The following is a 115,343-nucleotide window of genomic DNA, read 5'->3' on the forward strand; positions in this document are numbered from 1 at the left end:
AGCTGTAGCGACAACTTCGAATACGCCATCACCAAGTTCAAGGATTGAAACGTCGAACGTACCACCACCGAGGTCATAGATCAAAATCGTGTGGTCTTCACCTTTATCTAATCCGTAAGCGAGTGCCGCAGCAGTTGGCTCGTTGATGATTCGCTTGACATCAAGACCAGCGATTTTACCAGCATCTTTTGTCGCTTGACGCTCAGCGTCATTGAAATATGCAGGAACTGTGATGACTGCTTCCGTGACTGTTTCACCGAGGTAGTCTTCAGCATCCTTCTTCAACTTCTGCAAAATGATTGCCGAGATTTCTTGTGGTGTGAATTTCTTGCCGTCTACGTCAACTGTATGTGACGTTCCCATGTGACGTTTGATTGATTGGATCGTGTTCGGGTTCGTGATGGCCTGACGTTTTGCGACCTCACCTACTTGACGCTCTTCTCCTTTGAATGCAACAACCGAAGGAGTCGTACGGTTACCTTCTGCGTTTGAGATGACGACTGCTTCGCCACCTTCCATTACTGCCACACATGAGTTTGTAGTCCCTAAGTCAATACCGATAATTTTACCCATCGTTTATTCCTCCGTCTCGTTAAGTAGTATTATTCTGCAACTTTTACCATGCTTGGACGAATGACTCGACCATGCATCGTATATCCTTTTTGAAGCTCCATCGTCACGATGCCCGACTCGAACTCGTCGCTCGGCTCTTGCATGACTGCTTGATGGAAATTCGGGTCGAACGGTTGTCCGACTGCTTCAATCACTTCGACTTGCTCAGCATTCAATACGTCAAGCAGTTGACGATGAATCATATCAACGCCTGATTGAATTTGCTTTGCATCCTCTGAAGTTGCTTGTACTTGAAGTGCACGCTCAAAGTTATCAATGAGCGGAATCAATTTTTCAATGACAGACTGTGAAGCAAACTTGACGCGTTTTGCGTTCTCTTCATTCGTCCGACGACGGAAGTTGTCAAAGTCGGCACGAATACGGAGTTCGCTCGCTTTCAACGCTTCGATTTCTTTTTGTAAGTCCGTCCCCTCAGAACTTTCTTCCACAATCTCAGCATTTAAAACCTCATCTTCATTTGATTCAGTTGACTCGTTCTCTTCTGTCTGTGCCGAGTCTACAGATTTTTCTTCAAGCACGTCTTCTTGTTCATGCCCGTTTTGATGATCTGCTGTCATAGTAAAACTCCTTTCCGTCACTCATCTAGTTTCGTTCGTCGCAACGCTTCGATAATTTGTCCCATCATTTGGACACCGTGACGGTAATTCATTCGAGTCGGACCAATCATGGCAATCGTTCCGAACGTTTTTCCATCTAGTGTATAATCCGAAGTGATGACACTACAATTTTGAAGGGCGACAATTCCGTTCTCGCTCCCAATGCTCACATAAATCTCGCGATTTGGCAACGATTCGAGCCAGTGCGTCAATCGTTCTTGCTCATCAATCCATTCTAAGAACGGTCTGAGCGTGTCTAACGTCTGAAACTCAGGTTGGTTGAAGATATTCTTCTTTCCTCCGAGATAAAGCGAAGACGGCGTTTGAATCCCAACCGTCGATTGAATCAGTTGCATCATATTTTCATATTGCTGTCGCTGCGCGAGTTGCAATTTTGCAACCTCTTCTCCGATTCGGACTTTAAGTTGTCCGATCGCTGTCCCGATGAGACGATCGTTTAACAGTCGAATCGTCTCCTCAATGACTTCAGGAGCTACACGTGATTCGAACATGACAGTACGATGCTCGACATGACCTTGATCCGTGACGATGAGAACGACACCTCGTCGCTCATCTAATGGCATAAAGTCCACACGTGCCAATCTTTCAGATTGGCTATTGGGACCGAGGGCGACCGTCGTATAATTGGTCAAATCAGAAAGGAGATCTGCAGCTTGGCGAATCAGGATCTCAGACTCTTTTGAAGATTGTTTTAAACGCTCTTCTAAGCGACCTGTTTCCCGCTCGTCGATGATCTGCATCTCGACGAGGTGGTCCACATAATATCGGTATCCGACCTCTGACGGGATTCGACCCGCGGAAGTATGTGGTTTTTCAATCAACCCCATGTCTTCCAAATCGGCCATATCGTTCCGAATCGTTGCCGAACTAAACGTCAAATCGTCTCGTTTCGATAACGTACGTGAACCGACCGGTTGAGCCGTCTGAATATAATCGTCAATGATGGCTCGAAGAATGAGCAATTGTCGATCTGTCAGCACAACATCACTCCTCTCTGAAAAAATTACCTCGCTTTATTAGCACTCATATTTAACGAGTGCTAATCACACTTCAAATATTATCACGTTCTCACTATTTGTCAATTCATACACTCGGATTTTTTCACCTTTTTTACAGACGGCAAACCTGAAAAAGAAACAGTGTTTCGTTATGATAGAACTTGAGGTGATAATATGTTTACAACTAAACAATTTAACGTATTCAAACAGGACGGACTCGACGAACGCATGTCTGGCATCCGTTCGGATATTCAACCGCTCTTCCATCGGATTTATGACGAGGTCGGACCACAACTCGAGGCAGATGTCGGAATCCCCCTCTACCTGCATGTCGCAAAACATGCACGTCGTACGGTAAACCCTCCGAAAGACACATGGATGGCCATCTGTCACGATAAGCGCGGGTATAAAAAACATCCCCATTTACAAGTCGGACTTTTCGACGACCGCGTTTTCATCTGGCTCGCATTCATCTATGAGATGCCGAACAAAGACGCAATCGCGAAACATTTGCAACAAATCGATTTCAAATCAACGTTTACTGATTTCCATATTGCAGGCGACCATATGAAAAAAGATGCGTTCCTGATTGAAGAGATATCAAACGAAGACATCCAAGCGTTGCTCGAGCGATTCGGCACTGTCAAAAAGGCTGATTTCTTAATCGGACGACAACTTCCTGCCGATGCATCGATTCTTCAAAACGAAGACGCTTTTCTCGCTTTGGTCGAAGACACGTTCGCTCGGCTCACGCCTCTCTATCGTGATCTCGTCTTATAATGCTAAAAAATGGACAAATCCCAAATAAGGGACTTGTCCATTTTTTATGACTCGGTATGCTCCAGTTTTGCCTCTCCGATAAATGCCGCGAACGCTTCGTTCGCGAGTGGTAGACCGGACGCAGTCAATCGGATATGGGAGTCTGTCCGTTCAATCAATGACTTCTTCACCAAATCGTCGATGACGTGACCAAACACATGATCGAGTGCCACGCCATATTTCTGTTCAAATGTCTGAAGGGAGACCCCTGAACGCATGCGTAGCCCGAGGAACAGCTCTTCTTCCATTTTTTCTACTTCTTCCAGCTCAGTCACCCGTTTCACCGGGATGCCTTCCGCTTTAATATAGTGAGGAATCGGTGCGATATTGGCACGACGTGTCCCATTTAAATAACTGTGCGCACCTGCCCCGAATCCATAATACTCTTCGTTCCGCCAGTACACTTGGTTGTGACGACTTTCTCGACCCGGCAACCCATAGTTCGAGATTTCGTATTGCTTCAGTCCATACCGTTCAAGTGTCTCCATCACTTTCAGGTACATCTCGACCTCAACATCCTCTCCCGGTAGACGGAGCTTACCTTTTCGGTCCTGAATCGCAAACACGGTATGCGGCTCAAGAATTAAGGAATAGGATGAGACGTGTTGAATCGGAAGCTCGAGCGCAAGCTTCAAGTCTCGGTCAATCTGCTCGAGCGTCTGTTCTGGTAACCCGAACATGAGGTCAATCGAAATATTATCAAAGCGCTTCGCCGCTTCATTCACCGTTTCAAATACGTCGTCGGCGCGATGGGTTCTTCCGATTCGTTCGAGTCCACCATCGTCGAACGTCTGGACACCGAAGCTGAGTCGATTGACACCACCAGCTTTCATCGTGTCGAGTTTTTCCGTACTTACAAAGTTCGGGTTCGCTTCGACAGAATACTCTAGGTCGTCTGAAGCGAACGGGAGGAGGTGTCGACGGACCATGTCCATCAGGCGACCCATCTGCGCTTCATTGAGCGCCGTCGGTGTGCCCCCTCCAATAAAGATGGTCTCAATCCGTTCTGTCGGAAACGCTTCGAGCGTCAATACCATCTCTCGTTCTAATGCATCTAAATATTCATCAACAGGTTGGTTTTTTAAAAACACCTTGTTGAAATCACAGTAATAACAAATATGTTCACAAAATGGAATGTGAAGATATACGGCTTTAGCCAATTTCGGCCACCCCTTTCTTCTCATTCCATTTATAACGCTTTTCGTCCGTTCTTTCCAGCCTGCGCCATCAATCGAAACGATGAATAAACAGACCGCTCTTTAATTTTGGTTCGAACCACGTCGATTTAGGCGGCATCTGCCCACCCCCATCGGCCACTCGCATCAACTGTGACATCGTCGTTTCATGGCACGTAAACAGTAATTGGTCAGGTACTTGCGCGAGTTGTTGCAATTCTTCGATTGACCTGTTCCCTCCCACAAAATCGACTCTGGCATCCGTACGAATATCTTCAACGTTGAAGTAAGGAGCAAGGATATCACGCTGTAACACGGCGACATCGAGATCGGTTTCATCTTTTCGTTTCGATAACCTGTAATAATTCCCTCGATACGCAGCGCCGAACACGCCATGACTTTCAGGCAAGACGAGTTCATCTACTTCTGTCACTTCATACGAGAACGAAAGTCCTTCCAACATATGTTCTACTTCTTCAGGTGCGATGGTTGTCAACAGGCGATGATATGGCAAAATCGTCAACTCGTCGCTCGGGAAGAGGACACCTAAAAAGTGTGTTCGTTCATTCTTTTGAGAATGTTCCCCACCCATTTCAGAAACAACCGCTGCCGCTTTTGCACGATGATGACCATCTGCGATATAGATAGACGGGATCGTTGCACCAATCATCATGACGCGCGCAAGTTCTCGGCTCGGAATCATAAATCCTTCGTGCAACACGCCACGATTATCCGTAAACGAGAACAGCGGTTCTTCTTCCGTCGCACTCGTTAAAATCTGTTTGAGACTCGCATGTGGCGGGTGGCTGAGCAAGATCGGACCGGTATGCGCCCCTGTCGCTTGGACATGTTCAACCCGTTCCCGTTCCTTCGTTTCACGGGTATGTTCGTGAATCTTGATTCGCCCGGATTCATAGTCTGCAACAGAGAATGTGGCGACTAAGCCCGTTTGCTGACGTTCGTTCCGGGTCAATCGATATACGTAAAATCCACTCGGACGAACCGTCAGCTCTTCTTCGTATAGACGTTCAAGTTCCTGACGAGCACGCTTTCCCCAGTCTTCGAGTGAGAGGTTTGCTTGAAGTGCTTCTGGCTTATCTACTTTCAAAAATGAGTTCGGTTGCTCAGCGATGATCGCCTTCGCCTCTTCTACAGAAACGACGTCATACGGATCTGCGGCAACATTTTTAGCAAGTATTGGCATATATGGACTAAACGGTTTAAATACGACCATAGGATCCTCCTTAAAATTCCCGGACGCGAATGACGCCCTTGATATCATACAGTGCATGAATCGATAACGGTTCATGTTCGTTGTTGTCTAAATCAATCAACGTATACGCCATATCACCTCGGCTACGGTTGATCATGTTATCGATGTTCAATCCATGTGAGGCGAGCTCTCCCGTAATTTGTCCGACCATGTTCGGTACATTTTGATGCAAAATCGCAAGGCGACGTTTGCCGGTATACGGAAGTTCGGCATTTGGGAAGTTTGCAGATGAACGGATGTTACCGGTCTCAAGATATAATTTGAGCGTCTCGACGGCTTGAATGGCACAGTTGACTTCTGATTCCTTTGTCGAAGCACCGAGATGAGGCAATGCCATCACTTGAGGATGCCCGATGAGCGAATGTCGAGGGAAATCAGTGATATATAGCCCAACATGATGATGGAATGCTTCAACTAAATCAGCATCTTTCACGAGCTCCCCGCGTGCGAAATTCAAAACGGTCATACCAGGCTTCATCCGTTCGAACCAACTCCGGTCGATACTGAAGCGCGTCTCTTTCGTCAGCGGCATATGAATCGACAAGAGGTCAACGGACCCTAGAACCTCACTCAAATGCTTGGCTCGTGTGACATGTTTTGAAATGTTCCAAGCGGCATCGACCGAGAGATGAGGATCATATCCGATGACATCGACCCCGAGTTGGAGAAGGTCGTTAGCAAGTGAAGCCCCGATGGCCCCAAGGCCGATAATCCCTACTTTTTTCCCACGTAACTCCGCTCCGAGGAACTGCCGTTTCTGTTGCTCCATCGCTTCTTCCAACTGAGATTGTGACTCGGTCGCCTGTTCATTTACCCAGTTAAAACCTTTGACAATCGGTCTGACCGAGAGGATCATGCTGGCCAAGACGAGTTCTTTCACCGCATTCGCATTCGCACCCGGAGTATGAAACGCCACGACTCCTTGTTTCGCAAGTTGATCAAGCGGGAGATTGTTGACACCGGCACCTGCCCTTGCAATGGCGAGCAGATGGGGCGGAATTGCTTCATCGTGCACGTTATGACTTCTGAGTACCCAAGCATCAGCTTGATCTGAAGCATTGATGATATATTCATTCGGCTCAAAACGCTTCAGACCCGCTGCAGCGATTTGGTTAAATGTTTTGATGTGATACATTGTTTTCCTCCTCAAATGCTCTCATGACGTCGACAAGGCGCACAGCACCTTCTTTTGGCATCGCGTTATAAAGACTCGCCCTCAGACCACCGACGGAACGATGACCGCCGAGTTCGAGTAATCCGCGTTCAAGGGCAAATTGTTGAAAGCCCATGTCTCGATTAGGGTCACCCGTCGTGAACGGGATGTTCGTCAAGGAGCGGCGTTCTCCCGACACGAGAGAAGAAAATACATTCGATTGTTCAAGGAACGAATAGACCGTATCGCTTTTTTCACGATTCAGTCGCTCCATCGCCTCGACACCTCCTTGATCTTCGACCCACTTGAGGACACGTTCTGCAGCATACATACTGAACGTCGACGGCGTATTGAATAACGTATCGACATGAGACGCGTAACGAAGATAACTTGGTAGCTCGATCGATTGAATCAAGTCGCGGCGTATGATGACGACCGTCAGTCCTGCTGGACCAATATTTTTCTGGGCACCAGCATAGATCATCCCGAAGCGCTCAACGTCAATCTGCTCGGCAAGAATGTTCGAAGAGGCATCCGCAATGAGCGGGACATCCGTTTCGGGTATAGTCGTAAATCGGGTTCCTTCAATCGTATTGTTCAACGTCACGTGAAGATAGTCGACATCTTGAGCGAGTCTCGGTTCAAATGACATCCCACCCGTCTCATCTATGAGCGGATGGATGACGTCGACCTGCCCGAAGTGCCTGGCATCTTCCATCGCTTTTTTAGACCAAATCCCTGTATCAACATAGGCGAATCGATTTCGATTCTGCAAATTCATCGGAATCATGGAAAATTGCAGTGTTGCCCCACCTTGTAGCCAAAGAACCGCATAGTTCTCGGGAATGTGCATGAGTCTTCTCAGTCTCGCCTCGAGCGAGTCGACTACATGCTGGAATGCCTCTGAGCGATGACTCGTTTCGATAATCGAGACCCCTTCATATTCGAACGTCAGCAGATGTTGTTGAATCTCTTGCATCACTTCTTTTGGTAGCATGCCGGGACCCGCAGAGTATGTATACGTCGACACGGTGTTTCCTCCTCTTTTGTCTGTCTAAGGGTGTACTCTTCCTTAAGCGAAGTGCCATTTCCTGCCTAAACAAAAAAATCACCCCGATTCGAACATCAGGGTGATTCAATCCAATTATTCTTCGTCCATTGATAGAACAGACATGAACGCTTCTTGCGGGACTTCGACAGACCCGACCATCTTCATGCGCTTCTTACCTTCTTTTTGTTTCTCAAGGAGTTTCCGCTTACGCGAGATGTCTCCCCCATAACATTTAGCCAAAACGTTTTTACGAAGTGCTTTGATTGTCGAACGTGCGACAATTTTTGTTCCGACGGCAGCTTGTACCGGGACTTCGAACTGCATCCGTGGGATGAGTGCTTTCAACTTCTCGACGATCACTTTTCCGCGCTCATACGCAAAGTCGCGGTGAACGATGAAGCTGAGGGCATCGACCACTTCGTTGTTGAGCAAGATGTCCATCTTCACGAGACGTGATTGACGATAGCCGATCAACTCATAATCGAGAGACGCATACCCTTTCGTGCTCGACTTCAATTGATCGAAGAAGTCATAGACGATTTCACTCAGTGGGATCTCATACGTGATTTTGACGCGTGTCGTGTCGATATACTGCATATCGATGAACGTCCCACGTTTCTTCTGGCAAAGTTCCATGATGGCCCCGACATAATCGTTCGGTGTCATGACGGCCGCTTTGACGTAAGGTTCTTCAATCGATTCCACTTTTTGTTGTTCCGGCATCTTCGATGGGTTATCAACGTGGACGACTTCTCCTGAAGTTGTCGTCACGTGATAGATAACCGATGGTGCCGTCGTGATCAAGTCGATCCCGAACTCACGCTCAATCCGTTCTTGGATGATTTCCATGTGAAGCATCCCTAGGAATCCACAACGGAAACCGAATCCGAGTGCCTGTGACGTCTCAGGTTCAAACTCGAGCGCGGCATCAGAAAGTTGAAGCTTTTCGAGTGCCTCACGAAGGTCGTTGTAGTTGGCTGCATCGATTGGATACAATCCACAGTACACCATCGGGTTCATTTTACGGTAACCCGGAAGCTGACTCGTGGCAGGATTTTTCGCAAGTGTGATCGTATCCCCGACACGAACATCTCCGACTGTTTTGATTGATGCAGAAAGTGTTCCTACATCACCGACGTTCAATTCTTTGACCGAGACAGGCTTCGGTGTCGATACACCGAGGTCCGTTACTTCGAACGTCTTCCCTGTCGCCATCATTTGAACTTTATCTCCTACTTTGACCGAACCGTTGACGATTCGAATCGATGCGACGACACCACGGTAGGCATCATAGTACGAGTCGAAGATCAAGGCTTGTAACGGTTCTGACGGATCACCTGTCGGAGGTGGAACAAGTTCGACGATTTGCTCGAGAATCTCTTCGATTCCAATCCCTGCCTTGGCAGAAGTCGGGACCGCATCGCTCGCGTCGAGACCGATGACGTCTTCAATCTCTTGACGCACGCGATCGACATCCGCTGACGGCAAGTCGATTTTATTGATGACCGGAATGATTTCCAGGTCGTTATCGAGCGCTAAGTAAACGTTCGCAAGAGTCTGCGCTTCAATTCCTTGTGCCGCGTCGACGACGAGAATTGCACCTTCACATGCCGCAAGCGAACGCGACACTTCATACGTGAAGTCGACGTGTCCTGGCGTGTCAATCAAGTGAAGAATATACTCTTCTCCGTCTTTTGCCGTATAGTTCAATTTAACAGCGTTCAATTTAATTGTAATCCCACGCTCACGCTCTAAATCCATCGCGTCAAGCGTCTGCTCTTTCATCTCACGAGCCGTGAGTGCACCAGTTTTCTCAAGAATCCGGTCAGCGAGTGTCGACTTTCCATGATCGATGTGAGCGATAATCGAAAAGTTACGAATCTTCTTCTGACGATTCTCTAATTCTTGTTTATTCATATATGGGTTCACCTATCCTTCTCATGCATACCGTGTCATTATATCAAAATCCTAAAGTAATGTGTACGACCTACTACAACAATACCACATATAGTTTTCAGAATAATCATCAAGTGGTTGCTTTTCATATAACCGTTTGCTACAATTGTGCTTGTTCTGTTGAATGATTACTTGAAGTAATAAGAACATACACTTTCTTGTTTCAGGAGGTGACAAACAATGGCAAACATCAAATCAGCAATCAAACGTGCAAAAACTTCTGAAAAACGTCGTGTTGCGAACTCTCAAGAGAAAGCGGCAATGCGTACAGCAGTAAAACGTGTTGATGCTCTCGTACTCGAAGGAAACAAAGAAGCTGCTCAAGAAGCTTTCGTCCTCGCTACGAAGAAGCTCGACAAGGCTGCATCAAAAGGCCTTATCCACAAAAACAAAGCAGGTCGTGATAAATCACGCCTCGCAGCTCGTATCGCTGCTCTCTAATTAGAGACCAAACGAAACAGCCGCCTCCTACTCGGAGCCGGCTGTTTTTTTGTATACCATGACGTAGTGAGGACCAATCCCAGGAATATCGAACGGTTCACCAATTCGCTCGAGACCGTTTCGTTCGTAGAAGCGAACAGCCACTTCTCGGGCGTTACACCACCACGACCCATCCAACTCTTCATGTAATGCCTGTAGGAAACGCGACCCGATTCCTTGTCCGGCTAGATCCGGATCCGTCGCCATTCCCCGAAGTTGATACGGCACAGACATGCCTTCGATTTCTCTTGATGACAACATGACAGTCGCGACCGATTGCACGTGGTCTCTTTCGACCCAAGCAAAATGACGTGTCGTCGACGTCTCATCCCCTTCAAAATAACAAGTCTCAATCCCTTTTCCCGGTCTGAGTACAATGTGCCGAAGCGGAATCACATCTTGCAGAGATACTTGTTTCAATCCCATCTTCTCACCTCACAGTAAGGCCAATTGGCAAACGAGTGTATCGAATACGATTTGTTTATCGCCACGACCAGTTTTCATCGCTTCATCCGCATCTGCAATCAACGTCAACGCTTGCGCGAGCTGCGCTTCTGAAAAATTACGACTCGCTTGTGTTGCTAGTTTGACGGTATATGGATGAGCACCAATTTTTGAAGCGATTTGTTTTTCTCCGTACCCCGCTTCTGTCAACTGCTTTGATAGATACATGTTTCGGTATTGCCTTGCTAACAACCCGAGAAGTCCAATCAGTTCTTGTCCTTGCTTCTCTAAGTCACGTACTAACCGAAGCGCCGTATCTGCGCGTCGTTTGACGAGGAGCTCGGACAGCTGAAACACATTATCTTCTAGCGTACGTGGTACCAAATCATTCACGATGTCAATCGGAATCATCGCTCCTGTTCCAGCATATAACTGTAGCTTTTCTAATTCTCGGACTAATTTTCCCCAGTCATCCTGACATAAGAACAACAGTCGCTCCATGGTCGCACGTTCCATTTTTTGTTGTTCCTGACTAAGCTTATCATTCACATAACGCATCAATTCTGCTTGGCTCGGCTTTTTCGCTTCGAGTACGATAGCCCGTTCTTTCAATCGTTTTACGATTTTTTTACGTTCATCGAGTTTTTCTGACTCGACAATGAGGACGAGGATCGAGTAAGTCGCAGGCTGAACGACATATTCGGCGAGACGGTCGACGTTATGCTTTTGCTTTTCTTTCGCTCCCGTCAAAAATTGGGCATTCTTGACGATGACCGTCCGAAATTCACTGAAAAAAGGGACCGTTTCCGCTTCGTCGAGCGCAGTATCTAATGACGTCTCTTGGAGATCGAGTTGCATGACATCAAATTGATCACCGGATGGGTTGGCCGCCTTCACGATTCCACGTTCCCAATTCTCTAATAAATACTTTTCAGTTCCATGGAGAACATAGACGCTCGCTAGTTTACCATTATGTAACCACGGTTCATTCAAAACACACACCACTTTCACAATTTATTCTCATCTAAACATAGATTATCTTCGCATGATTCGCTATACTTATAAAGGAAGTATGATAAGGAGGGACCTAATATGCAAATCAACTCTGTACGCCCACCGAGTGAAAACCCGTTTGAAAATGATGTTCAATGCAAACGTAATGACGCGATCGACTCTGCGATCGGCTTCATCGTCCCATTTGGCTTTTTCTTCACGATTTTCTTCATCGGTGTCATCATCAAGTTCTTAAGCCTATAAGTTTTCAAACGATTGCCCCGGGGGAGCAATCGTTTTTTAGTGTATCATATTTATTCACGTGCTAGTCGATGATCCCCCGACACATTCTTTTTTCACAGATGATCATCCCATCGAGATCCGTTCGCAACAAGCGACGTCCGACAATCCGGTCTAACGTCTCCTGATGTGGGTGGCCATAACGATTGTTCGCTCCGACGCTCGCAATCACCCATTCCGGATCGATTCGCTCGAGCAACTCTTCCCCTGACGACGTATTCGATCCATGATGCCCTAACTTAAACACGTCGACATCAACCGTCGGTAAGTTAGTCTCTTCTTCTATAGGCAAATCCCCTGTCAATAAATACCGCATGCCACCTACGTTCATATAGAGGCAGATCGAATGATCATTTTCATCTTCATGCACTTTAGTCGGTGCGACAATCCACATCCAAGACATCGGTCGATCTCCTGCCTCGAGATAGCGAACGGATGCCCCGTATTTTACCGCCAACCGAAGAATCTCCTCACGCTTCTCTGCATTCGCCACTTCTTTCGATAACCAAATCTCCTTTACATGCACGAGCTTCAACAATCCTTCTAAGCCACCGATGTGGTCATGGTCTGCATGCGTCAAGAGGACAAAATCAAGTGCACGCTCCCCACGCTTCCATATATATGGAGCCACAACGTCCGCTCCCGGGTCATATATTGTCCGTTTTTGCTCGTTGGGATCCTGAAAGACGCCGCCGACATCAATCACACCAATTGTTTCTCCTGACTCTACAACAATCGCATCGCCTTGACCGACATCTAAAAATGTCACCCGTGGAGCCTCTGCCCATTCGGCCCAACCGGCAACGAGAATACACGTCAATATGGCCATACACCATCCGAACCATCGCTTCCGTTGGACAAGAAGTAAACTTCCCCAAATCCCAATCCATAAAGCGACTTGCTGCGGAAATGTCAGTTCATGCAACGGTAGCCATGGTCGATTCATATCGTGCATGGAGAATATTCCGTTAATGGCGTCTAGGATCACCATGAATAATTGTGCGGCTTCTGGAACGACCCAAACAATCAGTGCGAGCGGCATCATCACCCATGATATGCAAAACGCCATGATGATATTGAAAAGGGGTGCAGCGACGGATAGAATCGGTTGAACTTGCCAAAGGACAAATAATCCAAATAGTTGGGCAAACACGGACAACTCCAACAACCCGGTCCACAGTTGTCTCGTGACCAACAAGAAGAACGTCATCCCGACCGTTAACTGAAACCCTAAGTTTGAGAGAAGGTGTGGTTGAAAGGCAAGCATGGCAGCTGCGCACCAACTTAAGAGACGAATCGGGTCCCTTACCGATACACCAAATAAAGAAAGGATGAGCAACACATCTGCCACGAGGACAGCTCGTGCGACCGGTGGTGAAAAACCAGTCAGCCATCCGAACGCCGTAATCGTCAATAGAATCAATACCGTCTTCGTCTCTCGTCGAATCGGGATTGGCCGAAACATTGCTCGAAGCGCGACAATCAGCATGGCGATATGCGAACCTGAGATGACGAGAAGATGCAGGAGACCCGTCACTCGATATGAGAAAGAAGTCTGTTCGTCGAGCATCCGGCTCTCACCGAACAGTAAGGCCTCTATGTATAGCGCGACATCGGCGCGATATTGTTGTTCAATCTGTTGGAGACGTCTCTCTTTCCACCTCAACATCCAACCGTCCATCCCTGCTGTCGGACGGCACTCGTCGATTCGCTTGATCTTTCCTTTTAAGGACAAGTCCGCGCTAGCCGCCCATTTCTGTTCGTCAAATCCCCCGATGTTCCGTAACGGCTGAAACAGTTCTTGTTCCATTTCTACGAGACACGTCTCACCAGGTCTACCAATCGAGAGCTCCCTCCCCCGCAACACACCTTGATGAGTCCCCACGTTTCCATATAATCGGGTCGTCTTCCCGTTCTCTTTACGACTCTCAATCGAGAACACGACTGTGTCTGTCGGTGTCCATTCTGCCGGATTGGCATGTAGCCATGCAATCAGGATGAGGAGAATGACACCGAGTTTCGCATATAGATGTTGTCCGCCTCGAGACGCGAAGTATAACACACCGGAAACGATTGTGAAGAGGTAGATTCCTTCAGTCAATCCGGTCACCATCACGATCGCAAATAGTGGAAATAACGGCATCTCATGGTACCAATAAGTAAGGTTTCATACTTTCTAATGTTTTCTCTCCAAATCCTTTCACATCACCTAAGTCCTCGTATGTTTTAAAGGGACCATTCTCTTTCAGGTGGTTCAAAATCGCGTCTGCTTTTGCAGGACCAATACCAGGAACCGACATCAACTCGTCTTTCGTGGCACTATTCACGTGTACCCCATTTGCTTCTAACTCTGTGCTAGGTACCTCTTGTGCAATCGGCGCTTCTCCTTTTTTCGGTACGATGATTTTTACACCGTCCACGAGTAGTTGTGCCAAGTTCAATTGTTCCGGGTCGGCTTCATCTGTTAATACTGCCAACGAGAGAACATCCCCGACTCTAGCACCTTCTGGCACGGTATAGACGTTCGGAGATTCGACCGCGCCTGTGACATAGACGACGATTTCTAATCGCTCTACTGTCTCATCCGGAACTACTTCTTCTGATTCTACGACGAACTCATCGACGACACGTTCTTCTGGTTCTTTACTATAAAATAAATAACCAACACCTAAAAACAGGACGACGACAACACCGATGATGACCTGCTTCCACTTTTCCAAGACGATTCTCCCCCTGTTTCGACTATTGTATCTAGTATGCCGAATCCAGCGTGACTACACTTGTCCCGTTCCAGGTCTTAATTCATTCTCAACGGAGTCGTTTGCTTGCCTGCAACGTACCCGACCCTCATACAATATGAAAGATAATCGCTCATTTCCTTGCGACAACAGAAGAAGGAGCCCAAACATTCGAAACAGCAAAAAAACCGAAAACCAACGATGGTCTTCGGTCCTTCTGCATAAGGATCATTACTCTTCCTCGAAATGCTGGACTTGGTCAGCGAGTGCCGCAGCCTGTCCTTCTAGTTCTTGCATCAACGTAAAGATTTGATCAAAGCTTGCTTGTTGTTCTTTCATCGAAGCAGCCACTTCTTCATTTCCAGCTGCCAATTCTTCTGTCACGCCCGATACTTCCTCGACACGACGCAACACGTTGTTCACTTCACTACTAGATGTGCGCATCTCTTGCTCAATTGTACGGACAAATGAGGCGACATGGTCTGTACGTTCATGGATTCGGTTGAACGCTTCCTTCGTCAAACCGAATGCTTCAAGCTGTGCTTCTTGTTCGCGTTTTGATTCGTTCACCGTTTCTGTCAATCGCACGACTTCTTGTTGAATCGTCTCCACGACATGGAAAATCGAGCGGGTTGCCTTATTGCTCTCTTCGGCCAACTTTTTCACTTCGCTCGCCACGACCGCGAATCCACGTCCTGCTTCACCGGCACGAGCCGCTTCAATCGCTGCGTTCAAGGCGAGTAAATTTGTCTGGGCTGCCACGTCTTCCACGAGCTTCGCCATCGATTCGATTTCTGTCGTCTGTCTAGCAAAGTGATCCATTCTCGTGACAAGCACTTCATTCCGTTCGCTAGAGCGATCAAGGATGTGTTCCTGATCCGTCAACGTCTCAATCCCGGCTGCCACTTCTCGTGTCATCTCAGTCGTTTCTTCTGTCGTCTGTTTCGTTTGATTCAAGCTCGTCTCGAACGAAGTCGCCATCGTATGGACCGAGCTGAGTGTTTCTTGCAATTCATTGGCGATGGACTGCGCGCCATGTGCCATTTCATCCACTGCGTTCGTGATGTTTGACGTCGTGCTGACAACCGCTTCATTTTCAGCCGCTGCCGTTTCCGTCATCCCATTCACTTTCATCGATGTCACACGAATCGAACCGATGACCGTTTGAAGAGATGTCGTCATCTCGCGCATTGCGCGTTCTAGTCGCCCGATTTCATCATTGCGAGTTGATTCTGGCAATGTGATGAGGCGTCCTGAAGCGATGGCTTCTGCGACTTTCACGTTGCGCTCGAGCGGGCGTGTGATGGAACGCGCGAAGAAGAAGTTGTAAATGCCGAGCGCTAAGACAACGAGAATCGTCAACAAGATTGAGATGAATAATAGACGCTCTGTCTCATTTGCCGCCTCTACTTGAAGCGCCTCGTAGAACGAACCGTTCTTTGCAATCAGCGTGTTGATATCATTTAACAACCCTTCGAGCTTAGCAGCTTGAATCCGAGCTCCAATCCCACCTTCTAATGCAGACTCGACATCCTCGTTCACTTGCTCATACTTCATCGTGGCACGGTCTAGATGATTCGAAAACTCTGGAATCAAGTAAGACTGTTTTAATTCATCAAACGTTTCCGCGTTCAATACACGGATGCGTTCAAGTTGAACGAGTGTAGACTGATTCGACTGTTCGCCAAGCGACGTCCAGAGCGATTGTTCTTGTAAGAGTGACGTCTCGAGCTGAGACAATTCAATCATTTGACTCCCGTACTGTTCATTGTATGTCTGCAGACGGTTCAAGGTCGACAAGACATAACTCATCATGAGAACGATCAAGACGACGGTGAACACCGTTGAGAAGATAAACCGTTTACGTAGACTCATTATAGCGTCCCCTCTTTCAGTTGACGTTCGACCGATTCATACTGAGTTGTCTCATTCTTATCCCACTGAATACGACGAAGTGGCGCTAAGCCGACGCCTCCTTCTTCAATACCTAGGATGACATGATCATTGAACGGCTGTTTTGTCACACGACCTGCGATTTCAACGATCGCCAAATCGACTTGTTTCAACATCGAAGTCACGACCGCATCAGGTGCAATCATCGATTGATCGCTATCGACTCCGATTGCCTTAATTCCATACTTTTCAGCAGTCTCCAATACCCCGACTCCTGTCAGTCCAGCCGCTGCGTAGAGGACATCTGCACCCTCTTTGATTTGTTTCTCCGCTAGTTCGCGTCCAAGCTCTGGTGAGGCGAAGTCGTTCGAGAAATCAACGAGCATTTCGACATCCTCGTTTACGGATTTCGCTCCACGCACAAATCCTGCCTCAAATTTCTGAATGAGTTCAATATCCATCCCGCCAATGAAACCGATTTTATCCGTCTCTGTCTCAAGACCGGCTACCGCACCCGCGAGCGCACTGCCTTCTCCTTCTTCAAACGTGACATTTAAAACGTTCGGTAAGGCTGACACGCCATCGATGAGGGCAAATTGTTGATTCGGATGTTTTGCCGCTACCGTCTCAAGATCTTCCTGACAGGCAAAACCGAGACCGACAATCACATCATGTCCCTCTTTGACCAACTCTTCAAACCCTGCCTGATATGTTTCTGTCTCGGATAACTCACGATAGTCGACGAACCATTCGCCCGTCTCACGTAACTCCCCCATGCCACGCATCGCCGCATCACTGAACGATTGGTCCCCGAGACCAACATCCGATAGGACGACGCCCATCGTCTGACGTTCTTCAACAGCGGCAGTCGGGTCATCGATGACCGACTGACAACCGGACAACCACAGTGTACAAGCTGTGATCGTGCTGATGATTATGCTTTTCTTCATGTATTCCATACTCCCTCTCTCTATTGGTCTGACAACTATTTTATCGACAGAGAAGGCATGGTTATCCATCATTATTTTTAAAAGTTGTGGTAATAAAATGTGGGAACATCTGAGAATGTTAGATGGTTCAAAAGGGAATTTTTTCTAATTGTTGAATACTCATATGAACGACTATGATGTCTAGTCCGAAGGGAAGGTTAAGGAAATGATTGAAAAGATGATTCGACATAGTTGGAACGTCATATCAGGATTATTTGTTCTCTTATTGTCACTTTGGTTGAGCGGTCCTGGTATAGCAGAGACAGATACCCCACAATATCGTTGGTATTTCATGCTTTGGTTTGTACTATGGACGGTTGGTTTTATTTTACAGTTCAGAACGCGAACAAAATGGTTGGGTCTGTTCATCACGCTCGTGCCGACATTGTATTATTTTATTTCTGTTCTAAAAGCTGCAGAAGTGATTTCATACTAGTCAATCATGAGCAAAAATCAGAGCCATAGACGATGTCTATGGCTCGTGTAATTTATTCTTTTGATGCAGCGACCGTCGTATCCGCTAACTCTCGCTCCGGTGCAGGTGCCTTCGCGACATTCCCTTTTCCGGCAAAGTTCTCGAGCAAGTCTTTCATATCGATACCCGAAGATGCTTTCAACGTTTGTTGCAATGAAGCCATAAGGTCCGTTGCATATCCCGTCACTTTCCCTGCTCCACCGTTTTGACCACCGCCTGTGTCGACGACAGTGATTTGATCGATGTTGCCAAGTGGTGCCGCAATTTCCTTCGCATAATCCGGAAGCATTTTGACGACCATATCAAGAATCGCAGCCTGCCCATATTGAGCGAACGCCTCGGCGATTTTCTCTTTCGCTTCCGCTTCCGCGAGACCCGTCAAGCGGATGATTTCAGCTTCCGCTTCACCTTTCGCACGTTCAGAATCGGCTTCAGCAAGACCAGCCAAACGAACTCGTTCCGCATCCGCTTTCGCTTGTGCTTCGATGCGATATTTCTCGGCATCTGCGCTTGCGATTTGACGTGCTTTATCCGCAGCGGCCGATTGTTCGATCGAGTAACGGTCCGCATCGGCTTTTTTCTTCACTTCTGAATCATACTGTTTCTCACGACGCATGATTTCTTTCTCTTCGAGCTCGATTTGCTTTTGACGCTCGATGATTTGAACTTGCATCTGTTGTTCTGTAACTTCTTGTTTCGCACGTGCTTCCTCGAGCTCGTACGCTTGGTCGGCCCGGGCTTTGGCAACGTCTTGCTCGCGACGGTATGCCGCAATCCGGAGCTGATTCTCTTTCTCTGCTTCTGCGATTTCTGATGCTCGTTCTAACTCTGCTTTTTTCGCATCTTTCATCGCTTCCGCCTGTTTGATGCGCGTTTCTTTATCCGCTTCCGCTGTTGCGATATCGGCATCACGCTTCACTTGCGCGATACGAGGTTTACCGAGTGATTCTAAATAACCATTTTTATCTCGAACATCTTTGATTGTGAAGGAGACGATGACAAGTCCCATCTTCGCTAAGTCTTGAGAGGCGACGCGTTGGACTTCTTGAGAAAACTTGTCCCGGTTTTTGTAAATTTCTTCAACCGTCATCGAACCAAGAATAGATCGCAAATGACCCTCTAATACTTCTTTCGCCTCGTTTTCTCGTTCAACTTTCGGTTTTCCGAGGAATTGTTCTGCGGCTGTCGCAATTTCACTGATTGACCCGCCGATTTTAATGATGGCCGTTCCGTCCGCCATGACCGGTACACCTTGTTCGGTATACACTTCAGGCGTTGTGACCTCTAGCTTGCTAGAGAGTAAACTGAGTGGTTCTGCTTGTTGGAACACTGGGAGGACGAACGTTCCTCCACCACGAATGATTTTGACACGATTACCCGAGGTGTCGCTATGTACATTTTTCTTGCCTAAATAACTACCTGTTACAATCAGCGCTTCGTCAGGTCCGACCGTGCGGTATTTCAAAACGAATACAAACACGAGTGCGAGGATGATGACCCCGACGATGATGCTGACTAAAATAGCCGTATTCATAAGTTATTTCTCCTCTCGAATCGTAGGTTCGTCATATGTCATGACGATGGCGATATTACTTTTCACTTCAATAATAATGACGCGATGGTCCGTGGAAATCGATGTCCCATCTAAACTTTGAGCTGTCTTCAAAAGGGACCCGGTCACTGTCTCAATCATGACCTCACCGTATCCGCCTTCTGGGATCGGTACTGTTAACCGTCCGACTTGTCCTACTAACGCTTCATCTGTCAATCCGATTGACTCTTCAGCATTGGATAATGGTAACAACACGAACAAATAGAGAAGTGTTGTCAGAGCGAGCGACCCGACCAATGCGACAGCAAGTCCAATCACCGGTGACACGTGCGCCAATGCGTTTAAAATGAGTCCGATTCCAGCACCGAGTGCTAAAAACGATAAAATAACTGCAGGGTTAAACCAGCCTTCAAACATGTCAAATGCATCAGAGAACATCATATAGATGAAGGTTCCAAAACCAGCGATGATCAACACCCACCAGTACAGTTGATCGATTGCCTCCATTACCACCCCTCCTCCTGTCGACGTTGCTGTTCCATTAATAACATACGTCGAAGTTGTTCGACTTCAAGGGCGAGCTGATCCTCAATCTTATCCCATTCGGATAGGGACGACGTGGATAGATCGTTCGCTTCTCGAACTCGACCAATCGATTGTTCAATGCGCCGTCGATTATATACATCGACGAGTTCTTGACGTTCGAGTCGCATCCTGTTTAAAAAATATTCAACTTCTTTTTGAACCTGAACTACTTGATCCGTCACGTCCTCCGAAGAATCTTGCATCAGCAGCCGACGCACTCTCACTTGATGAGCCACTAACTTGGCAATTCTCGCTTCGAGTTCGAGAATGTGCTTGTACAATTCCTCTACCTCATCTTGATGCGTGTCATCGCGCCACCACACGTCCATCTCACCTCACTTTACTCTAATCACTTTCATATACGATAAAACCTCATCATCGGTTTCAAAAAATCATAAAAAAATGTAAAATGAATTTGCCAGACAGAAAGGAAGTGCTCATTTTGGGCAACCAAGTCATCAAGCTATCAACTGCTGATCAAGAAAAACTAAAAAACATGTATCACACGTATGCAGTCACCCCCCCTCCTTACGCGACTTTCAGTGCAAAAACCCCTGGATTTGTCGTCACGATTTATCAATCGGGTAAAGTGATGTTTCAAGGTAAAGATGCAGATTCCGAGGCAGTGAAATGGGGAACCCCTGCCAAGAAAAAACAAGAATCTCCACCGAAGACGACACTACCTGAAGGCTTTTCAAATTGGTCTGTTGTCGGGAGCGATGAAGTCGGAAAAGGTGATTATTTCGGACCACTCGTCGTCGTGTCCGCTTTTGTATCACGCGATCAGATCGCACTCGTCAAAGAACTCGGCGTCAAAGACTCAAAACAGCTGTCTGATCCCGAAATCATCCGAATCGCTAGGGATTTACATGCGACAATCCCATATCAAAAAGCGACACTGCACAACCCGACGTATAATAAGATGCAACGCACGATGACACAAGGCAAAATGACCGCCATCGCACATAACGCTGCACTTCATGCATTGCTTGAAAAACTTGAACAGAAACCAGACGCCATCCTGATCGATCAGTTTGCGGAAAAGTCGGTCTACTATCAACATCTACGGACAGAGCGCGATGTCGTCCGTGATGACGTCTACTTTTCAACAAAAGCGGAAGGACTACACGTCGCAGTCGCAGCCGCGTCCATCTTAGCCCGCGCCTTTTTCTTAAAAGAAATGGACAAACTAAGTAAACAAGCCGGATTGACCCTTCCGAAAGGGGCAGGGGCAAAAGTCGACCAAGTGGCCGCTCAGATCATCCGACGTCATGGACAGGATTATTTACAAAAGATTGCTAAAGTCCATTTTGCCAACACAAAAAAAGCAATAAACTTAAACGAACGTCGTCTGTAGAGGTTCGATTTCAAATATGATATACTCATTTTATGGTTAAATGAACTTAAAATTTTTGGAGGATAGCGTTCATGTTGCATTATAAAACCTACACGATCAGCGATGACCATCCTTGGGTCGTCTTCATTCACGGAGCCGGTGGAAGTTTGTCACATTGGTATCGTCAACTTCGCCCATTCCGTAAGAAATATAATGTGTTGCTCGTCGATTTACGTGGACATGGTGGTTCATACGATGCTGAACAATCGCTTAAACAACCATTGAACGCCTATACGTTCGATGTCGTCGCGAAAGATGTCATCGAGGTCATGGACCACTTAGGCATCGAAAAAGGTCATATGGTCGGACTCTCTTTAGGTACGATTGTGATTCAGGCGATGTTTGAACATTATCCGGACCGGATCGCATCGGTCGTCCTTGGAGGCGCCATCGTCAAGTTCAACGTTCGTTCGACGCTTCTCATTCGACTCGGTAGCCTTGTTCAAAATTTCGTTCCATATATGTGGTTATACAAATTGTTCGCATGGATTTTACTGCCGAAAAAACGGCATAAAAAATCACGGATGATGTTTGTACGAGACGCTGCGAACTTGTGTCAACGCGAATTTATACGCTGGTTTAAGATGACCGAGAACATCAATCCATTACTAAATCAAATCACTTCGATTCAAACGAACGTCCCGATTTTATATATCATGGGCGATGAAGATTATATGTTCCTTGAAGCTGTGGAACGGACCGCAAAACACCAACCGACTGCCAATGTTGAAATCGTTGCAGACTCAGGTCACGTCGTGAATGTGGACCAACCCGAGAAATTCAATTCATTGTCGATGAAATTTATCGACGATCAAATTCAAGCACGCTCTCTACAAATGAGCTGATTCAGGATGCCACCATACATCCTGAATTTTTTTCAGTTTATTTTCAGAAAATATTGATTATTACAAAAATAGATGGTATTCTTTAGCAAATCCAACAAAGAGGAGATGCTTGAGATGTTCAAACCCGTACATATGAACAGCCTGCTGATTATTATTCGACTGAGGGACTGAAATCGTTTTGTTTTTGAAAAACGACTTTTCAGGCCCTTGTTCCCGTGGTAATCGGACAGGCGCCTGCACATGTAACCCGCGCCTATCCTAGTTGGATAGGTTTTTTTATTGGCACATAGACAAAGAGGAGATGATGGAAGTGAAGCAGTATATGATGGATCGAATGGTAAAAATTTCAGCAGGGATGGCAAACGCCGTACTCGTCACGCTCGGTGTTGGTCTATTGATTGAGACGATTGGTAATTTGACCGGGATCGCGATGCTTGTTCAAATTGGACAAGTTGCGAAATCTTTGTTGGCACCAGCACTAGGAGCCGGTGTTGCCTTTCAACTCGGAGGGAATACGCTCATCTTGTTTAGCGCCATGATTGCCGCAACGATTGGCGGTGCTGCTTTAAAAGCGACCGAAAGTGGGCTCGTCCTCGTCCCAGGTCAACCGATTAGTGCATTGATTGCAGCCGCAGCAGCCGTATGGCTCGGTAAACGTGTTCTCGGAAAAACAAAGTTCGACATGATGGTCGTACCCGTAACAGCCGTTCTCGGAGGTGGAATCGTCGGTGTAGCCGCAGCGGCTGTAACGACCCCTGTCATCAACTCCATCAGCCAAGGAATCACAGCATCCGTTGAAACGTCACCAATCGCGACATCTCTCGTCATCGCCCTTGTCTTCAGTGTCATGCTCATGTCACCTGCTTCATCGGCCGCACTCGCCATCGCTCTTCAATTAGACCCTGTCGCCAGTGCTGCCGCATTGATTGGTTGTTCTGCTCAGTTTGTCGGATTTACATTGATGGCGTATCGTCAAACCGATCCAGGTGGTTTGGTCGCTTCCTTCTTTGTCACGCCGAAAGTTCAGTTCCCGAACATCATCAAAAATCCGCGAATCGTCGTTCCACCATTCATTGCCGCGATGATCTCAGCACCGATTGCCACGTTAATGTTCTCACTACAAGTGCCGTATGAAATCGCCGGTCTCGGACTCAACTCTCTCATTGCCCCGCTTCAAATTTTAGCGGTACAAGGAATGGACGCGTTTCTCATCTTCACGATGACGGGTGTCGTTCTTCCTGCACTCATTACCTGGGCACTTTATCGTGTCACGAGCCTCGTCGGTTGGACGAAGTTCGGTGACCTTGCCCTTGAAATTCAATGAAATAAGGAGCGCTGTCCAAATCGGACAACGCTCCTTATTTTTACGCTCGTACTTCAGCGCCGTGTGCTGCACGGACCGCTTCGACGATTGTTTCATATGCTGCTGTTACTTCTTCATCTTGTAACGTTCGTGACGGGTCTTGGAACTTGAGTGAGAAGGCAATCGACTTCTCCTCCGGTCCAACATTTTCCCCTGTATATACGTCAAACAAGACGAGGTCGATCAAGAGTGGACCTGCCGCTTCACGGATTGTTTGCTCCACTGTGCCAGCCGGAATCGAACGTGGCAAGACGAGTGCCAAATCTCGTGAAATCGATGGATAACGCGGCACGTCTTGATAAAGAAGCGTCTCTTCCCCATTAAGTGCCAATAGGTCGAGTTCAAACACATACACTTCTTTCATCCCGTAGACTTCTTTTGACGTTCCTGGATGCACTTGTCCAACATAACCGATGACGTCACCGTTCATCAAAATGTTCGCCGTGCGACCTGGATGCATATCCGGCATCGATACCGCTTCATACGTGACATCAAGACGAAGTGTTTGAAGCAACGTGTCGACAATCCCTTTCGCGACAAAGTAGTCGACCGGAATCCGAGTGCCTTGTGAACGATGATCCATCCAAAGACCTGTGACAACTCCCGCCACTCGTTCTTTTTCACGTGGTAACGTATCACCTTGCTCTGTATAGACACGCCCTGTTTCGTAGAGTGCGACGTTTGATTGTTGACGCGCCGTGTTGTAACGTGCCGCCTCTAGCAACCCAGGGATGAGTGATGTGCGAAGTACAGAACGCTCTTCACTCATCGGCATCGCTAGACGGACGAGTTGATCGGCTTGACCACCAAAACGTGTCGCATGTGCCTCACTCGTTAATGAATAGGTGATCGCTTGTGATAATCCGACCCCTTGTAACATGCGGCGTGTCTTTCTGCGCAACACGTTGATTGCTGGTAAATAGCCTTTCGACTGAGATGCAGGTAACGTCGATGGGAGACTGTCATATCCGTATAGACGCGCAACTTCTTCCGTGATGTCAGCCGGCAGCTCTAAGTCCGGACGACGAGAAGGGATATGGACACTCAATACATCATCGCCTTCTGTAGCTAGACCGAGACGTTCTAAAATACGTTCAATCGTTTGACGATCGAGTGTCATCCCTAAACGTTTATTAATGTAATCGACCGAGACTTCAATTTGACGAGCGCGTGACTCTTTTTCACCAGAGACAGTCGCTTCCCGAATCTCGCCTCCACCGAGCTCCACAATCAATTGAGCGGCACGGTCGAGCGCAAGCATGACACGTTCCGGATCCACACCTTTTTCAAAACGAGCGCTTGAGTCTGAGCGAAGACCGAGCGTACGGCTCGTCTTACGAACTGAAGCCGGATCAAAGTATGCTGATTCTAAGACGATATCTGTCGTAGAGGCGTCCACTTCAGTGTTCGCACCACCCATGACACCTGCGATTGCGACCGGTGTCTGACCATCTGTGATGACCATCATCGAAGCGTCGAGCGTACGTGTCACATCATCCAGTGTAACCATCTCTTCTCCGTTCTCAGCCTGGCGGACCACAATCGATTGACCGAGTTTTTTCGCATCGAATGCGTGGAGCGGTTGACCGATCTCAAGCATCACGTAGTTCGTCACATCAACAATATTATTGATTGGGCGAACGCCCTCTGCAATCAAGATGTTTTTAAGCCATTGAGGAGATTCTGCGATTGTGACTCCTCGTACTTCACGCGCCGCATAGTACGGGCAGCTCGGTGTAGCGAGTTCAATCGACACTTCAGACGCAGAAGAGGACGCGACATCTGCTTCTGGTAACGTGTACGGACGTTCTAGAATTGCCGCCACTTCATGAATGATTCCATAAAGGCTCAAACAATCCGAACGGTTCGGCGTCAGGCCAAGCTCGATGACCTCATCGTTCAAGTCGAGTAAATCGAGTACGTCCGCTCCAACTTGGACATCTTCACGGAACGTGTGAATTCCGTCTTGCTCATCTTCTCGAATTTGCTTCTTCTCGAATCCGAGTTCCTCGAGCGAACAGATCATTCCTTGAGATTCGACACCGCGAAGTTTTGCTTTTTTAATCTTTAGTCCTGGTAAACGTGCGCCAACTTTCGCCACGATGACGTGTTGACCTTCGCGTACGTTCGGTGCGCCACAAACGATTTGAACGGGATCACATTCTCCGATGTCTACTTTTGTCACGTTCAATTTATCCGCTTCTGGATGCTTCTCACATGAAAGGACGCGACCGACGACAATCCCAGAAAGTCCTTCTGCACGGTTTGTGACACTTTCCACTTCAATCCCGTTTTTTGTGATCAAGTCGCCAAGTGCTTCTCCGCTCAAATCTGACACATCAATATATTGATTCAACCATTTTTTTGATAGTAACATCTGTCTTCCTCCTTAGAATTGCTCGATGAAGCGTAAGTCGTTTGTGTAGAAGTGGCGGATGTCATCGACACCGTGTTTGAGCATCGCCATACGCTCAACACCGATTCCGAATGCGAATCCTGACACTTTTGACGAGTCATAGCCTGCCATCTCTAACACATGTGGATGTACCATCCCGCCTCCGAGAATTTCAATCCAGCCGGTTCCCTTACAGACGTTACAACCTTTTCCTCCACACTTGAAGCATGAAATATCAACTTCAACGGATGGCTCCGTGAATGGGAAGAAGCTTGGGCGAAGACGAATTTCACGTGCCTCACCGAACAATTGCTTCACGAACACTTCAAGCGTCCCTTTTAAGTCTGCCATCGAAATCGACTCATCGACGACTAACCCTTCGATTTGCATGAATTGATGCGAGTGCGTCGCGTCATCTTCATCACGACGATATACTTTTCCTGGGCAAATGATGCGAATCGGTTTCCCGTTCGCCTCTAGCATCGTCCGTGCTTGTACCGGTGACGTATGTGTACGGAGCAACGTCTCCTCTGTAATATAGAACGAGTCTTGCATATCACGTGCTGGATGGTCTTTTGGCAAGTTGAGCATCTCAAAGTTGTACAAGTCCGTTTCGACTTCAGGACCTTCTGCGATCGTGTATCCAAGTCCGACGAATAAATCTTCCATCTCGTCGATGATCTGTTGCAAGAGATGACTGTGCCCTGGAGCCGATGTACGTCCCGGGAGCGTCACGTCAAGCGTTTCCGCTTTTAACTTCTCTTCCAGCTCGATTGCCTTCACTTCTTCGATTCGAGCGTCGAGCGTCGTTTGAATCGACGTTCGGACCGTGTTCGCCAATTCACCAATGACCGGACGTTCCTCTGCGGATAGCTTACCCATCCCACGAAGTACCTCGGTCATCGGGCCTTTTTTCCCTAAATATTTGATGCGGACGTCATTTAATGATTTTTGTGTGGATGCTTCTTTGATTTCTTCAAGTGCTTCCATTTGTAACTGTTCTAATTGCTCTTTCATGTGTTCACTTCCTCCTCTACATAAAAAAGTCCCTTCAGTCGTTGACTGAAGGGACGAATCATCGCGGTACCACCCTACTTGGCCAATAGTTGGCCCACTTGAGAGCATCGTTATCGAGATGCCAAACCGGTGTTGTCTCCAACACGACTCCAGAGTGAATTCAGCGACGATTCCGGCTTAGGCTTTCAGTCACGGCCTATGCTCCCTGAACGGAATCGATCATTCGCTTACTATGTTCTTTCAACGTCATATCTTATTCATCGATGTGTTTAACCTATCACGTTTTTCACGCGCTGACAAGATTATTGTAAAGCAATCCGATACATTAAAATACCGGCAGCGACCGCCGCATTGAGCGATTCTGCCTCACCGAGTACTGGAATATGGACACGTGTGTCACACAGTGCCAACACATCGGCATGTACACCTTGTGCTTCATTTCCGATGACCAAGGCTACTTTGTCTTCAAATGCTACCTGCTCATACGATGTCGCTTTCGAAAGGGCTGTTCCATACACATGGAAACCACCTTCTTTCAGTTCAGGTAGTTTTTCAAGCAAGTCAACCGAAGTCACGTTCACGTGAAAAAGGGAACCTTGAGTCGCACGAACGACTTTAGCATTGAACGGATCGACCGTCCCTTTCCCGAGGAGCACCGTATCAAATCCGGCTGCATCTGCCGTCCGGATCATCGTACCTAGGTTACCTGGGTCCTGTACCCGGTCTAACACGAGGACTTTCTTCATCTTACGCTCTACCGGTGTCATCTTCACGACAGCAAACACACCTTGTGTCTTTTCTGTCTCAGATAACAGGTCAGCGACATGATCAGATAACTCGAGCACCGGCATGTCCTCGATGCGCCACGTCTTTTTCGGCACGTACGACTCTGCCATGATGAGTTGTACGAGACGACCTGCTCGGATTGCCTCATCCACCAAATGCTCTCCCTCTACAAGGAATTGCCCGGTTTCTTGGCGTCCTTTTTTCGTCATCAATCGTTTTAATCGTTTAATCGTCTCGCTCTTCGTAGACGTAATCTTCGTCATATTATCCCTCTTTCAACCATTGGACCGTCTCGTGGTCTAAGCGTTTCGTTAATGCGACAACGAGTTCAATTGCTGCTTCGTAGTCGTCTTTATGGATGATTGACACGTTCGTGTGTAAATAACGAACAGGTACTGTTAACGCAATCGCCGGCATTCCAATCCCAGACAAATGGAATCGTCCTGCGTCTGTTCCGCCACCTGGTGTCAAATCAAGCTGATATTTGATGTCGTTTTCTTTTGCTACCTCAACAATGAGGTCGACGAGACGTGGATTTGTCACGGTCGTTGCATCAAAGAAGATGACTTGAACGCCATCGCCGAGTTTTGACAATCCTTCTGCCGGTGTCATTCCTGGCGTATCACTTGGAATTCCTGTATCGACAGCAATCGCCACATCCGGTTGAACCAAGTTAGCCGCTGTAACCGCTCCACGCAATCCAACTTCTTCTTGTACCGTCGCACCTGTATAGATGACACCTGGGAATGCTTCTTCTTTCAGGCGTTTTGCAGCTTCAATGGCAATGGCACAACCGATTCGGTTGTCCCAAGCTTTCGCCATCAAGAAGTTCTCATTTTTCATGACCGTGAATTCACAATGCGGGACGACCGTATCACCCGGACGAATTCCCCATTCGGCGACTTCGTCTTTTGATGTCGCTCCGATATCTAAAAACATGTCTTTGATTTCAACTGGTTTTTTACGTGCTTCAAGGGGAAGGACATGTGGTGGTTTCGCACCAATCACTCCCGGGATTTTTTCACCTGAACGCGTCACTACATCCATCCGTTGTGCCAATAAGACTTGGTTCCACCATCCACCAAGCGCTTGGAAACGTAGGAAACCACCTTCTTCCACACGCGTGACCATAAAGCCGACTTCATCCATGTGACCTGCAATCATGACACGAGGACCTTCTGATTTTCCAGTCACTCGACCAAATAAACTTCCGAGACCGTCTTGTTCAAATGATTCGACATGTGGTTCAAGGTATTCACGCATTAATTGACGGACTTCCCCTTCATTTCCTGGGACGCCAGTTGCGTCTGTCAGACGTTTTAACATATGTAACGATTCATTCATACCAATCCGCTCCTTTTCCTTAATAGCCTAATTGTTGTCGCTCATGATTCACTTCATTTTTGTTCATATACGCCATGAAAATGAGTTGTTCATTGAACCCAAGCGTATAGCCAAGTTCAAGATACGCTGCCATCAGCGTCTCGTACATCGCTTCTGTTTTCGAAAGACCAAAGTTCGTCACTTTTCGATAAATATCTAAAAAAGCATCAGTCGCATCAAGATATGAGCTCCCCGCCGGAAACGCGTCTCGTTCATACCCAAGTGCAAGGCCGAGTGACAGTAAGAAGTGAATGCCGTCTACATATTCTTCTAAGATCACATCTTGAGGCGACGGTCCTTTCTTCGACCAAAACTTAAAGCTACGTGTTTCGTTAGCCAGTTCACCGAGTTCGACAAGCAGCGCCAGTAACCGTTCATCGAATTGATTGCCGGATAATCCATGTTGTTCTTTGATCCGCTCGTCTAATTCGCGCTGCCGATCAAACAATGTTGTCCAGTTCACCGGATGTTCCTCCTCTATCTCCACTTATAGCAGTACTAAAATCATTAAAGACCAGCCTACCGCTAAAATCAATACTTGTAATTGGAGCAGTTTTGGGGCATGAACGGTCTTTTTTCGTGTCAAATGGAGACCGAACAAGGCACCGATGGCTCCTCCCGCATAGGCGTATAGTACGTTGAAATCACCTTGGCCATGCGTATAACGTTTTGCCTGGATATAGGTATATACGTTCAAGACGATCAGCGCAAGGGCAACGATGGCGACAACTGATTGATTCATACGCTTTCCTCCTTCTTTTAATTCTAAGAAATTCTGAAGAAAAAAGAAAGCGCCGAGAGAGTGTCTCGGCGCTGTCGATTGAACGATTACGCGTTCAATTTTGATTTAGCTGTTTCAGCGAGTGACGCGAATGCCTGTGCATCTGTCACAGCAAGCTCAGCAAGCATCTTACGGTTGATGTCGATTCCTGCAAGCTTGAGGCCGTGCATCATACGGCTGTATGAGAGACCGTTTGTACGTGCTGCCGCATTGATACGTGTGATCCAAAGACGACGGAAATCACGTTTCTTCTGACGACGGTCACGGTAAGCGTACATGAGTGACTTCATGACCTGTTGTTTTGCTACTTTAAATAGAATGTGTTTCGAACCAAAGTATCCTTTGGCAAGTTTAATTTGCTTTTTACGACGTTGACGAGTCGTATAACCGCCTTTTACGCGTGGCATATGGATTCCCTCCTAATTGTTTCTGTATTACTTCGCGATCATGTTGCGAATGCGTTTGAAGTCTCCAGCTGATACGATAGCGCCTTTACGGAGCTTACGTTTCGCTTTAGTCGATTTGTTTGCGAACAAGTGACTTGTGTAAGCGTGTGAACGCTTGAGTTTACCTGATGCTGTACGTTTGAAACGTTTTGAAGCACCGCGGTGCGATTTCATTTTCGGCATGAGTATTTCCTCCCCACTGAGAATCGATGATTAATCTTCTTTGTTCGGAGCCAGCACTAAGAACATGCTGCGTCCTTCCATCTTCGGCTTTTGTTCAACTGTTGCCAAATCGGCACATTCCGCTGCCATTTTGTCCAAAACACGTTTCCCGATTTCCGAGTGTGTGATGGCACGTCCGCGGAAACGAATCGAAGCCTTCACTTTGTTTCCTTTTTCAAGGAACTTGCGTGCGTTACGCAATTTTGTTTGGAAATCGTTGTCCTCGATTGTTGGACTGAGACGTACTTCTTTCATTTGGATGACTTTTTGGTTCTTACGCGCTTCTTTCTCCTTTTTCTGGAGTTCGAAACGGTACTTCCCATAATCCATAATTTTAGCGACCGGTGGATTCGCTTTGTCTGCGACCAAGACTAAGTCTAGTTCCGCTTCTTCAGCTAAACGTAACGCATCGTTACGCGATTTCACACCGAGTTGTGCGCCGTCTGCGCCAATGAGACGTACTTCACGGGCACGAATGTTTTCGTTGATAAAGAGCTCTTTGCTAATGGTTAGCACCTCCATCGTGCGATTGCACGAGATTTAGATTGACAAGACAACATGGCAATAAAAAAAGCGTCGGCAGTTTCCCACCCACACATCAGTTGAGGTCATAAAACGGCAGACGTTGCCGATTGAACCAAGAACTTGATGGACCTGCCTGATGACTCTCAGACGAGGTGAAAAGCGGGTGCTTCTGCTTTGTTGTTTTTAATCACTATGTCATCTTAGCACTAGCAGGAAAAGATGTCAAGATATCGCGCATGAATAATTGGTAGCTCACACTTTTATGATGATACCAGTCATTCTCTCGTTTCGCAATACCTTTTCAAAGGGAATAATGAATTATCAAAGGAGGGATTTACATGAACTGGCGAAAAGACGTCTCGCGCGAACATGACTATCACGACCAGGTTCAGCAGATCGTCAGTAAAACGATGCAGGCGCATGGCTTAGAAGATGAGAAGTTGCAGGCAGTATTAACGGACTTATTAGAAGAAATGAATCGTATCACATTAAAGATTGTCGATGATCACGAGTCGGCTCAAAACTATATTCATAAACGATGGTACTAAAGAGTGAGGAACTCTGTCTCTCTTATGTACTATGTAAAAACGTCCAGTTCCAAATCAATGGAATTGGACGTTTATTCATGTTTACTGTGCGTAAACCATCTGTCCCCCGAGGTGCCCGGCGTATGCAAGAAGTCCCGCTCCCACGAGCGCAATCACAAAACTAAGTGTGATCCATAGCTTCCCTTTCGCACGATATCCTACGGCAAGCAAGACAACAGTGATGCCAAACGCGATCAAGCTGTACAAGGCAAAATGTTCATGGTTTTCAATCATCGCCTCTGTGACCGAAGGAAGGTTTGCTTCCGCATACTCCTCGGCACTGTCACCCGATAGAAATGCCACTCCGCCCGATATCAATCCAGCGACGAGCGTGACGAGTGCAAACAGTCGAAAACTTGTCCATTTGAAGCTAATCAAAATCAAAAGCGTCCCAAACAGTAGAAGACCAATCGGAGCGTGCACGAGCAATGGATGTAGCGGAACACCACCGAGCATAACGATTCCTCCTTAAGATTAAGATAATGGATGAAAGTTATTTACCCCGTTTGATGATTTCCTTATCCAGTTTTCCTTCTTTTCAAAATGATACACAATTAATTCGTGAGCGACTTGAAGAAGTTACTGATTGCTTCAAACAATCTTGCGAAAAATCCTTGGACTTCCTCTTGTTCAAGAAAAGCCTGTACGTCCTGCCCTGCATCTTTTAATCCGTTACTGATCGCAGACCAATCCAGATTCGCTTGTTGCATGTTTTCAAATAGTGTCGTCAATTGGTCGAGTTGTCCTTCAGACAATTGAACGTTATTTTGATTTAACACTTGAATGACGATATCGCGAATCTCAATATTCGTCTCCGGCATTTGGTTCGCGATTTCCGCTTTGATTTCGTTCATGAGACCGGCTACATCTTCTTGACCGACCGTCTTTCCGATTTCAGACGTCACTGCTAACTCTTCCTGTGCAAGTTCTTTTCGCTCATCAGACAGTTCAATTCCGGTTTCGGCCGCCGTTTGATCATACGCCTTCATGATCCCTGTCAAAGCAGACGTACCCGTCACGTTGATTGGTGACGTGATATAGATGTCCGCATCCGTCACACCTGCCGTGACCAATGCGTTCGCATACATATCTTTCGTCACCCACGTCACATTTTCAGTTTGAATATCAAGACCTGTTCCGTCCGTTAATTTAATTCGTGCGGACGAATACATGCCACCCCCACGTTGCGCTTGTGGGACAGAATCTCCTAAATATTTTTCTTCATCCGCTGCCGTCGTAATAATCGGTTCGATTCCCTCTGGCGCGTCCATACGTTCAAGTACCCATTTTTGTTGTTCTGAAGAGAGCGACTCCCCGAGCGTCACAATCGTGTCATTGACGATTGCCTCTGCCCCGACTTTCGGAAGTGCTCCTGTAAATGCGACTGCTCCAATAGTAAGTGCCAATACTGGCTTCAAATAATTCATGAATTATCACTCCTTAATGTTTACGATACGTGGAGACGACAAAATACACATCCGTCTTTAGACCGAAAAAAGCCACCTTTCTAGATGGAAAGGTGGCTCCTTGCTTAGCGTGAACGGTTCGCGATCTCTTCTGTGAGGGATGCGATGAATTCGTCAAGTGATGCTGATACTTGTTCTTGTTGACCGTAACGGCGAATGTTGACCGCACGCTCATCACGTTCTTTATCCCCAAGTACGAGCGTCATTGGAATCTTCTTCATTTGCGCTTCACGAATCTTATAGCCGAGTTTCTCGTCACGAAGGTCCGTTTCGACGCGAACCCCACGCTTGACGAGTTCCGCTTTGACTTCAGCGACATACTCATCATGGACATGTGATACCGGAATCAATTTCACTTGTACCGGTGCGAGCCATGTTGGGAATGCGCCTTTGTATTCTTCGATCAAATACGCAACAAATCGTTCCATCGTCGAAACGACACCACGGTGCAAGACGATTGGACGATGGTCTTTCCCGTCTGGTCCTGTGTACGTCAAATCGAAACGTTCTGGGAGTAAGAAGTCAAGTTGAACAGTCGAGAGCGTCTCTTCTTTCCCGAGCGCCGTGCGTACTTGCACGTCGAGTTTCGGTCCGTAGAATGCCGCTTCCCCTTCCGCTTCGAAGTATGGAAGTTCGAGCTCGTCCATTGTTTCTTTCAACTGGCTCTGTGCCATCTCCCAAATCGCATCGTTATCGAAGTACTTCTCTTTATCGGCAGGATCGCGATACGAGAGACGGAAACGATAATCTTTAATGCCGAAGTCAGCATACACCTCTTGAATCAAGTGAACGATGTCTTTGAACTCTTGTTTCATCTGTTCAGGTGTCACGAACGTATGCCCGTCGTTCAAGACCATGTAGCGGACACGTTGAAGTCCTGTGAGCGCGCCTGACATCTCGTAGCGGTGCATCCCACCAAGCTCAGCGATTCGGAGTGGAAGCTCACGGTATGAGCGTGGCTCATGTTTGTAGATTGTCATGTGGTGCGGACAGTTCATCGGACGAAGGACGAGTTCCTCATTGTCCATCTCCATTTTCGGGAACATGTCATCTTGATAGTGGTCCCAGTGTCCCGATGTCTTGTACAAGTCGACAGACCCAAGCACCGGTGTATATACGTGTTGGTATCCGAGTTCGAGCTCTTTATCGACGATGTAACGTTCGACCGTACGACGAATCGATGCACCTTTTGGCAACCACATCGGAAGTCCCTGACCGACTTCTTGCGAGACGAAGAAGAGGTCGAGTTCTTTTCCGAGTTTACGATGATCGCGCTCTTTCGCTTCTTCAAGAAGTCGCAAGTGCTCGGCGAGTTGTTCTTTCGTTGCCCACGCCGTCCCGTAAATACGCTGTAACATCTTGTTGTCTGAGTCGCCACGCCAGTATGCTCCAGCCACGCTCATCAATTTAAAGATTTTTAACTTCGAAGTCGATGGGACGTGCGGTCCGCGGCATAGGTCGAAGAATTCACCTTGATGATAGATTGTAAGTGTCTGATCGGCAGGAATGTCTTCGATCAACTCGATTTTGAGCGGGTCTCCCAGCTCTTTATAACGAGCAAGTGCTTCGTCACGTGAAACAACTTCACGAGTGATTTCTAAGTTTTCATCGACGATACGTTTCATCATTTTCTCAATCTCAGGAAGGTCTTCCTCGTTGATTCGGCGGTCCATTTCGATGTCGTAATAGAATCCGTTCTCGATCGTCGGCCCAATCCCGAGATAGATGTTGTTCTCTTCTCCATACAGACGCTTGATCGCTTGTGCCATCAAGTGCGCTGACGAGTGACGCATCAAGTCGAGACCGTCCTCTGAATCTGGCATGACGAGCTCGATTTTGCCGTCCTGTTCAATCGGACGACGGTAGTCGATGAGTTCTCCGTCTAGTTTTGCTGCGATTGCTTTTTTGCGAAGTCCCGGGCTGATTGAGCCTGCGACGTCTTCTGCTGTGACGCCGGCATCAAATTCTTTTACCGCGCCATCTGGAAATGTCAATTGAATCATGTACATCTGTCCCCTCTCAAAAAATGAATATAAAAAAAGCCCATCCCTCAAAAAGGGACGAGCTTTGATTCTCGTGGTACCACCCTCGTTCCCAAGCATCATGCTTGGCTCGAACACACGATAACGAGTGTGAATCGCCGCACGATTGACCCGTACGGTGCTCTGAGGGAGTAAATGCATCGTCGTCGTTAGGAAGCTTCCACCGCCCTTCCCTCGCTAAAACTCGTCTCGATGATTCATATCCTCTTCTATGCATCACTTATATGGTTATTAGTATAGTCAACTCATCCGAGAAAAACAATCCTTTACCGACGTCGATTTTCACCCTTCAGTTCGATTTGTGTCGTCGTCGTTGAAATTCGTTGCATGAGACGCTGCGCTTTCATTTTATTTTGCGCGGACCCATCGATTGAAAAGTGAGTCTCGAGCTCCTCTCCGCTAAAGTTTGAACTATATAGCGTCGGCAATCGATGCATCATCCGATATTGGAGAATGATGCCGAACAGTTCGTCGCGCACCCACGGGCTGATCGCCTCAGCACCAATGTCATCAATTAACAAGACAGGCACGTGTTGAAACGATGTCAAAAATGAATCAAACGATTCCGTACGGATTTTGCGCTTTGCCTCTGATACGAATCCAGGGGCATGAACCAAAATCGTCTCGATATCCGCCACTTTTAATTCATTGGCAATGGCGGCGAGTAGATACGTTTTCCCGACACCGAAACTTCCGTGTAAATAGAGTCCGTTCACTTTTTGTTTGGACTTCATCCCCGTCACGAAACGCATCGCTTCTCGAAGTGCGATCTTGCGCGCATCATCCGCCCAATCAAATGACTCAAAGCTCGCCTCACGGACTTCTTCCGGTAAAAACAGGCTCTTAAACTTTCGGTCCATCTCTTTTTGGCGTCTAGCTTGTCGATGAGCGACCGTCTCTTCATAGCGAATGGCAATCTGCCCGAGATCGACATAGAGCACCGGTTGATGACCAGGGATGACGGCCTGTTCTTCGATGAACGTCTTTCCATCCATTTGCTCGGCATACTCACTCAGCTTCGTGAATCCAATTTCAATCGCTTTCTCTTCTAACTCAGGATGAGCGTTCAAAAAGGCGATCACTCCCGGATGATTGAGCGTTCGTCTGCGAATCGACTCATACGCTTCGCGGACTTCTTTTCGATTCATCAACTGCGATAACGACTGGTTGATTCGTTCCATCCCCTCACCCCTTCTCTTTCAATTCATTTAATAGTTTTACAAGTTCCGCATCATCTGGAACGGAAGATTCCAATTCTTTCTTCCTCGCTTGATCATACGATCGCTGTTGTTTCGCTTCATCTTCGAGCCATTTCGGCATCTCGCCTTGTTGGGGTTTCCGACGTGAACCGACAGTCGTCCGCTGTACATTTTCACGTTTTTGTTGCTTCTTCTCAATGAGCGCATCTTGTGACGCTTCTTGCTCTAACGCCTCTTTCGCGTTCGTATAACCAGCCGTCTTCCAACTCGTCGCGATGCGAAGGACATAGTTCTCGTTCAGACGAGTCTGTTTCTTCACTTCAATACAATAATAGAAGAGTGCGTTGATCACGCCCGGTGCGAGTCCGAGCGTATCAACGAGTTCGATGACCAACTGTTCGTCACTTTTCGACAGCTGAGGCGTCTTCCGAAGTGTCGATACGTACTGATGGGGGTGGGCCGCTTCCATTACCGCTGGATCATGTAAATCTCCCAATTTGGTCTCTTCGTGCTCCACCGTCTTCTCTTTTCGATGCCGCGTTTGTTTTTTCTTCAACTGGAGTACCATCTGACGACATCCGTCTCGCTTCTCCTGCTCACTGAGCGGAAGATAGGCTTCGTGAACAAAATATTCTTTCAACATTTCGGCCATCGTCTCTTCGTCGAGTTGAGACACATAGGCCAATTTTGTGATGGTTTCGTCTAATTTCTTTGTGAAAAACCCGACTGGGAAATTCGTCAGTTTCTTCACAATGTCCATATCGAACGAATAGTTGATTTCAATCTTCGCACGGTCTGGTTTTTCGTAGTTCTTTTGTGTGAACGCTCGATGGTTGACGCCTTTCACATCAAATACTTCATTAAAGTCTTTCGTCACCTCGACGATTCCCGCAGGCAAAGGGTCGATCGTGAAACGCCCTTGAAGTTGTTTAAATCGCACTTCCCCTACTTTATAGAAGAGAAAGCTCGATAACAGCCCATCGTTTAAAAACGTATGCGGTGCGAGCGGAACACGCAACTGATAGACGTATTGCGTCAATCGGGCATCTTTCGTTTTATACGTCCGTACCAATCCGATGGCTTCGAGGCGAAATAGATTATCCGTCAATTCATTGATGGAGTACTCCAACATTTCACACAAGGCACTATGTGACATATAGTTCGATTTCATCTTGCCTGGTTTCAATTCACTCCAAAGCGTCTGGTACAGTGCGAGTGCTTTGACGCCGATGACAGGTTGATACAAATGATAGAGGGACTGATATGATTCGCGGTCAACAAGACCTGTACTCATAATGAGCAGTTCATCCGTCCCAAAGATTGTACGTTCTTTCTCCATAGCTCTCTCCCCTGAAAAAGGGCGACCAGCAGGCCGCCCTTTAGTTGGTCGAATTTTCTTGCTTCATTAAATCTTCAAGTTCTTTAAAGAACACAGTGATATCTTTGAATTGGCGATAAACAGATGCGAAACGAACGTATGCGACTTCATCGACACGTGCGAGTTCATTCATCACCAACTCACCAACCTGCTCACTCGGAATTTCCGACTGTGCGAGGGCGCGAAGTTGTTGTTCGACTTTTGTCACGACTCCTTCAAGCTGTTCAAGCGTGACCGGTCGCTTTTCACACGCACGAATGATTCCACGAAGTACTTTTTCGCGACTGAATTCTTCACGGTTTCCATCTTTCTTCACAATGATGAGGGGTGTCTGTTCCACCGTCTCAAACGTTGTGAACCGATACCCACATTTTTCACATTCACGACGACGTCGAATCGAATAATGGTCTTGCACCGGTCGGGAATCGAGCACTCTCGTTCCATTGTGATCACATTTCGGACAACGCATGCTCAAGCCTCCTTATCGTTCGACAGATTTATTTCCGATAGCACGAAGCGGGAATTGTTGTGTGAGCGCCTCGTAATAGTGAGTGATGATTTGTCCAAGGTCTGCCCCGAGTCGTTGTTCGCGGTTCAATGTAAAATCGACCGCTGTACGACCACCATCCACTTGCACGACCGTAATGAGTCCGTCCCATCCTTCACCAATGAATGAGAGTTCGCCACGGTTCGAGTCGATTCGACGCACCGTCTGACCATTCGACTGAATCTGACTTTCTAACCATTGTAAGATTGCGTTCGGAGATGCCGCATAGTAACGTGTCCGAAGCGATTCATTTTTATGTGTATCTTTCGTTTCAATATGTGTTTGTAACTTATCTAACAGTCCCATAATCCACCTCAACGCCTGAGTTATATACGTTAAGCATATCAAAATTAAGGCAACAACAAAACAATTAAAAGGGCTGACCGTTAAACGGCCAGCCTCAAAAGGTTCTTCAGAATTATTTAGTTAGTGCAACTTGTGCTTCTGGAACACGAATCGGTCCCATTCCACGCTCAAGTTTCACATCTTCACGTACTTTTGCATCCAAGCCTTCGGCGATGTATTGCGATGCCGTAGCTGGATCGATTCGATCTCCACATGTGAACACGTCAACCGACGCGTAGCCATGCTCTGGGAAACTGTGAATCGTTAAGTGTGATTCTGAAATGATGACGACTCCACTCACACCGTGTGGCGCGAATTTGTGGAAAGCGACTTCGCGGACTTCAGCGCCCGAACGAAGAGCAGCATCGACGAACAAACGCTCGATGTAGTCGATATCATTCAATTTGTCGGGATTGCACTCCCAAAGTTCTGTAATAATGTGACGTCCCATAGTATCCATATTAGTGGATCCCCCTTTACATCAATGGTCTCAAAGTAGTTGATGATCACTCACTTTGTGCCTGAATCGCCCACAACCACGGGGGCAAGTTAGTCCTAAGAGGTCCTAACCCTTTAAGTTGCGTTTGTCAGACCAATTGAAGTTCACGAAACTGAGTGTAACGTGTTTGGGACGTCGTTACAAGACATTTGTTTAAAAAAAACAAAAATATTTTTTAGAGCGTAATATTTTTTAGGCGTGTGTTTCTTGTTGCCCAATTTGAAGGTAACTCGCCACCATATCTAACAAGTCGACGACACGGCACGAATAGCCCCATTCATTGTCATACCATGCGAGAACTTTTACATGATTTCCGCCGAGTACCATCGTCGAATCCATATCGATAATTGACGAGCGATCGTCTCCGTTAAAATCAATCGATACGAGCGGTTCATGAGAAACACCTAACACGCCCGTCATCTCTCCAAACGCTGCCCGCTCAAACGCTTCATTCACTTCATCAACGGTGACGTCACGATGAAGTTCAACAACTAAATCGACGAGTGATACGTTCGGTGTCGGAACGCGGAGTGCCATTCCGTTTAATTTCCCTTGTAGCTCTGGCATGACAAGTCCAATCGCTTTAGCCGCTCCTGTCGAAGTCGGGATGATCGAACTGCCACAAGCACGCGCCCGGCGTAAGTCCTTATGCGGGTTATCAATATTATTTTGGTCATTCGTGTACGCGTGAACAGTTGTCACTAAACCTGTCTCGATTCCGAATGTCGAATGCAATACCTTTACGACAGGTCCTAGACAGTTTGTCGTACACGATGCATTTGAAATGATGTGGTCTTCTTCCGGGCGATAGTCTCGATCGTTGACCCCCATCACAATCGTACGTAATTCCCCTTTACCTGGCGCTGTTAAAATTACTTTTTTTGCACCTGCATCTAAATGAAGTTTTGCTCCAATATCCGAGTTGAACTTCCCTGTCGCCTCGACCACGATGTCGATGCCAAGGTCTGCCCATGGTAAACGTGATGGATCACGTTCTGAAATAAGTTCGATTCGCTTTCCATCGACTTCAAGCGCATCCCCTTGCGCTCGAACTGTCAATCCGAATGGACCGTGAATGGAATCATGTTTGATGAGATGAGCGAGCGTTTCCGCTGGATAACTCGCATTGATTGCCACAACTTCATGACGCCCCTCAAGCATCAATTTCCGGAATACCATTCTCCCGATTCGACCGAATCCGTTAATCGCAACTTTTGTCCCCATGCTAAATCCCCCTTTTTCTACATTACGGTTTCATTATAACGGATAGCTGTAAGCGTTTTCACTATGATTCGTCACATTTTTTTCGTTTTTCTCTGTTTATTTTTTGAAAATGAGGGAAATTTCTTGGCGTAAAGCACATCAGAAAGGAGGCGTCACCATGTTTGATTGGGGAGATATCGATAAGTTCTTCATTTCATTTTTCATCATCTTACCGATTGTGACGTTGATTCACGAGTTCGGACATTTCTTTTTCGCAAAATTGTTTGGGGGCTCGCTCGACATGCAAATCGGCACAGGAAAAAAACTATTTAAAGTTGGACGTCTTCAAGTAAACCGCGTCTATTTTTACGATGCGTGGTGTCAATTCACAGATTTAAAATGGAGCAATAAGGTTACCCGCACGCTTGTATATGGCGGTGGGGCCATTTTTAATCTGGCGAGCATCTTGATTCTCAATTCATTTATTTTAAGTCGAGAGATTGAACCAACGTTGTATACGTATCAGTTCGCTTATTTCTCGTTTTACTATATTTTCTTTTCACTGTACCCGATCAATTATTCGAACGGTCATCCAAGCGATGGACGTGCCATTTATGATACGTGGAAGAAGGGTTCACCTGACTCCGATCCATTAAACTGACTAAACGAAAAGAAGGCGAATCATCATTCGCCTTCTTTTTCAATCATCTTAAATTGTTCGACCAAACGGTCAATTTGCGGTGGTAAGTCACCGAGTGAACCGTTGTTATTGACGAGAAAATCGGCCTGATGTTTTTTCTCCTCGATTGGGATTTGAGAATGAATGCGAGCGAGCGCCTCTTCTTTCGTCAATCCATTCCGCTCCATGAGACGCATCAGTTGAATCTCTTCGCGACAATAGACGACGACAGAATAATCGACGAGGTCGAGCATTGTCCCCTCAAATAAGAGAGGAATATCAAAGATGACGACAGACTCGCCGGCTGCTTCATAAGCACGCATCTGTTCCTTCATCTCTTCACGAATCGCTGGATGCATCAGCTGATTGAGATGTTGACGCTTCGTCTCATCATGAAAGATTTCACGCCCTAGCGCTGGACGGTTCAGGACATCACCGTCAAAACATTTTGGAAATGCCGCTTTTACGCCCTCGATTGCCTTTCCTCCAGGTTCGACGACCGTCCTCGCAATCAAATCGGCATCGATGATCGGAATCCCCTTTTTCCGAAAAAGTCGAGACACCGTGGACTTCCCGGTTGCAATCCCACCCGTCAATCCAATTTTCAACATAACGCCCACTCCCTAACGTTGTTGACAGTGTGGACAATAATGCGTGCCACGACCGCCTAGTTTCATCTTTTCAATTTCTTGTCCGCAACGGCGACATGGTTCACCGGCTTGTCCGTATACATATAGCGTCTCTTGAAACGTTCCCGTGGCCCCGTCTGGATTCGTATAACTACGAATGGTACTTCCCCCACGTTCAATCGCCTCATTTAGCACGGCTACCGCTTCAATGCGTACACGCTCCACTTCTTCGTGCGTCAAACTAGCAGCTGGTCGTGTCGGATGCACACCGGCACGAAACAATGTTTCATCTACATAGATATTCCCTAATCCGACGAAGATGGACTGATCAAGAAGCGCAGTCTTGATAGCGCGCGTCTTCATCCGTTCTAGACGCTTAAGCAACGCATCAGTTGTCACACGCTCGTCAAACGGTTCGTATGCAAGTAGTGACAGTGGTGGTGTCGTATGGACCGCCTCATTCGTCCGCAACTCCATCGTACCAAACTTCCGCACATCGTTATAATGTAGGGTCGATTGGTCCGTGAAGTTAATGACGATATGCGTATGTTTAGCCGGTTCTGTGATTGTCTCATGTGGGAAGAACTTCCCTTCCATCCGGAGATGAGAGACGAGATATCCGTTCGTTAATTTGAATAAAATAAACTTCCCTCGACGTTCTACATCAGTAATGGTCTCTCCAATCAAATGGTGTACCCATTCTTCTGGCTCGAGTCCCCGAATGATTTTAGGGTCGAGCACATCGACAGACTGAATCGTCTTTCCGGAAACGGCAGGTCGTAATCTGCGACAAACCGTTTCGACTTCTGGTAATTCTGGCATACTGATTTCCTTTCTATCTTCTTATTTCGTATCGAACCACGTCGTTCCAACGGCTCCATCCGCACGTAACGGTACATCGAGTGTCACTGTATGTTCCATCGCTTCCGTCACCAATTTTTCTAGCGCTTCCATTTCTTCAGCCGGACCTTCAAAAATCAATTCATCGTGTACTTGTAACAACAACTTAGATTGAAGTTGCGATGATTGAAGAGCGTGATCGACGTCAATCATCGCTTTTTTGATGATGTCTGCTGCCGTTCCTTGAATCGGCGTATTGATTGCCGTACGTTCAGCGAATCCACGCAAATTAAAATTACGAGAATGAATGTCTGGGATATTACGACGTCGTTTTAACATCGTCTCGACGAACCCATGCTCACGAGCCCGTTCAATCGCAGCATCCATGAACGTCTTCACTCCCGGGAATTGTTCAAAGTACGTATCGATAAACGTTTGTGCTTCTTTTCGTGTGATACCTAGGTTTTGCGAGAGCCCATAATCACTGATTCCATATATGATTCCGAAGTTGACGGCTTTCGCCTGACGACGCATGAGTGAAGTGACTTCCTCATTTGCGACTTTGAACACGTTCGCCGCCGTCGACGTGTGGATATCCTCATCATGCAAAAAGGCCGCCATCATTTTCTCATCTTGTGACATATGCGCCATGATTCGAAGTTCGATCTGTGAGTAATCGACCGCATAGAGTACCCAGCCCGGCTCACTTGCGGTGAACGCCTTACGAATTCGACGTCCTTCCTCTAATCGGATCGGAATGTTTTGTAAGTTCGGGTTGACTGACGAGAGTCGTCCCGTTTGCGTTAACGTCTGCGTGTAACGGGTGTGAATCTTGCCATCTTCCTTCACAACTTTCTGCAATCCTTCTACATAGGTCGACTGTAGTTTCCCGAGTTCACGATAATGCATGATTTTCTCGATGATCGGATGAAGCGGCGCCAACTTCTCAAGGACATCCGCCGCAGTCGAGTAACCCGTCTTTGTCTTTTTCACAGGGGGAAGCGCTAGTTTCTCAAATAGGACGACCCCTAGCTGTTTCGGCGAGTTGATGTTGAACGGTTCGCCGGCCAATTCATGAATCGTTACTTCAAGCGCAGACAGGCGCTCACGAAGATCTGTCTCCATGTGTTGAAGTGTTTCCACGTTTACATGAATGCCTGCCCATTCCATCTCGGCTAACACCGAGACGAGCGGTTTTTCAAGCGCCTCATATAATTCCGTCTGTTCGTTGTCTTTCAACTCTGAAGCGACACGTTCGAACAACGTCAAAATCGCATGTGCTTTCTCCGCAAGATGGGAATGAAATACTTCCTCATCAGGGACTTTTATTTTTGCGCCTTTCCCATAAACTGCTTCATCTTCTTCAAGAGGGTATGTGAAATGAGAAGCAATCGAGCTGAGTGACGTTCCACCAGATAAATTCAACAAATATCCGGAAACGAGTAAGTCTTCGTAACCACGAAGGAATAACTGATGACGTTTCAACTGAATGATTGTTTGTTTAGCATCGAGACAAATCGTCGTCTTCGATTCGTCTTCAATCCATTCCTTGACTCGTGCATCTTGTAACAGTGTCACGTCACCGACGGTCACGCCACGGTCTGATGCGATTGCAACCCCAACGATGTCTTCTTCGAAATAGTCATCGTGTAGTTGCTCAAGGAATAGGACAGCTCGAGACAAATCTTGTTCAGAAAGGTCGATTGTTGGCCGTACTTCTTTTTCGACCGTTTCTTCTGTAGAGCTGTCCGCTAATTTACCGATCAACGACTTGAATTGAAGTTCCATGAACAAAGGTTTTACGACAGAAGCGTCATAAGGTTTAAAAACGAGATCATCAACGGTCACATCAAGTGGCACGTCCGTATAAATCGTCGCCAACTGTTTTGACATCTTCGCCTCTCGCTCGTTCGCTTCCACTTTTTCTTTCTGTTTCCCCTTTAGTTCATCCGTATGTTCATAAAGGGACTCGACGGTTCCGTATGTTGAAATCAACTTGAGCGCCGTCTTTTCCCCGACACCCGGAATACCTGGAATGTTATCCGATTTATCCCCCATCAACCCTTTTAAGTCAATCATCTGAATCGGTTGTAGTCCCTCATAACGTTCCTGGAACGCCGTTTGGTTCATTGTCTCGACATCTGTGATGCCTCGTTTCGTCAAGTAGACGGTCACGCGATCATCGATCAGTTGCAGTAAATCTTTATCTCCCGTCACAATCGTCACTTGATCGTATGATGTATCCTTTGAGAGCGTGCCGATGATATCATCCGCCTCATATTGATCAAGTTCTAAGACAGCAATACCAAACGCACGACAGACGTCTCGTACGAGCGGGAACTGTTCGCGTAATTCCCCAGGAGTCTTCTGACGCCCCCCTTTATAGTCAGCAAACGTATCGTGACGGAACGTCTTCTTCGACGCATCGAACGCAACGGCAAAGTGCGTCGGTTGCTCATCTTCCATCAATTTCAACAACATCATCGTAAAGCCGTACACCGCGTTCGTATTTCGACCTGACGCGTCCGACATCGGAGGCAGTGCGAAAAACGCACGATATGTTAAGGAGTTCCCATCTAGGACTAGTAGTTTATTCATTCAATCGACCTCCATTCTTCTCTTCATTCATCATACCATACGGGTACAAGCGTTCGAAAAAAAAGACCCTTTTCTACGAATAGAAAAGGGCCAAATTCTCGACCGTGTGGAGATGAGCACCGATCGAGTCACGAGATGATGAAGAGGTCTCATTCATAAGAATAGCAAGGTTTTGTAAAGCAAATATGAATGGAATGGCAAGGTTTTGTAAAATGATTAATCACACGTGAGGTAAAGGATTTCAAACTGTTGGGAACGTGATGGTGAACGTAGTCCCTTTACCTTCGACGCTATCGACATCGATTGTCGCATGATGGAGATCGATGATGTGTTTCACGATAGCAAGACCTAGACCCGTGCCACCTGAATTTCGGCTTCTTGCTTTGTCGACACGATAGAAGCGCTCAAAGATTCGACTGACTTCTTTTTCAGCAATCCCGATTCCATTGTCCTTGACGCGTAACTTGTAGGCATCCTCATTCGCCTCGACAGAAATTTCGACACGACTTCCTTCCGGAGAATAGTTGATGGCGTTTGCGACGAGGTTCATGATGACTTGCTTCATCCGATTCAAATCGGCCTGTAAGACGGCCGTCCCATGATGCTTCGCCTCTAGATGAATCGACTTTTTGTCCGCTTTCTGACTGAGCAAGAGACATACCTCATCGACGAGCTGGTTCAAGTCGACGGATACCAGTTCCATCTGGAAATCATCACGTTCTAATCTCGACAGCTCAAGCAAATCTTCAACAAGCATCTGCATCCGCGTCGCCTCTTTTTGAATGATGTCTAAGAACTGGTCGCGGAGTTCAGGCACTTCTTTCGCCCCGTCGAGTAATGTCTCACTAAATCCACGAATCGAGGTGAGCGGGGTCTTGAGTTCATGACTGACGTTCGCGACAAAGTCTTTCCGCATCTTCTCGAGTCGCTTCAGCTCCGTGATGTCGTTGAATAATAATGTCGTCCCACGAAGCATTCCCGTATCACTAAAAATCGGTGCAGCAGAAACCATATACGTTTTCTGATTGAAGCCGGTTCGAATCGACAGCTGACGACGATGGACTTCTTCCGTCAAATAGACGTCTTCGATCAGAGTCTCGACATCAGGACTCGGTAACATCCCGTGATAAAATTGTCCAATCGATAAATCATCGTACTGGAACATCTCGCGATACGAACGGTTGACTAATGTGACAATCCCTCGCTCGTCCACGAGAAGGAGCCCTGCCCCCATATATTCGATGAGTGATTCGAGTCTCGCACGCTGAACCGATTCTCCGAGTGAAATTGACTCCAAATTTCGGGCGAGGACGTTGATTGATCCAGCGAGACTTCCGGTCTCCTCGTCATTTCGCAGTTCATAAACGCGGGCCCGATAATTACCATCGGCGAGTTCCCGTAAGACGATGGTCGCTTCATCGATTGGTCGTATAAATTGGTTCGTCAGATGCTGAAGGACGAATAAGATGATGAAAAATGAAAAGAACAGCGCGAGCGCAATCGTTAACCAAATTCGATCATACACGCCTTCAAGATCTGAAACGTAACGGATGAACGTTAAATAGACCGTCTCCCCTGTCGCAAGTTCAATCGGTTTTGTGAACTGAATCAGTTCATCTTCGTCCGCTTCACCAAACGTTCCGTCTTCGGGCACAAGACTTGGTTCAATCTTATAATCGATTGACCCGACACGAAACGGCGTCCCGGCGATGACTTCATTCCTGCTATTAAGTAGCAAAATGTCAAAGCTACTCCCGTCATCGATTTGACCGACATATTCTCGAATTTCGTCTAGCTCTCCTCCTTCAAGGTACAAAGCGGCGAGCTGAGCATCCTCTTTCAAGCGGTCACGTTCAGAATCCAAATAGAAATCTTTAAACAGTTGGCCGAGCACGATGCCAAGCGTCAAAAGTACGCCCGTGACGAGAAGAATGAGCGTCGTCATGAATCTAGAGCGATACGTCTTCATTCCGAAGTCGGCTCCTCCATTTTATAACCGAGGCCACGAATCGTTTTAATATATGTCGGTTTCTTCGTGACCGGTTCGATTTTTTCACGGAGATGACTGATATGGACATCGACGATTCGCGTGTCACCGACGAAATCGTAATTCCAAATAGCCGATAACAATTGGTCTCGCGTCAGCACACGTCCTTTGTTTTTGGCTAAATAAGCTAACAGTTCAAATTCTTTCGGAGTCAACTCAAGACGTTCGCCTTGTTTGAACACTTCGTAGTTCGAAGCGACAATTTTTACGTCACCGATTTGAATGACATCCTCTTCGACTGCTGTTTCTTGCGGCGCCGAGCGTCTTAAAATCGCTTTGACACGAGCCACGACTTCCCGGGGACTGAACGGTTTCGTCAAATAGTCATCTGCACCGAGCTCGAGACCGAGAACTTTATCAAACTCATCGTCTTTCGCCGTGAGCATCAAAATCGGCGTATTGACTTTTTGTTGACGGAGTCGCTTACATACTTCAAGTCCGTCCATTTCCGGTAGCATTAAATCAAGCACGATTAAGACGGCATCTTTCTTTTCAGCCAGTTCCAATCCTGTCTTTCCATCATGGGCGGTCTCCACCTCGAAACCAGCCTGTTCTAAATTAAATTTTAATAACGTCGCAATCGATACTTCATCGTCGACAACAATTACTTTATCAGCCACACTACTTCCTCCTCTTAATCCATCAAATGTCACTCTCTATTTTACAAATCAAAGCTTGCAACGACCAACCTCAAAGCAAATCTTTACAAAAACAAAACAAATCCACTTTCAGTGTAGCATGCCCCACATGATGGAAACCGCAAAAAAGTGCTTCCCACAAAATTGTAGGAAGCACTTTCTTCTTATAAGACGCCTAATACGGAGCGGACCGAGTCGGCAGAACGTGAAAGTGCTGCTTTCTCCTCATCCGTCAAGTCGAGCTCAAGTACTTGCTCGATGCCATGTTTCCCAAGAATAGTCGGGACGCCAAGATACAAATCGCTAAATCCGTACTCGCCTTCTAGATAAGCAATAGCAGGTAAGATTCGACGCTGATCTTTTAAAATCGCCTCGACCATCTCTACGATTGCGGCAGCTGGCGCATAATACGCCGAGCCGTCACCTAGCAGTTGAACAATTTCACCGCCACCTTTACGTGTCCGTTCGACGATTTGCTCAATCCGCTCATGTGGTATGAGTTTTTCAAGCGGGATTCCCCCGGCGTACGAGTAACGCACGAGAGGCACCATATCGTCACCATGTCCTCCGAGAACAAACCCGGATACATCTTTGACGGAAACGTTTAATTCTTGAGCGACAAACGTCCGGAAACGAGCCGTATCCAGCACACCAGATTGTCCGATGACGCGTTCTTTCGGGAAACCCGATTCTTTGAACGCCGCATAGGTCATTGCATCCACCGGATTAGTCAAGACAATCAAAATCGCTTCCGGAGAATAGCGAGCAATCTCTTTGACGACAGAACGCATCACGTTTGCATTCGTTGCAACGAGATCGTCTCGACTCATCCCTGGCTTACGCGCGATTCCCGCCGTGATGACCACAATGTCCGAATCAGCCGTATCGGCGTAATCCGATGTTCCTGTGACCCAAGCGTCAAACCCTTGAATCGGAGCCGTTTCTTGCATGTCGAGCGCTTTCCCTTTCGTCGGTCCAACTTTTTCTTCCATATCGAGTAGAACGACATCCCCTAGCTCACGTTGAGCCAGGTATAGTGCAGTGGTTGCACCGGTGAAGCCACTTCCAATTACAGAAATTTTGTTACGACGAATCATGAGCTCTCCCCCTCAATTGGCGACTTATTCGTTTGAATTACATGTTTTTGATCAATTCATCCGCAAATTCAGAACACTTCACTTCTGTCGCGCCGTCCATGAGACGTGCGAAGTCATATGTGACAACTTTCGAAGCGATTGTTTTCTCCATTGAGTTGATGATGAGGTCAGCCGCTTCGTTCCAGTTCATGTGGCGGAGCATCATCTCACCTGAAAGGATGACTGAAGATGGGTTTACTTTATCAAGACCTGCGTATTTCGGAGCTGTGCCGTGTGTCGCTTCGAAGATTGCATGTCCTGTGATGTAGTTGATGTTCGCACCAGGTGCAATCCCAATTCCACCTACTTGCGCCGCAAGTGCGTCTGAGATGTAGTCTCCGTTCAAGTTCATCGTCGCGACGACATCGAACTCACGTGGGCGTGTCAAGATTTGCTGGAGGAAGATATCAGCGATCGAATCTTTTACGATGATTTTCCCTTCAGCTTCTGCTTTCGACTGAGCTTCGTTCGCAGCTGCTTCGCCAGACTCTTCTTTGATGCGGTCATACTGTGCCCATGTAAACACTTTGTCACCGTATTCAGCTTCAGCGAGTGCATAACCCCAGTTTTTGAATGCGCCTTCTGTGAACTTCATGATGTTCCCTTTGTGTACGAGCGTGACCGATTTGCGGTCGTTCGCAATCGCATATTCGATTGCAGCACGGACGAGACGTTCTGTCCCTTCAGAAGAAACAGGCTTGATGCCGATTCCTGATGTCTCTGGGAAACGGATCTTGTTCACGTTCATTTCATCTTGCAAGAATTTGATGAGTTTTTTCACTTCGTCGCTTCCTGACGCGTACTCGATCCCTGCGTAGATATCTTCTGTATTTTCACGGAAGATGACCATGTCTGTATCTTCAGGACGTTTTACTGGTGAAGGAACACCTGTGAAGTAACGAACTGGACGAAGGCATGTGTATAAGTCGAGCTCTTGACGAAGCGCAACGTTCAATGAACGAATTCCACCACCGACCGGTGTCGTAAGTGGTCCTTTGATTGCAATCAAGTACTCGCGAATTTGATCGAGTGTTTCTGTCGGGAGCCACTCACCTTTTTCGTTATAAGCTTTCTCCCCAGCGTATACTTCCATCCATTCGATTTTCTTGTCGCCGCCGTATGCTTTTTCAACTGCAGCATCGAATACACGAACAGCCGCGTTCCAAATATCAGGACCTGTTCCGTCACCGATAATGAATGGTACTGTCGGAACGTTTGGTACGTTCAATACACCGTTTTCAACTGTAATTTTTTGTCCTTGTGTCAACATAATGAATCCCCCTAAGTACATTACTGTAGGTCGACGCGTACGCCGACCTACGTCACTTGTTAGTTTACCAAACTTTTGTCTAAAATGTGTCTCGAATTAACGTTCGTTCACAGGAACATATTTACGGCTTGTTTCACCGACATATTCCGCACGTGGACGAATCAAGCGGTTATCCGCATATTGCTCGAGAATGTGCGCAATCCAACCTGACATCCGTGATACGGCGAAGATTGGCGTGAATAAGTCTTCTTCAAGACCGAGCGCATAATACGTTGATGCCGAGTAGAAGTCGACGTTTGGTTTCAATCCTTTTTCTGTTTCAACGAGATGATCGATTTTTTCAGACATCTCATACCACTTCGGCTCGCCGATTTGAGCAGTCAACTGGCGGCTCATTTCTTTCAAGTGCTTCGCACGCGGGTCGCCGTCCTTGTAGACACGGTGACCGAAGCCCATAATTTTTTCTTTGCGCTCGAATTTACCACGTACATATTCTTCAACACGGTCGACCGAGTCAATTTCATGAAGCATTTTCATAACCGCTTCGTTTGCACCACCGTGAAGCGGCCCTTTGAGTGCTCCCATCGCCGCCGTCACACCAGAATACATATCAGAAAGCGTCGCCACACAGACACGAGCTGTGAACGTCGAAGCGTTCAGTTCATGGTCTGCATGAAGGATGAGTGCTTTGTCGATTGTCTTTTCTGCGACTTCACTTGGTTCTTCTCCATTCAACATGTATAAGAAGTTCGCTGCATATGAGAGACCTTCTTTCGGAGCGACAGGTTGCTCGCCTTTACGTAGACGTGCGAATGCCGTCACGATTGTAGCAACTTGTGCTTGAAGACGAATCGCTTTACGCATGTTTGCCTCGTCACTCATGTCTTCAGATTCTTCATCATATAGAGCGAGTTGTGAGAGCGCCGTACGAATCGTCGCCATTGCATTGGCTGATTTCGGTGCACGGGCTAACGTATCAATCACTTCTTCTGGCAACGTCGCTTCTTTCACGAGTGCCTCTGAGAGCGCTGTCAATTCCTCTGCATTTGGTAAGCGATCATTCCACAATAAGAATACAACTTCTTCAAATGTGGCGTTGTCCGCTAAATCATCAATGGTGTATCCTCCATAAGTCAATTGTCCGTCAATAATTGAGCTGACTTTTGAGGCTGCTGCCACAATACCTTCTAACCCTTTTGTCGTTGACATTCATAACTCCCCCTCAGTCTTGTTTGAAAGTAGTCGACCGTAAAAACAGTCTGTGTATAGGGAATAAGGATACGGGACGGGCTTCTCCCCTGCATTCACCCAGTCTCCGTTTACCCTGTCCTTTATATAGTATAAACAATTTATTGCAAAAAAGAAATGTAAGCGGCTTCAGTTGTCAGAAAATATCAAAACCATTTTTCAATGACTTGATATCCACCTAAAATCAAGGCTGCAATTCCAGCCCCAATCAACGGTCCAACAGGTACACCTTTCATGAATCCAACCGCTAGAATCGTGCCTGCGAGAAGCGCCGTCGTGACGACCGGGTCGACGCGCATCAATTGAACGCCTTGCGCCGCAGCTAAGGCTACAAAGATTCCTGAACCAAATGCAACGATTCCAACTGGGCCACGAATACTATTCCACAATTCTTTAAAACCGATATCACCGGTCGCAATCGGGACGAGTACGGCGATCGTAATAATCGTCACACCCCAATTGATTCCTTTCGATGCAAGTGTCGGAAATAATTGATCACCAAACCCTAATGCTTTAATGATGAGTAACGCACTGCTTGCGATAATGATTGACTGGTTTTGTGCAATGACACCAATTAGCACCAATAGAATTAAAAATAGATATGCACTCATACGTATTCCTTTCTTCGAACGGAAAAAGAACCGACCTTTGTAGAAGGCCGGTTCGATTGTCGTTCAATTATGCGTTGTAGATTTTACCTGTGAGTGGGTCGATTGAAATCATCTGACCGTCACGAAGTGAAGTTGTAGCTGTGTCTACACCTACGATGACTGGCTTACGGAGTGATGGTCCAACGATGCCAGCGTGGCTCGTCAATCCGCCGTCTTCCGTGATGATTCCAGCCGCTTTTTCGATGGCAGGCATCATTTCTTTATCTGTGAATGGCGCCACGAGAATCATGCCGTCTTTCGCTTTCGCGTTTGCTTCTTCCGCATTCTTCGCGACAACGACTTCTCCAACGACACCGCGCTCACCGATTCCACGTCCGTCTGCGAGAGCATGACCGACGATGTGGACTTTCATCATGTTCGTCGTACCAGCTGTCGCTGCAGGAATACCAGCTGAGATGACAACGAGGTCACCGTCAGTAACGAATCCAGCGTGACGTGCTGCTTCTGATGCTTGAACCAACATTTCATCCGTGTTGTTTGGCATTGTCTCAGCAACAATCGGGTATACGCCCCAAACGAGGTTTAACTGACGAGCAACGCGCTCTGATTCAGTGACTGCGATGATGTTCGCTTCTGGACGGTATTTCGCCGTACGAGCAGCCGTGTATCCTGATTGTGTTGGCGTCAAGATCGCTTTCGCGTTCAAGTTGATTGCTGTGTGAGCAACCGCTTGTGAAATCGCATCCGTTACCGTATGCTCACTGCGCTTCTGACGATCTTTCAACAAGTTTTTGTAGTCGAGCATGCGCTCAGTGCGCTCTGCGATTGCAGCTTGCATTTGAACTGACTCGATTGGGTAGTCCCCTGCAGCTGTTTCACCAGAAAGCATGACTGCATCTGTTCCGTCCAAGATCGCGTTTGCTACGTCAGATGCTTCCGCACGTGTCGGACGTGGGTTACGTTGCATCGAGTCGAGCATTTGCGTTGCAGTGATGACCGGCTTACCGAGGTCGTTACACTTCTTGATCAGTTCTTTTTGAACAGGTGTTACTTCTTCTGTCGGGATCTCGATACCGAGGTCACCACGAGCAACCATCAAGCCGTCAGAGATTGCCAAGATTTCTTCGATGTTATCCACACCTTCTTGGTTCTCGATTTTCGGGTAAATCTTGATGTGTGACGCGTTGTGTTTTTCAAGAAGTTGACGAATTTCTACCACGTCAGACGCACGACGTACGAACGATGCTGCGATGACGTCGATGTCTTGTGAGATACCGAACTCGATGTCCGAGATATCTTTGTCTGTGAGGGCAGGAAGGTTTACCTTGACGTTTGGCAAGTTAACACCTTTCTTCGTCTTGATGATTCCTTCGTTTTCGATTACACAACGGAGGTCGCGGTTCGGAAGTTTTTCAACGACACGGAGTCCGATGAGACCGTCGTCGAGCATGATGTGTGAACCGACTTCTACATCATCGTAAAGACCTTCATACGTTACAGAGAAACGATCTTTCGTTCCGACGATTTCTTCACTTGAAACGATTGTGACTTCTTTCCCTTTTTCAAGAAGAGCTTTTCCATCTTCAAACGTATGTGTACGGATTTCTGGACCTTTCGTGTCAAGAAGGACTGTGACCACTTTCCCAGCTGCTTTCGCCGCTTCACGGATGTCACGGATACGTGCACCGTGCTCCTCATAGTCACCGTGTGAGAAGTTGAGACGGGCAACGTTCATTCCAGCTTCAATCATTTCAGGAAGACGCTTCTCAGAAGCCGGTCCAATCGTACATACAATTTTCGTTCTACGCATAATATAAAAACCTCCTAGGGGATATAGTGCAACTTACATACAGAAAACGGGGGGCCATAGACCTGATCCCGTCTCCGCAACTTCTTAAATCGTTTAGATCGACAATTGGTTGACAAGGTCAATCAATTGCATATCAATCGTGTGCTTGTTGTGGTCAAGTGCCTCATCGATATCAAGATCCATCATCTGGTTATTACGGATACCGACGACGCGGCCCGCTTTCCCTTCAAGAAGAATCTCAACAGCGTAAGCACCCATACGGCTGGCAAGTACACGGTCTGCAGCAGTTGGGGAACCACCACGTTGAATGTGTCCGAGAATCGTAACACGTGTTTCTGAGTTTGTCTTCTCAGCAATCAATTTGCCGATTTCTTCAGCACTTCCGGCACCTTCAGCAACGATGACGATTGAGTGCTTCTTACCGCGCGCAATCCCGTGGTTGATTCGTTCCACGATTGCGTTCAACTCTTCTGGACGTTCTGGGACAAGAATCGACTCCGCGCCACCAGCGAGACCAGAATAAAGCGCGATATCACCAGCATCGCGACCCATTACTTCAATCACATACGTACGTTCATGAGATGAAGCTGTGTCACGAATTTTGTCGATTGCGTCAAGCGCTGTGTTGAGCGCTGTATCGAAACCGATTGTCGCATCCGTTCCCGGAATATCATTATCGATCGTACCAGGAAGGCCGATTGTTGGGAATCCGAGTTCCGTCAATTTTTGAGCTCCGCGATATGAGCCGTCTCCACCGATAACCACGAGGGCATCGATATTGAACTTCTTCAACTGTTCTACTGCTTTTGCGCGTCCTTCTTCTGTTCTGAATTCAGGACAGCGTGCAGAGCGAAGGAACGTACCTCCACGTTGAATGATGTCGCCGACTGATCCAAGGTTTAATTCGACTAAATCACCTTCGATTAATCCTTGGTAGCCGTTATACACACCGTACACTTCAAGACCTTCGAAAATCGCTTTTCGGGTCACGGCACGGACAGCAGCGTTCATTCCAGGAGCGTCTCCTCCGCTCGTTAATACCGCAATACGTTTTAAATTCACGTCACTCACCTCTTATGTGTTTTAACGAAATCTGAAAATAAAATACCATGTCTGACCTTTGTTTTACAACACAAGTATGTGAAAAAAATGCATAGGGTATGTTACAAAGCAGTCACTTGATGAATGAATAAATCTATATTCAAAGCCATTGTTACCGTTTTCACTCACTAATTGTGCCAATTTGATGATATTTGGTCGCACGTCCTTGAATGAGCTGAGAAGTCGACAGATCGAGCAACTCGTTCATGTGCTGTAATAATACAGGTTTCAAGAGTGATGACTGTAATGACACATCAATATGCGCGCCCCCATACACTTCCCCTACAACTTCATCCACGATTCCTAGGTTGAACAAATCTTGTGCTGTAATTTTCATTGTTTCTGCTGCACGTTCTGCTTGTTTGGCATCTTTCCATAAAAGTGCCGCTGCACCTTCTGGCGAGATGACCGAGTACGTACTATTCTCAAGCATCAACAATCGGTCGCAAACACCAATTCCAAGCGCACCACCAGAACCGCCTTCTCCGATTACAACGGAAACGATCGGTACTTTCAACGTCGCCATTTCAAACAAGTTTCGAGCAATCGCTTCACTTTGACCTCTCTCTTCAGCGGCTTTCCCTGGATAAGCCCCTTTCGTGTCAATGAATGTCAAAATCGGACGGTTGAACTTCTCGGCTTGCTTCATGAAACGCAAAGCTTTTCGGTATCCTTCAGGGTGAGGCATCCCAAAGTTCCGCTTCATGTTTTCTTTCGTATTCCGACCACGCTGATGTCCAATGATGGTCACCGGAACACCTTCAAATGTCGCAAGTCCCGATACGATTGCCGCATCGTCATATCCGTGTCGATCACCATGGAGCTCCATGAAATCCGGGAACATATGATGGATGTAATCGAGTGTTGTCGGACGTTTCGGGTTTCGCGCCAATTGTACGCGGTCCCACGGTTTCATATTCCCATAAATATCTTTTTCTAATCGGTCGAGCTTCAACTCCAGGTGACGAATCTCACGTGATAGGTCAATCCCTTTCGTTTCGGCTGTCTCACGTAATTTATTTAACTGTTCGGTCACTTCTTTGATTGGGTCAAACATGTCGAACACCCCCATCGTGTAATCCGATCATTTTCTTCAAGAACGAACGCATCTGTTCACGATGGATGACCGCATCCAATTGTCCAGACTCGAGTAAGAACTCTGCCGTCTGGAAGTTTTCCGGAAGTTTTTCCCGAATCGTCTGTTCGATGATTCGTCTTCCCGCAAATCCAATAAGCGCTCCAGGCTCTGCGACGTTTAAGTCTCCAAGCATCGCAAAACTTGCTGAAACCCCACCTGTCGTCGGATGTGTCAAATAGGCGATGTAGAGAAGGCCCGCCTCATCATGTTCTTTTAAAGCGATGGATGTGTTCGCCATCTGCATCAAACTGACCATCCCTTCTTGCATTCGTGCGCCACCTGACGCCGTGAATAAGACGACCGGGAGACGACGTGACGTCGCTTGGCGAACAGCAGAAGCAATCGCTTCCCCTACGTAAGCACCCATCGACCCCATTCGGAATCGAGCATCCATCACGCAAACGACGAGAGGTAGCCCATCAATCGTCGCTTTTCCGCAAACGACCGCTTCTTCAATTCCGGTCCGTTCACGGTCTTTATTCAACTTTTCTTCGTAATCAGGAAAATCGAGCGGATTCGCTTTGACAGAAGGTCCAGCAAATCGCTCGAACGAATCTTTATCGACAAGCATGTCAATTCGTTCCTGCGCATGAAGCGGGAAATGGTAGCCGCAGTCACATACCTTATGGTTTTCGTTCAACTGTTTTGTATAATGCATATATTTACAAGATGGGCACTTCGTCATCAATCCCTGTGGTGCGTCAATTTTTGGTTCTCGTTGACGCAACGGCATATATCGTTTCGGTTTCTTGAAAAAAGCAGTCATCGCTTCCCCCTCGTTCATTCCGGCATCCCCATTCCACGCCACGTCTCGACAAAACGCTTACGTTCTTCGAGCGTATACAACTCCCCAACATCTAGTCCCTCGAAAAATCGGTTCACTTCGCTCCAAATCCTGATGAACAAGTCATTCTTCAACTGAAAAATGAGTTGCTGACGAAACGTTCGATCCTCTTCGATCACTGCCTCTAATTGAGTCAGTCGCTCCTTCGTCGGCTCTACTTCCGAAAACGCCATTCGCTCTAACAGTTTAAGCATTTCGATGATATCGGTCGCTTTCGTCTGTTTCGTGACGATGAACTCCGACAAAAGCTCGATGTAGCGATGTCGGTCTTGTTCACATAGGAAAGTACCCCCGCCGCGTCTTGTTTCGACGATGCCTAAAAAGCTCAATGCGCGTAACGCTTCTCGAACAGAAGCGCGACTAATGGATAGCGTCTCCGCAAGTTCACGTTCGGATGGAAGTCGATCCCCTGGGACCAGTGACGATTGGACAATTAATTTTCGTATCTTTGAAATATTTTCGTGAAATGTGGATGCGTGTTTTTCATGCATCTGACCGTTCAACTCCCTTATTTGGATCACTTATCAATCTTAAGTGGTCAGACCAATTAGTGCAATTATATCACTATTTAGGACTTGGTACTAGTTTCTGGACCAACCATTTTCATATCAATTCGTTTTAAGACAACATTCTCTTCTCCGAATCGCCTCTTCGCCTCTGCCACATATTCCTCGTTCGGGTTGATTGAAAAAGCAGATGCTAATTGCTTCACTTCTTTTGAATCCGTGAATCGACAGACGACCGGAACATCTCCTTGTGCACGCTGAATCCAGTCTTCTAGTTCAGAGAATCGATCTAACGTTAACCTTACGAACAAAGCTTGACCATGTAATGGGCGCACTCGTTCGACAATCAATTGTTTGCGTCCATCTCGCTCGTTCGAATGGACTTCAAGCAACAAAATGTTTCCTACGTAGAGGGAGCGACTGAACTGGGCAAAGGTTCTTGGAAAGACGACGACTTCTTCTTGCGTCACCCCATCGTCTACCATCATGACACCCATCCGCTCTTGCTTTTTCGTCATAAACGTACGCACGTCATCCACATACACGACTAGATACCCGTTCGTCCCGTGCAGAACGTCTTCAATCGTGGAGGGCTCAATTCCCACGTCCGGAATCGTCGTAAGCGGCGAGTGCACAACCCATGTTCCGAGTGCTTCCCGCTCTTCTTCAGACCAGTTTGGTTCTTTCGCTTTTTTCTGCTTAAGCCCGAGTGATGATAGTTCATCTGGTAAGAAGTGCGTACCGGCCTCTTCACGTAAACGTTCGACTGCTTCAAACGCACTCGTCCGATCACCATGATACATTCGGTCAAGCGCTCCAGCTCCTAGCAAACGCCTCAACTTGAGTTGATCTTTACTCTTCCATTCCATCGTTTCTTGAAGAGTCCGGACGTCTTTTAGCTGTCCATTCAGCTCGATGAGTCGTTCTACGTCTCGTTTCGTCAGTCCTTGAATCGCTTTAAGCCCAAGACGGACGCCAGGACCTTCAAGTGTCGCATCGGCATGACCGTGCAATACGTCTGGCGGATACACAGGGATTTTGTCTTTACGCAATAGTCTCACGAGTTGACTTGTCTTCTCCGACGTCACGACATGGAAAACACGTGGATAATGCGCTTTGACGTAAGCCAATCGATAACTGATCAAACTGTAGGCGACCGCATGGGAACGGTTAAACCCATACCCTGCAAACTTTTCAATCCAAGAGAAGATTTGTGACAAGACATCTCGGTTCTTTCCTTCAGATTGACGTAAAAACCGCTCTCGTTCTCGTTCAATCGTACCGGTATCTTTTTTGGCAATCGCTCGTCTGACCAAATCCGCCTCGGCATATGAATATCCACCGAGTTTTCGAAGAAGTCGCATGACCTGTTCTTGATAAACGAGCACGCCATATGTCGACTTCATGATTTCTTCGACGTCCGGGTGAATCGGTTGATATGGCATACCATGTTTTCGTTTTGCATACGTTTCAATAAACTGCATCGGTCCTGGTCGATAGAGCGACATCGTCACGACGATATCCTCAAACTCTGTCGGTTTGACTTGGCGCAACGCCTGTTTCATACCCGACGACTCAAACTGGAAGATCCCGTCCGTCTCTCCTCTTGCTAACAATCGGTACGTCCGGGCGTCATGTAAGGGAATGGTCTTTAAGGAGAACATCGCGTCACTCTCGCGGACCAATTCCTCCATTTGACGAAGGCGAGTCAAGTTTCGGAGCCCGAGCAAATCAATTTTGAGTAGCCCGATTTCTTCCAAATCCTTCATATTATATTGGGTCACATGCTCATCGAGTTCGGGTTGGAGCGGTGTCACGTTTTCAATCGGTTGACGACTGAGTACAACCCCAGCGGCGTGTATGGATGATTGACGCGGCAACCCTTCTAGCTGTTTCGCAATCCGAATCAACTGTTGACGTTTCTGGCTACCTGCGAACCATTTCATCTGTTTTGGATTCGCCATCAATTCGTCCAACCCACCTGATTTCACTTGTTTACTTGCAGCCTGCCCTTCTTCTAACGTCATGCCGAGCGCCCTCGCGACGTCACGGATGGCCGCCTTTGCCCCAAAGGTTGCGAGTGTACCAATTTGCGCCGCATGAGCCTCCCCATATTTCGATAGCACGTATGAAACGACTTCTTCCCGACGCTCATCTTCAAAATCTAAGTCAATATCCGGCATCGAGACGCGTTCCGGATTGAGGAACCGTTCAAATAGGAGACCATAGCGAACTGGGTCGACTTCTGTAATGTGCAGTGCAAAACTGATGAGCGAGCCGGCCGCCGACCCCCGACCTGGACCGACCTCGATCCCGGACTCACGGGCGAATCGGATGATATCTTCGACAATCAGGAAATACGAAGAGAACCCGGTCTTGGCAATGACGTCAAGCTCAAACTTCGCTCGTCCGATATACGGCTCTTTCATCAGTTCCATCGCTTTTAACCGTTCACCGACGAGCCGCTTCAACTTTTGATCAGCGTCCGGTAACTCTGGAATCGCGCCTTCCGCTTGTGGAAGATGCTCGATTTGAATCAGTGCTTCAAATCGCTCAAGCTCGCCCAATTCTTCTGAAGTGAACCAGTCGTTCATCTCGCTTGGTAGCCGGACATGCAGACCTTTTTGACGTACATCCTCCTCTGACATCACTTCGCCTTCTCGAATGGCAGAGATTGCCCGGAAACCCTCCACATCTTCAGGTCGCATATATCTCGTTTCAGGGACCGGAATCAGTTGGACGGCAAGCTCTTCTCTCATCATGCGAAGTTGCTTTAACAGCTGTACCTGTTCTGTCGTCTGCGGTGCCGGGAGACCGAGCCATAGTCTGTTCTCGTCTACAAAAGACAGCAGTTGATGATAAAGACGACGTCGATGGACCGGGTCGCTCGCTTTCCAGTTTTCCGGTAGGACAATGAGGGGCATCGTCGTACGTTCATCGATCCCGCCTTTTTTGATGATTCGGTATTGCTCTTGTAGTTCTGCTTCGTTCGAAGCATAAGCAAGTACCGACACATCGAGCCCGTCTAGTCGAAGGACGGTTCTCAGTCCGATGAGCGGCTTCACCCCATAGCGTTTGCAGTAGGATAGAAACGACGGCACACCATAAAAGGCATCGTCTGCGATGGCGACCGCTCGACTCCCTCGCTCTGTCATCTGCATCACATATTGTTCTAGTCGAATCGTGCTTTGTAGTAAGCTATAAGCAGTTCTGACATTAAGATGAATCATCTTCGTCCTCCTCTCTATTTAATGATATTGTCAAACTCAATTCTCCACTTCTCTGATACAATAATTATAGACAAAACTCACGACAAAAGGGGGCAAAAGCGTATGATTATCAATCGGGGACAAATTGCGCGCGATAAGTTAGAAAAATTACAGAACGGTCAAACCGTCTTTGCGGACAGTCCTGAAATCATCGACCGACTTCGAAAGTATATTGCAGAATATCAACTCGATGTCGTCGAAGATGTGACCGACCGCGGCACGTGGTTTATCCCACAAGAAAACGGAGACAAATGAAGAGAGCTGACCGCGGTCAGCTCTCTTCATTTTCTTCAAACGTGAACTCTCCTGCCACTTCATTCAGAGCAGCAATGACGTCATCCATTTCATCCCACGTATCAATCGTGGCACCTGACGCCATCGGATGGCCACCACCACGGTAACGCTTCGCCACTTCATTGATGACAGGTCCTTTCGACCGAATCCGGACACGAATCTCTTCTTTGTTTTCGACGAACATGACCCAACATTTCAATCCTTCAAGGCCAGAGAAGCTATTGACGAGTTGCGATGCCGCTTCCGGGGACGCATGGAACGTCCGGAGCACATCTTTATCAATCTTCACATACCCGACGCCTTCTTCTGTGACATTGACGTGCTGTAACACGTACCCTTGTAACTGTAGCGTCGCTAAGTTGGTCTTATACATGTGTCGGTACAGTTTGTTCGTATCGATGCCTTTGTCAATCAATCTCGAAGCAATCTCAAACGTACGTGCCGTGGCATTACGGAACTGGAAGCGCCCCGTGTCACCTACGATACCGGCATATAATAAGAATGCCGCTTCTTGATCGATCGGATAATTCCAAATGTTCGCCAGCTCCACAACCATCTCGGACGTCGAACTAACCGTGGTGTCCACGATTTGTGTCATCGCATACGGGTCTTCATCAGGGTGATGGTCGATTTTAATGACTGTTTTTCCTTTTAACGCATATGGTCCATCGATTCGTTCCTGATTCGCTGTATCTAGAATCAAAACGAGCGCATCCTTATACATTTCTTCCTCAACGTGTTCCATCTTTCCTAAAAATTCAAGGTCGGGCACCATACCGCCGACTACATAGATCTTTTTATCCGGATGAACCGACTTTAAAATACGTTGGAGACCGAGCTGGCTCCCCAATGCATCGGGGTCTGGTCTGACATGTCGATGAATAAAAATGGTGTCAGCCGCCTCGATTTCTGTTTTGATTGAATCCGCTTTCGCCCATGCCCACATGATGATTCCTCACTTTCCTACACACTATTATGGTATGATGATAACAGATTACGAGAAAGAAAGGGGTTCCTTCACTTGCAACTTGTCATGATTGGACTCATTTTGTTCGCGCTCGGAGCGTACCTTGTCTTCAAGCGTCGTGCTTTTTTGACAAAGACGCCAAACCGTAAAGCCTTGTTCAATACACAAGCTTTAATCTGGTTAAGTTTATTCCTCGCGCTATTCGCCGCGAACCAAATGGTTGGTGGATTCGGTTTGAATTCATCGGTCGGTTGGATTGTCAGTATCGTCATGTTGGTCGTTGGCTTAGGCAATGCGGTCGTTGGATTTATCCGTTACCGGAAAATCTATCCGCTCGCCGCAGAAGAACCGACGAATACGCCTTCATAAAAAGAGAGCACCCGCTACTCGTGTAGCCGGTGCTCTTTTAAGTTACCGATCAATCAACTGTGCCGTGACAAGCGCCTTGGCGACAAGTTGTGTACCTTGTGTCATTTCTACGTCTACTTTCCCGAACTTCCGTCCAAGATCGAAGACGTTTGCCGACACTCGAATCTGACTCTCAATCTGAATCGGTTTCATGAAATAAACGGTGATGTTCTCGACCACCAAATCCCCTTTTTTCATATGACGCAGACTGCGCGTCGCCCCTTCCACTAACAAAGTCGTCAACACCCCTGATGACGCAGTCCCCATATGGCTCGTCATTTGCGGAGCGACCTCGACAGTGAACGCCGTACCGTTCGACGTAGGATCTTCTTTCAATTGGTTCGTGATCATGTTGTCGAACGTTTCACCGACTTGTGGCTGACGATTTGCAAGCTGTAACGCCTTCAACACATCTTGACGACTTATGATGCCGAGTAAGCGACCATAGTTATCGACGACAGGGAGCATCTCAATCCCTTCCCATACCATCTGGTGCGCAGCGTTGGTCACGCTCGTCTGGACGCCGACCGTGATCGGGCTCTTTGTCATGACTTTCTCGATATCATAGTCGTGCGATTTGTCGATGACATCTTTCGCAGTAATCACCCCGACCACCTTCATCTGCTCATCGATGACCGGATAACGATTATGCTTCGTCCGCTCATTCAATTCGTGCCAACGTTTCACCGTATCATCCGACTTCAAATAAAACGTGTCGTGAAGCGGGATGACGATATCCGAGACAAGTAGAATCTCTTTTTTGATGAGGCGGTCATAGATGGCCCGGTTGATCATCGTTGCGACGGTAAAGCTATCGTAAGAAGTCGAGATGACAGGCATATCATACTTATCCGCCATTCGTTTTACTTCATCCGTCGTATCAAATCCCCCTGTGATCAACACGGCCCCGCCGGACTGCAAGACGAGTTCATGTGCCTTCTCCCGGTTTCCGATGATGACGAGTGAATCGACATCGATATAACGCATCATCGCTTCTAATTTCATGGCTCCGATGACAAATTTAGATAATGTCTTATGCAGACCATTTCGTCCACCCAACACTTGTCCATCGACGATATTGACGACTTCGGCAAATGTCAACTTCTCAATATTCTCTTTCTGTTTACGCTTGATCCGAATCGTCCCTACACGTTCGATCGTAGAGACGAAGCCCAGGTTCTCAGCTTCTTTGATGGCCCGATAAGCCGTACCTTCTGATACAGCTAACTCTTTAGCGATTTGGCGGACCGAAATTTTTGACCCAACATCGAGTGACTCGATATGTGCTATGATCTGTTCATGTTTTGTGGTCATACGCGGAGTCCCTTCTCTCAATACATTTTCTACTCTTTCTAGTATACTGTATCAGTCGAACTTGTTCAAACTGTACTAATCAAATTGCAACATTTCCTTTCTGTTTTCGAAACAGCTATAATAGACGAGTAGTCAACGTAAGAGTGAGAAGGGAAGGGATTCATCTTGAATCAACGCACCAATCAAATTGCACAATCTTTAGCGACGAAAGGATTAGACGCAGCATTCGTCACATCAAAGGCATCTGTATTTTACTTCTCGGGAGTATACGCAGAAGCACACGAGCGGCTGATTGCCATCCTCGTCCTAAAGAATGGGACAACTGCCATCATTTGTCCTGCCCTTGAAAAAGGAATTGTCGAAGCGAGTGACTGGTCAGGTGAAATCGTAACGTACATGGACCACGAGAATCCGTGGGATAAAATCGTCAAGTTGTTCCTCGATAACCAAATCGTTCCTGAACGTATCGGCATCGAAGGCGAGCATTTGACATTCAATCGTGTCGAGCAACTCCGCGCTGGTTTTGCCGGATTGTCGATTATCGATTTGACAGACGAACTCCAAACGTTACGCATGATCAAATCACCGGATGAAGTACGTACAATGAAACGTGCCGCTGAACTTGCAGACATGGCAATCGAAGCAGGAATTCGGTCACTTCGTGAAGGCGTGACCGAGCTCGAAGTCATCGCGGACATCGAATATGCAATGAAACAACAAGGCGTTCGTGAAATGTCATTCGACACACTCGTATTGTTCGGTGAAAATAGCGCCGACCCTCACGGTGTACCAGGCAACAACCGTTTGAAGAAAGGCGATTTCGCCTTGTTCGACCTCGGTGTCGTCTGGCAAGGGTATTGCTCGGATATCACTCGAACGGTCGTCTTCGGTGAAGCGAGTACGAAACAACGTGAAATTTACGAAACGGTATTACAAGCAGAAGAAGCAGCGATCGAGATGGCGAATGTTGGCACGACGCTCGGAGCGATCGATATCGCAGCCCGTCAAGTCATCACGTCCGCTGGATACGGTGAGTACTTCACGCACCGTATCGGTCATGGAATCGGAATCGAAGTTCATGAACATCCATCGATGGCGGCGAACAATGACATGACAGCTCAAGTCGGGATGACGTTTACGGTCGAACCAGGTATTTATCTACCGGGCGTAGGTGGTGTCCGTATCGAAGATGACCTCGTCATGACGGAGAGCGGTCCGATTGCATTGACGAGTTATCCGAAAACACTTCAAGAGATCGTATAAGAAAAAGGTGGGGTCCAAGGACCTCACCTTTTTACGCATTCCTCAATAGAACAATCGGAACATGACATCGCGTTGCGGAACTTCATAACGTTCCATTTTCTCTAGAAATGTTCGTTTGTTATAAGGGACAGCCCGCAGATCAATCTGCATCCCGTTTTCCCCGTCTGACAAAATCGCGAACCGCGCAAGTTCATCTCGTGCGACACCGAGCGCACCCGGATTGACGTACCGCTTCTTCTCGTCTTCGAATAGGTGAACCGGGTGGTGATGCCCAAATAAGATGATATCCCCATCGTACTCTCCATACAACCGTTGCATGTTTTCAATTGTCGGTTCGAGAATGTCATGAAACGGTTCATCAACGATGCTGGCTTGACGCTTTTCGCTCGGGATATGGTAGTGGATACCGAACGCTTTCTGACTAGCCATCTCACTCGTAATCGTTCGTGGAAGAGACTCAAGAACATCCACATATCTAGAATCGAGATGACGTGCGACCCATTCGTGATGCGGTCGCGTATGCGCATAGCTTTCTGGGTGACCATGCCCGGTTAGGAGCGAGACGACCGCTTCATCGTGATTACCGGAAATCATGTGTGCCCCGCGGTCAATCAATCGCTCCATGACCGCGTTTGAGTCCGGCCCCATCGCAATCATGTCACCAAGTGACCAGATCATGTCGACCTGCTCTGTATCTAACGCATGAAGGACTGCCTCTAGCGCCTCTAGATTTCCGTGAACGTCAGTCACAACGCCAATCTTCATCGCTCTCCCCCTCACTTTCGATACTGATGAACAACGTTGACCCCGCCGGTCACATCGATGACGGCGCCCGTAATCATATCTGATTCTTCATGCAATAGGAAGGAAATGAGTCGAGCAATGTCTTCTCCAGTCCCGTGTCGTCCGACCGGCGTTCCTTCATCGATTTCCGCTTCCTCGATGCGCATCTCCTTTTGAGATCCGACGATGTTTCCTGGATTGACCATGTTTGCCGTAATCCCAAAAGGCGCCTCCTCAAGAGCGACCGATTTCGTCAAACTGACGAGCGCCGTTTTTGCTGCCGCAAACGCCGAGCGGTGAATCCACCCAGGAGCTGATGCGCTCTCCGGAAATCCGTATGAGATAATGCGCCCGAAACGATTGGAGCGCATCGATGGAATCGCGCGACGCATCAACCAAAACGAAGCAGACAGGTTACCTGTCACCACTTCATCCCACTCTTCATCTGTCAATTCAACGAGCGGTTTCCGTTCAAAAATGTATGGACCCGCATTTAAAATCAAAGCATCCGGTTCGCCAAACCGCTCGACCGCTTCCTCATAGGCCGAGAGCAGCTGTTTGCGGTCCGTCAACCCTGCCTCGATCATATGTATCCGCTCATGTTCCCAATCAATCGGATTCCGCTGCAGAATACTAACGTGCCAGCCATCTTGCAAAAGACGTTCTGTCACGACACGACCAATCCCTTTTGCACCAGAAGTAATCATTACATGTTTCATCGTCCAACCTCCTCCGCCTTATTTTACCCGTTCTTTCACGTGAATTCCAAACTTGGACATGTCGTGAACAATCCCATGAAAAAATTCACTCATTTTCATGACGAAAAAGCGTGAAATCCGAAAGAAGTGGTATACTATATATGTAAGCCGAACGTATAATTCGAGCGAAAGGTTGGGATTTACATGGCAATTGTATACAAACACATTCTATCTGCCGTTGACGGCTCTAAAGAGGCGGAACGTGCATTCGAAACCGCAATCGATGTCGCCATTCGTAACGAAGGGAAACTGTATGTGGGTCACGTGATTGACACACGTACATTCGCGACAGTTGAAGCCTACGACCGGACGATTACCGAACGCGCAGAAACGTATGCCAAAGAGTTACTCGAAGATTATGTGAACCGCGCGAAAGAACGTGGCGTAAAAGAAGTCGAGACCGTGATTGAATACGGTTCTCCAAAAGTGACAATCGCTAAAAAGATTGCTCCTAACCATGATATTGATCTTATTATTTGTGGCGCGACTGGGTTGAACGCCGTCGAACGCTTCTTTATCGGAAGTGTTTCAGAAAGTATCGTCCGCTATGCGAAGTGCGACGTGCTCATCGTTCGTCAATAATCGTTTATCCTCGAAAAAGGGGTCTTGCGCAATCGCAAGACCCCTTTTCTTTATTACAACACCTTGACCGTAACCGTTTTGCGACCGAATTGAATCGCCGCACTGTGCGAGTACATTAAGATATCGATTTTATTTCCTTTGATGGCGCCGCCAGTATCTGCAGCCGTATACGTTCCTAACAACTTGCTCCCTACGTATACTTGAACTTTCGTGCCAAGTGGAATGACACGCGGGTCGACCGCGATCACATTACGTTTTTGTGTACGAACGTTCCAACCGAGAGCCGTCTTCCCAGAACAGCCTTTGCAATAAGGTGTATACGCGGATGCTTTCATCGTGTACGTTTTGCCGACAGACTGTTTCTTCGCTCCTGTAGTTGTGACATAACTTGTCGCAACCCATGCTTTTTTCTTTTTATAATAAACTTGTGTCCAGGCTCCTTTTGAACCTAAACGTTGCAACTTTTGACCTTTGTTTAACTTACCCAAGATTTTTGTACCCATTCGTGCATCTGAACGAATATTTAAATCGTTCACTTTACTGACGACATAAACTTTATTTGAAGAGGCAGCTTGCACTTGCGATTGTGGCAGGAAAAGCGTTGAAACTAAAATCGTAATTAGCATCATCCATCCTAACTTTTTAAGCATGCAATCGTTCCTCCCTTAGTTCAGATCGTGTCATCGATGATTTGTACATCGAATGTTTCGTCCAGATAACTATATGATGAAATATGTAGCAGTGCCGTTACACTTACGGTTCATTTAAATGTCACGAACGTTACAACTTGATGTCAAAACACCCGACTCTTTGCTTTTATTCGCATCTTTGAAACGAAGTAGAGATATTTATATAAATTATCATCCAATATATGGTTTTTTAATGACTCAAATGTTACAAAACGATATATAACATGCACCTAATGTTACAAAGTGAAAATTCATTTGTCCTATTCATCCTCTAGCACGTTAGGAAAAAAGGCTCAAAAAAACCCCACGTTACGCGAGGTAACGTGGGGTTGAGTGATCTTATGCGTGCTCTTCAACGAGGTTTGCAATGCGAACCGTGTCACGTGCGATGACCAATTCTTCGTTCGTTGGGATGATGATGACCTTAACTGGTGAATGTGGGTAGTTGATGAACAACTCTTTGCCTCGTGCACCGTTGTTAAGTGAAGGATCCCAGTAGACGCCCATGAATTCGAGACCACGAAGGATACGCTCACGGATGACATCCGAGTTTTCACCGACACCTGCCGTGAAGATGATGGCGTCGACACCATTCATTTCAGCGGCATATTGACCGATGTAACCGTGAATACGGTTTGAGAAGATTTTGAGTGATACTTCTGCACGGTGGTTTCCTTCTGCAGCCGCTTGCTCGATGTCACGTAAGTCACTTGAAATACCAGAGAGACCGTAAACACCTGACTCTTTGTTCATGACGTTCAAGACGTCTTCAGCAGACTTACCTGTTTTTTGCATCAAGAATGGAATGAGAGCTGGGTCAAGCGAACCTGAGCGAGTTCCCATCGTAATTCCTTCAAGCGGTGTGAAGCCCATTGTTGTATCAATCGAGCGACCACCTGCAACGGCTGCGATTGACGCACCGCTACCGAGGTGACATGAGATTAAACGTAAGTCTTCGAGCGGACGACCGAGAAGTTCTGCTGCACGCTGTGTCACATACTTGTGGCTAGTCCCGTGGAAACCATATTTACGAACGCCGTGCTCTGTATAGTATTCATACGGAAGACTGTACAAGAAGTTCTCTTCTGGCATCGATTGGTGGAATGCCGTGTCGAATACCGCAACTTGTGGAACGTTTGGCAGAATTGCTTGGAAAGCACGAATCCCAGTCAAGTTTGGTGGGATGTGAAGTGGTCCGAGCTCTGTGAAAGACTCGATGTTCTTCATGACTTCGTCATCGATAACAACCGAATCCGCATACAACTCTTTCCCGTGTAACACACGGTGACCTACGCCAGAAATCTCATCGAACGATTGAATGATATCAAGTTCGATCAGTTTCTCTAACGTCAATTCAACCGCTTCTTTGTGCGTGTGAAGTGGTGTGACCACGTTGAACTTCTGTCCTTCACCGTACTTGATTGTAAAAATTGCATCTTCTTTCCCTACACGCTCAACCAATCCAACTGCGAGCAACTCTTCCGTTGGCATCTCGAGTAACTGGAACTTGAGCGATGAACTACCAGCATTGACTGCCATAATTTTCGTCATGTCATACACCTCTTACCTTTCGTTTTAAACGCGTTTCTTTATCTGTTCAATTTAAAACTGATAACTGTATCATAATGAAGATACTTGATTTTGAATACCTTTTTCAAGTATTTTGTCTATTATTTTTGCGTTGTTTTGAACCAATCATCAATCTGTTTCACTACATTGGCAACAGCTCGAACGTCTGTGAACGACGGAAGCTCAACGAATAAGGCTTGTTTCGGGCGTGTGACGCCTTCCCCTACTTTTTGTAGAAGCAACAAACTTTTCGCATAGCGTTCATCTTTGAACATCGTCGTCGGAAGTTGGATCACACCTTTGACAACCGCTTCACGGTCCATCCATTGTTTTAATTTCCCTTCATCATCCTGTTCAAACAAATTGTTCGGAATGACGAACAATCCGTGTCCACCCGGTTTCGTATGACGGATCGCCTGTTCCATCATCAAGAAATGAGAATAGGCATGTCCTTCATTACGTTTCATGTCGTATTCGGCCGCGACTTCATCATTTGGGTAGTAACCGATCGGCAAATCCGCAAGTGACAGGTCGCTCGGTTCGACAAACAAGGGGGCGAGCGCGTCTTGATGGAAGTATGAAACCGGCTCTCCTAATAAATTGCTGATCGAATAAGAGAGACGAAGCAACAATTCATCGACTTCAACCGCTTGTGCCGTCGCTTCTTTCAATTGCGAGAGGACAGCGTGTGTCAACGTGCCTGTTCCGCTCCCAAGATCGAGAATCGTCGCGCCATCTTTGAGTAGCTTCGTTGCCAAGTAGCCGATGAACAAACTGACCGCATCCGGAGTCGGTTGGTTGTTCGGTGGTAGTTGCGTCGTTTCTTCAAGCACGAGTAGACTGACGGCTTTCCGCACATCATCCATCTTCTCATTTTCGATGTCGACATGGTCAAACACTTGCACGAGTGCCTCAATCGGTAATACATCAAGGTCGTTGACAAGTTTTTTCGCTTCTTTCTTCCAATCACGATACAGTTGTTCAAAACGTTCCATTTTCGTTCATCCTTTCCATACAAAACCGGCCCCCCATAAGAGGACCGGTCGGTTCACGTACTAGTGTAAGCTATTTTAATCAATTTCGCCAAACGAATCAATTCGCTTGTTCGAATGCTTTGAGCGCGGCTTCGAAATCGACTTCGTCCGTCATTTCATCCATATATTGAACGTACTGGACGACACCGTTTGAATCGACGACGAACACAGAACGAGCGAGAAGACGCATTTCTTCAATTAATACGCCGTACGCTTTCGCAAATGATAGATCACGGTGATCAGAGAGTGTGACCACGTTGTCTAGACCTGAAGCCGAGCACCAACGACGTTGTGCGAATGGGAGGTCGTTCGACACAGTCAAGACCGTTCCGCCAAGTGATGATGCTTTTTCATTGAATTCACGCGTTTGTGCGTCACATACGCCTGTATCAATTGAAGGAATGACACTGATTAATTTTTTCCCCGGATAACTTCCTAATGTCACTTCTTCTAAAGCTGTCGTCAACACTCGGAAGTCAGGAGCTTGGTCTCCCACTTTCACTGGATTTCCTTGTAATGTCACGTTGTTCCCTTTAAATGTTGGCATGAACTCATCCCCTTTGTTGTAGTTACTTTCTCATCATATCGATGAAATTGAGCCTTTGACAAACTTCCTGCTTTTGGCTCTGTTTCAGTTTTCCCTATATTGGTTGAAGGAAACACGTTATAATAAGAGGGACACCATTGACAAAGGGGATGACTCAGATGAGAAATAACGTCTATTTGTACCATCGTAACGTCAACGAATTCACTAAAGAAGTGAAAAAGCTAAAAGAAATCGGGGAAAAACACGGGTTCAACATCGTCAATCAACCGGAAGATGCGAATATTATCGCTGCGGTTGGTGGGGACGGCGCCTTTTTACAGGCTGTTCGCTATACAGGTTTTCGTCAGGATGCTATCTACGTCGGATTCGGACGCGGATTGAACGAGTTTTATTGTGACTTTGACATACATAAACTCGATGAAGTCGACCGTCTCTTCTCAGACAACTCGACGCGAATCGAAGAAGGTCTCGAAGTACGCAAATATCCACTTCTCTCTGCATCAATCAACGAATCAACACCGCTTCTTTGCTTAAATGAAGCTTCTATTAAATCGAGTATCATCAAATCACTCGCGATCGAGGTTTATATCGACGACTTGCACTTTGAGACATTCCGTGGGGACGGAATGGTCGTGTCGACTCCAACCGGTTCGACTGCTTATAACAAATCGTTGAGCGGCGCGGTCGTCGACCCACTCATCCCATGTATGCAAGTCAGCGAGATCGCTTCGGTCAACAACAACCGTTATCGTACCCTCGGCTCATCGTTTATCGTCCACGAATCGCGCAAGTTATCGCTTCGCATCGTCGAGGACGGAAACGATTACCCGATCATCGGTATGGATAACGAAGCACTCAGCTTGAAGTACACTGATCGGATTGATATCGAACTTTCTGATAAAGTCATCAAGACTGTCAAACTTCGCACGAACTCGTTCTGGCATAAAGTACAACGTTCATTCTTCTAATCAAGAAGAGGAGCCGGTTGACCCTAATTGGGATCAATTGGCTCCTCTTTTATTTACGATGTGACGACTTCCGCCTCATATACCGGTTTTCCTTCGACAACCGTCATGACTAAACGATTGTGAAGAATCTCCTCCCCTTGTAATTGGAAGAAGTCCTCGTCCCACACGGTGAAGTTTGCGTTGTAACTTTGAATCAACAACCCGTTTCTTCCGTGTGTACCCGTGGCGACATGAGGTGAATACGTAAAGCTACGAAGTGCCTCATACATCGATAAACGTTCACTCGGATTTAACGTGCCCGAACCTTTAAACGACTGTCTCGCTACCGCTCCGAACAACCCTTTCCGAACATCGACGGATGAGATCGGGGCATCACTTCCCCCAAGCAACAACGCTCCCGTATCAAGAAGTGACTTGAAGCGATACACATCATGAACGCGGTCATTCCCTAACCGTTCAAATAACATATCTAAGTCGTCAGAAAGGAAGACCGGTTGCGCATCAATCAGAACAGGCAGGGATTTGATACGCTTGATTAAGGAATCGTTCAACAAGGAAGCGTGGATAATGCGGTCTCGCGTTCCTTTTTTAGCTGGATATTTCTCAAGCAGACTGACAAACTGTTCGACGGCCGCATCCCCAATCACGTGAGCCGCCACGTTCATCCCGTACGTACGTGCCTTTTTAACGAGCGCCTCTAGATGATCCGGCCGGTGCACTTCGATACCTCGCTGAGCCAGGTCATCGGCGTACGGTGCTGAGAGTAGTGCTGTCCGCCCCCCGAACGAGCCGTCTACGAACAGTTTCATCGCCCCAAAGTCAAACCGTTTTCGTTTTGTCATCGCATCATGTTGAATGACACGGTCCACCACTTGTTCATGAACGAGAAGATGCGCTTGGAACGGTAATTCATCTAGCACGTCCTCATACGCTTGAATCGTCTCTAACGGGTCACCATGATAAAACAAGTCCTCGGTGTGGGCACCAACAATCCCGTGTGCGAACAACGAATCGATGGCACGTCGGAGTGAGGCAGCATTTTTCTTTCGATTGCCACTCAATTCTTTATATAAGAGGTCGAGCGCGGCATCATACAGGACACCGTTCAACTTTCCTTCCTCGTCCCGGCCGAGTTTCCCGCCTTCGATCACCGTGTGATGAATCAGGCCGAGGCGCTCGAGTCCTTTCGAGTTCACGACCGCCACATGACGGCAGACACGCTTCAAGACGACGGGACGATCCGAAATGACTTCATCAATCATGTCTCGCGTCGGCATTTCACCGAGTAATCGATCATCAAATCCTTCTGCGACCACCCATTCATCATCTGACCCTTGTTGTTTCATCGTCTCAAGTAATTCTCGAAGGTTGGTCGCCTCGCTTGCATCGACACGGTCTAGCGCTTCCCCGTAACCAACAAGGTGAATGTGCGAGTCTGTGAAGGCAGGATAGACACTCTTTCCTTCTAAGTTCACAATCTCTTCAATCCGACCGGCGTATGTACGACGGAGATGACCCTCTTCGCCCATTTTTAAGATTCGTCCATGCTCCACGAACATGGCCCGCATCATTTCACCCGGTTTATTCAACGTATAGATGTTTCCATTAACCCATAACGTACCCATCTGACGATTCCTCCTTGATTGAAAAAAGATTGACGTCTACGTTTTTCCCGTTTCCGTCAATCTTCATGCATCGTTTATTTTTTTAGCAGTTCTTGCTGTTCTAACCCTTGATCGACACGTCGACGAATCTCATGCGCACCATCTTCTTCGAAGCGGCCGAGCACACGCTCACCGATTTCAACGGCAGTACCATACTCACCGTGCAAAAACTTGTTTTCTGCGAGTGTCAAAGCGATGTGCACTTCGTTGTCACGACGACGGAATCGGTTGGCGTATTGTAACAACTGTTCAGCATACGTCACTTGACGAATCAGCGCATGGACACGGTCGCGGAAGTGATCCATCATTTCTTCTACATCATGACTGAGTCCGACGATATAGGTCATATTAAATGGCGCTTTATCGAACTGTTCATCTAGAGACTGGACGCCTTTTTGAAGTTGACGTAAGTCGTTGGATAAATCGTTCGGGACGACAGGCATCGCGCTTTTCGCCAGAAGGCGGCGGTGCGCAGACAATTCTTTCTTCCACGTTTCGAGCTTATGGCGTACTTCAAGTTCTTCCTTACGTAACGAATTCGTGTCCTCGATGAATCGCTCATGCATGGCATTGAATTGATCGAGCGAACGTTTCGCTTCTTGGACTTTCGATTTAATCATGCTATACGGCAACATTTGGGCGACGAGCGCTTGCTCGATATCAAGTACATTCGCCGTGAGCGTCGTCCGTTCGCGTTCTAACTGTTCAAACTCCTCGCCGACACGAGCGTTGATCTCATAATTACTGACGAGTCGAGACATTTCTGTTTGCAGGTTGCCCATGATTTCGGAAGACTGACGTTCACGTTCCTGAATCGTCGCAAATTCCTTCTTCACATATTGGCGTGCATCGACTTCTGTTCGGAACGCCTCAAACAGCTGGTCGATATCGGAACTCAACTGTTGCATGTCCTCTTCGAAATGATCAAATTCCAATCTTTCGATGCGAGCCATCAGTTCCTCACGACGTTCTTCCGCTTGATCGATTTCTTCCATTAATCCGAGCGGTTCGAGCGCATACCCGTCCATTTGCATTTCTTTATGTCCAGCCCGTAACTGTTGAAGTTGTTGTTTCAACTCCACTTGGACCGTACGTACGAATTGCGGGATGATTCGAATCAATTCACGGATATGACCGACTTGGTTCGATAAGGCTTGTCCAGTCTCGAACGCCTCAGAGACTTGACCGACTTGTTTCAAGTTGATCATTTCACTGCGTTTCGCCTCAGCGGCGGCAATCTCTTGCTCGACAAGCGCATACGTCGGCCCGAACGCATGATTTTGTGAATTCAATGTTTTGCGGAACTGATACAATTCTTTCTCGTCTTGCTTCACGATGTCCATGAGCGAAGTGTGGTGTGTCGTGAACTCATCCATCTCATCGAGCATGGCGTGTACCATCGTCTCGAGTTCTTCGATGAGTTGTTCTGTCGCATTCAAGTCCGCCTTCACTTTCATAAAGCGATATTTGTCCAAGTCTTCCTCGGCTCGGTATAGCGCTTCATCGATTTGACCTGCATGCACACTGACCAACTCATCCCAAGATTGATGCCAACGATCGAACTTTTCTTTCGTTTCCCCTTCCATTGGCCATTGCTTGAACTTCTGAAGTTCAACCGGGATGCTCGCGCTGAGCACACTCTGTTTCCTCATATCCAAGTCATCGATTTTTTGGTAAAAATTCCTTCGAATGAGCATACTCCCCAACATGCCGCCTAATACGACGACGATGATTCCAATGATTAACCCATAAATTCCGTAATCCATCTTTGTCACAACCTCCAAGCCGCTTTCGTGGACTTATGTACCTTATATAAAAAAGAAGTATTTTATAAGAATAGATATACCTAATCATATTATAGAACCAATGATTTGCATAGGTTTTCCAATGGTTTCAGTGGAGATTGTTCATTTTTTCTGAACTTTCTAGCAAGACAAATCCGAAATTAGCGTGTACCATAATGCTAAATTCTAAAAACAAGAAAGATGGAGGGGATTCAATATGTTCCAAACAACATCCTATTCAGGTGATTTAGCTGCCGGTTACGATTTATTAAATAAACAACTCGCCGCTCTATTAGAAGGTGAAACAAATGCTGTCGCCAACCTTGCTAACGCAAGTGCTTTACTAAACCAATTTTTAGATCGAATCAACTGGGTCGGCTTTTATGTGACAGACTCTGAGGATAGTCTCATTCTCGGCCCTTTCCAAGGTCTTCCAGCTTGTGTGCATATCGCATTCGGAAAAGGTGTTTGTGGAACAGCGGCGTCTACACAGGAAACGCAGCTTGTCGCTGACGTTCATCAATTCCCAGGACATATTGCGTGCGATGCGGCTTCGAACTCTGAAATCGTTGTACCACTCGTACGAGACGGGAAGACAATTGGCGTCCTCGATATCGACAGTCCAGAATTCGATCGTTTCTCCGAAGTCGATCGTGTTGGACTCGAACGTTTTTGTGAGACGCTACTTCGCTTTATTTGATTGACAAGCATTTACTTTCATCGTATACTCATCTTTGTGCATGAAATGACGATAGCAGTCATAGACAAACGTATCCACCTTTCGGGCCTCGACTTAGTCGGAGGGGCATCTCGTAGCTTCGCTATCAAGTGAAGGTGCTTGCACCTTGAAAGGGGCGTTACTCGTCTTTGACACCGTTGTTCTTTTGTGCAAAATACATGAACAACAAGGAGGAGTCCAATCATGGCTCGTTACACAGGTCCAGCTTGGAAACTCTCGCGTCGCTTAGGCATCTCGCTTAGCGAAACGGGTAAAGAATTAGTAAAACGTCCTTACGCACCAGGTCAACACGGAAATGGTCGTAAGAAAATCTCAGAATACGGTCTTCAGCTTCAAGCGAAGCAAGCACTTCGTCACATGTACGGAGTGAACGAGAAGCAATTCCGCCGCATCTTCAACGATGCTGGTAAAATGCCAGGCATCCACGGTGAGAACTTCATGTTCTTGCTCGAATCACGCCTTGACAACCTCGTTTACCGTTTCGGCCTCGCTCGCACACGTCGTGGAGCACGCCAACTCGTCAACCACGGTCACATCACAGTTGACGGATCACGCGTAGACATCGCGTCTTACCGCGTAAAACCAGGTCAAGTTATCGCAGTTCGCGAAAAGTCGAAAAACGTGAAAGCAATCGCTGAAGCTCTTGAAGTAGCACCAGCTACAAAAGACTTCGTATCGTTTGACGCTGAGAAACTCGAAGGTACATTCGTACGTCTCCCAGAACGCGCTGAACTCAACGACCAAATCAAAGAGCAACTCATCGTCGAGTACTACTCACGTTAATGCTTTTAATCCCCTTCTTTGCGAAGGGGATTTTTTATTTCTTCAGAATTTCTTGTCGAATGTGTCCCATCTGCGTATCGAGGGCATCGGCCATCCGTGACGCTTCAATGAGTTCTTCTTTCGACGACTCCGGTACCTCGTGCTGATATTTATATTGAAGTTTATGTTCCGTCGCCGCCCAAAAATCCATGGCAAGCGTACGAATTTGAATTTCAGCCGGTACCCAGATGATCCGCTCGGCCAAATAGACCTTTGTCTTCACGATGAGATGTAAACTCCGATACCCGCTCGGCTTCGGATGTTCGATGTAATCTTTGATTTCGATGATGTCCAAATCATCCCGTGCCTCTAAATGACGCAAAATCTCATAGATGTCATCACGGAAGCTCGTGACAATCCGAATCCCCGCCACATCATGGACGTGTTCCCAAAGTGCAGACACCTCTAGAGGTAAGTCTTTCCGCTTCATTTTGCGCACGATGGACGGTAACGTCTTCATTCTCGTCTTTACGTGTTCAATCGGTGAATAACCGAGTCGCGTCTGCCAATCCAAGTCAATGATCCCGAGATCGCTCTCGAGCTCCGTGATCGCCATTTCATAATATCGAAAGTGTTCGCGCCATTGATGGAACTGGTCGCCGAAAAATTCTTCAATTTCCATCGTCATCCCTCCTATCTCCTCATTTTATCAAATCCGAATAACATAGAATGTATAAAAAACGTCCATTCCTCAACAAATGAGGAACGGACGTGATGATTATACGTGACGAATCACGAAATATTTTTTCTTACCGCGACGAATGATTGTGAATTCACCGAGTGTGTCTTCGCGCGTGACGACTTTATCAAGCGCTTGTTCGCGTCCGCCGTTCAAGTAAATCGCTCCGTTCGTCACATCTTCACGTGCCTGACGTTTTGATGGTGAGATCTTCGCCTCGACGAGGAGGTCGACGATGTTGCGCTCACCGTCAAGCTCGAATTGTGGCATTCCTTTGAAAGCATCTTCCATGTCTTCTGGTTGAAGCGACGTCAAATCTCCGCTAAAGAATGCTTTCGTGATACGTTCCGCTTGTTCAAGTCCTGCTTCACCATGGACGAGCTTCGTCATCTCTTCTGCGAGACGGCGCTGCGCCATACGCTTCTCAGGTGCTTCTGCCACTTCAGTCGCAAGTGCTTCAATCTCTTCATGCGACATGAACGTGAAGTATTTGATGAACTTGATGACATCTGCATCGTCAACGTTGATCCAGAACTGGTAGAACTCGTATGGCGACGTCTTATCTGCGTCTAACCAAACCGCACCGCCCGCTGTCTTCCCGAACTTCTGTCCGTCCGACTTTGTGACGAGCGGAACCGTGAGACCGAACGCTTTTTCTGAGTGCCCGAAGCGACGAATCAATTCAAGACCTGCCGTGATGTTCCCCCATTGGTCACTTCCACCGACTTGAAGACGACATTTCTCTGTCTCGTATAGCTTCAAGAAGTCGTAGGATTGGAGCAACATGTATGAGAATTCTGTGTACGAAATCCCGTTCTCCATGCGTGAATCGACAGAATCTTTCGCAAGCATGTAACTGATTGGGAAGTGCTTCCCGATGTCGCGAAGGAAGTCGATGATTGACATCTCTTCCGTCCATTCGTAGTTGTTGCGAATCGTGATCGGGTTTTCCCCTTCAAGTGGAAGGAATCGGCTCAACTGATCTTTGATGCGATCCGAGAAAAGTTTAACCGTATCTAACGTGTTCAGTGAACGTTCATCCGAACGACCTGACGGGTCTCCGATCATACCTGTCGCCCCACCGACGAGCGCGATGACCTGATGGCCTGCTTGTTGGAAACGTTTTAGCGTCAAAATCGGGAGCAAGTGCCCGATATGAAGCGAGTCAGCTGTCGGGTCAAATCCCGTGTACAACGTCGTTGGTTGTTTCAGTTGTTCTTTCAATCCTTCTTCATCTGTCATTTGGTTGACAAGCCCTCGAAACTCTAAGTCTTTTAATAGTTCCATCTGTTCCACTCCTTCAATTGACATAAAAAAAACGCCCCTTCTCATATGAGAAGGGACGGAGATTCCGCGGTACCACCCTACTTGTCGCAATTTGCGACCGCTTGAGCGAGAGATAACGGTCTCGAACCGGCCTAAAGGCACGCTCTGAAAGTGTAATTCATCGTTTGGCATTGGCTAGTTCACAGCAACCACTAGCTTTCTGGACAAGAGGCCCACCGACTACTTCGCTTTCTTCATCGCGTCATGATATCGTTGACTATGCTATTCATTTTATAAGCATCGTTTTCGACTTGTCAACTCCCATATCGAAACTTGCATGAGACTTCGGTTTCAAGGTAAGGTGTAGGTTGAATTGTGCTATAATCGAATATATTACTGTCTAAAATAGTTTTACACCATATTAAGGAGGCTGTCATGCTGCAGAAGATTCGAGACTTATGGAATAATCCGACGTCCATGAAAGCACGTCGTTATGCCAATGTGATCTATGATGTGTCCTGGAACGTCCTACTCCTCACCATCATTTCTGTTGTACTAATCGGGTTTTTAGGTGCCGGAATCGGTGTCGGATATTTCGCATCCCTTGTCAAAGATATGCCGACCCCTGCCTATAAGACCATGACGTCACAAATCAATACGTACACGTCGACGTCAAATATTTATTTTGGGAGCGGAGAACGCATCGGGAACTATACGACCGATGAAGTTCGAATTCCGATTCCCGTAGAAAAAGTATCACCATATGTGGTCGATGCGCTTCTCGCGACTGAGGATGTCGAGTTTTATGAACATGATGGTGTCGTGCCAAAAGCGACGCTTCGCGCCATCTTACAAGAAGCGACAGGGTCAGAGGATCGCACAGGTGGTTCGACCTTGACGCAACAATTAATTAAAAACCAAATGCTGACGAACGAAGTCTCGTTCGAACGGAAAGCAAAAGAAATTTTACTTGCACTTCGTCTTGAAAAAGCGATGGATAAGGATGAGATTTTAAATGCCTACCTAAACGTCGTCTCATTCGGTCGTAACTCGATGGGACGTAACATTTCAGGAATCGAAGCCGCTGCAAACGGCGTATTCAATACATCTGCCGAGAAATTAACGCTTCCACAAGCAGCATTTTTAGCAGGTATTCCGAAAAACCCATTCTTCTATACACCTTACTATCAAGGTGGGGTCATTAAAGAAGATGTGTCAGGTGCGGTCAACCGAATGAAGACCGTCTTGAACCGGATGTATGTCGCTGGGAAGATTACACAAGAAGAGTATGACGCAGCGTATAACTATGACATTACGCAAGACTTCATGAAGACGCAGTCGAAACCACGGGATAAGTATCCGTACGTTATTGATGAAGCCGAGCTTCAAACACGACAAATCGTCACAGACTATTTGATTAAACAAGATGGAATCAATGTGAACGACCTTGAACCAAAAGAACTGAAAGAAATTGAATCTAGCTACGCAAAACGTGCTCACAACATGTTGCGGCAGGGCGGATTTAATATTCACCTGACACTTGATAAAAAGATTCATGAAGCGATGCAACAACCTGCCAAAAATGCAGGGAACTTCGGACCAAATCAGTACGTTGAGGAAAATGACAAAACATATCCTGAACAAACGTCTTCCATCATGATTGAGAACAAAACCGGAAAAGTTCTTGGATTTGTGGGTGGTCGTTATGTAAATGGTAAGCCGGATGATTTGAACAGAGCATTTTACGCAAACCGACAAATCGCTTCCACTGCAAAACCAATTCTAGTCTATCCGAACGCTATTGAAGCTGGTCTTATTACTCCAGCTACAGTTGTGGTAGATGAAGAATATTTCTACAAATTCACTGGTCCTGGTCAAGATAAAAAATCGGTCTCCAATGAGGGAGGAAATTTCCGAGGACCTGTCACAGTACGCGAAGCGTTAAAACTTTCTTTAAACGTACCAGCTGTTAAGATTTATGAAGAACACAATCAAAAATACGCGGACACTAAAAAATTGATCGACATGGGCATCCCTGTTTCGGAAGTTAACCGCAATGCTTCATCGATGGCACTAGGTGTAGGTGAAGTCACACCAATTAAGTTAGCCTCTGCATATGCGATGTTAGCTAACTATGGGGAACATGTAGACCCTTATCTCGTCGAACGTATTGATTATCAAGGTGAGACGATTTATGAGGCAAATCCAAAGAAAACACGGATTTACTCTGATCGCACATCATACCTTGTCGTCGATATGCTTCGTGATGTCTTCACATCTGGTACTGCCACTTATGCAAACTCATTGTTCAATGTACCTGGCGACTGGATAGGTAAGACAGGTACAAACAATGACCAAAAAGATTCATACTTGATTGGTTCGAATCCTGAAGTGACTTTAGCAGTATGGTCTGGCTATGATACACAATTAGCCACTATGAAAGATGGGAATGGATATGGTCGGTACTATCAACGTACGCAACGGATTTGGTCGGAAACGATGAACCTCGCGTATGCAGCTAATGCTGATGCTTTCAATGTCAATGCCCGCTTCAAACAACCTTCTAGCGTAACTGCAAAAGACTTCAAAGACTCTGGTTCATTCTCTGAGAAGAAGAAAGTAGAAGAGAAAGAAAAAGAAGAGGAAGAGAAGAAGAAGGAAGAAGAAGAGAAGAAACGAGAGGCGGAGGAAGCGAAGGAAGAGGCTGAAGAGAAGAAACAAGAAGCCGCTGCCGATGCTGCCGCTAAGAAAAAAGCTGAAGAAGAAGCTAGAGCTAAAGCCGAAGCCGAGGCAAAGAAAAAAGCCGAGGAAGAAGCGAAGAAGAAAGCTGAGGAAGAGGCACAACAAGAAGCTGAGCCACCAGCTGAAGAGAATGCCGATTCGGACGGTGCATAAGCAAACGGTCGACACATCGCGTGTCGACCGTTTTTTGTATATCTTAATCTTCCATCGTGGAGAGGTCACCTGTCTCAAGATTCAACTCCCAAGCTTTCAAGACACGACGCATGATCTTACCGCTTCGCGTTTTCGGCAACTTGTCTTTGAATTCAATTTCACGTGGTGCCGCATGCGCAGCTAATCCTTCTTTGACGAATTGCTGGATTTCTTGTTTTAACTCATCCGACGGCTCATAGCCTTTCCGAAGCGCAATGAATGCTTTGATGATTTCGCCTCGGACCGGGTCTGGTTTTCCGATGACACCCGCCTCAGCGACAGCCGGGTGCTCTACGAGTCGGCTTTCGACTTCAAATGGACCGACGCGTTCTCCTGCCGTCATGATGACGTCATCCACACGTCCTTGGAACCAGAAGTATCCGTCTTCATCCATGTAAGCCGAGTCGCCCGATACGTACCAATCTCCCCAGAAATAGCTCTCATACTTCGCATCGTTCTTCCAGATTTTCCGCATCATCGATGGCCAAGGCGTCTTGAGTGCCAAGTTCCCCATTCGGTGTGGCGGAAGTGGTTGACCGCGGTCATCCAAAATGGCAGCTTCACATCCTGGGACCGGTTTCCCCATTGAACCAGGTTTGATGTCCATCGTCGGATAGTTACAAATCATCATCGCACCCGTTTCTGTCATCCACCACGTGTCATGGATTCGGAGGTCGAACGCCTCGTGTCCCCAGCGAATGACTTCAGGGTTCAACGGCTCACCGACCGATAAAATATGACGCAATGACGACAAGTCATACTTTTCAAACGCCTCATCGCCCGCGCCCATGAGCATCCGGAACGCCGTCGGTGCACTATACCAGACCGTCACACCGAATCGTTCGATGACCGAATACCAGAACTCAGGGTTGAATCGGCCCCCAACGATGACGTTCGTCGCCCCGTTCAAGAACGGTGCAAAAATCCCGTAGCTCGTCCCAGTTACCCAGCCCGGGTCAGCGGTGCACCAGTAAATATCGTCCGGCTGAAGGTCAAGCACCCATTTACCGGTCATCATATGTTGAATCATGGCATTATGAACATGAAGGACCCCTTTTGGTTTTCCTGTTGATCCTGATGTATAGTGTAAAATCAGACCGTCTTCTCGATCGACCCATGTTAACTCGAGTTCTGTCGTCGCCCCGTTCGCCAATTTCCGATAGTCGAGCACTTTCCCCGACTCTTCGATATCGTCACCGACGAGCAGAATCGTCTCGAGGTGCGGCAACTGGTCGACCGGTACACGTGGCAACAGTTCTTTCGTCGTCACAATCACTTTTGCTTCAGAGTCGAGCAATCGATCGTGTACCGCCTGTTCCATGAACGCCTCAAACAACGGTCCAACGATTGCTCCGAGTTTGATGGCACCGAGTAAAATAAAATAAAGTTCTGGTTGACGTGGCATAAAGATAAAGACGCGGTCGCCTTTCTCCACACCAATCGACTTCAGAACATTTCCAGAACGATTACTTTCTTGCTTCATATCCGCATACGTGTAACGCTCTTCCCGATCCCCATCGAAATAGAGCAATGCCACTTTCGTCGCTAATTCACTCTCCGCATGACGATCGATTGCTTCGTATGCCAAATTGACTTTCCCCGTTAAGTTCCAAGAAAATAAAGCTTCTGCTTGTGTCCATTCAAACGACTGACAAGCCTCTTCATACGACGCTAATTGATGTTCCCCTGTTAACGCTTTCAATTTTTCCATCGCTAAAGATTCGCCTCCCCTGTAAAGATTGGTATAACCACTTTCAGTATAGTGTTAAAATTATGACAAATCAATGAATTTCCAATTTCATCAAAACAGGATGATTCCTGCTTCATGAAAGCGCTATAATAAGAGGTGGAAAAGGTGGTGACCCAATGGAAAAACAATATCATTCAAAAGTGTGGCAGACCTCACAAGGTGACGTCACGATTGACGGTCCGGTTGCGCCCAACGTGCTGCAGACGTATCGTCTTGATGAAGGATTGACGGCTTTTCGTGAACCAGAAGATCAGCACGAGGCTCTTGTCGATATTGCTGGGTTGAAAGAAGGAAGAATCATCGTCGCCAGACAGGATGATCTCGTGATCGGTTACGTGACATTCCTTTATCCGGACCCATATGAGCGTTGGAGTGAAGGAAACGACCCATACATCCTTGAACTTGGGGCAATCGAGGTGAGTCCCCGCTTCCGTGGTCAACGAATCGGAAAGCAATTACTCGAAGTATCGATGATGGACCCACATATGGATGACTTTTTAATTTTGACGACCGAATATTATTGGCACTGGGATTTGAAAGGCAGCGGACTCTCGATTTGGGATTATCGAAAAGTCATGGAGAAGATGATGAATCACGGTGGACTTGTCTTCTTCCCGACAGACGATCCTGAAATCGCCTCTCACCCTGCCAACTGTTTGATGGCTCGCATCGGCAAAAACGTGCGCCAAGAATCAATCGACCATTTTGATTCGCTACGGCTTCGCCGGCGATTTATGTACGACTAAGGAGGGATTTCATGCTAATCGAACAGATGATGAATCGACATGTTGTGACGATTCAACCGACCAATACGATCGCTCATGCCGCTAAATTGATGCGCGAGCATCGTGTCCGACATTTGATTGTGACAAATCCGGCCCGCCAAGTCGTCGGGATCGTCGGACAATTTGAGATGAGTGGTGCGACGAGCGTCTTTCATCCCGAAAGTGAAAATGCAGACTTTCAAAACCCTGTATCGAGTATCATGCGTTCAGAGGTACCGACAGCGCATCCTTTCGACTTCTTTGAAGATGCAGCTGCTTTGTTTTATGAAAACCGGCTAACCTGTCTCCCCATCGTCGAACAAGGGAAACTCGTCGGTGTATTAACAGAGACCGATTTATTACGCTATTTCGTACAATTGACCGGCGCACTCGAACCGAGTTCGCAAATTGAGATCCTCGTCGAAAATACGACCGGTACACTTGAAAAAGTAACCCGACTCCTCGCCAAAACAAACGTCAATATCATCAACGTCTTCGTTCATCCGACGAGCGATCCGTATAAGCGCATCATCTCCTTCCGCGTCCAGACGATGAACCCGCTCCGAATCATCGAACGGTTGAAACGCGAAGGCTATGATGTCCTCGGTCCGGAGATGTCGCGATGAGACCGATTTACATATTTGGCGAAGACGAGACGTCTTATCGCTTTCATGAGGATCATCCGTTCAATCCGCTACGGCTGGAATTGACGACGTCACTTTTGATTGCAGCCGGAAAACTTTCCAAATCGGAATGTGTGTCTCCTCCACTCGCCTCGGTTGAAGAGTTAGCGCTCGTTCACGACCTCGATTATATCGAAGCCGTCCAAGCTGCGGCTGCGGGAGAACTTTCTACGCTGAAAGCGAATAAGTTTGGTCTCGGTACGGAAGACACACCTATCTTTCCGACGATACATGAGGGGGCCGCTCGTCTTGTCGGTGGGACGATTCATGCACTCGATCTGGTCGCGAGCGGGAAAGCGGAGCGCGCCTTTCATGTCGGCGGCGGTTTACATCATGGCATGCGACGCAAGGCATCCGGATTTTGCGTCTATAACGACGCAGCCGTCGCGATCGCACATGTGCGAAAACAGTATGGCTCTCGTGTCCTTTACGTGGATACGGATGCGCATCATGGGGACGGCGTCCAATGGCTCTTCTATGACGATGATGATGTGATGACACTGTCGATTCATGAGACGGGACGCTATTTGTTCCCCGGCACCGGAATGGTGACAGAAAGAGGGAACGGCAAAGGATACGGCTACAGTTGGAACGTACCGGTCGATGCGTTCACCCAAGATGATTCTTTCTTGACGTGCTATGAGACTGTCTTGCGCGAGGCGTGCGAATGGTTTAAACCCGATATCATCTTGACCCAAAACGGTGCAGACGCCCATGTCTTTGATCCGCTCACCCATCTGGCATCAACAATCCGGACGTTTGAACAAATTCCTCAGATTGCCTCACGCCTGGCAGATGAATATACAGATGGCCGTCTCGTCGCCCTTGGTGGCGGCGGGTATGACTGGTATCGTGCCGTGCCACGCGCTTGGGCTCAAGTATGGGCTGGATTGACGAGAGAAGCACCCTACTCTGGAGATATCCCGCGCGAGTGGATTGAGAAGTGGTCAGGTATCGCTGGTCAACCGTTGCCTACTCGGTGGGACGACTCACTTTATTCGTTTGACCATATCCCGCGACGTCAACAAATCGAAGAAAAGAATTGGGAAGTCACGAAACGAGCCTTTTGGCCGTTTATCTCAAATGATCGAAAGTCAATTTACCTATAAAAATAAGCCTCCCCTTTCCCTCACATGACGTGACGGATGGGGAGGCTTTTCATTAGTCTTGGCGAAGCGAATCACGACGCTCAATCCGGTGAGGAAGCACGACGTTTTTTTCTTCGATTTCTTCTGCGTTCAAGATTTTTGTCAAGAGACGCATCGCAACGGCTCCGATATCATACATCGGTTGAACGACAGTCGTCAACTTCGGACGAATCATCGTCGCGAGACGCGTGTTATCGTGACCGACGACTTCAAAGTCGTTCGGAACCGAGTAGCCTGCATCTTGAATGGCATGGATGACACCGAGGGCCATCTCATCAGTCCCAGCAAAAATTGCTTTCGGGCAATCGTCTCGCTGCAACATTTTTTGCATCGCTTCAAGACCTGATGCGTATGTGTAATTCCCGAGAATCATATCGTTGTCGTGGAACGGAAGATCTGCATCTTCAAGGGCGCGACGGTATCCCGCGAATTTCTTCTCGCCATTAATCTGTTGCTCGAGTGGTCCAGTGATGAAACCAACACGGTCATGTCCGTGGTTGATCAACATCTGAGTCGCATCATATGCAGCTTGCTCATAATCGATGTTGACGGCCGGGAGGTCATATCCTTGGTTCAACGTCGCTGCGAGAACGATTGGAACCGGTGATTTTTTGAACTCTTCGACGAGATCTTCATGCAAACGTCCACCCATAAAGATGATGCCATCCACTTGTTTACCTAAAAGTGTGTTCAGTAAATGGACTTCTTTGTCACGACTTGAATCCGAGTTTCCAAGGATGATGTTGTATTTGTACATCGTCGCCACATCTTCAATGCCTCGTGCCAAATCGGCGAAGAAAATGTTTGAGATGTCCGGTACGATGACACCGACCGTCGTCGTTTTCTTACTTGCTAGTCCACGCGCGACGGCGTTCGGACGATAACCAAGACGGTCAATCGCATCTTGTACTTTCTTACGTGTCGTCGGTTTGACGTTCGGGTTTCCGTTGACGACACGAGAGACGGTTGCCATGGACACCCCGGCTTCTCGTGCGACATCGTAAATCGTTACGTTGTTACTATTCATAAACTACTCCTCCTACAAGTCCTGATTTTCAAAAAGTTTTCATAAAACGTCTTAAAAAAGGAAGACAGGTATCTGTCATCCATTTACCCTGTCTTCATGCGATATAAAACGTTTCCATTTGGAAAGCTTACTTTTTCACCAAATCAAGTTGGGGAAACTGGACCGTCAGTCCTTCCACAAATTGATCGAATTGATCGAAATCCAATTGTTGTTGCGCATCCGATAAGGCAATGGCAGGATTCGGGTGTACTTCGACCATGACACCGTCTGCCCCGATGGCAAGCGCTGCTTTTGCAGCCGGCAACAACAAGTCACGACGACCTGTCGAATGGGTGACGTCCACCATAACCGGTAAATGCGTCTCTTGTTTCAAAATCGGCACTGCCGTGATGTCTAACGTATTGCGAGTCGCACGCTCATACGTCCGAATCCCTCGCTCGCACAAGATGACTTGGCTGTTCCCACTCGCCATAATGTACTCTGCCGCATAAATGAACTCTTCGATTGTAGCGGATAATCCACGCTTCAACAAGACCGGTTTGTCTGTCTTACCGACTTCTTTCAACAAATCAAAGTTTTGCATATTCCGGGCACCAACTTGAATGATATCGACATATGGCAAGGCCGACTCGACTGCACCTGGTGTCATAATCTCCGTGATGACACGTAAATCATGACGATCTGCCGCATCCTTCAGCATTTTCAGCCCTTCAAAGCCTAAGCCTTGGAAGTCATACGGCGATGTACGTGGTTTGTACGCCCCGCCTCGCATCACTTTCACTCCCGACAAGGCGAGCTTCTCTGCGACCGCATTCACTTGTTCGAACGATTCGACGGCACATGGCCCCGCAATCAGTTGCGGACGTCCGTTCCCAATCGTCACGTCCTTCACATGGACCAACGTATCTTCCGGTTGACGTTTACGTGAAACGAGTAACGTCTTATCCCGGTCTTCGCCTTGTAGTTCAGCAGACGCTTTGAATACTTCTTTAAAAATATGTTGAAGACGTGACGTTTCGAACGGTCCTTGATTCGAAGCTGCGATGAAATCGAGCATCTCTCGTTCCCGGACCGGGTCGTATCGTTCGACGCCTTGAAGACGTTTGATCTTTCCAATTTCGACGGCAAGTGCACCACGCCGACTTAGCAAGTCGAGCATTTCATGGTTCAATTCATCCATTTCTCGACGTAATCGATTCAATTGATCTTGTGGACTCATTCGTTTCCCTCACATTCTTAAGCCGTTCTTTCCAGAAACCTAATTATATCGAACTTTGTGCGCTTTGTCATAAGGAAACCTTCTACGTCACAAAATCACCAAAAAAGGACCGAACGCGTTCGGCCCTTTTACATCATTCTTCTTTTTTAAGGTCTTTCTTCAAATCATTGAGTTCTTCTTTCGACTCATCATCGAGCATCTCATTGACAGGTGCTTCGAGTGAATCGTCCGACTCAGATTCAAGTGATGAGTCCGTCGTCTCTTCTTCAGCCGCGCGGTCCATCTGTTCTTTCACTTCAGATTCCGCTTCCGCGACGAGTTGATCTGCTTTCTCCATCGCTTCTTCGATTGAGAGGTCATCCTCGTCCATCTGTTGTTTCAATTCGGCCGCTTCACGCGCCTTATCTTTCACGATATTGAGGACCGGCGCCGCTTTATCGCTCGCCACTTTAATCCACTCGCCGACGACTGGTTCTGCCTTCTCACGCATTTCCTTCGATTTGACAGTCAATCGTTCACGCGATGTAGATGTCTTTTCATCTAGGTATGTTCTTACTTCACGTCCGCTTTTCGGTGATGTCAATAGTGCGACAGCCGCTCCGACGATCCCTCCGAGAATGACACCCGTCAAAAATCCACTACTTGATTGATTCTGTTCTGTTGGTTGCTTTTGGTCTGTCATGTGTGAGTTCCTCCCCGATGTATCGTTATTTGATTGTATCGTCCGTGTTAATCATGTCGGGCGATACAGGTGCTTCCTCTTTCTTTTCACGTCGCGTGCGACGACGTGGACGTTCTTTCGTAGTTGATGATTCTGGTTTGTTTTTCTTGAACAGTTCTACCGCGACCGATCCCCATCGAACCGCTTGAGCAATCTGTTCTTTGTTTTCATCTGCTGCCGAGTGGACAGAAGTTGAGACGGTACGGACCGATTCAGTTACCTCGTTCAGTGATGTACCTAATTCATCGAGTGCATGGGCAACAGGTGCGAGCAACTCTGTTTTTTCTTCCACGTTGTCGACGAGACGGTTCGTCTTATGTAAGAGCGCCGTCACTTCCATTGTGATTCCGTCGAGCTGGCGTTCTAAGTTTTCTGTCGTATTGGCGACGCTACCGAGTGTACGGTTTACATTCGATAAGACACGTGCCAAGAAGATGACGAGTACGACAAACGCGAGGGCCGCAATCAGGCCAGCGATGCCTCCTAATGTGATCTCCATTCAATCCATTCCTCCTATTCAATCGTTTCTTGTTTCATTATAGCACCATTATGACTGAAAAGATTTGCTACAACCGTTTTCGCCATTCGGTCTGATTATTCCTTTACCCGTTTTTATGTTTTCGATTACACTAAAATAGAAATTCATAAAAATAATTAGGGGTGGTCGTGTGAGAGATCCAAGAATTACACAATTAGCAGACGGTTTGATTAATTATTCCGTCAAGTTACAACCGGGGGAAAAAGTACTGATCGAGAATTTTGGTGTAGAGGAATCGCTCGTCGAGGCACTTGTCGAAAAAGCATATGAGGCCGGTGGACACCCATTCGTCTTGTTGAAAGAGAGCCGCATCTTACGCAAACTGTATATGGGAGCAAGTCGTGAGCAACTCGAACTCATGGCTGACATCGAACGGAAACAGATGCAGGCAATGGATGCGTACATCGGCTTACGTGCCGGCGATAACATCAACGAACTTTCTGACGTGCCGAGTGAGCAACAAAAACTCGTCGGTGCCACACTCGGTAAAATGCACACGGAAGACCGTGTCAAAGGAACGAAATGGGTCGTACTTCGTTACCCTTCTCCATCAATGGCACAATTGGCAGGTAAATCAACAGAAGCGTTCGAAGACTTCTACTTCAATGTATGTACACTCGACTACGGCAAAATGGACCGTGCAATGGACGGATTGGTTGAATTGATGAACAAGACGGACCGTGTCACATTGAAAGGACCAGGAACGGATCTCTCGTTCTCTATTAAAGATATTCCGGCAATCAAGTGCTCTGGTCAAATGAACATTCCAGACGGTGAAGTGTTTACGGCACCGGTAAAAGATTCGGTCAATGGTGTGATCACGTACAACACTCCATCTCCATACCAAGGATTCACGTTCGAGAATGTGAAGTTGACGTTCAAAGACGGCAAAATCGTGGACGCGACGGCCAATGATACAGAACGAATCAATGAAGTGTTCAATACAGATGAAGGAGCTCGTTACGTCGGTGAGTTCGCAATCGGTGTGAACCCATACATTCAACATCCGATGAAAGATATCCTCTTCGATGAGAAAATTGACGGCAGCTTCCACTTCACGCCAGGTCAAGCGTATGACGATGCCTATAATGGCAATAATTCGTCAGTTCACTGGGACCTCGTCAACATCCAACGCCCGGATTATGGTGGTGGTGAGATCTGGTTCGATGATGTCCTCATTCGTAAAGACGGACGTTTCGTCATCGATGCGTTGCTTCCACTCAATCCCGAAAACTTGAAATAATATAAAATGGTGCGCCTGTCGAAGGCGCACCATTTTTGTGGTTACAATTTTGTTTTTTTACCGAGTGCGGCAGACATCATCCAAATTTCTTTTTCGAGTCGCTCGATATGAGAGACGAACGTATCTTCAATCGCTTCATCCCCGTCTTCAAAGTTTTCCATCGCATCTTGCATCTCTTGGCGAATTTGTTTGAAGTCGTTGATGATATCTTTAATCATCTGATCCGTTTCCGCATGACGATCACCTTCTGTAAGCGTCGAGTGCTCCAAATACTCTTTCATCGTCGCAAACGGTTCACCGTCATTCATAAGAAGTCTTTCCGCTACGTCATCGTAGAGTTCCGCGACCAAGTTATAGAGCTCTTCGAGTTTCTCATGATACGTAAAGAAGTGAGGACCGCTAATGTACCAATGATAATTATGCAGTTTCACAAACAGTAACCCATAGTTTGCGACTTCCTTGTTTAACGTATTGAGTGCACCTTGACTAGCCATTCCAAACATCTCCTTTGTCATATTCATCGATACTACTATTACCGAGATTTTGGTTGGCTAAACATAAAAAAGGAGAGACATTCGTCCCTCCCCCGTCTTATGCTTCAAGTTTTACGATTTCTTCATATTCGCGCTGGTACGTTTGGATGTCACCTGCACCCATGAACAAAAGTACTGCCTTGTCATGATTGCGTAAGACGCTCGTACCACCACGTTTCAAAATATGCGCACCGTCGATTCGTGATTGAAGGTCCTCGATTGTGACAGTCCCTTCTTGTTCACGGGCTGAACCGAAGATATCACAAAGATAGACCGTATCTGCTTCAGCCAATGCTGTTGCAAAGTCATCCATGAATGATTTAAGACGTGTGTACGTATGTGGTTGGAAAATCGCAACGACTTCCCGCTCTCCATACTTCTTCCGAGCCGCTTCGACCGTCGCACTGATTTCACGTGGATGGTGTGCGTAATCGTCAACGAGTACTTGATTGTTAAGCGTTGATTCACTAAAACGACGCTTCACCCCGTTGAATGATGCAAGACGATCTTTCACCAACTCTTTCGGTAAGTTCTCGTAATCACATGTAGCGATGACAGCAAGAGCGTTCAACACGCTATGGTCTCCGTATCCAGGAATGCGGAACGTTCCGTAGAAATCATCACGTAAAAAGACATCGAACGTCGTTCCGTTCTCTGTCGACGTAACGTTTTCTGCACGGAAATCGTTATGCGTCCCAAACCCGTAATAAACGAGTGGAACGTTCGCTTGAATGTGCTGAAGATTCTCATCATCGCCACAAGCAATGATTCCTTTCTTCACTTGTTTTGCCATCTCCTGGAATGCATCGATGACATCGTCTAAACCAGAGAAGTAATCTGAATGGTCAAAGTCGATATTCGTCATGATGGCATAGTCTGGACGGTAATATAAGAAGTGACGCTTATATTCGCAAGCTTCGAAGACAAAGTTCTTCGAATCGGCAACACCTTCACCTGTTCCATCACCGATTAAGAATGATGTCGGTTCGATTCCACGCATGACGTGTGCAAGCAAGCCTGTAGTCGATGTTTTACCGTGTGACCCTGTGATGGCGACACTTGTGTAATGGTTCGCGAGCTCACCTAAAAACTCGTAGTACTTATAAATCGTCAATCCGAGTTCACGCGCGCGTACGATTTCTGGATGATCGTCGCTGAACGCATTTCCTTGTACGACGATTTGATCTTCAGAAATATTTTCAGGGTCGAATGGCAAAATTTCAATCCCTTTTCGTTTCAATGCTTCTTCTGTAAAAAATACTTTTTCAACGTCCGATCCACGGACCTCATTATTCATATCAAATAAAATTTGAGCTAAAGGACTCATGCCCGTTCCTTTAATTCCGACGAAGTGATAACGGTTCATCTGTAAATAGCCCCCCTAATTCATTGCGGCTCGTCAAAATGCGACAAACCTTTGTCATTATAGCAAAACTCACTGAGTCGTGCTATTACAGATTATTGTTTTTTTGCGCAAGTCGTCGGCTACGGTACATCGCCATGCGATCTTTTGGCGTCATCATCACGTTTACAGGTGGTTGGTCGGCTTTAAACGAAACTTGAACAGCCGGTGTCAACTCGGTGTCAGCCGGTAATTCTTCTTGTTCAGATGGCGTTTGTAATTTTTCTGCAATCTGCTCAATCGATTCCCCGATTTGTTCCACAGAACCGTCGATGTCTAAACTTTCATCTGGCGCTGCACTTTGATGAACTTCCACGACCTCTTCTTTTTTCGAGCGGGATAAGTCCGTTGATTGCATAAAGACGGACGAAAAACCGTTATCTAAAATCGAAACCTGACCGAGAATCGATTTTTCTTCTTCGGTCGTTTCCCCGGAAATGTCTTCAACATGTTCTGCGTCTATTTCAGGACTAGTAGTGCTAGTGGCATCTTCATCTTGAAGTGACTCTTCTGGCAGAACCACATCAGACTCTGTGCTCATTTCGAACGGTTCTCTCGTTTCAGGAGAATGCTCGACCGGTAGAACAATTTTTGGTTTTGGACGGGCATATCCGTAAATAGGTGAAGGAACATCAGTCGGAATGAATTCATCGGTGATATCTACCTTCGGGGGTGGTGAGACCGGCTGTCCTTCTCTCGACAGCTCTCGCTTGATTCGATCTGCTTGTTGTTTCAATGAACGTTCATATGCATCCATACTTGATTCCTCGCTTTTTCACTCAATCCATATTTAACAAAAAATCGGTCGAGTTTAGCGACCGATTTCAAATGCTGTACCTACTTCATATTCGTTATCTAATACTAAAATCCCTTTTTCTTGCGGGGCATTCGGAAGATTTAATTCACGCGCCGAGCAAATCATGCCATGCGAGCTCTCTCCGCGAAGTGCCGATGGTCGAATAATCAAACCGGTAGGCATGACCGCTCCTGGTTTGGCTACGACTACCTTTTGGCCAGTCGCGACGTTTGGTGCGCCACATACGATTTGAACAGTGCCTTGGTCGATTTGAACTTGGCAAACGGATAACTTATCCGCATCCGGATGTTTTTCCGCACTTTCCACATAACCGACGACAAACTTCGGTGTCACATCTACCCATGAGAAGTCTTCGTCAATTCCATGTTCCTTCAAGACAGCTTGTACCTGTTCAACCAATTCCGTCGTCAAATCAACTGGACCATTCCAACCTGTGACGTCAAAGTGCTCACTTGCTTGAAACAAATTGTATCCGTTGACGGCTCCGTCTACAGATTTGACGATGGCAACGTCACCTGTTCGTTCTACAGATTGATGGTGACGTTCTCCTTCTTTCAATAACACCATGAGTACATCGCCGATTCCTTCTCGGTTATAAAACACATTCATTTGCATACGTTCCTACGTCCCTTCTTTCAAACTCATCTCACTTATTTTATCAGATTATGTGTTCGATGGCGGGGTCTTTTTTCCGACAATAAAAATCGGTTCAAGTTGCCCTGCCTCATAATGAAAGGCGAGTGCAGTCACTGGGACACGACCATTGGTAAAGAAGTCAAACATCAATTGTTGCATCGCATCATACCCTTGGTCATTTCGGATATCGGCGATAATCATCACATCTTGATGCGGTACACCGACGAGCATATCCCCTTCGACTCGGCGCTCCATCATTCGAAGAAAATCATCGTTTAAAATGCGCGATGCCTCGTAGCCGTCTCGCGTCGATAAAAAGTAGAATGGGTTGCCGGCAACTTCATCTTGTTTCATCTCGGTCGGAAGTTTTTTGACATTTTCCCGGGCGATGCGCTCAATCATTTCAAGCGTCAAATCACCGGATACATGCTTCTCCTCGATTAAACGATAGCCGTTCCCGCGATCTAGCGCATAAAAGATGGCGGTCTCCGCCGTATGCGGACTGAAAATAAGCGGTTCCCCACTTTTCGTCGTCTTTGCGAACGAGTTCGAACGAATGACCGGATAGATGGCATCCAATTTTCCAGCGAGTGAGATGTGATCATCCGCCTTCATTGCCGACTCGATGTATTCGATGACTTCATCGACTGCCACTTTGCCCCGCGTTTTCGCTTTCGCGACGATTGGTGCGAGTCGAATATTCACACCAAAGCGATCAGTTTTCCGTTCGACGCGCAACACCTCATTCTCGCGGTCATAAGATGTGCGATAGTCCTCTTTGAAATTCGCTTCTAAATAGCGTCTTAACTCATTCCGTTCCATAAAGGGTCACCCTAATCCATTCAAGAATGCTTCGACCTGTTCCGGCGTCTTCCGTTCGCGACCGACGTAACGATCGATTTCCTTACCATTTTCAAATGCGACAAAGCTTGGGATCCCAAAAATATCGAGCTCTTGCGCGAGTTCCATAAACTCGTCACGGTCGACGTAATAAAACGTCCAGTCTTCAAATTTCTGTTCGATTTCAGGCATGAATGGGTCGAGGAAACGGCAATCTCCACACCATGTTGCCGAGAACATGAAAATACTTTTTGATTCTTTTGCTTCTGTATATTCTGCCATTGTTGATAATTGTTTCATGATTAACCACTCCTGTTCGTTTTTTCCTCACTTATAATAGCATAAGTCCTGTCACACATTCTGCTCTGCTGTTTGTTATAATCAAAGCCGAAACTAGTTGAAACAGGTGAAACCATATGAAATTGACACGAGAAAAATTGAATCCTGAAATGAAACATCCGCTCGAACAGATGGTCGGCGTCTTTGGTATGCTCGCCATCTTGCGATATGGATATTTATTTATTGATACCGATAAAACGAGACTCGAGATCTTGATTTGGCTAGTTGTGGGTTTTGCCGTCATTTATGTTCTTGAAAAATGGCTCAAGCAACTCGCCCGTCATTTACCGATTGTACGAAAACGGTATTTGATCCCAATCTATGTAATCGTCCTTCTACTGTTCCTCATCAGCTTCCGTGTCCCTCGCGAGACGGTTGATTCTGTCAAAGTCTTATTCGGTATCGGATGACACGAAAAGGCGCCGTTTGCTTCAAACGGCGCTTCTTTTAATAGTCAATTTTCATATCGTTTGGCTGAATGCGTCCAGTCCTTCTCAATACAGCATAGACCGCATAACTTAACAAGGCAGGTCCGATGAGTAGGAAGCCGAGGACGATGATAAACGTGTACCAACTGAAGCCCATCGTTTCAAGCATGACAATCGGACCGACGAGTCCACTCGTCCCCATCCCTGCCCCAGCTGCCACACTTTCTAATTCAAACAATAGAATCGCGATTGGTGCGAGGACAGCCCCAGCTAATGTAGGGGGTAAAAGAATCCAAGGATTTTTCACGATATTCCCGACTTGGAGCATCGACGTTCCGATTCCTTGCGCAATCGCTCCGCCGACTCCGTTATCGCGATAACTCGTAATCGCAAACCCAATCATTTGAGCTGCACATCCGACCGTTGCGGCGCCAGCCGCAATACCATTCAACCCAAGCATCAAAGCGATGGCTGCACTCGAAATCGGCGCAGTCAGTGCCAATCCCATGAGTGTCGCTACGACGACTCCCATGAACAATGGTTGTTGCTCCGTCCCCCACTCAATCCAACTACCGAGCTGTGTCATGAACATCCCTACATATTTCCCGATATATATCGCTGTGAAGAAACCAACTGCGATTGTCGTAAATGGCGTCACCAAAATATCAAGCTTCGTTGATTTCGATACAAGTTTTGATACCTCAACGGCTAAAAGTGTGGCGACGTAACTACCGGCCGGTCCAAACTCATATCCGAACGTCCCGACGACGAGTGCAGAAAATAGAATAAGAGGTGGCGCCTCTAGAGCATAAGCAATCGCAATCCCGATAGCTGGACCCGTCAGACTCATCGCCACGTCACCAATTTGAACGAGCGTAGCGCTTATTCCCGCAAGTGCGGTCCCTTCAAGCTGACCACCAATCGTCTTCATAATCAAACCGATAATCAACGTACTGAACAACCCTAGTGCCATATAACTAAGTGCCGTCACAAAATAAACAGACGGGCTAAGTGAGATTCCTTTTTTCTTGAACATATGAGATCCTCCTTACAATCATACAGGTGTATTGACATGAGTAAACAACATGTATAAACACCTCTATCAGTATAAGGTGTTTTTTTGAAATAGCAAGAACATCTATACAAAAAAACCGTCCACTCAACATCATGAGTGAACGGCATGTGCGTTTAGCGAGACGGACGAAGTGTTTCAAGCGTCGAACGGTCAAGTCGTTTGACCAACGCTTTCAGTAACGCTTTCGCCGCATCGTAGTCGTCTGTATGAAGAATCGAAGCATGTGTATGAATGTAGCGTGATGCGACACCGATAACGGCTGTCGGTACACCTTCGCCACTCATATGCACGCGTCCAGCATCGGTACCACCTGGCGAGACGAAATACTGCGTCTTAATATTTTCATCAGAAGCCGTGTCGAGCAAGAAGTCACGCATTTCAGGAGACATGACCATAACCCGGTCTAAAATTCGAATCAAGGCACCCTCACCGAGTTGTCCAAACTCCGTTTTACTTCCAGATGCATCGTTCGCCGGTGAAGCATCGAGTACGAGTGCCACATCTGGCTGAATCAATTCAGATGCCGTCTGCGCTCCACGTAGTCCAACTTCTTCTTGTACGGTAGCACCCGAGAACAAGATGTTCGGGTGGTCTGCTTTTGTCGTCTCTTCTAACAATTCGACAGCAAGACCGACACCGTAACGGTTGTCCCATGCTTTCGCCATAATTTTTTTCGGGTGATGAAGTGGTGTAAATGCGCTCGATGGCACTGCAGGAACACCCGGACGTACTCCCCATGATTCTGCTTCTTCTTTTGAATCCGCACCGATATCGATGAACATTTGTTTGATATCCATCGGTTTACTCATCGCATCTGGTCCGAGTAAGTGAGGCGGTGTTGAAGCGACGACGCCTGGGATTTTCCCGTTCGAAGTGATGATGTCAAAACGTTGTGCCATGAGCACTTGGCTCCACCATCCGCCAAGCGGTTGTATGTATAACATTCCATTTTCCGTGATGCGTGTCACCATGAAGGCAACCTCATCCATGTGACCGGCTACCATTACTTTAGGTCCCGCTTCGTCCCCGACACGTTTCCCAAAAATTGATCCGATGCCATCCGTGACGATTTCATCTGAGTGCGGTTCAATTCGTTCACGTACGAACTGACGAACTTCTGACTCGAACCCCGGAGCTCCCGGTAGTTCTGTTAACGTCTTGAATAAGTCTCTCGTCTTTTGATCCATCTTTTATCATCCCTTCTTAACCGTTCTTGTCTCATTATATACAAAAGTTTTGATAGGATGCGAATGCTTTTCATTCCATTCGGGTACAGGTTTTGGTACGATGTACATGATAGCCATAGTTCAAGGGGAGGTAGTCATATGAAAAAAAGGTATTGGTTTATTGGAATCGGGGTTGCCGTCATTGCCGCACTTATGACGAAAAAGGCTTTAGATGAACGTAGCTTATCTGCAGAAAACGCGTTGGAGTACACAAAACGTGCTTTCTCAGCGAAAGGTCATGTCCAAGGGGCATGGATTTCTGCATCACCTGAGATTTACACGTATGACGGTCGTGAATACGATGTCTACAAAGGTGGAATCTCGGTTCTTGAGAACGACGAAGAAAAAACGTATGAGTTCACAGTCGACTCTGAGACTGGCGCTTTACTCGAATATGCATGACACGAAACCGACGAATGATTCGTCGGTTTTTTTGTTTAGTTACAGCGAAAGAGTGGAAAATTGAAATTGGTAGTTTTCAATTTAAAAAAGGAGTGATCTCGCGTGAAAAAGCTAATCGGTGAGGCAAGTGAACTCGTATCGCAAATGGTAGAAGGAATGGTCCATGCCCATCCTGAACTGTACGGTCGTGTCGAAGGATTCAATGTCATCTGTCGGGCGAACGGTGCAAAATCCGGTAAGGTCGGGCTCGTCTCGGGTGGTGGTAGCGGACACGAACCGGCACACGCCGGTTATGTCGGAGACGGCATGCTCGATGCGGCAGTTTGCGGGGAAGTCTTTACATCCCCTACTCCGGACATGGTGCTTGAAGGAATCAAAGCAGCTGACGGTGGCAACGGTGTCTTGTTGATCGTCAAAAATTATTCGGGGGATGTCATGAACTTCGAACTCGCCGCCGAATTGGCTGAAGGAGACGGGATTAAAGTCGACCATGTTGTCGTCGCTGATGACGTCGCGATTTCAAACAAGGAAGACCGTCGTGGTGTTGCCGGTACCGTCTTCGTTCATAAAATCGCAGGTGCCGCTGCAGCAAGCGGTAAATCACTTGAGGAAGTTAAATCGATTGCGGAAAAAGTCGCATCACACGTCCGCTCAATGGGGATGGCGGTAGAACCTTGCTATATGCCAGTGAGTGGCAAGCCTGGTTTTGACTTGAACGAGGAAGAGATGGAAATCGGGATTGGTATTCACGGGGAGCGCGGTGTCGAACGTAAACCAACGAGCGATGTCGACCAAATCGTCGATGACCTTCTCAGCCATTTGAAAAAAGAAGTTGAGCCTGGCGAAGTCGCCGTTATGGTAAATGGAATGGGCGGGACTCCATTGTCCGAACTATATGTGACGTATCATTTCGTCGCGCAAAAACTCGAAGCTGCTGGATATACGCTGAAACGTAAATATGTCGGTAACTACATGACGTCACTCGAGATGCACGGATTCTCGATTACACTGTTACCGCTTGATGATGAGATGACCACTTATCTAGATGCTCCATCGGAAGCACTTGGATTTAAACTTTGATAAATGAGGTGTTTGTTTTATGTTGACGATTGATCGGATGAAGCAAGCGTTACGCGACACACAAGTCGGAATTGAGGACCAGAAAGACACACTGACAGATTTAGACCGTGCCATCGGGGACGGAGATCACGGGATCAACATGTCTCGTGGTTTCGACGCGGTCACTTCCATTCTAGATGAGGATTATGACTCTCTCGGAGCGCTCAGTAAAAAAGTAGGCATGACCTTGATGTCGAAAGTAGGCGGTGCGGCTGGTCCATTATATGGTTCTGCTTTCGTCAAGATGGCGACCAAGTTCGGGGATGCGACTGAAGCTGACTTTGATCTTCTCAAAGAAGCACTCCAAGAAGGTTCAAATTCGATTAAAGCGCGAGGAAAGTCAGAAGTCGGTCAGAAAACGATGGTCGACGTTTGGGACCCGTTCCTTGAACATGTAAAACAAGGGGACGACTACAAACATCAGTTAGACGAACTCGTGCAAAAAACGGAAGATATGGTGGCGACGAAAGGTCGAGCTTCCTACTTCGGTGAAAATTCGCGTGGAACGGTCGACCCGGGTGCCCTCTCCAGTTCGATTCTGTTAGCCGCGATTATGAAGGAGGTCGATTGACATCGTTGAATTGATTATCGTCTCGCACAGTGCAAAAATTGCGGAAGGGATCCAAGATCTCATGAAAGAGATGGCGCCATCCGTCCCCATTCATTTAGCTGGCGGTCTCGAAGACGGTTCGATCGGAACAGACGTCACCCGCATCTTGGCGGCACTCGAGCAAGTCGAAGGGGAAGCGCTTCTTCTCAGCGATATCGGTTCGGCCACAATGAACGCCGAACTTGCCATCGACATGTACGAAGGAAGTAAAGAGGTCGCATTTTTCGACGGTCCGATTGTCGAAAGTGCATTCATCGCTTCGGTTTCCTCAGGAAACGACATGTCTCTCACAGATATCGTCGAACAGTTGAAGCAACAATGAAAAAGCACCCCGTTCAGGAGAACGGGGTGCTTTTATGTCTTAACGTGGGTTGTCATTCTTTTCATATACGGCATTCATATATGAGCTTGTTGAATAGAAACGTGGTACGACCAAGAACAAAATGAGTGCTGGAATCGCAATCAATAGAAGCAATACCAATACCGGCAACCAGTAGACAATTTCATGACCGAGCATATCGATGTTCGCATCTGCGAATTCGGCTGCTCCTTCAACTTCTACGAGGTCTGCTGATGAGAGGATTTTGTTGTCTGTCGCATCAAAGTAATGGTACTCGGTTTTACGTGTGATGAAGATTCCATCACGAATCGTATCGAGTTCTACGACAGCCGCGATCACTTCGTTGCCATTTGAATGGCGAAGCGTCTCTTCTTTGATGATTTCAGCTGTTCCTTCTTTATAATCGTAATGCGTCGCTTTCAAATCCTCTTCGAGTGCGTCCAAGAACGCTTCGTTCGCTGAGGTATTCATTGGTGCGATTGTTAGAATGAAGATTACTGCAAGCAGGCTTGCCCATGCTTTTTTCAACATCCCCATGTTCCCCCTTCTCTTATTCCAGTTTAGCGTCATTCCTATTGTACCAAGAAGAAAGAAAAAAGTGTGAAGAAAATACTATTAAAATAAGAAAAAAGCGTGTCAATTTTTCGGACGGAATACAGCTTCCATTCGATAAATCGGCTGACCGAGCGCACTGAAGCGCTCTTCATACTCTGTTCGAATATTATCTTCCGGTTCATTTACATGCAAATCAAGTGAAATTTCTGTGAAGAACATCCCGTATTGACTCATGCTTTGAAGAGAATATTCAAAGAGTCCGCGGTTGTCTGTCTTGAAATGAATCTCCCCTGCTTTCGGAAGAATCGCTTCGTATGTCGCTAAAAATGTCTTGTACGTCAAGCGACGTTTCGCATGGCGTGTTTTCGGCCAAGGGTCCGAGAAGTTTAAGTATACGCGGTCGACTTCTCCAGCTTCAAAATATTCGACGAGTCGCTTCGCATCAACCGTCAGTACTCTCACGTTCGGCATCGGTGTCTCGACGAGCTTTTGAACGATTGAGACAGCTACGCTTTCAAATAGTTCGATTGCGATAAAGTTCACGTCCGGATGTTGTTTCGCCATCCCTAAAATAAATTGCCCTTTCCCTGAACCGACTTCGATAAAGAGCGGGTGGTCATTGCCGAACTCGGCGTCCCACTTCCCTTTTAATTGTTCAGGATGTTGAATAAATACGTGTTCTTGAGCTTCCATATATTCTTTTGCCCAAGGCTTATGTCGTAAACGCATGAAAATCCTACCTTTCGTTCATCAAATGTTCAAGTTTAATGGGAATATGCACGTTACGTACGAGCAGTCCTCTTGCGATTATACACGAAATCATAGTTTAATGAACGTGAATCATCCTTCACAAGGAGGTTATATACGATGAGTACATTAGATCAATTCTTAATTTTTTATGCGGCTCCACTTACGTTTTTCGCAGGCGTCATCGCAACGTTCGTTTGGGCTTACTTCATGAATCCAGACGACATCTAAACACATTCAAAAAGGGGTGGCGCACAGCCATCCCTTTTAATTGATTCGTTCATACGCCTCATCGATCAATTCGCGCAGTACATGAAAACCTTCTGTTCGTGCTGCATCGTTTCGTTCCCCATAGATCGTTAAAATCGTTTGGGCAATTGCATACCAATGCATTCGATTATGAAGCTCACTCGAAACCTCGATCCCATAATGCGTGAACCAACGCTCCCATTCCGTCTCTTCGACATAGCTATAGACTACCATCGCCAAATCAAAAGCACGGTCCGCGATGATCGCATCGTCCCAATCCGTCAAATAGAGAAGACCGTTTTCATCTTCAATCCAGTTGTTGTGATTTAAATCAGAGTGGCATACGACGAACTCTTTCTCGTCAACTTTCGGCAAATGGTGTTTTAACCATTGAATCGCCTCTCCAATCGTAGGATCTGTCTCATCTTGTTCATATGCCTCACACTGACGAAGCAATAAGTGCGGCGTCACCGGTGTCTGATTTAATTGTTGTAACATGAATAATAGCTCTTTCGAATCATGAATCTTTCCGAGTTGTGCCGCGACATCTGGTCGCTTCATATCTTCTGGTGAAAGTTCGCGGCTCTCAATGAATTGTTGGGCACTTAATACGTCCCCGTTAAACATCCGCTTTGTCCAAAGAAGTTTCGGAACAATTCCTTCCGCTGAAAGAATCGCCAAGAATGGAGAAGAGTTCCGTTTCACAAAAATCTTCTGTTGGCGCGTCGTCGCTACATACGCTTCGCCTGTAATACCTCCGGCAGAAGCGACTGTCCACTCTTTACCGAGCGCACCGACTATATCTGAATACATATTCATCACGCTCAAATCTTACTTGAAATTAAAGAGATACAATCAACATCTTAACACGCGAGAATCGTCATTGACAACGACTCGACTTGAATGTGTGACGGGTTTCTTTCGATCGGGACGAGGCTGGCAGTCTCCCCCTGAACGTAGACGTTCCATTTCGCATCGCTTTCGAATGTCACTTTTTCGAACGTTCCATTAATATATACGCGTACCCGCTGCCAAGCGTCATACGAGTGGCTCGCCGTCAGTTCATAAATAATGACGCCAGGCGGCGACGGTAAGAATGTGAAATGATCGATGACTTCCTGACGTGAATCGTAACGGAAGCATGTATGCAGTCGTCGCAGTTTCAATAGCGTCTTCACATACTCGATCTCACTGATTCGCGCATCGCGTAAGTCCCAATCGAAATGATTGATGTGGTCTGGTGAATTATAGCTATTCTCCACGCCATGTTTCGTTCGACCGAACTCTTGACCCGCGTGGATAAATGGGATCCCTTGAGACGTGATAACGACCGCATTGGCGAGTCGCTGCATTGCGAGGCGAGTCGCTTCATCAACCCCTTCACACGACAACTGTAATTTGTCATAAATCGTATAATTGTCATGGGCTTCGGCATAGTTGATTGAATACGTCGGACTCGGGAAACGTCCAACCGTCACGTTCGGGATATGGACGGCCCCGGTCAGACATTCACGGAGCTCCCATTCTCGCCATTCATTTCCTGAAATGAATCCACGTTCTCGGTCATTGAAGGTCGAGCCTTTTAGAGCATCTCGAATCATATCGTTAAAGTGTCCGATACGAGGCATTCGGGCTGCATTTTGCGAAGTCGCCTTCAAGGACTGTCCGAGAGGTGTCGCCAAGTCCCACCCTTCTCCATACACAAGGATGGACGGGTCAACTTTATCAAGGGCGGCTCGCACCTGATTCATCGTCTCGACGTCATGAATCCCCATCAAGTCGAAACGGAATCCGTCCACTCGATAAGTTGTCGCAAAGTATGAGACGAAGTCGACAATCATTCGCCGCATCATATAACGTTCGGATGCCGTATCATTCCCGACACCGGTCCCGTTTGCGACCGTTCCGTCATGCTCATAACGAAAATAATAATAAGGAACGAGAGCCTCGAGCGGAGAATGTTCACGAATATAGATGTGATTCATCACGACGTCTGTGACGACACGGAGACCTGACCGGTGAAGATCCGCGACAAGTGACGCGTACTCGAATACCCGACTCATCGGAACATCCGGGCTAGAGGCGTAACTTCCTTCAAGGCTGAACCAATGAATCGGGTCGTAACCCCAGTTATATGGCATGCGTGTCGCTTCATCGACACTTCCAAAATCATGAACGGGTAACAATTGGACATGGGTCACGCCGAGTTCTTTTATATAATCAAGTCCTGCACTGTGACCCTCTTTCGTCTGAACTCCCTTTTCGCTCACCCCTCCATATAGACCTTTCAGTTGGCTCAACGATGAAGGGTGGCTTGTAAAGTCTCGGATGTGCAGTTCATAAATGACGGCATCGGTCGCTTTCCAAAGAGGTGGACGCGGAGCTTCATCGACTTGTTCATTCACAAATCGTTCCACGTCCATCAATACCCCGTACTCTCCGTTCAAGCTAACGGCTCTTGCATAAGGGTCAACGACTTGTCTCGTATCGACGGGCGTCTTTACTTCTAAACGATATAGCATCCCTTCGAACGCTTTAGGCACTTCTCCATTCCATTCCCCACGTGTACCACGATTCATATGGAAGCGTTCGAGTTCACGGTGGTTCGTGTCGTCATGGACGGTAATCCACATCGAGAGTGCGACAGGCGACCAAACGGTCACTTCCATCCCGTGTGGCGTAAATGACAAACCGAGTTGCCCATCATATGAGAACCGACGCTCGAACTCTTCGGAGCGCACAATTTCTCGTGGGACGATGACCATCGTCTTTTGCCCCGGATGAAACACCGTATACATCATGTCCAAAGAAATGGGTTCATATAGTCGCAGAATTTGTTCAATCATCCCTGATTCGTTCACATGTTGTTGTTCGACCATGTAGTCGATCGGGCGTCCATTCTGTTCAATTTGTACTGGAACGGATTCATATTCGCGCACAATCTCAAGTTGTATGGTCTCAAATGATACGAAAGACGCGCTCTCAATCGTTACATGCGAGGCAGTCTTTTGATCTGGTGTATGATGCATATGCGTCCCTTCCTCTCAATCACTGATCCATAAATTGACGAAACGGCATCTTGGCTGTCACTTCTAATAATGTAGCGACATCGCGAACTTGTTGCGCTTTTACAATTGTTGCACGCCCATTCACTTGTTTCATCCACTCTTTATACTCATTTCGTCCCACATAATGCGTCGTCCGAACGCTTGGAACGTTATCAAAATAACCATCTGCTGCAATGACGACCTTTTGAAGGACACCCGCATAGTTCGGTACAATTTGTCGAACAAGTTCTTCGGTGCGTGTCAACGCAATGAGCGGGTTCACTACACGAGTATTTTCCCCTTTCAGCGGTTGATGAACCCACGTCTTCTCTTTCGATATGTGATAGATGCTTCTGTCTCCCTCGAGCCACTCTATGATATAGAGATGCGTCGGACCGACAAGGACATGACTTAATTCAACGGTCGCACCGTTCCACTCAATGACGGGACGATAAAAGAAGAAGTGTCGTTCATTCCATTCGGAACGCATCACGCGATATGCAAAATCTCTCGTGAATGCCAAATGTGGTAAATCCGCCTCAAGTACCCCTTCACAAGCAAATTGCAGTTTTTGAATGTGTCGGCGCTCTCGAAGTAATTTCTGATACTGTGATTCGGCGAGTGGTTTGGGTTCTAGTTCAATCCGTTCCGACTTCGCCCAAAATTTCCACCACGGCCGGTCGATTTCAAGCACTTCGACCGGACTCAGTCGATTGTTTTCATGAAGACGCTGCAATCGGGCCGTATCGGATTCTAAATATTCTAAATAGCGATTGTATTGATCTAATACATCACGTTCATATTTTGAGATTACGTCAAAAATTTTAACCGGGATTGCCATATGTCCTCCTCTGGCCGTCTTAACGGAAATACTTCAATCGCCCTATAGGACGGAGTATGATTCGGCTGCACTTCATACAGGATCACTTCTTCCACCGACTCGGTTACGTTGAACTCGGGTGGGACGTAAGCAATCCGTTCCCCTTTGTCCCACTTTTTTGCGAGAGTGACATGAGGGACGAATGTTTTTCGGTCTAAATTCGGAATCAATGCGACGAGCTCTTGACGCAGCGCCGTCGCAAATCGCTGAAGAGCATCTGACGCATCAGGTACAATCGTCAACACGCGTGGACGGTCCGCTCTCCCGAAATGGTCGATGGCATGAAACGTCAACGTGAACGGAAGGGTTTCTTGACTGATTCTTCTAGTGATTTCTTTCACTTCATCCAGCTCTTCACCATCGATCCCCCCTAAAAATTGTATCGTCAAATGAAACTCGTCCGGTCGATAAATTCGCCGATACGAGTAATACGGTAAAATGGTTTGTTGCACAGCAGCGAGTTCGACCGATTCGATCGGAATCGCAATAAAATAATGCGTGCTCATCTGATTCATCCTTTCAGTGCGCGACGTGACAGTCCAATCCAAATCACTGCCCCGATTGCCGTGACGATCGTATACATCCAAAATACGCCGATGATGTCATCGAGTTCGATGATTGTACCACTCAACTTGTTGAATCCCGCTGTCGCAAGTCCCGAAGTCAACGCCATGTAAACACCGATTGCCGTTGAAGAGACTTGACGGTCGACAAGTTTTCGGACGAACTGAAGCGCGACCGGAATTAAAAGTCCGACGACGAGACCTTGTGCAATCGCCAGAAGCCAAACGACCCAAATGGGCGGCTCCAATGCAAGGATTCCATTTCGCATGGCCGAGATGGCTGCCGCCCCGACGAGTACCGGGACACTGCCGAAGCGTTCTACAAATTGTGACGCCACTTTCATGAAGGGAATTTCAAACAAAACCGCAACGAGGAATAATGTTCCAACGAGCGTCGTCGATCCCCCGCTACTTGTCACGTACAATCCAAAATAATAGTTGTTCGCATAAATTGGTCCGAAGACGAGCATGCCCCCGAGCAGAAAGAATAAGAAGGACTTATTCCATACAGCTGTCCATGAAATCGGAGCTAACGTGACGTCACGAATCGAGCTCTTTTCCGGAATCATTCGGACGAACACACTTCCGAGGATAAGTAAGACGGCACTTAATACGAACGTACTAGCAAGGCCCCACGTCGTATCGGAAATCCACCCCATCGCAAACACCGCGATGGCAAAACCTGCCGACCCATACAAACGAATCGCTCCATAATCCACTTTTGAACGTGTCGTATAGTCGAGTGTCATCATATCGACGAGCGGAATGTGTGCACATTGGAACACCGACCAGATGACCATGAGCACCACGATCCATACGTAAGAAGTCGCCACTAAAAAAGTAAACGAAATGAGGGCTGCGCTTAACATCGCTAACATGAGCCACGCCTTCACCCGCCCGGTGCGATCGGTCAACATTCCCCAAAGTGGTTGTACACCAATCGAAAGAATGGGAAGAATGGCCACGATATTTCCGACCTGACTCGGTGTGAGTCCGAATTGATCTTGTGAAAAATATAAAGCCATGTAAGGGATCAATGCCCCTTGCGCGAAGAAAATGGCGACATATACAGATTGAAACAATCTTTTTTGCGAATTCAATGATAACTTCCTTCCTAAAGGACAGAGAGCCGACTACATCAGTCAGCTCTCCACGGTTCTTATTTAGCGAGCTCGTAAATCGCTTCAGCATAAATCGCTGCTGCGCGTAATAAATCTTCTATCTCCATATATTCATCGACCTGATGCGCCACATCTTTAGCCCCTGGGAACAATGCACCGAATGCGACCCCCGCCTCGAGTGAACGGGCGTAAGTTCCCCCACCGATTGCCATCAAGTTCGCATGCTCCCCCGTCTGACGTTCGTACACACTCGCAAGCGTCTTCACGAGCGGATGATCTTCAGCCACGTGATGTGGTGGCATATGTTGACGCGTCTTCAATTCGAAACCGAGCGACAACGCGATTTCACGTAGGTTTTGCAACCGCTCTTCAAACTTCGCCGTATAAGGGTAGCGAATGTTAACCGTAGCCGTGCGCTCATCTTCGTGATAGCGGAACACACCACCGTTGATCGTCAAATCACCTGTCTCGTCACTCGCCTCAATCCCGAGTGAAATCCCGCGAGAATCGGCAAACACATGACGAACGAGTTCAATATAGCGTTCCCCTTGAATATCGAGAGGAAGGTGCAACAGGAATCCAGCGAGGACGTAGGCCGCGTTGATCCCGTTATCCGGTTCCATCGCGTGTGCCGCTTTCCCTTTCATCGTGAACGTATATGTCCCACGGTCATATACGCATGTCCCGTCTGCTTCATATTTTTCAAGATAAGCCTCGAACTTTTCTTCGAGTACCTCGTCTGTCTTCAATTCAGCTTTCGCGAAGTCCGGAACCATGTTCGGACGCTCCCCACTCGTAAATGAGAGAAGGTGATACGCCGACTCTGGTGCCCGTTGAATCGGAAGTTGTGTCAACACACCGTCATATAGCCCTTTCTCTGCGTTGATGATCGGGAAGTCCGCGTCTGGTGCAAAGCCGTATGTCGGCATCTGTTCTTGTTTAAAGTATTCGCGGACACAGCGCCATTCGCTCTCCTCGTCACAACCTGCGATCAGGCGGACACGTTTCGAGAGCGGTAACCCGAGTTCTTTGACGATGCGTAAACCATAGTAAGCAGCCATCGATGGTCCTTTATCATCATTGCTTCCGCGAGCGACGATTTTTCCGTCCGATGTAATCGTCGGATTGAACGCACCATACGTCCATCCTTCACCTGCAGGGACGACATCAAGGTGACATAAGATTCCGACGATATCCTCACCATCCCCATACTCCAAGTGTCCCGCATATCCACCGACGTCCTTCGTTTTAAAGCCATCTCGCTCACCAAGCTCAAACATGTAATCGAGCGCTTTTCGAACCTCTGGCCCGAATGGCATGTTCGGCGCGGCTTTTGATTCATCGAGCACGCTAGGGATTTGTAGTAATCCTTTTAAATCTTCTAAAAATGCATCTTTACGATTGTCGACTTCTTGTCTCCAATTCATGTTCATCTCCCCTTTTGCGAATGTTCTCTCCCTTACTAGTATATCCAAATGAATGAAAGACGAACATTCATTTAGAAAAGTTTTTTTCGTTCGTGTTTGACCTTGTTTTAAATACAAAAAAACAATCTTCATTCGATATTTACGTTCATAATCAAATCTTTACAAACAGATTGTTCGTGCTTTCTGCTTGCATTTTTGTACAGGAGCGGTATACTAAAGGTGTAATTTTAGAAAATAACAATTTTATATTTCATTTTGTCGTCTGTAGGTATGGTTTATCATTATTCTACACATTGGGAGGTTATCCAATGAAAGGCTCAACAGATCGGATGTTAACGCGCATCAAGTCCATTTATTTGTTCATCAATGAAAGGGAGACAGTTACCACTTCAGAACTAGTAGAAGAGTTCGGTATTACGTCGCGCACTGTGCAACGTGATTTGAACGTGCTTGAGTACAATAATCTTGTGGAGAGCCCTAGCCGTGGCACGTGGACTTCATCGAAACGTTCACTCAAGACGGCAAATTGAAACGTATATGTAGATTCAAGAGACCTGATGTTCAGGTCTCTTTTTTATGAAAGAAGGTCTTGTGGTTTTGGATTGTATCAAATGTTCAAGATGAGGTGATGATGTGAAAGAAGAAATAATGAAGTACATAGATAATCATTTTTCAAACCGCTCTGGAGAAGTCCATCTAAGATTCGAACTCGGCGAACCGTATAAAAACGGAACGGATGAGAGAATAGAGCAAGTGGTAAAAAGAGTGACAACATTGTTCGAGGAAGTGTTTCAATCTGATGATTACATCCATATCTTTATCAAGGATTGGAACGAAACAGAGGACATCATGTTCGGGAATACCACTCCCGAATATTTGTATGGTTTATTCATGAAGCAACAGATTGAAGAAGAAACGTTATTCGAATTAGATGAAGATATAGACGAAAAAACAGGGGAAATTATAGAAATCAAACATGAATATAAAGCGAAATTTGTATCCTCGCAGATAAAGTCAATCTCTTACGAGAAAATCCTTAGAGGTATAGGAAATTACGAGCAAGGAAGAGAACCTTCGATTGGACAAACGGTATACTTTATAAGCACTGAAAAGAACATCGTTTTTCATATGTATGATGATCGAGGTTGTACCATAAGTTCAAATGAAGTTGAACCATTAGTCCCTTTATATCACAAATACAACGACTGGTTAGTTAACTATTGGCGTGCTGATTTTGATGCCATTTTCAAAAAGATATGATCGAAAATTAGAGCTTTTTATACAAAAAGAGAATCCGCCCAATTGGACAGATTCCCTCTCACCTCTTTAATTATTGAAGAAACAATTGAACTTCTTCTTCCGTCAACTCACGATATGCCCCGAGCTCAAGCGTCTCATCGAGTTCAAGCTCCCCGATTTGTACACGCTCTAATCGCTCGACGTGTTTGCCTACCGCCGCGACCATTCGTTTCACTTGATGATATTTCCCTTCAGACAACGTGAGACGGATGACAGAACGACGCCCGCTCCGACTCAAAATCTCGAGTCGGGCCGGTTTCGTCGTATATCCATCTTCTAATTCGACGCCGTTCGCAAACGTTTTGACGTCCTCAGCCGTCATCTCCCCATCGATTTCGGCGATATACACCTTGTCGACATGTTTACGTGGTGACATGAGCGCATGATTGAACGCGCCGTCGTTCGTGATGAGGAGAAGACCTGTCGTATCTTTATCGAGCCGTCCGACCGGGAAAAGGTCGTAATGAGCATACTCCGGATCAATTAACTCGATGACTGTCGTCTCGACTTGATCTTCCGTCGCACTGATGACCCCTTTCGGCTTGTTCATCATGAAATAGATGTACGGACGATATTCAACGACTTCCCCAAAAACGGTGACCCGTTCTGATTCAGGATTGACGTGCCGCTTTGCATCCTTCACAGGCGCATCACCGACTCGTACCGCCCCTTGTTTTAATAGGATTTTTACATCTTTTCGTGATCCATATCCCATGTTCGATAGCAATTTATCAATTCGCATTATCCGTTCCTCCGATATTCAAAGCGTTTCCCTAATAATTTCCCTGCAAGATGGCTGCGCCAGCCGAGATATCCGTATACGAGAATCCCGACAATGACACCGACGATTGTCGCAAAGATGTCATTTCCCCAACTCGCTTCTTCTTGCAACGTGACGAGAAGAGAAAGGTAAACAGCCGCAAACATCGCCGCCCCCATCAAGAACATCAAGATGGTCCGACGAAGCAACTGCTTGTATGGGAAATGTAGAGACCGCTGAATCATCCATACCATGAGCACGATCGCCACAATGTATCCAGCAATCGTCGCATAACCCGCACCGATACCACCGAGCCAATAGACGAACGGTACGTTCAGGGCGAGTTTCGCCAACAGACCCATCGATGTAGCAAAGATGGTGAAGTACTGACGGTTAATCCCTTGGAGGATCGCAGCCGCGACCGAGTAATAGGCTAAGAAGAAAGCACTCGGTGCATAATGAAGCAAATACACCCATCCTTCACGGTCTCCCGGGAACAACGTCCCAAACAGCGGCTCCGCGAGAGCCACGAGACCGATGACAGCAGGAATTGTCACGAAGAACGAGACTTGGAAAATATGATTGACTTGATTTCGTACCTTCAGCATATCTCCTGTCGTGAAGGAACGGGTCACGAGCGGGATGGTTGCCATCGAGACACTCGCCGCAATCGACACGGGGATCAGTACAATTTTATGTGCGTTTCCGGTCAAGAATCCATAAGCCGAAGTCGCTTCGGATACGGTCGCACCCGAACTGAGTAACGTATTGACCATCGTCAACTGATCAATCAGCTGATAGAGAGGGGTCGATACCCCGACCATCACGATTGGGATTGAGTAGCTGAGCAACTCGAGTAACAACGACTTCATCGAACGGACAGGTGTGCCCGCTGGATTATCCGTCTGACGATGGATGTCTTTTCGACGCTTCCAGTACATCATGAGTACGACGAAACTACCGATCGCCCCGACAAAAGCACTAAACGTCGCAATCGTGACGGCGATGACTTTCAATCCATTCAATTCAGTCGTCTCGACGGATTGCGTCCCTCCAAGAGCGTTTGCGATTGGTCGAATGAAATCAGAGTCCGCAAAGACGAACAAGACGAGCATCGTCCCGCTGAGAAGGAATAGAATGCGCACGATTTGCTCGACGACTTGTGAGATTGCCGTCGGAGCCATGTCTTGATGTCCTTGGAAATAACCACGAACCATACTCATCGCTGGGATGAGTAGTAACGCAAAACTGACGCTTCTCGTCACGAGTGTGAGCGAGTCAATGTATTGCTGATTGTTCTCCGAATTTCGAACCATCAGCTCGGACAGCCATGGTGCCGCAAAAAAGAGTAATAAAAAAGCGACGACACCGGTCGCAAGCATCAGCTTCATTCCTTGTCGGAACAATCGTTGACTCGTTCCATATTCCCCTAGCGCATTATATTTGGCGATAAATTTCGAGACGGCAACAGGAATCCCTGCCGTCGATATGGAGATCATGATTGCGTAATACGTATAAGCCGCTTGATACAACGTCACTCCGGCAATCCCGACCATCGCTTGGAACGGGAATGTGTACAACAGCCCTAACATCCGGGAAATCAAGTTTCCCGCCGATAAAAGAAGCGTTCCTTTGACGAAGGAGGCTCTTCCAGAATCTTGTTTGGCGCTTGATGACATGAGGCACCTCCATCTATAAATCAACTATTCATATGAATTCGGTTTTACAAAACAACCGCTTCTCATTATACTCTTACTGTTACGGATAATAAAGTTACGATAATTTTACTAATCATATAGATGAAGAAATGAGGAGATTTTACATGAAAGATGTCATCGTCATCGGCGGAGGTCCAAGCGGACTTATGGCAACTTATGCGGCTGCAAAGAGCGGCGCATCGACCTTGTTGATTGATAAAGGGTCTAAACTCGGTCGGAAATTAGCGATTTCAGGTGGAGGACGTTGTAACGTCACGAACCGAAAACCAATCGATGAATTGATTCAGTTCATCCCTGGGAATGGCCGCTTTTTATATAGCGCCCTCGCTCAGTTCGACAACCAATCAATCATCGACCTCTTTACAGGATTCGGCATCCCGCTGAAAGAAGAGGACAACGGGCGCATGTTTCCTGTGACGGACAAGGCACAAGACGTGGTCAACACGTTACTTCGTGCCATTGAAGACCTCGGTGTCGAGATTCGAAAAAAAGCAGAAGTCAAAACGCTACATTTCAATGAAGAAAACGAGTTTCACGCGGTCGAGCTGATGGACGGAGAAATGATTGAAGCAAAAGCTTGTGTCGTCGCGGTCGGTGGACAATCCGTCCCCCACACCGGTTCGACGGGTGACGGTTATCCGTGGGCACAAAAAGCCGGGCATACGATTACGGAACTATTCCCGACAGAAGTACCAATCAAGTTGAACGATTCGTTCATCGGAACGAAACAACTTCAAGGATTATCATTACGTGACGTCGCGTTGACGGTACACGGCAAAAAGGGGAAAGCCATCAAGACGCACCAAGGCGACATGATCTTTACCCATTTCGGGATCTCAGGTCCAATCGCACTCCGTTGCAGTCAGTACACGATTAAAGAACGGAAACGCAGCAAAGAACAAGTCGTCCTCCTATCACTCGACTTCTTCCCGGACACGTCACGAGATGCGCTCGTCCAGGAATTGTGGAACCAAGTGCAGAGCCAACCGAAGCGTGCCGTTAAAAACGTATGGAAAGGCTATATCCCCGAGCGACTTCTTGACTTGTTGCTAGAAGAACTTGCATTTGGAGAAGAAGACGCCAGTCAGTTGAAGAAGCAATCCGTCATTGATTTCGCAACGCGTTTGAAAATGTTTGAGATGCACGCCGTCGGGACACTCGACTTTGACAAAGCATTTGTCACAGGTGGTGGCGTTTCGGTTAAGGAAGTTGCGCCACAGACGATGATGTCAAAGAAAGCACCAGGTCTCTTCTTTGCCGGTGAAGTGCTCGACATTCATGGATACACAGGTGGCTACAACATCACGGCCGCTTTCACGACAGGACATTGCGCCGGATCGCACGCAGCTGAACTGGCGACAGAGCGGTAAAGGGTTCGACCCAACGCATCGTCTGCGTTCTATCGTGATCACTAACAATCAAAAGGCTTGATCCTGTCTCATTCAGGGTCAAGCCTTTTAACATTCTTTTTCAACTTAATCTTCCAATTCCATCACATCTCGATACTTGTATTTTTCTAAAAGCTCATGATCTTCTTTGAAGGTCCATTCGGGAATCGACAGCTCTGGGTGCGCCGTCAAATAGTCATGAAGCACATCCCTCCCTAGAATATAGTTACTCCAACGTGGCAAATCTTTTTGATAATTACCAACCGCAAAATCGGTATAGGTTGTTTCATAATCATTCACTCGGCTCGCGATGTGTTCCATGGTCGCTTCATCAATCTCTACATTCCACGGGGGAGTCACACCTTTGACGATATGATCAGCAAACGTATCGGCTTTTCCTTCAATGATGACAGAATCGAGAATTGTTTTAAGACGGAACCCAGGGTGATTCTGAACAATCAGATGATGATACTCGTGAGCCGTCGTATAGGCTAGCACACCTTTATCAAAATCTGTATCGAGAAACAAGATGAATGCGTCCTTGTACGCCGCTCCTGCTACACCTTTCAACGGTTCACTATCGTAGAAAAATTCAGGATTATAAGGGGCAACAAACACCGTACCTTTCTTTTTAGGAAGGATTTGATTTGAATCTGCGTATGTCGATGCAATAATCTCTTTAATCTCGTCATGCTGATTGATCAACGTATCCAGTTGCTTCAGCAATTGTTGCTTATGAGGAGTCGGTTTTA

The 115,343-nt window shown here is 47.0% G+C and carries 115 protein-coding genes and 1 other annotated feature (2 of these 116 cut by a window edge); of the genes, 29 read left to right on the forward strand and 86 right to left on the reverse strand.

Translation table 11 applies throughout. From position 1 onward, the window contains the following. The 3 genes in view from dnaK to hrcA are tightly spaced (at most 29 nt apart) and all read right to left on the reverse strand, a layout consistent with a single transcriptional unit that may run on beyond the window. Nucleotides 1-573 carry the start of a molecular chaperone DnaK gene (gene dnaK / locus KNO75_RS05705; RefSeq protein ID WP_214693135.1) on the reverse strand. Its footprint begins 1,254 nt before the window's first position, so only the first 573 of its 1,827 coding nucleotides appear in the window; it begins with the start codon at nt 571-573; its stop codon lies off the left edge, out of view. A gap of 29 nt (nt 574-602) precedes the next feature. Continuing rightward, on the reverse strand, nt 603-1,190 hold the full coding sequence (grpE, locus tag KNO75_RS05710) for a nucleotide exchange factor GrpE (RefSeq protein ID WP_074033385.1): 588 nt from the start codon (nt 1,188-1,190) through the stop codon (nt 603-605). Between the two features lie 17 nt (nt 1,191-1,207). Beyond that, nucleotides 1,208-2,230: a heat-inducible transcriptional repressor HrcA gene (gene hrcA / locus KNO75_RS05715; RefSeq protein ID WP_214820314.1), complete on the reverse strand. Its 1,023-nt coding sequence runs from the start codon at nt 2,228-2,230 to the stop codon at nt 1,208-1,210. A gap of 192 nt (nt 2,231-2,422) precedes the next feature. On the opposite strand from hrcA, the gene KNO75_RS05720 reads away from it, so the two are divergent. Beyond that, the gene (locus KNO75_RS05720; RefSeq protein WP_214820316.1) at nt 2,423-3,028 is read left to right on the forward strand and encodes a DUF1054 domain-containing protein; all 606 of its coding nucleotides are present in this window, start codon (nt 2,423-2,425) and stop codon (nt 3,026-3,028) included. Nucleotides 3,029-3,072: 44 nt separating this feature from the next. Here KNO75_RS05720 and hemW read toward each other — a convergent pair whose 3' ends face one another. The 5 genes from hemW to lepA all read right to left on the reverse strand — a co-directional run bounded on the left by hemW (nt 3,073) and on the right by lepA (nt 9,636). Beyond that, nucleotides 3,073-4,227, reverse strand: a complete 1,155-nt coding sequence (hemW, locus tag KNO75_RS05725; RefSeq protein WP_214820318.1) for a radical SAM family heme chaperone HemW — start codon at nt 4,225-4,227, stop codon at nt 3,073-3,075. 67 nt (nt 4,228-4,294) lie between these two features. Then, nucleotides 4,295-5,476 carry a DUF1015 domain-containing protein gene (locus tag KNO75_RS05730; RefSeq protein WP_214820320.1) on the reverse strand — a complete coding sequence of 394 codons (1,182 nt, stop codon included), beginning with the start codon at nt 5,474-5,476 and terminating at the stop codon, nt 4,295-4,297. 10 nt (nt 5,477-5,486) lie between these two features. Next, nucleotides 5,487-6,650 carry a phosphoglycerate dehydrogenase gene (locus tag KNO75_RS05735; protein WP_214820322.1) on the reverse strand — a complete coding sequence of 388 codons (1,164 nt, stop codon included), beginning with the start codon at nt 6,648-6,650 and terminating at the stop codon, nt 5,487-5,489. Next, entirely contained in the window at nt 6,628-7,698 is a 1,071-nt protein-coding gene (gene serC / locus KNO75_RS05740) for a 3-phosphoserine/phosphohydroxythreonine transaminase (protein ID WP_214820324.1), read from the reverse strand. Before serC ends, KNO75_RS05735 begins: the two co-directional genes overlap by 23 nt. A gap of 114 nt (nt 7,699-7,812) precedes the next feature. After that, on the reverse strand, nt 7,813-9,636 hold the full coding sequence (gene lepA, locus KNO75_RS05745; protein ID WP_214693159.1) for a translation elongation factor 4: 1,824 nt from the start codon (nt 9,634-9,636) through the stop codon (nt 7,813-7,815). Nucleotides 9,637-9,855: 219 nt separating this feature from the next. On the opposite strand from lepA, the gene rpsT reads away from it, so the two are divergent. Further along, nucleotides 9,856-10,116 carry a 30S ribosomal protein S20 gene (gene rpsT, locus KNO75_RS05750; protein WP_012726675.1) on the forward strand — a complete coding sequence of 87 codons (261 nt, stop codon included), beginning with the start codon at nt 9,856-9,858 and terminating at the stop codon, nt 10,114-10,116. A 27-nt stretch (nt 10,117-10,143) separates the two neighbouring features. On the opposite strand, the gene KNO75_RS05755 is transcribed toward rpsT, so the two are convergent. Next, a complete protein-coding gene (locus tag KNO75_RS05755; protein WP_214820326.1) occupies nt 10,144-10,581 on the reverse strand; it encodes a GNAT family N-acetyltransferase in 438 nt (145 codons plus the stop codon). Nucleotides 10,582-10,590: 9 nt separating this feature from the next. Beyond that, nucleotides 10,591-11,601, reverse strand: coding sequence for a DNA polymerase III subunit delta (gene holA / locus KNO75_RS05760; protein WP_353047566.1), 1,011 nt, complete (start codon nt 11,599-11,601; stop codon nt 10,591-10,593). Between the two features lie 90 nt (nt 11,602-11,691). Between holA and KNO75_RS05765 the strand changes: the two genes are divergently transcribed. Further along, nucleotides 11,692-11,856, forward strand: coding sequence for a YqzM family protein (locus tag KNO75_RS05765; RefSeq protein ID WP_012726678.1), 165 nt, complete (start codon nt 11,692-11,694; stop codon nt 11,854-11,856). A 61-nt stretch (nt 11,857-11,917) separates the two neighbouring features. Here the strand turns inward: KNO75_RS05765 and KNO75_RS05770 are convergent, their stop codons facing one another. The 7 genes from KNO75_RS05770 to KNO75_RS05800 form a co-directional block, all read right to left on the reverse strand. Then, nucleotides 11,918-14,035 (reverse strand): DNA internalization-related competence protein ComEC/Rec2, encoded by a 2,118-nt coding sequence (locus KNO75_RS05770; RefSeq protein WP_214820330.1) that lies wholly within the window; start codon nt 14,033-14,035, stop codon nt 11,918-11,920. A 1-nt stretch (nt 14,036) separates the two neighbouring features. Beyond that, the gene (locus tag KNO75_RS05775) at nt 14,037-14,612 is read right to left on the reverse strand and encodes a helix-hairpin-helix domain-containing protein (RefSeq protein ID WP_214693170.1); all 576 of its coding nucleotides are present in this window, start codon (nt 14,610-14,612) and stop codon (nt 14,037-14,039) included. A 249-nt stretch (nt 14,613-14,861) separates the two neighbouring features. Continuing rightward, nucleotides 14,862-16,505: a methyl-accepting chemotaxis protein gene (locus tag KNO75_RS05780; protein ID WP_214820332.1), complete on the reverse strand. Its 1,644-nt coding sequence runs from the start codon at nt 16,503-16,505 to the stop codon at nt 14,862-14,864. Beyond that, nucleotides 16,505-17,473, reverse strand: a complete 969-nt coding sequence (locus KNO75_RS05785; RefSeq protein ID WP_214820334.1) for a BMP family lipoprotein — start codon at nt 17,471-17,473, stop codon at nt 16,505-16,507. Before KNO75_RS05785 ends, KNO75_RS05780 begins: the two co-directional genes overlap by 1 nt. A gap of 527 nt (nt 17,474-18,000) precedes the next feature. Further along, on the reverse strand, nt 18,001-19,521 hold the full coding sequence (locus tag KNO75_RS05790) for a flotillin lipid rafts scaffold protein FloT (protein ID WP_214693180.1): 1,521 nt from the start codon (nt 19,519-19,521) through the stop codon (nt 18,001-18,003). Between the two features lie 3 nt (nt 19,522-19,524). Then, the gene (locus KNO75_RS05795; protein ID WP_074033399.1) at nt 19,525-20,046 is read right to left on the reverse strand and encodes an NfeD family protein; all 522 of its coding nucleotides are present in this window, start codon (nt 20,044-20,046) and stop codon (nt 19,525-19,527) included. Beyond that, entirely contained in the window at nt 20,046-20,447 is a 402-nt protein-coding gene (locus tag KNO75_RS05800; RefSeq protein ID WP_214820336.1) for a hypothetical protein, read from the reverse strand. Before KNO75_RS05800 ends, KNO75_RS05795 begins: the two co-directional genes overlap by 1 nt. Nucleotides 20,448-20,566: 119 nt before the next feature. On the opposite strand from KNO75_RS05800, the gene rnhC reads away from it, so the two are divergent. From rnhC to KNO75_RS05815, 3 genes are all read left to right on the forward strand, one after another. Continuing rightward, a complete protein-coding gene (rnhC, locus tag KNO75_RS05805; RefSeq protein ID WP_214820338.1) occupies nt 20,567-21,481 on the forward strand; it encodes a ribonuclease HIII in 915 nt (304 codons plus the stop codon). A gap of 71 nt (nt 21,482-21,552) precedes the next feature. Then, on the forward strand, nt 21,553-22,365 hold the full coding sequence (locus KNO75_RS05810; protein WP_214820340.1) for an alpha/beta fold hydrolase: 813 nt from the start codon (nt 21,553-21,555) through the stop codon (nt 22,363-22,365). Nucleotides 22,366-22,666: 301 nt separating this feature from the next. Next, nucleotides 22,667-23,689, forward strand: coding sequence for a PTS sugar transporter subunit IIC (locus KNO75_RS05815; RefSeq protein ID WP_214817042.1), 1,023 nt, complete (start codon nt 22,667-22,669; stop codon nt 23,687-23,689). Nucleotides 23,690-23,729: 40 nt separating this feature from the next. On the opposite strand, the gene pheT is transcribed toward KNO75_RS05815, so the two are convergent. From pheT to infC, 9 genes are all read right to left on the reverse strand, one after another. After that, nucleotides 23,730-26,105 carry a phenylalanine--tRNA ligase subunit beta gene (pheT, locus tag KNO75_RS05820; RefSeq protein ID WP_214820342.1) on the reverse strand — a complete coding sequence of 792 codons (2,376 nt, stop codon included), beginning with the start codon at nt 26,103-26,105 and terminating at the stop codon, nt 23,730-23,732. A 12-nt stretch (nt 26,106-26,117) separates the two neighbouring features. Beyond that, on the reverse strand, nt 26,118-27,140 hold the full coding sequence (gene pheS / locus KNO75_RS05825) for a phenylalanine--tRNA ligase subunit alpha (RefSeq protein WP_214820344.1): 1,023 nt from the start codon (nt 27,138-27,140) through the stop codon (nt 26,118-26,120). A 302-nt stretch (nt 27,141-27,442) separates the two neighbouring features. Beyond that, nucleotides 27,443-28,189 (reverse strand): TrmH family RNA methyltransferase, encoded by a 747-nt coding sequence (locus KNO75_RS05830; protein ID WP_214820352.1) that lies wholly within the window; start codon nt 28,187-28,189, stop codon nt 27,443-27,445. 1 nt (nt 28,190) lies between these two features. After that, entirely contained in the window at nt 28,191-29,270 is a 1,080-nt protein-coding gene (locus tag KNO75_RS05835) for a M42 family metallopeptidase (protein ID WP_214782226.1), read from the reverse strand. Between the two features lie 19 nt (nt 29,271-29,289). After that, on the reverse strand, nt 29,290-29,772 hold the full coding sequence (locus KNO75_RS05840) for a dUTP diphosphatase (protein ID WP_214749310.1): 483 nt from the start codon (nt 29,770-29,772) through the stop codon (nt 29,290-29,292). 24 nt (nt 29,773-29,796) lie between these two features. Further along, on the reverse strand, nt 29,797-30,051 hold the full coding sequence (locus KNO75_RS05845; RefSeq protein ID WP_214693206.1) for a hypothetical protein: 255 nt from the start codon (nt 30,049-30,051) through the stop codon (nt 29,797-29,799). Between the two features lie 86 nt (nt 30,052-30,137). Next, the gene (gene rplT, locus KNO75_RS05850) at nt 30,138-30,497 is read right to left on the reverse strand and encodes a 50S ribosomal protein L20 (protein ID WP_012726696.1); all 360 of its coding nucleotides are present in this window, start codon (nt 30,495-30,497) and stop codon (nt 30,138-30,140) included. Nucleotides 30,498-30,524: 27 nt separating this feature from the next. Beyond that, a complete protein-coding gene (gene rpmI / locus KNO75_RS05855; RefSeq protein ID WP_012726697.1) occupies nt 30,525-30,719 on the reverse strand; it encodes a 50S ribosomal protein L35 in 195 nt (64 codons plus the stop codon). Nucleotides 30,720-30,749: 30 nt separating this feature from the next. Then, a complete protein-coding gene (gene infC, locus KNO75_RS05860) occupies nt 30,750-31,280 on the reverse strand; it encodes a translation initiation factor IF-3 (RefSeq protein WP_074033409.1) in 531 nt (176 codons plus the stop codon). 341 nt (nt 31,281-31,621) lie between these two features. Here infC and KNO75_RS05865 point away from each other — a divergent pair, with 341 nt between their 5' ends. After that, the gene (locus KNO75_RS05865) at nt 31,622-31,831 is read left to right on the forward strand and encodes a hypothetical protein (RefSeq protein ID WP_012726699.1); all 210 of its coding nucleotides are present in this window, start codon (nt 31,622-31,624) and stop codon (nt 31,829-31,831) included. A gap of 81 nt (nt 31,832-31,912) precedes the next feature. Here KNO75_RS05865 and KNO75_RS05870 read toward each other — a convergent pair whose 3' ends face one another. The 9 genes from KNO75_RS05870 to KNO75_RS05910 form a co-directional block, all read right to left on the reverse strand. Then, nucleotides 31,913-32,326, reverse strand: a complete 414-nt coding sequence (locus KNO75_RS05870) for a DUF2231 domain-containing protein (RefSeq protein WP_214820354.1) — start codon at nt 32,324-32,326, stop codon at nt 31,913-31,915. Between the two features lie 98 nt (nt 32,327-32,424). After that, the gene (locus KNO75_RS05875; protein ID WP_214820356.1) at nt 32,425-33,297 is read right to left on the reverse strand and encodes a DUF1002 domain-containing protein; all 873 of its coding nucleotides are present in this window, start codon (nt 33,295-33,297) and stop codon (nt 32,425-32,427) included. Between the two features lie 104 nt (nt 33,298-33,401). Continuing rightward, nucleotides 33,402-35,345: a threonine--tRNA ligase gene (gene thrS / locus KNO75_RS05880; protein ID WP_214782220.1), complete on the reverse strand. Its 1,944-nt coding sequence runs from the start codon at nt 35,343-35,345 to the stop codon at nt 33,402-33,404. Nucleotides 35,346-35,644: 299 nt separating this feature from the next. Next, nucleotides 35,645-36,559, reverse strand: a complete 915-nt coding sequence (dnaI, locus tag KNO75_RS05885; RefSeq protein ID WP_074033411.1) for a primosomal protein DnaI — start codon at nt 36,557-36,559, stop codon at nt 35,645-35,647. Nucleotides 36,560-36,563: 4 nt separating this feature from the next. Next, nucleotides 36,564-37,916 (reverse strand): DnaD domain protein, encoded by a 1,353-nt coding sequence (locus tag KNO75_RS05890; RefSeq protein WP_214820358.1) that lies wholly within the window; start codon nt 37,914-37,916, stop codon nt 36,564-36,566. Nucleotides 37,917-37,956: 40 nt separating this feature from the next. After that, nucleotides 37,957-38,424, reverse strand: coding sequence for a transcriptional regulator NrdR (nrdR, locus tag KNO75_RS05895; protein ID WP_012726705.1), 468 nt, complete (start codon nt 38,422-38,424; stop codon nt 37,957-37,959). Between the two features lie 12 nt (nt 38,425-38,436). Beyond that, nucleotides 38,437-38,808 carry a hypothetical protein gene (locus tag KNO75_RS05900; protein ID WP_214820360.1) on the reverse strand — a complete coding sequence of 124 codons (372 nt, stop codon included), beginning with the start codon at nt 38,806-38,808 and terminating at the stop codon, nt 38,437-38,439. A gap of 112 nt (nt 38,809-38,920) precedes the next feature. Continuing rightward, a complete protein-coding gene (gene speD / locus KNO75_RS05905) occupies nt 38,921-39,307 on the reverse strand; it encodes an adenosylmethionine decarboxylase (RefSeq protein ID WP_026825618.1) in 387 nt (128 codons plus the stop codon). Between the two features lie 231 nt (nt 39,308-39,538). After that, on the reverse strand, nt 39,539-40,570 hold the full coding sequence (locus KNO75_RS05910) for a glyceraldehyde-3-phosphate dehydrogenase (protein WP_214820362.1): 1,032 nt from the start codon (nt 40,568-40,570) through the stop codon (nt 39,539-39,541). Between the two features lie 157 nt (nt 40,571-40,727). Here KNO75_RS05910 and KNO75_RS05915 point away from each other — a divergent pair, with 157 nt between their 5' ends. Next, on the forward strand, nt 40,728-41,210 hold the full coding sequence (locus KNO75_RS05915; RefSeq protein ID WP_214820364.1) for a site-2 protease family protein: 483 nt from the start codon (nt 40,728-40,730) through the stop codon (nt 41,208-41,210). A gap of 23 nt (nt 41,211-41,233) precedes the next feature. Here the strand turns inward: KNO75_RS05915 and coaE are convergent, their stop codons facing one another. The 15 genes from coaE to dnaE all read right to left on the reverse strand — a co-directional run bounded on the left by coaE (nt 41,234) and on the right by dnaE (nt 60,874). Continuing rightward, nucleotides 41,234-41,839: a dephospho-CoA kinase gene (gene coaE, locus KNO75_RS05920; protein ID WP_214820366.1), complete on the reverse strand. Its 606-nt coding sequence runs from the start codon at nt 41,837-41,839 to the stop codon at nt 41,234-41,236. 12 nt (nt 41,840-41,851) lie between these two features. Next, nucleotides 41,852-42,679 carry a DNA-formamidopyrimidine glycosylase gene (mutM, locus tag KNO75_RS05925; protein WP_214820368.1) on the reverse strand — a complete coding sequence of 276 codons (828 nt, stop codon included), beginning with the start codon at nt 42,677-42,679 and terminating at the stop codon, nt 41,852-41,854. Between the two features lie 21 nt (nt 42,680-42,700). Then, a complete protein-coding gene (gene polA, locus KNO75_RS05930; RefSeq protein ID WP_214820370.1) occupies nt 42,701-45,295 on the reverse strand; it encodes a DNA polymerase I in 2,595 nt (864 codons plus the stop codon). A 241-nt stretch (nt 45,296-45,536) separates the two neighbouring features. Beyond that, complete coding sequence (gene pnpS, locus KNO75_RS05935; protein WP_214820372.1) at nt 45,537-47,264, reverse strand: two-component system histidine kinase PnpS; 1,728 nt, start codon at nt 47,262-47,264, stop codon at nt 45,537-45,539. Then, nucleotides 47,261-47,962: a response regulator transcription factor gene (locus KNO75_RS05940; RefSeq protein ID WP_074033421.1), complete on the reverse strand. Its 702-nt coding sequence runs from the start codon at nt 47,960-47,962 to the stop codon at nt 47,261-47,263. The genes pnpS and KNO75_RS05940 overlap by 4 nt, the downstream gene beginning before the upstream one ends. A 182-nt stretch (nt 47,963-48,144) precedes the next feature. Beyond that, nucleotides 48,145-49,077, reverse strand: a complete 933-nt coding sequence (mdh, locus tag KNO75_RS05945) for a malate dehydrogenase (protein ID WP_074033422.1) — start codon at nt 49,075-49,077, stop codon at nt 48,145-48,147. 37 nt (nt 49,078-49,114) lie between these two features. Next, complete coding sequence (gene icd / locus KNO75_RS05950) at nt 49,115-50,383, reverse strand: NADP-dependent isocitrate dehydrogenase (protein ID WP_083600123.1); 1,269 nt, start codon at nt 50,381-50,383, stop codon at nt 49,115-49,117. A 99-nt stretch (nt 50,384-50,482) separates the two neighbouring features. Next, nucleotides 50,483-51,595, reverse strand: a complete 1,113-nt coding sequence (gene citZ, locus KNO75_RS05955; RefSeq protein ID WP_214693233.1) for a citrate synthase — start codon at nt 51,593-51,595, stop codon at nt 50,483-50,485. Nucleotides 51,596-51,780: 185 nt separating this feature from the next. Next, the gene (locus KNO75_RS05960) at nt 51,781-52,245 is read right to left on the reverse strand and encodes a DUF441 domain-containing protein (RefSeq protein WP_074033425.1); all 465 of its coding nucleotides are present in this window, start codon (nt 52,243-52,245) and stop codon (nt 51,781-51,783) included. A gap of 67 nt (nt 52,246-52,312) precedes the next feature. Then, nucleotides 52,313-54,055, reverse strand: a complete 1,743-nt coding sequence (gene pyk / locus KNO75_RS05965) for a pyruvate kinase (protein ID WP_074033426.1) — start codon at nt 54,053-54,055, stop codon at nt 52,313-52,315. Between the two features lie 93 nt (nt 54,056-54,148). Beyond that, complete coding sequence (pfkA, locus tag KNO75_RS05970) at nt 54,149-55,117, reverse strand: 6-phosphofructokinase (protein ID WP_214693237.1); 969 nt, start codon at nt 55,115-55,117, stop codon at nt 54,149-54,151. A gap of 160 nt (nt 55,118-55,277) precedes the next feature. After that, nucleotides 55,278-56,228, reverse strand: a complete 951-nt coding sequence (locus KNO75_RS05975) for an acetyl-CoA carboxylase carboxyltransferase subunit alpha (RefSeq protein WP_214820374.1) — start codon at nt 56,226-56,228, stop codon at nt 55,278-55,280. Next, nucleotides 56,206-57,060, reverse strand: a complete 855-nt coding sequence (accD, locus tag KNO75_RS05980; RefSeq protein WP_214820376.1) for an acetyl-CoA carboxylase, carboxyltransferase subunit beta — start codon at nt 57,058-57,060, stop codon at nt 56,206-56,208. The genes KNO75_RS05975 and accD overlap by 23 nt, the downstream gene beginning before the upstream one ends. A 14-nt stretch (nt 57,061-57,074) precedes the next feature. After that, on the reverse strand, nt 57,075-57,629 hold the full coding sequence (locus KNO75_RS05985; RefSeq protein WP_214820378.1) for a FadR/GntR family transcriptional regulator: 555 nt from the start codon (nt 57,627-57,629) through the stop codon (nt 57,075-57,077). Nucleotides 57,630-57,706: 77 nt separating this feature from the next. Next, the gene (gene dnaE, locus KNO75_RS05990) at nt 57,707-60,874 is read right to left on the reverse strand and encodes a DNA polymerase III subunit alpha (protein ID WP_214820380.1); all 3,168 of its coding nucleotides are present in this window, start codon (nt 60,872-60,874) and stop codon (nt 57,707-57,709) included. A 102-nt stretch (nt 60,875-60,976) separates the two neighbouring features. On the opposite strand from dnaE, the gene KNO75_RS05995 reads away from it, so the two are divergent. Next, nucleotides 60,977-61,168, forward strand: a complete 192-nt coding sequence (locus tag KNO75_RS05995; RefSeq protein WP_074033430.1) for a YtzJ family protein — start codon at nt 60,977-60,979, stop codon at nt 61,166-61,168. A 16-nt stretch (nt 61,169-61,184) separates the two neighbouring features. Here KNO75_RS05995 and KNO75_RS06000 read toward each other — a convergent pair whose 3' ends face one another. After that, nucleotides 61,185-62,153 carry a DHH family phosphoesterase gene (locus tag KNO75_RS06000; protein WP_214820382.1) on the reverse strand — a complete coding sequence of 323 codons (969 nt, stop codon included), beginning with the start codon at nt 62,151-62,153 and terminating at the stop codon, nt 61,185-61,187. A gap of 75 nt (nt 62,154-62,228) precedes the next feature. On the opposite strand from KNO75_RS06000, the gene KNO75_RS06005 reads away from it, so the two are divergent. Continuing rightward, nucleotides 62,229-62,543, forward strand: a complete 315-nt coding sequence (locus tag KNO75_RS06005; RefSeq protein WP_074033432.1) for a YtpI family protein — start codon at nt 62,229-62,231, stop codon at nt 62,541-62,543. A 42-nt stretch (nt 62,544-62,585) separates the two neighbouring features. On the opposite strand, the gene KNO75_RS06010 is transcribed toward KNO75_RS06005, so the two are convergent. Further along, the gene (locus KNO75_RS06010; protein WP_214782184.1) at nt 62,586-63,896 is read right to left on the reverse strand and encodes a DRTGG domain-containing protein; all 1,311 of its coding nucleotides are present in this window, start codon (nt 63,894-63,896) and stop codon (nt 62,586-62,588) included. A 165-nt stretch (nt 63,897-64,061) separates the two neighbouring features. On the opposite strand from KNO75_RS06010, the gene KNO75_RS06015 reads away from it, so the two are divergent. Continuing rightward, nucleotides 64,062-65,159 (forward strand): M24 family metallopeptidase, encoded by a 1,098-nt coding sequence (locus tag KNO75_RS06015; RefSeq protein WP_214820386.1) that lies wholly within the window; start codon nt 64,062-64,064, stop codon nt 65,157-65,159. Between the two features lie 42 nt (nt 65,160-65,201). On the opposite strand, the gene KNO75_RS06020 is transcribed toward KNO75_RS06015, so the two are convergent. Together KNO75_RS06020 and KNO75_RS06025 are read right to left on the reverse strand one after the other, a co-directional pair. Then, entirely contained in the window at nt 65,202-65,924 is a 723-nt protein-coding gene (locus KNO75_RS06020; RefSeq protein WP_214820388.1) for a metallophosphoesterase family protein, read from the reverse strand. 11 nt (nt 65,925-65,935) lie between these two features. Then, on the reverse strand, nt 65,936-66,661 hold the full coding sequence (locus tag KNO75_RS06025) for an SDR family oxidoreductase (RefSeq protein ID WP_214820400.1): 726 nt from the start codon (nt 66,659-66,661) through the stop codon (nt 65,936-65,938). Between the two features lie 183 nt (nt 66,662-66,844). Between KNO75_RS06025 and KNO75_RS06030 the strand changes: the two genes are divergently transcribed. Then, nucleotides 66,845-67,282: a universal stress protein gene (locus KNO75_RS06030; RefSeq protein ID WP_012726732.1), complete on the forward strand. Its 438-nt coding sequence runs from the start codon at nt 66,845-66,847 to the stop codon at nt 67,280-67,282. A 53-nt stretch (nt 67,283-67,335) separates the two neighbouring features. On the opposite strand, the gene KNO75_RS15090 is transcribed toward KNO75_RS06030, so the two are convergent. From KNO75_RS15090 to tpx, 4 genes are all read right to left on the reverse strand, one after another. Next, a complete protein-coding gene (locus tag KNO75_RS15090) occupies nt 67,336-67,932 on the reverse strand; it encodes a 3D domain-containing protein (protein WP_214795643.1) in 597 nt (198 codons plus the stop codon). A gap of 378 nt (nt 67,933-68,310) precedes the next feature. Beyond that, nucleotides 68,311-69,522, reverse strand: coding sequence for an acetate kinase (locus tag KNO75_RS06040; protein WP_214693261.1), 1,212 nt, complete (start codon nt 69,520-69,522; stop codon nt 68,311-68,313). A gap of 119 nt (nt 69,523-69,641) precedes the next feature. Continuing rightward, on the reverse strand, nt 69,642-70,535 hold the full coding sequence (locus KNO75_RS06045) for a class I SAM-dependent methyltransferase (RefSeq protein ID WP_214820402.1): 894 nt from the start codon (nt 70,533-70,535) through the stop codon (nt 69,642-69,644). A gap of 97 nt (nt 70,536-70,632) precedes the next feature. Further along, nucleotides 70,633-71,121, reverse strand: coding sequence for a thiol peroxidase (tpx, locus tag KNO75_RS06050; protein WP_214820404.1), 489 nt, complete (start codon nt 71,119-71,121; stop codon nt 70,633-70,635). Between the two features lie 149 nt (nt 71,122-71,270). On the opposite strand from tpx, the gene KNO75_RS06055 reads away from it, so the two are divergent. Then, nucleotides 71,271-72,089: an NAD kinase gene (locus tag KNO75_RS06055; protein WP_214694006.1), complete on the forward strand. Its 819-nt coding sequence runs from the start codon at nt 71,271-71,273 to the stop codon at nt 72,087-72,089. 53 nt (nt 72,090-72,142) lie between these two features. On the opposite strand, the gene KNO75_RS06060 is transcribed toward KNO75_RS06055, so the two are convergent. Beyond that, on the reverse strand, nt 72,143-73,714 hold the full coding sequence (locus KNO75_RS06060) for an amidohydrolase (protein ID WP_214820406.1): 1,572 nt from the start codon (nt 73,712-73,714) through the stop codon (nt 72,143-72,145). 74 nt (nt 73,715-73,788) lie between these two features. Continuing rightward, the gene (gene ezrA, locus KNO75_RS06065; RefSeq protein ID WP_214693268.1) at nt 73,789-75,519 is read right to left on the reverse strand and encodes a septation ring formation regulator EzrA; all 1,731 of its coding nucleotides are present in this window, start codon (nt 75,517-75,519) and stop codon (nt 73,789-73,791) included. A 235-nt stretch (nt 75,520-75,754) separates the two neighbouring features. Here ezrA and KNO75_RS06070 point away from each other — a divergent pair, with 235 nt between their 5' ends. Together KNO75_RS06070 and rpsD are read left to right on the forward strand one after the other, a co-directional pair. Beyond that, on the forward strand, nt 75,755-76,237 hold the full coding sequence (locus KNO75_RS06070; protein ID WP_214693271.1) for a GAF domain-containing protein: 483 nt from the start codon (nt 75,755-75,757) through the stop codon (nt 76,235-76,237). 222 nt (nt 76,238-76,459) lie between these two features. After that, entirely contained in the window at nt 76,460-77,059 is a 600-nt protein-coding gene (gene rpsD, locus KNO75_RS06075; protein ID WP_074033444.1) for a 30S ribosomal protein S4, read from the forward strand. Between the two features lie 34 nt (nt 77,060-77,093). On the opposite strand, the gene KNO75_RS06080 is transcribed toward rpsD, so the two are convergent. After that, complete coding sequence (locus KNO75_RS06080) at nt 77,094-77,720, reverse strand: GTP pyrophosphokinase (protein WP_214820408.1); 627 nt, start codon at nt 77,718-77,720, stop codon at nt 77,094-77,096. A gap of 96 nt (nt 77,721-77,816) precedes the next feature. Next, nucleotides 77,817-79,064, reverse strand: coding sequence for a tyrosine--tRNA ligase (gene tyrS / locus KNO75_RS06085; RefSeq protein ID WP_214821696.1), 1,248 nt, complete (start codon nt 79,062-79,064; stop codon nt 77,817-77,819). 48 nt (nt 79,065-79,112) lie between these two features. Beyond that, nucleotides 79,113-79,310: a binding site (T-box leader), on the reverse strand. Between the two features lie 168 nt (nt 79,311-79,478). On the opposite strand from tyrS, the gene KNO75_RS06090 reads away from it, so the two are divergent. Then, nucleotides 79,479-81,938 (forward strand): transglycosylase domain-containing protein, encoded by a 2,460-nt coding sequence (locus KNO75_RS06090; protein WP_214820417.1) that lies wholly within the window; start codon nt 79,479-79,481, stop codon nt 81,936-81,938. Nucleotides 81,939-81,981: 43 nt separating this feature from the next. On the opposite strand, the gene acsA is transcribed toward KNO75_RS06090, so the two are convergent. After that, nucleotides 81,982-83,688, reverse strand: coding sequence for an acetate--CoA ligase (gene acsA / locus KNO75_RS06095; RefSeq protein ID WP_214820419.1), 1,707 nt, complete (start codon nt 83,686-83,688; stop codon nt 81,982-81,984). A 155-nt stretch (nt 83,689-83,843) separates the two neighbouring features. Between acsA and KNO75_RS06100 the strand changes: the two genes are divergently transcribed. From KNO75_RS06100 to KNO75_RS06110, 3 genes are read left to right on the forward strand one after another with little or no spacing between them, the layout of a single operon-like run. Beyond that, the gene (locus KNO75_RS06100) at nt 83,844-84,473 is read left to right on the forward strand and encodes a GNAT family N-acetyltransferase (RefSeq protein ID WP_214820421.1); all 630 of its coding nucleotides are present in this window, start codon (nt 83,844-83,846) and stop codon (nt 84,471-84,473) included. 11 nt (nt 84,474-84,484) lie between these two features. Then, nucleotides 84,485-85,117 (forward strand): acetoin utilization AcuB family protein, encoded by a 633-nt coding sequence (locus KNO75_RS06105; RefSeq protein WP_012726747.1) that lies wholly within the window; start codon nt 84,485-84,487, stop codon nt 85,115-85,117. Next, nucleotides 85,114-86,283: an acetoin utilization protein AcuC gene (locus tag KNO75_RS06110; protein WP_214820423.1), complete on the forward strand. Its 1,170-nt coding sequence runs from the start codon at nt 85,114-85,116 to the stop codon at nt 86,281-86,283. The genes KNO75_RS06105 and KNO75_RS06110 overlap by 4 nt, the downstream gene beginning before the upstream one ends. Nucleotides 86,284-86,335: 52 nt before the next feature. Here the strand turns inward: KNO75_RS06110 and ccpA are convergent, their stop codons facing one another. The 4 genes from ccpA to KNO75_RS06130 form a co-directional block, all read right to left on the reverse strand. Then, complete coding sequence (gene ccpA / locus KNO75_RS06115) at nt 86,336-87,349, reverse strand: catabolite control protein A (protein WP_214820432.1); 1,014 nt, start codon at nt 87,347-87,349, stop codon at nt 86,336-86,338. A gap of 127 nt (nt 87,350-87,476) precedes the next feature. After that, nucleotides 87,477-88,568 carry a bifunctional 3-deoxy-7-phosphoheptulonate synthase/chorismate mutase gene (locus tag KNO75_RS06120; protein WP_214820434.1) on the reverse strand — a complete coding sequence of 364 codons (1,092 nt, stop codon included), beginning with the start codon at nt 88,566-88,568 and terminating at the stop codon, nt 87,477-87,479. A gap of 133 nt (nt 88,569-88,701) precedes the next feature. Beyond that, nucleotides 88,702-89,250, reverse strand: a complete 549-nt coding sequence (locus KNO75_RS06125) for a YtxH domain-containing protein (protein WP_214746413.1) — start codon at nt 89,248-89,250, stop codon at nt 88,702-88,704. Between the two features lie 25 nt (nt 89,251-89,275). Continuing rightward, a complete protein-coding gene (locus tag KNO75_RS06130) occupies nt 89,276-89,788 on the reverse strand; it encodes a DUF948 domain-containing protein (protein ID WP_214782151.1) in 513 nt (170 codons plus the stop codon). Between the two features lie 169 nt (nt 89,789-89,957). On the opposite strand from KNO75_RS06130, the gene KNO75_RS06135 reads away from it, so the two are divergent. Then, nucleotides 89,958-91,070 (forward strand): aminopeptidase, encoded by a 1,113-nt coding sequence (locus KNO75_RS06135; protein WP_214820436.1) that lies wholly within the window; start codon nt 89,958-89,960, stop codon nt 91,068-91,070. A 41-nt stretch (nt 91,071-91,111) separates the two neighbouring features. On the opposite strand, the gene KNO75_RS06140 is transcribed toward KNO75_RS06135, so the two are convergent. From KNO75_RS06140 to KNO75_RS06165, 6 genes are all read right to left on the reverse strand, one after another. Then, complete coding sequence (locus KNO75_RS06140; RefSeq protein WP_214693309.1) at nt 91,112-91,564, reverse strand: Dps family protein; 453 nt, start codon at nt 91,562-91,564, stop codon at nt 91,112-91,114. A gap of 97 nt (nt 91,565-91,661) precedes the next feature. Continuing rightward, the gene (gene murC, locus KNO75_RS06145; protein ID WP_214820438.1) at nt 91,662-92,969 is read right to left on the reverse strand and encodes a UDP-N-acetylmuramate--L-alanine ligase; all 1,308 of its coding nucleotides are present in this window, start codon (nt 92,967-92,969) and stop codon (nt 91,662-91,664) included. A gap of 85 nt (nt 92,970-93,054) precedes the next feature. After that, the gene (locus KNO75_RS06150) at nt 93,055-93,762 is read right to left on the reverse strand and encodes a hypothetical protein (protein ID WP_214820440.1); all 708 of its coding nucleotides are present in this window, start codon (nt 93,760-93,762) and stop codon (nt 93,055-93,057) included. 54 nt (nt 93,763-93,816) lie between these two features. Then, a complete protein-coding gene (gene ytpR, locus KNO75_RS06155; protein WP_214821698.1) occupies nt 93,817-94,431 on the reverse strand; it encodes a YtpR family tRNA-binding protein in 615 nt (204 codons plus the stop codon). 54 nt (nt 94,432-94,485) lie between these two features. Then, the gene (locus KNO75_RS06160) at nt 94,486-95,280 is read right to left on the reverse strand and encodes a DUF1444 family protein (RefSeq protein ID WP_214820442.1); all 795 of its coding nucleotides are present in this window, start codon (nt 95,278-95,280) and stop codon (nt 94,486-94,488) included. Between the two features lie 6 nt (nt 95,281-95,286). Beyond that, nucleotides 95,287-95,598, reverse strand: a complete 312-nt coding sequence (locus tag KNO75_RS06165; RefSeq protein WP_074033461.1) for a thioredoxin family protein — start codon at nt 95,596-95,598, stop codon at nt 95,287-95,289. A gap of 116 nt (nt 95,599-95,714) precedes the next feature. On the opposite strand from KNO75_RS06165, the gene KNO75_RS06170 reads away from it, so the two are divergent. After that, entirely contained in the window at nt 95,715-96,047 is a 333-nt protein-coding gene (locus KNO75_RS06170; RefSeq protein WP_214693325.1) for a hypothetical protein, read from the forward strand. A gap of 37 nt (nt 96,048-96,084) precedes the next feature. Here KNO75_RS06170 and KNO75_RS06175 read toward each other — a convergent pair whose 3' ends face one another. After that, nucleotides 96,085-97,101, reverse strand: a complete 1,017-nt coding sequence (locus KNO75_RS06175) for a PTS sugar transporter subunit IIC (RefSeq protein WP_214820444.1) — start codon at nt 97,099-97,101, stop codon at nt 96,085-96,087. A gap of 152 nt (nt 97,102-97,253) precedes the next feature. After that, entirely contained in the window at nt 97,254-98,327 is a 1,074-nt protein-coding gene (locus tag KNO75_RS06180; protein WP_214782140.1) for a M42 family metallopeptidase, read from the reverse strand. A 138-nt stretch (nt 98,328-98,465) separates the two neighbouring features. On the opposite strand from KNO75_RS06180, the gene KNO75_RS06185 reads away from it, so the two are divergent. The 4 genes from KNO75_RS06185 to dhaM all read left to right on the forward strand — a co-directional run bounded on the left by KNO75_RS06185 (nt 98,466) and on the right by dhaM (nt 100,819). After that, the gene (locus tag KNO75_RS06185; protein ID WP_012726763.1) at nt 98,466-98,768 is read left to right on the forward strand and encodes a PepSY domain-containing protein; all 303 of its coding nucleotides are present in this window, start codon (nt 98,466-98,468) and stop codon (nt 98,766-98,768) included. 102 nt (nt 98,769-98,870) lie between these two features. Further along, entirely contained in the window at nt 98,871-99,848 is a 978-nt protein-coding gene (gene dhaK, locus KNO75_RS06190) for a dihydroxyacetone kinase subunit DhaK (RefSeq protein ID WP_214693331.1), read from the forward strand. A gap of 19 nt (nt 99,849-99,867) precedes the next feature. Next, the gene (gene dhaL / locus KNO75_RS06195; RefSeq protein WP_214820445.1) at nt 99,868-100,458 is read left to right on the forward strand and encodes a dihydroxyacetone kinase subunit DhaL; all 591 of its coding nucleotides are present in this window, start codon (nt 99,868-99,870) and stop codon (nt 100,456-100,458) included. A 10-nt stretch (nt 100,459-100,468) separates the two neighbouring features. Further along, on the forward strand, nt 100,469-100,819 hold the full coding sequence (gene dhaM, locus KNO75_RS06200) for a dihydroxyacetone kinase phosphoryl donor subunit DhaM (protein ID WP_285800804.1): 351 nt from the start codon (nt 100,469-100,471) through the stop codon (nt 100,817-100,819). A 39-nt stretch (nt 100,820-100,858) separates the two neighbouring features. On the opposite strand, the gene KNO75_RS06205 is transcribed toward dhaM, so the two are convergent. Both KNO75_RS06205 and trmB read right to left on the reverse strand, forming a co-directional pair. After that, entirely contained in the window at nt 100,859-101,368 is a 510-nt protein-coding gene (locus KNO75_RS06205) for a hypothetical protein (protein ID WP_251126055.1), read from the reverse strand. A gap of 105 nt (nt 101,369-101,473) precedes the next feature. Further along, nucleotides 101,474-102,121 (reverse strand): tRNA (guanosine(46)-N7)-methyltransferase TrmB, encoded by a 648-nt coding sequence (gene trmB, locus KNO75_RS06210; protein ID WP_074033469.1) that lies wholly within the window; start codon nt 102,119-102,121, stop codon nt 101,474-101,476. 138 nt (nt 102,122-102,259) lie between these two features. On the opposite strand from trmB, the gene KNO75_RS15170 reads away from it, so the two are divergent. Further along, nucleotides 102,260-102,370: a hypothetical protein gene (locus KNO75_RS15170; protein WP_012726769.1), complete on the forward strand. Its 111-nt coding sequence runs from the start codon at nt 102,260-102,262 to the stop codon at nt 102,368-102,370. A gap of 36 nt (nt 102,371-102,406) precedes the next feature. Here KNO75_RS15170 and KNO75_RS06215 read toward each other — a convergent pair whose 3' ends face one another. From KNO75_RS06215 to pepV, 6 genes are read right to left on the reverse strand one after another with little or no spacing between them, the layout of a single operon-like run. After that, on the reverse strand, nt 102,407-103,201 hold the full coding sequence (locus tag KNO75_RS06215; RefSeq protein WP_214820447.1) for a phosphotransferase family protein: 795 nt from the start codon (nt 103,199-103,201) through the stop codon (nt 102,407-102,409). Between the two features lie 50 nt (nt 103,202-103,251). Continuing rightward, nucleotides 103,252-105,417, reverse strand: a complete 2,166-nt coding sequence (gene pulA, locus KNO75_RS06220; protein WP_214820449.1) for a type I pullulanase — start codon at nt 105,415-105,417, stop codon at nt 103,252-103,254. 19 nt (nt 105,418-105,436) lie between these two features. After that, nucleotides 105,437-106,276, reverse strand: a complete 840-nt coding sequence (locus KNO75_RS06225) for an NERD domain-containing protein (protein WP_214820450.1) — start codon at nt 106,274-106,276, stop codon at nt 105,437-105,439. Beyond that, entirely contained in the window at nt 106,246-106,821 is a 576-nt protein-coding gene (gene thpR, locus KNO75_RS06230; RefSeq protein WP_214820458.1) for an RNA 2',3'-cyclic phosphodiesterase, read from the reverse strand. Before thpR ends, KNO75_RS06225 begins: the two co-directional genes overlap by 31 nt. A gap of 5 nt (nt 106,822-106,826) precedes the next feature. Next, nucleotides 106,827-107,978 (reverse strand): MFS transporter, encoded by a 1,152-nt coding sequence (locus KNO75_RS06235; RefSeq protein ID WP_214820459.1) that lies wholly within the window; start codon nt 107,976-107,978, stop codon nt 106,827-106,829. Between the two features lie 59 nt (nt 107,979-108,037). Further along, nucleotides 108,038-109,426, reverse strand: a complete 1,389-nt coding sequence (gene pepV / locus KNO75_RS06240) for a dipeptidase PepV (RefSeq protein WP_371743045.1) — start codon at nt 109,424-109,426, stop codon at nt 108,038-108,040. A 308-nt stretch (nt 109,427-109,734) separates the two neighbouring features. Here pepV and KNO75_RS06245 point away from each other — a divergent pair, with 308 nt between their 5' ends. After that, nucleotides 109,735-109,956, forward strand: a complete 222-nt coding sequence (locus KNO75_RS06245; RefSeq protein ID WP_074033475.1) for a DeoR family transcriptional regulator — start codon at nt 109,735-109,737, stop codon at nt 109,954-109,956. A gap of 103 nt (nt 109,957-110,059) precedes the next feature. Beyond that, entirely contained in the window at nt 110,060-110,686 is a 627-nt protein-coding gene (locus KNO75_RS06250) for a DUF3885 domain-containing protein (protein WP_214746364.1), read from the forward strand. 70 nt (nt 110,687-110,756) lie between these two features. Here the strand turns inward: KNO75_RS06250 and KNO75_RS06255 are convergent, their stop codons facing one another. Then, on the reverse strand, nt 110,757-111,467 hold the full coding sequence (locus KNO75_RS06255) for a pseudouridine synthase (protein ID WP_214820461.1): 711 nt from the start codon (nt 111,465-111,467) through the stop codon (nt 110,757-110,759). Further along, nucleotides 111,467-113,164, reverse strand: coding sequence for a putative polysaccharide biosynthesis protein (locus KNO75_RS06260; RefSeq protein WP_214693358.1), 1,698 nt, complete (start codon nt 113,162-113,164; stop codon nt 111,467-111,469). The genes KNO75_RS06255 and KNO75_RS06260 overlap by 1 nt, the downstream gene beginning before the upstream one ends. A gap of 143 nt (nt 113,165-113,307) precedes the next feature. Between KNO75_RS06260 and KNO75_RS06265 the strand changes: the two genes are divergently transcribed. After that, on the forward strand, nt 113,308-114,573 hold the full coding sequence (locus tag KNO75_RS06265; RefSeq protein ID WP_214693360.1) for a BaiN/RdsA family NAD(P)/FAD-dependent oxidoreductase: 1,266 nt from the start codon (nt 113,308-113,310) through the stop codon (nt 114,571-114,573). A gap of 105 nt (nt 114,574-114,678) precedes the next feature. Here the strand turns inward: KNO75_RS06265 and KNO75_RS06270 are convergent, their stop codons facing one another. Further along, nucleotides 114,679-115,343: the 3' portion of a DUF2268 domain-containing putative Zn-dependent protease gene (locus tag KNO75_RS06270; RefSeq protein ID WP_251126056.1), read on the reverse strand. 172 nt of this gene lie beyond the right edge of the window; the window shows 665 of its 837 coding nt (coding positions 173-837); its start codon lies beyond the right edge, outside the window; its stop codon occupies nt 114,679-114,681.

The sequence above is a fragment of the Exiguobacterium sp. s35 genome, assembly GCF_018617535.1.
GTDB lineage: Bacteria > Bacillota > Bacilli > Exiguobacteriales > Exiguobacteriaceae > Exiguobacterium > Exiguobacterium aestuarii.

What these genes read in the sequence shown, in the direction of transcription:
- grpE (WP_074033385.1), bottom strand. Translation starts at nt 1,190, where the DNA reads ATGACAGCAGATCATCAAAACGGGCATGAACAAGAAGACGTGCTTGAA.
- KNO75_RS05720 (WP_214820316.1), top strand. Translation starts at nt 2,423, where the DNA reads ATGTTTACAACTAAACAATTTAACGTATTCAAACAGGACGGACTCGAC.
- KNO75_RS05730 (WP_214820320.1), bottom strand. Translation starts at nt 5,476, where the DNA reads ATGGTCGTATTTAAACCGTTTAGTCCATATATGCCAATACTTGCTAAA.
- KNO75_RS05735 (WP_214820322.1), bottom strand. Translation starts at nt 6,650, where the DNA reads ATGTATCACATCAAAACATTTAACCAAATCGCTGCAGCGGGTCTGAAG.
- lepA (WP_214693159.1), bottom strand. Translation starts at nt 9,636, where the DNA reads ATGAATAAACAAGAATTAGAGAATCGTCAGAAGAAGATTCGTAACTTT.
- rpsT (WP_012726675.1), top strand. Translation starts at nt 9,856, where the DNA reads ATGGCAAACATCAAATCAGCAATCAAACGTGCAAAAACTTCTGAAAAA.
- KNO75_RS05755 (WP_214820326.1), bottom strand. Translation starts at nt 10,581, where the DNA reads ATGGGATTGAAACAAGTATCTCTGCAAGATGTGATTCCGCTTCGGCAC.
- KNO75_RS05765 (WP_012726678.1), top strand. Translation starts at nt 11,692, where the DNA reads ATGCAAATCAACTCTGTACGCCCACCGAGTGAAAACCCGTTTGAAAAT.
- KNO75_RS05770 (WP_214820330.1), bottom strand. Translation starts at nt 14,035, where the DNA reads ATGCCGTTATTTCCACTATTTGCGATCGTGATGGTGACCGGATTGACT.
- KNO75_RS05780 (WP_214820332.1), bottom strand. Translation starts at nt 16,505, where the DNA reads ATGAGTCTACGTAAACGGTTTATCTTCTCAACGGTGTTCACCGTCGTC.
- KNO75_RS05785 (WP_214820334.1), bottom strand. Translation starts at nt 17,473, where the DNA reads ATGAAGAAAAGCATAATCATCAGCACGATCACAGCTTGTACACTGTGG.
- KNO75_RS05790 (WP_214693180.1), bottom strand. Translation starts at nt 19,521, where the DNA reads ATGAATACGGCTATTTTAGTCAGCATCATCGTCGGGGTCATCATCCTC.
- KNO75_RS05795 (WP_074033399.1), bottom strand. Translation starts at nt 20,046, where the DNA reads ATGGAGGCAATCGATCAACTGTACTGGTGGGTGTTGATCATCGCTGGT.
- KNO75_RS05810 (WP_214820340.1), top strand. Translation starts at nt 21,553, where the DNA reads ATGTTGCATTATAAAACCTACACGATCAGCGATGACCATCCTTGGGTC.
- KNO75_RS05815 (WP_214817042.1), top strand. Translation starts at nt 22,667, where the DNA reads ATGATGGAAGTGAAGCAGTATATGATGGATCGAATGGTAAAAATTTCA.
- pheT (WP_214820342.1), bottom strand. Translation starts at nt 26,105, where the DNA reads ATGTTACTATCAAAAAAATGGTTGAATCAATATATTGATGTGTCAGAT.
- pheS (WP_214820344.1), bottom strand. Translation starts at nt 27,140, where the DNA reads ATGAAAGAGCAATTAGAACAGTTACAAATGGAAGCACTTGAAGAAATC.
- KNO75_RS05830 (WP_214820352.1), bottom strand. Translation starts at nt 28,189, where the DNA reads ATGACGAAGATTACGTCTACGAAGAGCGAGACGATTAAACGATTAAAA.
- KNO75_RS05835 (WP_214782226.1), bottom strand. Translation starts at nt 29,270, where the DNA reads ATGAATGAATCGTTACATATGTTAAAACGTCTGACAGACGCAACTGGC.
- KNO75_RS05845 (WP_214693206.1), bottom strand. Translation starts at nt 30,051, where the DNA reads ATGAATCAATCAGTTGTCGCCATCGTTGCCCTTGCGCTGATCGTCTTG.
- rplT (WP_012726696.1), bottom strand. Translation starts at nt 30,497, where the DNA reads ATGCCACGCGTAAAAGGCGGTTATACGACTCGTCAACGTCGTAAAAAG.
- rpmI (WP_012726697.1), bottom strand. Translation starts at nt 30,719, where the DNA reads ATGCCGAAAATGAAATCGCACCGCGGTGCTTCAAAACGTTTCAAACGT.
- infC (WP_074033409.1), bottom strand. Translation starts at nt 31,280, where the DNA reads ATGGAGGTGCTAACCATTAGCAAAGAGCTCTTTATCAACGAAAACATT.
- KNO75_RS05865 (WP_012726699.1), top strand. Translation starts at nt 31,622, where the DNA reads ATGAACTGGCGAAAAGACGTCTCGCGCGAACATGACTATCACGACCAG.
- KNO75_RS05870 (WP_214820354.1), bottom strand. Translation starts at nt 32,326, where the DNA reads ATGCTCGGTGGTGTTCCGCTACATCCATTGCTCGTGCACGCTCCGATT.
- KNO75_RS05875 (WP_214820356.1), bottom strand. Translation starts at nt 33,297, where the DNA reads ATGAATTATTTGAAGCCAGTATTGGCACTTACTATTGGAGCAGTCGCA.
- thrS (WP_214782220.1), bottom strand. Translation starts at nt 35,345, where the DNA reads ATGTACATGATTCAATTGACATTTCCAGATGGCGCGGTAAAAGAATTT.
- dnaI (WP_074033411.1), bottom strand. Translation starts at nt 36,559, where the DNA reads ATGGAACGAATCAACCAGTCGTTATCGCAGTTGATGAATCGAAAAGAA.
- KNO75_RS05890 (WP_214820358.1), bottom strand. Translation starts at nt 37,916, where the DNA reads ATGGAGAAAGAACGTACAATCTTTGGGACGGATGAACTGCTCATTATG.
- nrdR (WP_012726705.1), bottom strand. Translation starts at nt 38,424, where the DNA reads ATGCGTTGTCCGAAATGTGATCACAATGGAACGAGAGTGCTCGATTCC.
- KNO75_RS05900 (WP_214820360.1), bottom strand. Translation starts at nt 38,808, where the DNA reads ATGGGACTGTTAGATAAGTTACAAACACATATTGAAACGAAAGATACA.
- speD (WP_026825618.1), bottom strand. Translation starts at nt 39,307, where the DNA reads ATGGATACTATGGGACGTCACATTATTACAGAACTTTGGGAGTGCAAT.
- KNO75_RS05910 (WP_214820362.1), bottom strand. Translation starts at nt 40,570, where the DNA reads ATGGGGACAAAAGTTGCGATTAACGGATTCGGTCGAATCGGGAGAATG.
- KNO75_RS05915 (WP_214820364.1), top strand. Translation starts at nt 40,728, where the DNA reads ATGTTTGATTGGGGAGATATCGATAAGTTCTTCATTTCATTTTTCATC.
- coaE (WP_214820366.1), bottom strand. Translation starts at nt 41,839, where the DNA reads ATGTTGAAAATTGGATTGACGGGTGGGATTGCAACCGGGAAGTCCACG.
- mutM (WP_214820368.1), bottom strand. Translation starts at nt 42,679, where the DNA reads ATGCCAGAATTACCAGAAGTCGAAACGGTTTGTCGCAGATTACGACCT.
- polA (WP_214820370.1), bottom strand. Translation starts at nt 45,295, where the DNA reads ATGAATAAACTACTAGTCCTAGATGGGAACTCCTTAACATATCGTGCG.
- pnpS (WP_214820372.1), bottom strand. Translation starts at nt 47,264, where the DNA reads ATGAAGACGTATCGCTCTAGATTCATGACGACGCTCATTCTTCTCGTC.
- mdh (WP_074033422.1), bottom strand. Translation starts at nt 49,077, where the DNA reads ATGATTCGTCGTAACAAAATTTCTGTAATTGGAAGTGGCTTCACCGGT.
- citZ (WP_214693233.1), bottom strand. Translation starts at nt 51,595, where the DNA reads ATGTCAACGACAAAAGGGTTAGAAGGTATTGTGGCAGCAGCCTCAAAA.
- KNO75_RS05960 (WP_074033425.1), bottom strand. Translation starts at nt 52,245, where the DNA reads ATGAGTGCATATCTATTTTTAATTCTATTGGTGCTAATTGGTGTCATT.
- pyk (WP_074033426.1), bottom strand. Translation starts at nt 54,055, where the DNA reads ATGCGTAGAACGAAAATTGTATGTACGATTGGACCGGCTTCTGAGAAG.
- KNO75_RS05975 (WP_214820374.1), bottom strand. Translation starts at nt 56,228, where the DNA reads ATGGGGGTGTTCGACATGTTTGACCCAATCAAAGAAGTGACCGAACAG.
- accD (WP_214820376.1), bottom strand. Translation starts at nt 57,060, where the DNA reads ATGACTGCTTTTTTCAAGAAACCGAAACGATATATGCCGTTGCGTCAA.
- KNO75_RS05985 (WP_214820378.1), bottom strand. Translation starts at nt 57,629, where the DNA reads ATGCATGAAAAACACGCATCCACATTTCACGAAAATATTTCAAAGATA.
- dnaE (WP_214820380.1), bottom strand. Translation starts at nt 60,874, where the DNA reads ATGATTCATCTTAATGTCAGAACTGCTTATAGCTTACTACAAAGCACG.
- KNO75_RS05995 (WP_074033430.1), top strand. Translation starts at nt 60,977, where the DNA reads ATGATTATCAATCGGGGACAAATTGCGCGCGATAAGTTAGAAAAATTA.
- KNO75_RS06000 (WP_214820382.1), bottom strand. Translation starts at nt 62,153, where the DNA reads ATGTGGGCATGGGCGAAAGCGGATTCAATCAAAACAGAAATCGAGGCG.
- KNO75_RS06010 (WP_214782184.1), bottom strand. Translation starts at nt 63,896, where the DNA reads ATGACCACAAAACATGAACAGATCATAGCACATATCGAGTCACTCGAT.
- KNO75_RS06020 (WP_214820388.1), bottom strand. Translation starts at nt 65,924, where the DNA reads ATGAAGATTGGCGTTGTGACTGACGTTCACGGAAATCTAGAGGCGCTA.
- KNO75_RS06025 (WP_214820400.1), bottom strand. Translation starts at nt 66,661, where the DNA reads ATGAAACATGTAATGATTACTTCTGGTGCAAAAGGGATTGGTCGTGTC.
- KNO75_RS06030 (WP_012726732.1), top strand. Translation starts at nt 66,845, where the DNA reads ATGGCAATTGTATACAAACACATTCTATCTGCCGTTGACGGCTCTAAA.
- KNO75_RS15090 (WP_214795643.1), bottom strand. Translation starts at nt 67,932, where the DNA reads ATGCTTAAAAAGTTAGGATGGATGATGCTAATTACGATTTTAGTTTCA.
- KNO75_RS06040 (WP_214693261.1), bottom strand. Translation starts at nt 69,522, where the DNA reads ATGACGAAAATTATGGCAGTCAATGCTGGTAGTTCATCGCTCAAGTTC.
- KNO75_RS06045 (WP_214820402.1), bottom strand. Translation starts at nt 70,535, where the DNA reads ATGGAACGTTTTGAACAACTGTATCGTGATTGGAAGAAAGAAGCGAAA.
- tpx (WP_214820404.1), bottom strand. Translation starts at nt 71,121, where the DNA reads ATGCCAACATTTAAAGGGAACAACGTGACATTACAAGGAAATCCAGTG.
- KNO75_RS06055 (WP_214694006.1), top strand. Translation starts at nt 71,271, where the DNA reads ATGACTCAGATGAGAAATAACGTCTATTTGTACCATCGTAACGTCAAC.
- KNO75_RS06060 (WP_214820406.1), bottom strand. Translation starts at nt 73,714, where the DNA reads ATGGGTACGTTATGGGTTAATGGAAACATCTATACGTTGAATAAACCG.
- ezrA (WP_214693268.1), bottom strand. Translation starts at nt 75,519, where the DNA reads ATGGATTACGGAATTTATGGGTTAATCATTGGAATCATCGTCGTCGTA.
- KNO75_RS06070 (WP_214693271.1), top strand. Translation starts at nt 75,755, where the DNA reads ATGTTCCAAACAACATCCTATTCAGGTGATTTAGCTGCCGGTTACGAT.
- rpsD (WP_074033444.1), top strand. Translation starts at nt 76,460, where the DNA reads ATGGCTCGTTACACAGGTCCAGCTTGGAAACTCTCGCGTCGCTTAGGC.
- KNO75_RS06080 (WP_214820408.1), bottom strand. Translation starts at nt 77,720, where the DNA reads ATGGAAATTGAAGAATTTTTCGGCGACCAGTTCCATCAATGGCGCGAA.
- tyrS (WP_214821696.1), bottom strand. Translation starts at nt 79,064, where the DNA reads ATGGAACTATTAAAAGACTTAGAGTTTCGAGGGCTTGTCAACCAAATG.
- KNO75_RS06090 (WP_214820417.1), top strand. Translation starts at nt 79,479, where the DNA reads ATGCTGCAGAAGATTCGAGACTTATGGAATAATCCGACGTCCATGAAA.
- acsA (WP_214820419.1), bottom strand. Translation starts at nt 83,688, where the DNA reads ATGGAAAAATTGAAAGCGTTAACAGGGGAACATCAATTAGCGTCGTAT.
- KNO75_RS06100 (WP_214820421.1), top strand. Translation starts at nt 83,844, where the DNA reads ATGGAAAAACAATATCATTCAAAAGTGTGGCAGACCTCACAAGGTGAC.
- KNO75_RS06105 (WP_012726747.1), top strand. Translation starts at nt 84,485, where the DNA reads ATGCTAATCGAACAGATGATGAATCGACATGTTGTGACGATTCAACCG.
- KNO75_RS06110 (WP_214820423.1), top strand. Translation starts at nt 85,114, where the DNA reads ATGAGACCGATTTACATATTTGGCGAAGACGAGACGTCTTATCGCTTT.
- ccpA (WP_214820432.1), bottom strand. Translation starts at nt 87,349, where the DNA reads ATGAATAGTAACAACGTAACGATTTACGATGTCGCACGAGAAGCCGGG.
- KNO75_RS06120 (WP_214820434.1), bottom strand. Translation starts at nt 88,568, where the DNA reads ATGAGTCCACAAGATCAATTGAATCGATTACGTCGAGAAATGGATGAA.
- KNO75_RS06125 (WP_214746413.1), bottom strand. Translation starts at nt 89,250, where the DNA reads ATGACAGACCAAAAGCAACCAACAGAACAGAATCAATCAAGTAGTGGA.
- KNO75_RS06130 (WP_214782151.1), bottom strand. Translation starts at nt 89,788, where the DNA reads ATGGAGATCACATTAGGAGGCATCGCTGGCCTGATTGCGGCCCTCGCG.
- KNO75_RS06140 (WP_214693309.1), bottom strand. Translation starts at nt 91,564, where the DNA reads ATGGCTAGTCAAGGTGCACTCAATACGTTAAACAAGGAAGTCGCAAAC.
- murC (WP_214820438.1), bottom strand. Translation starts at nt 92,969, where the DNA reads ATGAACCGTTATCACTTCGTCGGAATTAAAGGAACGGGCATGAGTCCT.
- KNO75_RS06150 (WP_214820440.1), bottom strand. Translation starts at nt 93,762, where the DNA reads ATGGATGCATATGAACGTTCATTGAAACAACAAGCAGATCGAATCAAG.
- ytpR (WP_214821698.1), bottom strand. Translation starts at nt 94,431, where the DNA reads ATGAATGTGTTTTATAACCGAGAAGGAATCGGCGATGTACTCATGGTG.
- KNO75_RS06160 (WP_214820442.1), bottom strand. Translation starts at nt 95,280, where the DNA reads ATGGAACGGAATGAGTTAAGACGCTATTTAGAAGCGAATTTCAAAGAG.
- KNO75_RS06165 (WP_074033461.1), bottom strand. Translation starts at nt 95,598, where the DNA reads ATGAAACAATTATCAACAATGGCAGAATATACAGAAGCAAAAGAATCA.
- KNO75_RS06170 (WP_214693325.1), top strand. Translation starts at nt 95,715, where the DNA reads ATGAAATTGACACGAGAAAAATTGAATCCTGAAATGAAACATCCGCTC.
- KNO75_RS06175 (WP_214820444.1), bottom strand. Translation starts at nt 97,101, where the DNA reads ATGTTCAAGAAAAAAGGAATCTCACTTAGCCCGTCTGTTTATTTTGTG.
- KNO75_RS06180 (WP_214782140.1), bottom strand. Translation starts at nt 98,327, where the DNA reads ATGGATCAAAAGACGAGAGACTTATTCAAGACGTTAACAGAACTACCG.
- KNO75_RS06185 (WP_012726763.1), top strand. Translation starts at nt 98,466, where the DNA reads ATGAAAAAAAGGTATTGGTTTATTGGAATCGGGGTTGCCGTCATTGCC.
- dhaL (WP_214820445.1), top strand. Translation starts at nt 99,868, where the DNA reads ATGTTGACGATTGATCGGATGAAGCAAGCGTTACGCGACACACAAGTC.
- KNO75_RS06205 (WP_251126055.1), bottom strand. Translation starts at nt 101,368, where the DNA reads ATGTTGAAAAAAGCATGGGCAAGCCTGCTTGCAGTAATCTTCATTCTA.
- trmB (WP_074033469.1), bottom strand. Translation starts at nt 102,121, where the DNA reads ATGCGTTTACGACATAAGCCTTGGGCAAAAGAATATATGGAAGCTCAA.
- KNO75_RS15170 (WP_012726769.1), top strand. Translation starts at nt 102,260, where the DNA reads ATGAGTACATTAGATCAATTCTTAATTTTTTATGCGGCTCCACTTACG.
- KNO75_RS06215 (WP_214820447.1), bottom strand. Translation starts at nt 103,201, where the DNA reads ATGTATTCAGATATAGTCGGTGCGCTCGGTAAAGAGTGGACAGTCGCT.
- pulA (WP_214820449.1), bottom strand. Translation starts at nt 105,417, where the DNA reads ATGCATCATACACCAGATCAAAAGACTGCCTCGCATGTAACGATTGAG.
- KNO75_RS06225 (WP_214820450.1), bottom strand. Translation starts at nt 106,276, where the DNA reads ATGGCAATCCCGGTTAAAATTTTTGACGTAATCTCAAAATATGAACGT.
- thpR (WP_214820458.1), bottom strand. Translation starts at nt 106,821, where the DNA reads ATGAGCACGCATTATTTTATTGCGATTCCGATCGAATCGGTCGAACTC.
- pepV (WP_371743045.1), bottom strand. Translation starts at nt 109,426, where the DNA reads ATGAATTGGAGACAAGAAGTCGACAATCGTAAAGATGCATTTTTAGAA.
- KNO75_RS06245 (WP_074033475.1), top strand. Translation starts at nt 109,735, where the DNA reads ATGAAAGGCTCAACAGATCGGATGTTAACGCGCATCAAGTCCATTTAT.
- KNO75_RS06255 (WP_214820461.1), bottom strand. Translation starts at nt 111,467, where the DNA reads ATGCGAATTGATAAATTGCTATCGAACATGGGATATGGATCACGAAAA.
- KNO75_RS06260 (WP_214693358.1), bottom strand. Translation starts at nt 113,164, where the DNA reads ATGTCATCAAGCGCCAAACAAGATTCTGGAAGAGCCTCCTTCGTCAAA.
- KNO75_RS06265 (WP_214693360.1), top strand. Translation starts at nt 113,308, where the DNA reads ATGAAAGATGTCATCGTCATCGGCGGAGGTCCAAGCGGACTTATGGCA.